Raw genomic sequence first — 115,343 nt, 5'->3', positions numbered from 1 at the left:
GCACTTATCGCGGCAGCACTGGGTTTCGGCGGACTGGCCGGTACAGCAGCTGGCGCGGCGAAAATCGTCTTTGTGGTCGGTATTATTCTGTTTCTGCTTAGCTTGTTCACTGGTCGAAAACGGCCGTAGCACAGCGTATTCTTTCATTCTTTCTGTATAGAAAGAAATGTCATACAGAGCACACAGCCGCGCCACGCGGCTGTCACATTTTATCGGCACACTATCTTTACTGGCATACTATCTTTTACTGATACTGCCCGCATATTTGCTGCATTTCGACAGTTTATCAGGAGGGTTATGATGAATAGCGATATCGTTGTTGGCAAATGGAAACAGTGGAAAGGAAATTTCCTGGCGCTGTGGGCCGATTGGTTTGACAGCGACTGCGCTTGGCTGGAAGGGAGTAATGATTACTTGTCCGGCGTTTTGCAAGAGGGTTACGGAAAAGCGTACGACGAGGTATCCTCAGAGAAAACCACGTTACACTGAGGCCCTACCGCAACGACAAATCCTATTCTGCCATGATGCTTTGGCAAGATATCATTTGCTCGTCGATTAGGTCGCCTCATTCTGGTGGACTTAATCTTGACGGAGAGAAGCGACGTGCCTTCCGAACGATACCGGTTTATCGACACCCACTGTCATTTCGATTTCCCCCTCTTTTACGATGATGCACCGGAAAGCTTGCGTCTGGCACAAGGCGCAGGGGTTGAGCGCATCATTATTCCCGCCGTGGCTTCTCAGCATTTTGAACGCGTGTTGACGCTTGCCCGTACTTACCCTCCGCTTTACGCGGCGCTTGGCCTCCACCCGCTTTATATCGCCGAGCATCAGGAGGACGATCTGATTCGTCTGGAAGACGAACTGCGGCAACAGCCTGCCAGACTGGTCGCGCTCGGTGAGATTGGGCTGGATCTCTATATGCCGGAACCGCAGTTCGAGCGGCAGCTTACCTTCCTTGAGGCTCAGCTTCGGCTGGCGAAAAAATACGATCTCCCGACGATCCTGCACTCGCGGCGCAGCCACGATAGGCTGGCACAATTGCTCCGCCGTATCGACGTGCCGCGTACCGGTGTGGTTCATGGGTTTGCGGGCAGTCTGGCGCAGGCGCAGGCCTTTATCCGACTGGGTTATTACATCGGTGTCGGGGGAACCATTACCTACGACAGGGCAAATAAAACGCGTCAGGCGATTGCGCAACTGCCGTTAGATCGGTTGCTGCTGGAAACGGATGCTCCCGATATGCCGATGAGTGGCTATCAGGGGCAGCCAAACCGACCCGAGCGTATTTCGTGTGCGTTTCAAACGCTGTGTGAGCTACGCACAGAACCGCCAGAGGAGATAGCCGAGGCGCTCTGGCAGAATTCATTCAGACTGTTTGGACGGCTCACTCCGGCATAACGCTGCTACCGTTATGTTGCAACCCTTCCCCGAAAGCGGAGGCCTGTTTGCTTCCGCTTTTCTCTTATTTCTGTGCAACAACAGACAGAACAGTCATTTCGATTTCATATACCAACCACTAAATTGTGATGGAGATCACTTTTTAGTGTTTTGGACTGTTCGATGTTGTATGTATTTGTGACATAAATTAGCGACCTTTTCGGGCCACTCTTTATAATCGGCTCGCCAGCACGTGCTTACTGCTTTGGCGAAATGATTTTTTATTATGCTTTCACTTTTTTCACGCGTTATAGGGAACTGCACATGCAACTCGTTATGAGTCTCATCGGCATGATTGTTCTGATTTTATGCGCGGTTATGTTATCGAATAACCGTAAAGCGATCAGATTGCGCACCGTCGTCGGTGCTTTCATTCTTCAGATTGGTATCGGCGCGCTGGTGCTATATGTACCAGTAGGACGCAAAATTCTGGAGGGCATGACGAGCGGTGTAGCAAACGTTATCGCCTACGGAAATCAAGGCGTTTCGTTTATGTTTGGCGGTCTGGTCTCCGACAAAATGTTCGAAGTCTTTGGCGGTGGCGGGTTTGTTTTCGCACTCCGTGTATTGCCGATTATCGTCTTTTTCTCTTCTCTGATCGCCGTGCTGTACTACATGGGCATTATGCAGTTGGTCATCAAGGTGCTCGGTGGCGGATTGCAGAAACTGTTGGGAACCTCCCGTACCGAATCGCTCTCAGCAACGGCCAATATTTTTGTCGGCCAAACGGAAGCGCCGCTGGTGGTTCGCCCGTATATCGCCAACATGACGCAGTCAGAGCTGTTTGCGGTGATGTGTGGCGGGTTGGCCTCGATTGCAGGTGCCGTGATGGCGGGCTATGCCCAGATGGGCGTGCCGCTGGAATATCTGATTGCGGCCTCCTTCATGGCGGCACCGGGCGGGTTATTGTTCGCTAAACTGATGGTGCCGGAAACGGAAAAAACGCACGACCATGACGAAATGGTAGGCTTTGTCGATGAAGACGATCGCCCGGCTAACGTCATCGATGCGGCGGCAAGCGGTGCGGCTTCCGGTATGCAGCTGGCACTGAATGTGGGGGCGATGCTACTGGCGTTTATCGCCCTGATCGCCGTGTTGAACGGCATTCTGGGCGGGATCGGCGGCTGGTTTGACTACCCGCAGCTGTCGCTGGAACTGATTCTGGGCTGGTGCTTTGCGCCTATTGCTTTCCTGATTGGTATTCCATGGAGTGAAGCCACTGTGGCGGGCTCGTTCATTGGGCAAAAGCTGATTGTTAACGAGTTCGTGGCTTACATGAATTTCAGCCAATATTTGAAAGCGGATGACGTGGTACAGGCCGCTGGTTTGCAGGTTCTGTCTGAGCATACCAAAGCTGTGATTTCGTTCGCGCTGTGCGGCTTTGCTAACCTTTCGTCTATTGCTATTCTTATTGGAGGTTTGGGCAGTATGGCACCGACTCGGCGTCAGGATATTGCCCGCTTTGGTTTGAAAGCGGTCGCGGCAGGTACGCTTTCTAACCTGATGAGCGCCTGCATCGCAGGGTTCTTCCTGGCCCTGTAATGTAACCAGGCATTCTTGCAGTAGCGAGATGATGGGCGGCGAAAGTCGCCCATTGTTCGTTTAAATCCCTACGTTATTCAGGGATTAAGCGCAGTCTACGCAACGTTTACCGAATGCGGGTGCGATATGCTTGCCTGAGTGGAGTGACATGCTTTCTGCTTTTATCGATGATGTTGAATGGATTACTTTTCCACGGGCAACGGACGGTGCCGCCTACCCAGGTATTACTGCTCGCTGCCATTTCCATTTGTCTGCCTATGACGACGCGCTTTTTGCCGAGGCGAACATTCCTTTTTCCGATGCACTGGAGCGTGCTGTGCCGAAACGCCGCGCCGAATTTCTGGCTGGGCGCTGTCTGGCCAGACGCGTCTTGAACAAGCTGGGACATCCTGATTTTATTCTGCATAGCGCAGAAGACCGCTCGCCGCAGTGGCCGGAAAACATCGCTGGTTCGCTGAGCCATAACAAAGACAGCGTACTCTGTGCTGCCCATTTGCGTAGCGATGCGCTCTCGTGCGTGGGGGTGGATATCGAAGGATTTATGTCCGACGAACGTGCGCAATCGCTGTGGCCCGGCATCATTGGTGATGAAGAATTCCAATGGTTTCAGGAGCGGGAAGAAGCCTTTAGCTGTTTGCTGACGATCAGCTTCTCGGCGAAGGAGAGCCTGTTTAAGGCGCTTTACCCACAGGTCAGGCACTATTTCGATTTTCTGGATGCCCGACTGGTGGCGTTGGATATCACTAAACGCGAGTTTGAGCTGGAACTGCTGACCGATCTGACGCCGACGTTTTACGCCGGACGCCGCTTTAAAGGCGCGTATCTGCTACGAGAGTACGACGTCACCACGTTTCTCTGCTGCTAAAAAAGCCCGCGTGAGCGGGCTAGAGTTATTGATCAGAACCTATCGGCATCAGAACTTATAGCTCACGCCGCCGTATACCGTACGTCCAGACAGGAAGTAGTCGAGATTAGTGGCAACATAGTCCCGTTTTTCGTTGGTCAGGTTAGTGACGCCCAGCTTCAGATCCACGTTTTTAACTGGCGTGTAGGTTGCACCGATATCTACGGTATTAAAGCCGCGTGTTTTATTTGTTTCTTTATCACGTAAATATTGATTCCCCGTGTACTGGTAGGACACATAAGTTGAGAGGTTATCCAGTGCCTGCCAATTCAACTGCGTGTTAACCGTATTTTTCGGGGTTTGCTTCAGACGCTTTCTGGTGGTGCGATCTTCGGCATCAACCACGGTCCAGTTGGTAGTCCAGTTCAGGTCCTCTGTCACATCGATCCAGAATGAGGTTTCGATACCCTGAATGCGAGCCTTGCTGACGTTGAAGTAAGTAACCGTCGGGGATTTATTATCCCACGCCTCGGCTTGGATCATATCCTTGATATCATTATTAAACAGAGTAACGCCTGTGCCGAAGCGTTCTGCTTCATAGGCGGTGCCGATTTCATAGCTGATAGAGGTTTCTGCTTTTAGGTCTGGATTACCTATGCGTTGGCATCTTGTGCGACAGTCAGCTTTGGAATAGCCTTGGGTGAACTGGGCTAGCGTAGGTGCTTTAAATGCCTTATTGACGCCGCCTTTGATCACCCAGTTGTCGGTTAAACTATAAGTGGCGTAGGCTCGTGGGCTGAACTCGGTGCCGTAGACTTCATGGTGGTCGACGCGGCCGCCAAAGGTGAGGGCTAAATCCGCGATCTTGAATTCATCTTGCAGGAAAAGAGCGCTCTGATTGACGTCTACTTTCCCGCCTTTCATGTTCATGCTGTGTTCCAGCGATGTGATGCGGTATTCGCCGCCACCGGTTAGCAGATGATCGCCCAAATAACCGGAGATTTGTCCATCAACTGTCTGATTATTTTGAGTAATATCGGCAATGCCTTTATTAAGCTCAGAATTATCCATTAAGTCGATATTTTCGTAGTAGTAGCGTAACCGCGTATCGAAATTATCCCAGCTACCGTTATGTGTGAGTCCCAGACCGAGGCGATCAATTTTTTGTGTATTACGGACGGTTGCGCCAAAGTTATTCCAGTCGACGAAGCGGTCATCTTTGGTATAAGTCGCATCAAAATCCAGACTTTGCTGGGAGTCGATCAACCACGTCAGATTACCCAGCACGCTGTAGTTATCGCGTTTTTCCAGGGCATCCGTGTTGCGGTTTTGTGATAGATCGGTACGCCAGGCGTCACGTTTTCCGCCATCGACAATCAAACTGCCCAGCAGCGTATTCTCTATTAATGGCCCGCTGACGTAGCCATTCAGACGATTGTGGTCGCCGCCAGAACCTTCGGTCGGTGCCTGAAAGTTATAGCCGATCTCACCAGCAACGTTCTCCCCTGGCTGGCGCAGAATCACGTTTACCACACCACCTAATGCATCGGCACCGTACAAGGAAGACATTGGGCCACGAATCACTTCGATACGTTCAATCGCCGACATCGGAATGGAGCTAAGATCGAAATCATTCCCCATATCGGTCGCGAGTGATTCTTGGGAGTTGATACGACGACCATTTACCAGCAGCAACGTGTAGTCTGCCCGCATACCGCGGATTTTGATTTCGTTACGGCCATAACTGGTAGAGGGATTGATGTTAATGCCCGGCAGCTTTTTCACTGCGTCGGAAACGTTATTCACCGACATCTTTTCCAGTTCGGCGCGAGTGATGACAGAGACGCTGGCGGGGGCGCTTAGCGTGGTGTGTTTCGTCTGTGTTGCCGTCACGACGATTTTTTCATCTGCCGCGTTTTCTGCCTGCGCGAGCGCAGGCAGTGCCAGTAACCCGGTCACCAGCAGGGCGCGATACACCTTACTGTGTGGGAAATAATGATGTGAAAAACGATTTTCCGGTTTTAGCTGCATGTCAAAGACCCCATCAAAGAGTGGAAAAATATCCCCGTAAATAGATTGCGTGCTGTATTACGTGCATTGCCGATCCACTCATTGAGTGAATCGAACGGTTTATTGCCCTGTAGCCTGTGCCGTTTGGCGTGCGGCCGTCTTTCGGCTGCGTTCAGCCAGCTGTGGAATCAGGCGTAGGGTTAGCAGCATGGCGGCCAGCGCAAAGACGGTGCTGGCGACGGCGAGCTGTGAAAATCCATCAATTTTTCCCTCAACCGAGGTGCTCAGATAAGCGGCAGAAGCGACGCTGGCAAGCCCCGACGCCACGTTCGCCGCGGTTCCCTGATAGGACATGAAGGCGGCGCGCTGATGCGGCAGCGGAATACCTGCGGTAATCGCCAGCGTGCTGCTGGAACGGGCCGCGCTGAGTGCCATGAACAGGGTGAACACCAGATACAGGGAAAGTGAAAAAGGAAAAACGAAACCGCAGAGGATGACAACGGCCAGTAGCAGCGTCGTCACCACGATCGTCCGGCTGGCATACCCCCGATCCAGCAGGCTGCCGCACAGCTGCATGGTCACCATGCTTGCCAGCCCGCCGCAGAGATAAAGCAGGGAAATATCATCCCGCGGGAAAGCAAGATTGAACTGAAAGTAGTTGGAAAAATGGGGGATCAGCAGGAAATGACCGAACATTTGTAGCGACATGATCGTCAGCCCCAACAGGAAAAGGGGGGAGGCCAGCAGATCGTGTAATACCGAAGTGGGCGCTGTCGTGGGTGACGAACCTTGCTGAACTCGGTGCGTCGGCGGCATGGAAGGAAAGAGCCGCAGCACTAACAGCGCCAGCAGCAGGCCGCCGAGGCCGAAAATATAAAACGGCGCTTGCCAGTTAATACGGTGAGCTAACTCCAGTGAGAGCGGCATGATGATAATGGCCGCGAGTGAAAAACTCATACCGACGTAGGCCAGCTGCTTGCCGCGCTCGTTGGCCGGCACAATATCGACAACCGCCGCCATCAACACGCCAGAGGCCGGCCCAGCCACGCAGCCCGCCAGAATAAACAGCACTAAAAGATGGGTTTGGCTGGTGGCAAACATGCAGGCCGCTGTCAGGCCGAAGCGCAGCGTCAGCAGAACGATCAGAGCATGTTTACGGTTAAATCTGTCCAGATAAGGGGCGGCGAGGAAGCCGACAATGGCGGAGGCAAACGTTGCGCCGCCGCTAATGTAGCCGATGTTCTTGGCATCCATAGACAGGGCGCTGATGAAATCGGGACCTAACGGCATCACCATCATCAGGCTGCCGAGGGAAAGCATGTTAATTAGCAGCGCCAGATGCACAACGGATCGGGTGTGCTGGCGGTACATGCTTTCATCCATGACAGGCTCACATTTAGACACAGTTAGTAAAATATTCGCGCAGTCTAGCGCAGCTTAATTCCCCTGACAATGAATGATAAGTATTTTCATTATCATCTGTGATGTGGATTTTATAATCAATACATTCCTGTTGCTAACCATTAACCGTTATGAAAGATGCCCAAAAAAATTGATTAACATCAATATAACCCCTAATTAATGGGCGTGAATAACCATTCTGTGGAAGGATTGACCGAACACGTTACTTCAGTGTAATTTAACTGCGCTTGATATAAATGATAATGATTTTAATAATCATTGGTATTTAATTTGCGAGCGCAGGAGCTGCCTTGTGGATACACTGATTACAGAAGCTGAAACATTTAGCGGGCTAACTTATTCGGAACAGACCGCTTTTTTATATGCATCGGAACACCGTAGCCTTTCTACTTCCGGCTTATTTGAACGTATTTCGTCCCCTGTTTGTGCTCCAGATTCGCACGATGACAGGCTGAGCTCTGCAATCGCGCAGGCGTTCCAGCGGGCGCGTCAGGCAGGGCAGTCGCTGCCTATTGTGGTAGGGGCGATTCCTTTTGATACCACGCAACCCTCTTGTCTCTATATCCCTGATAATTATACCGTTACGACGAAATCTGAACTCGTCAGCCGGGCTCGTAAGCACACGGCGGCGTCACCTGCCGCACTAACGTTAAACAGCGTCCCGGATGAATGTCAGTTCAAGTCCATCGTGGCTGAGGCCGTTGAGCGCTTCCGACGCGGTGAACTGAGCAAAGCGGTACTGTCGCGCATTTTGGACATTGAGCTGGCGGGGCCTGTTAAGGCGCAAACGATCCTCAACAACCTGATGGTGCAGAACGCGGGTGGCTATCACTTCTCACTGCCGCTGCCAGATGGTTCCATCTTACTGGGTGCCAGTCCGGAGCTGCTGCTGCGTAAGCAGGGAAACGTCATTGTCTCCAATCCGCTGGCGGGATCGGCGCGACGAATGAACGATGAACATCTGGATTACCTGAATAGCCAGCGCTTGCTGAATTCTGGCAAAGACAAGCACGAGCATAAGCTGGTGGTGGACGACATCCGCCAGCGCCTGATGCCGCTGTGCTCGTCCTTAACGATTCCATCGGCACCTTCGCTGATGCACACCGCTTCTATGTGGCACTTGTCTACCGCCATCAGCGGTGCACTGGCGAACCCAGAGATGACGGCGCTTCAGGTCGCCTGCCAACTCCATCCTACCCCCGCGCTGTGCGGCTTCCCCACGCAGGAAGCGCGCCAGCTGATCGCCGAACTGGAACCGCACGATCGTGGCGTATTCAGCGGCATTGTCGGCTGGTGTGATGCCAACGGCGATGGCGAATGGGCGATAGCGATTCGCTGCGGCACCATCAAAAATAACAACGTCCGCCTGTTTGCCGGCGCGGGCATTGTTGAGGCGTCCGTCCCCGAGGATGAATGGGCTGAAACCGCCGCCAAATTAAACACGATGCTGAATGCGTTTGGGCTTAACTCAGGTGTGGATGGACTATGAGCATTGAATTTACGCCCTGGCCAGAGGAACTGGCACAGCGTTATCGCGACAAGGGGTACTGGAGCGGTCTGCCGTTAACGGATGCCTGGGAGCGCCACCTGGCGACGCAACCTGATGCCGTTGCGGTGGTGTGCGGCGAACGCCAGTGGAGCTATCGCGAGCTGGATCGGCAGTCTTCCTCGTTGGCATCGCGCCTGACGGAAAGCGGCCTGCGCTGTGGCGACACCGCGCTGGTGCAGTTGCCGAACGTGGCCGAGTTTTACCTGACCTTTTTTGCGTTGCTGAAAATAGGCGTTGCGCCAGTTAACGCGCTGTTTAGCCATAACAAGCTGGAACTGCTGTCATACGCCACACAGATCGAACCGCGCTTACTGATCGCATCGGCCGGACACCCGCTGTTCGGCAACGGTGAGTTTCTGGATCGGCTACAGACGCAGGTTCCCCGTCTGCAAACGGTGGTGATGCTCGGCGACAGCCCGCTGGGACACAGCCTGTCAGACTGGTTGCAGCCGTGTGCGTCGACCAACCAGTATCGGCCGTCTGCGTCGGGGCAGGTGGCTTTCTTTCAACTTTCTGGCGGCAGTACCGGTACGCCGAAGCTGATTCCCCGTACTCATGACGATTACTACTACAGCGTGCGTCGCAGCGTGGAAATCTGCGAGCTGACGCCACAAACCCGCTACCTGTGCGCGTTGCCGGCACCGCATAACTTCCCGCTAAGCTCGCCCGGTTCGCTCGGCGTGTTTTACGCTGGTGGACGCGTTGTGCTGGCACTGGATCCGGGGGCGATGACCTGTTTCCCGCTGATCGAACGCCATCAGATCGATATTACCTCGCTGGTGCCGCCCGCCGCCGCGCTGTGGATCCAGGCGGCTGAGCAGTTTGGCGGGGCGCTGCATAGCCTGAAGATCTTGCAGGTGGGCGGTGCGAAGCTGAGTGAAGCTGTCGCCCGCCGCATTCCGGCGGTACTGGGCTGTCAGCTACAGCAGGTACTCGGGATGGCGGAAGGGCTGGTGAACTACACCCGACTGGACGACAGCGACGAGCATATCTTCACCACGCAAGGCTATCCGATGAGCCCGGATGATGAAGTGAAGGTGTTGGACATCGACGGCAATCCGGTACCGAGAGGCGAGGCGGGGCTGCTGGCGACGCGCGGCCCGTATACCTTCCGCGGCTATTACCGCAGCCCGGAACACAACGCCCGCGCCTTTGACAGCGAAGGGTTTTACCACTCGGGCGATGTGGTGCAGATGACTGAGGACGGCTATTTGCGCGTGGTCGGGCGAGAAAAAGATCAGATTAACCGCGGTGGTGAAAAGATTGCCGCGGAAGAGATCGAAAACCTGCTGCTCAAACATGACGGTATTCTCCATGCCGCGCTGGTGTCCATGCCCGATCCGGTCATGGGCGAAAAGAGCTGCGCTTTTCTGGTGGTCAGCGATCCCTCGCTGAAAGCCATCACGTTAAGAAAATATCTTCGCAATCAGGGTATTGCTGAATTCAAACTGCCGGACCGCTTCGAGATGATCGACACCTTGCCCGTTACGCCGGTCGGCAAGATTGATAAGAAATCACTCCGTCAGCGCATCCAGACCCAACTTAGCACTCAAGACAAATAAGGATTTTGTGATGGCAATCCCTTCTATTGCTTCTTATCCCCTGCCGCGCGCACAGGATTTCCCTGAGAACAAGGTTTCCTGGGCGTTTGAACCTGAACGCGCGGTGCTGCTGATTCACGACATGCAGGACTATTTCGTGAATTTCTATGGCGCGGACAGCCCGCTGGCGCAGCAGTTGATCGAGAACATTGTGGCGTTGCGAACCTACTGCAAAGCACAGGGGATTCCGGTGGTGTATACCGCGCAGCCGAATGCACAAAGCGCGGCTGACCGGGCGCTGCTGAACGATATGTGGGGCGCCGGGCTGAATAATCACCCTGACAAGCAGCGTGTTGTGAGTGCGCTGACACCGGATGAGCACGATACGGTGCTGGTGAAGTGGCGCTACAGCGCATTCCACCGTTCGCCGCTGGAACCGATGATGAAAGAGATGGGTAAAGATCAGCTGATTATCTGCGGCGTTTACGGGCATATCGGCTGCATGATTACCGCGACGGATGCCTTCATGCGCGACATCAAGCCGTTCATGGTCGGCGATGCGGTGGCGGATTTCTCACTTCAGGAACACCAGATGGCGCTGAAATATGTGGCGACGCGCGCCGGACGGGTGGTTAGCACGGCAGAACTCACAGGAGCAAAAATGGCACAGGCACTGACGAAACAAGGACTGAGAGCACACCTGCTGACCTTGATCGACGAAGAAGAAGATCAGTTCGATGAAGATGAAAACCTGATCGATTACGGTCTGGATTCGGTGCGCATGATGGCGCTGCTGACCGAATGGCGCAATCAGGGCGTCACGCTGAGCTTTGTCGATCTGGCGCGTAACCCCAGCCTGAATGCCTGGTGGGCGCTGATCGAAAAACAGCAGGGAGCCGCATCATGAAGCCGTTGAGCGTTGCGCAGCGCGGGCTGTGGTTAGGCCATGCCCTGAACGATGATAAGGCGACGTTCAACACGGCGGAGTGTATTGCGTTTGACGGCAAAGTCGATATCGAAGCCATGCTGAGCGCGATCCGTCAGGCGGTCATGGAGTGCGAGTGTTTGTACTGCCAGTTTGTTGAGGTTGCGGGTGAACAGGCCGAGCAGCCGGAGATCGGCTTTGTGGCTTCACAGCTGCCAGTGCCGATCGGCGTACTGCCGATTATTGAACTGTTGCCTGCACCGCTGACGGATGAAGCGCAGACGATACGCCAGTGGGCGCGTGAGGAAATCGCCCGGCCGCTGGATTTGCTGAAGGAATTACCCTGCCGCTTTGCGCTGCTGTGCGGTGAAAAACGTGATTTTCTCTACAGCTGCGTGCACCACATTGCGCTGGACGGCTTTGGCACCACCATGCTGTTTCAGCGTATCGCCCAGATTTACAGCGCGCTGACGGCGGGGCAACCCGCGCCGGTGGCGGAGTTCGGTTCGTTCAGCGAGGTGCTGGAAGAGGAACAGCAGCGTGATGCCAGCGGGCAGACGGCGCAGGCGCGCGATTTCTGGCTGGAAACACTGAACGTGATGCCGGAGCCAGCCAGCTTTAGCGAGAAGAAAGCACCGATTGCGGCGCGTTTTTTGCGCCAGAGCAGCGTGTTGCCGACGAATATCTGGCAGCCGCTGACCGCGCTGTGTGAAGGCAATAAAATCAGCTGGCCGGATCTGTTTCTGGCGATGCTGGCGACGCACCTCAAACTGGTGTCCGGCAGCGACCGACTGACGTTCGGCATGATGGTGATGAACCGTATCGGTTCCGCCTCGCTGACGGTGCCGAGCATGCAGATGAATATTGTGCCGCTCTGTATTCAGGTGGATGAGCAGGCGGATTTTGTGGCGCTGGCGCAGCAGGTTGCCCGCACCAAGCGCACGCTGCGTCGGCATCAGCATTATCGCTATGAGCACTTACGTCGCGATCTGAACCGTGTGGGCGGCGAACAGCGGCTTTTCGGTCCGCTAATCAATATCATGCCGTTCGATCATCCGCTCAGCTACGGATCGCTGTCGTCCAACACGCTGAATCTCAGCGCCGGACCGGTAGAAGATCTGACCATCGAGATCCATTTCAAACCCGATGGCACACCGGTGCTGGATTTTGATGCCAACCCGGCCTGTTACAGTGCGGAAGCACTGGCCAATCTGCAAGAAACCCTGTTTACACTGCTTCAGCGCTGGCTGGCGCAGCCGCAGCAAACCTGCGGCGAACTGCTGGGAAGCTGGCTGCGTGAAGAACGTGAGCTGGCCCTGATCACCAGCCGCGAGCCTGAACCGTTCGTGGAACCGGTTCTGACGGCGATTGCCAAGCAGGCGCGTAAAAACCCGAATCATCCGGCGTTGACGCAGCGCGATCGGCAGTACAGCTACCAGCAACTGTTGGATCTGAGTGGTCAGGCCGCTGCGGCGCTGCATGAGCGCGGCGTTCAGCCCGGTGAGCGCATCGGCATTATGCTGAACCGCAGCCCAGAAACCATCATTTGCCTGCTGGCCGTGATGCAGTGTGGCGCGGTGTATGTGCCGCTCGATCCTGAACAGCCGCACGAACGTCAGCAGCACATCATCCAGATTGCCGGGCTACGCACAATTGTGACGCAGGCGGACTACCAGCATCGGCTGGCATCGGTCTTTTCCGGCGAGATTGTTCTGGCGGGGCATCTTCTGTCATCCAGCACACAGGCTGCCGCGCTGCCGCCTGTGGAGGCGAGAGACGGACAGATTGCCTATGTCATGTTCACCTCGGGATCGACTGGATTGCCGAAGGGCGTGGAGATCGGCGTCAGTGCGCTGGATCACTTCATCGCGGCGGCACGTCAGCGCTATGGTCTGCGCGCGGCGGATCGCGTGCTGCAATTTGCCCCATTTAACTTTGATGCCAGTATCGAAGAGATCTTTGCCACACTGACCAGCGGTGCAACGCTGGTGCTGCGCACCGATGAGATGCTGGAATCGATTCCGACCTTTGTCGAACAGGTAGAAGAACAGGCGATTACCCTGCTCGATCTGCCGACCGCATTCTGGAATGAGTGGGTGGTTGGGCTGAAAACCGGCACGCTGACCATGCCTTCCGCACTGCGCGCCATCATCATCGGCGGTGAAGCAGTGTACCCCGAGCAACTGGCGCAGTGGCAACGCCATGCGCCGGATACGCTGCGCTTAATTAACACCTATGGCCCAACGGAAACCACGGTGGTGGCGACCAGTTGCGATCTGCAAACGCAGTCTGCCGATGTGGCACAGCTTCCTATCGGTCTGCCGTTGGCAGGCGTCAACGCGCTGATTTTGGCGGCGGGCGACCGCCCTGCGGCGGAAGGGGAATTGGTGCTGCTGGGGCCAACGCTGGCGGCGGGTTATATCGGCACGGAGCGCACGGCATTTACACCGTTGGCGGTGGGCGACCGTGAGCTTCTGGCTTACCGCACCGGCGACAGAGTACGGCTGGAAAAAGGGCAGTTGCTGTACCTCGGGCGCATGGATAACGAATTTAAAATCAGCGGCTACCGGATTCAGCCAGGGGAAGTCGAAGCCCATCTGCTGGCACAGCCGGATGTTGATGAAGCCTGCGTTCAGGGCATTGTTTACCCCAACGGCGTGCGGCGTCTGGTGGCGTTTGTCGCCACGAAAGCCGGTGAGATCGACGCGCGTGCGCTGAAACAGCGTCTGGGCAGCGTGCTGCCGCCGGCGATGATCCCTACCGATTATCGCGCCTTCCGCCAGTTGCCGAAAACCGGCTCCAACAAGGTCGATCGCAAACGTCTGCTGGCGGAATACCACGACGAAGCACCGGCGCAGGCGTTAGCCAGCGAAACCGAAAACCGGGTCAGGGCCATCTGGCAGCAGATCCTCGGCGTATCGGGGATCCAATCGCGGGATAACTTCTTCGAGCTGGGCGGACAGTCATTGCAGACCATCCAGATCGTTAACCGTCTGGCCGCAGAATTTTCCGTCAGCATCAAGGTGTCTGATGTGTTCGATCATCCCCAGCTCAGCGACTTCTGCCGCTATCTGGATGACAGGCTGTCACAGGATGAAAACAGCGTGGAAATGGTGTGGTAGGGAAAATGATGAACAAGGCACAACCTCTTCAATTTGATTTCAGCGGCCAGACCGTCTGGGTAACCGGTGCGGCGAGCGGCATTGGCGAAAGCATTGCCCGCCAGTTTGTCGCGCTGGGGGCGAACGTGATCGGATTTGATCGCCAATTCTTGCATCAGGATCATCCGTTTACCTGCGTGACGTTGGATATCAGCGAGCCGGACAGCGTGGCGGCGGTCTGTCGCCAGCAACTGGCAGAAACAGGGCTCGACGTGCTGGTCAATGCCGCCGGGATTCTGCGTCTGGGCGACATCGATGTGCTGAGCGTGGACGACTGGCACCAGTGCATCAACGTCAATGCTTCTGGTGCGTTTTACCTGCTGAACGCGCTGGTTCCGCATTTCAAGCAGCAGCGCCGCGGGGCGATTGTCTGCGTCGGCTCCAATGCTGCGCATGTTCCCCGTCTACAGATGGCGGCGTACTGCGCCTCGAAAGCGGCGCTCACCAGTCTGTCTCACTGTGCCGGTCTGGAGCTGGCACCTTACGGCGTGCGCTGCAATCTGGTGTCGCCGGGATCGACGGATACGCCGATGCAGCGCGGCATGTGGCACAGCGCCGATGCTGAACAGCGCACTATCGCGGGTTTTCCTGACCAGTACAAACTGGGAATCCCGCTGGGCAAGATTGCTCAGCCGGAAGAGATTGCCAATACCGTGGTTTTTCTGGCTTCCGATCTGGCCAGCCACATCACTATGCAGGATGTGGTGGTGGATGGCGGGGCAACGCTGACGGCCTGATTTGCTGAGAGAGTGACAAGTCATGAAAGATATCGTAACGCTGTTAAAGCAGCTGGAACGGCAGGGCGTCCGTCTGGCGTTAAATGCGCAGGGGCAGTTGATTTCGCAGTCCAGCAAAGATGCGATCACGGCAGACATCGGGCGCACGATCAAGGAAAACAAAGACGCCATCGTGCGCTGCCTGATGGCGCAGCAGGCGTTTGAACGTCCCATTACGCCGCAGAATGCCACGTCTGGTCCGCTGTCGTCATCGCAAAGCGGGCTGTGGTTTATCGAACAGTACGAAGAACAATCACACCTCTACAACATGCCGGTCTATTTTCGCCTGACCGGTACGCTGGATGTGGCTGCACTGGAGTTTGCCTTTGACGTGCTGGCGCAGCGCCACGCCAGCCTGCGCACCCGTTTTGTGGTCAATGAACAGGGTAAGGGCGAACAGCGTATCGATGCCTATCAACCGTTTGTGATACAGCATGATGATTTCTCATCGTTGCCGGAAGCGGAACGGGAAGCACGCTTGCAGCAGCAGGTGAAAGCGGAAATCAGTCGTCCGTTCGATCTCACCGCGGGCGATCTCACCCGCGTGCGGTTGGTGAAAATGAGCGAACGGGTGCACATTCTGATGATCACCCAGCATCACATTATTTCCGACGGCTGGTCGGTGAAGAATCTATTTGCGGACTTCAAACCGGCTTTTCTGGCCTGTCAAAACCGCCAGCCTTACCCCGTCGAGCCTACTCAGCTTAACTATATCGACTACGCACACTGGTTCAATTCCAACGCATTTCTGGATTACCACAACGAATTCAAACCGTTCTGGGTTGAGCGGCTGACGGGGATTCCTGAAGTACACAGCCTGCCGCTGGATAAACCGCGCCCGGCACACCAGAACAGCGGCGGCGAGGTCATTTTCTCCGCGATCAACAACGATCTGTGGGATAAATTTAAACGCCTGTGTCAGCGCTACAATACGTCTAACTTCATTGGCCTGCATGCGGTGTTCTCCCTAATGCTAGCGCGCATCAGCGGTGAGAAAGACATTGTCATTGGTTCGCCGCTGGCCTACCGCGAACGGCCGGATATCGAAGATGTCGTCGGCTTCTTCGTCAACACCATCGTGCTGCGTACTCAGTTGCAGGACAGCCAGCGTTTTGTCGATTATCTGCAATATTGTCGTGAACAGGATCTATCGGCCTTCGATCATCAGCTTTACCGTTTTGAAGCACTGAGCGAGGCGATCGGTTCCGATCGCACCACGGCGATCAACCCGATCTTCCAGGTGATGCTGGTGTATCAGGCTAAAGTGGATTTCAACGATCTGATCCCCGGCTGTGATGCGGCGGAGGAAACCTCGCCGGTGCTGCCCGCCAAGACCGATATCTCGGTCAAGGTGACGGAACTAATGGGTGAGGTGCGGCTGGATTGGCTGTTTGCCACCGCGCTGTTTGAGCGCCAGACGATCCAGTATTACGCCGACCGCTTTATCCGGCTGATCGAAGCCGTGGTTGAGGCGCCGGAAACCGATGTTTGGCATCTGCCGCTGATGGAGGCGGATCGCTTTGCCGCCGTGCTGGCGGAAAGCCAGCAGTTGCCGCGTAGCTACCCGCAGCCGCTGTTAACCGTAACCGACGTGATTGAAGCCGTGGCACAACGCGATCCTCAGCAGTTGGCGATTGCTTTTGACGGTGAACAGCGCACCGATACGCTGACGTATGGCGAACTGAACAGGCAGGCCAATCAGTTGGCACACTGGCTGCACCGTCAGGGACTGGGCGAACAGTCGTTGGTTGGCGTGCTGGCGAAACGCGATCGCTATTTTGTTATTGCCTTGCTGGCCGTCTGGAAAGCGGGCGCCGCCTATGTGCCGCTGGATCCCGACTATCCACCAGAGCGGCTGCGCCACATCATTACCGATGCCAATCTTGCCGTGATTCTCGGCGGCGATGGAGAACAGTTGGCACAGTGGTCAGCCGAACAACGTATCGATCTGGCCGATCCGGCCGTTGTCGCACAGTGGCACGATCTGCCGGGTGATGAGCCTCCCGCTATTCCACGCCATGCACAACAGCTGGCACAGGTGATCTACACCTCGGGATCGACCGGTCTGCCAAAAGGCGTGATGATCGAACACGGTTCGTTGATCAATCTGTTAGACGATCATCGCGATCGCATCGATTTCACGCCGCAAAGCACCATGTTCAACTGCATGTCGCTCTCCTTTGATGCCGGTAATATGACGACACTGCTGCCGCTAAGCCGTGGTGGCACGCTGGCGTTTGGCGAGCCCAACGATCGGGCGATTGTGCAGGCCGAACAGGCGGGCGCGACACACCTGATCCTGCCGACGGCGCTGATGTCGATTCTCGATCCCAAACAGGTTAACGGCATTCAGGCCATTGGCATGGGCGGTGAAGCCTGTCCGAACGCCGTGGTGGAAAATTGGGCCGATAAGGTCGCGCTGTACAACATGTACGGGCCGACGGAGTGTACCGTCACCGCGTTGAGTACCCGCCTGCGTAAAGGTCAGCCTGTCACCATCGGTAAACCCATTGCGCATATTCAGGCGCTGATTCTGGACGCTGCCGGACAGCTGTGCCCGGCGGGCGTGCCGGGCGAACTGTGCCTTGCAGGGCTTGGACTGGCGCGCGGCTACCTCAACCAGCCGCAGATGACCGCCAGCCGCTTTGAACACATCACGCTGAATGACGTGAACCGTACCGGACAGGGCGCGGCGACGCTGCGTATTTATCGCACGGGTGACAAGGCCAGACTGTTGAACAACGGTGACTATGAATACTGTGGCCGTATTGATGAGCAGATCAAGCTGCGTGGCTATCGCATCGAACCGGGTGAAATCGAGGCGCAGTTGGCGGCGGTCTGCCCGTCGCTGAAGCAGGTTAAAGTTATCGTGGCGCAGGTGGGAAGCCGTCCGGCGCTGGTCGCTTATGCGACGGTGAAAGCCGACAACAACACGCCGGAACCTGCCGCCGTGTTGATTGATGTGGCGAAGCACCTGCCGGAATACATGGTGCCGTTCCGGCTGATTCTGCTAGAAGACATGCCGCTGACACCGAACGGCAAGCTCAATACGAAACAGCTGCCGCCGGTGCTGGAAGCGAGCGACGGCGATGGCGAAGCTGACAACCCGCTGGAAGCAGACGTGCTGGCGATTTGGCGCAGCGTGCTGAATACGCCGCTGGGCGTTGAGGATGACTTTTTCCGCTTAGGCGGCGATTCCATCCTCAGTATTCAACTGACGACGCGCCTGCGCAGTGCAGGCTATGCCTGCACGGTGAAGGATGTTTTTGAAGCGAAAAGCGTGCGGCGTCTGTGTCGCGTGCTGGCACAGAATGATCGTGATACAGGTGTTGTGGCGGAGCAGGGCACGCTGGAAGGCGAATTCGCGCTGCTGCCGATTCAACGCTGGTTTATGGAGCAGCCGCTGGCACGCCCTGAGCACTGGAATCAGGCGGCGATGATCCAGTTGCCGGAAGTGGATGCTGGCCGCCTTACCACGATGTTGCAGGCGCTGATGACGCAACATGACGCGCTGCGTCTGGCCTGTGATGCCGAAGGGCAACGTTATCTGACGGATGTACCTTGCCCAGCGGTGTCGACGCTGGATTATCGTCAGCTTGGTGACGACGGCCTGCAGCAGGCGTTTACCGCGCTACAGAGTGAATTCGCTCCTGCGCAGGGAAGAACGATGGCTGCCGCGCTGGTGCGTCACCATCCGCAGGCGGACACGGCTGTGTTCCTCGCTTTCCACCATTTGGTGATCGATGCCGTGTCCTGGCGCATTCTGGTTGACGATCTGGAGCGGCTGTACGGCGGTGAACCGCTGCCGCCGAAAACGTCGAGCTATCGCCAATGGGGCACGGCGCTGCACCACTACGCTACGCAGCAGGCGGAACAGCTGACGTACTGGCAGGCGCAGGAAGACGGCGTGGATCAGACGGCGTTACTGGCAGCGAAGGATCCACAGGGTCATGCCAGCGCCGCGATACTGACGCTGGATGCAGAAACCACGGGCCAACTGGTGAGCGAGGCTAATCGGGCTTTCAATACTGACGTCAGCGATTTGCTGCTGGCGGCGCTGACCCGCACGCTAAACGATCTCGGCTGGGGCGACAACGCGCGCATCATGCTGGAAGGGCACGGCCGTGAAGCGATTGATCCGACGCTGGATGTCAGCCGCACGGTGGGGTGGTTTACCAGTACCTATCCGGTGTGTCTGCAAGATCGGCCCGACTGGGCTTCTCTGATTCAATCCAGCAAGGAACAGCTGCGTCAGGTGCCGGATAAAGGCGTTGGGTTTAACCCGCTGCGCTACCATCACCCGCAGGGCAGTTCGCTGACGCTCTCGCCGATTGTGTTTAACTATCTTGGGCTGTCGGTTCATGCCGCTGGGATATGGCGTCCGGTGGACGTCGCGCCGGGAGTCTGTGTCGCGCTGGAGAATAAACCGGCAGAGATTATCAGTCTCCACGGCGGTATTGCGGGCGGACAACTGACGCTGCGTCAGGTCGGTTGCTTAAACCAGCGTGACAGTGAACGCCTGATGGTACGGCTGACTGAGAATCTGCGTGCGCTGACGGCAGCCTGTCTGGCTCAGCTACATCACGGCACTGTCTTTACCCCCAGCGACTTCCCGGCGGTGACGCTCAGCCAGACGCAGCTCGATAGCCTGTCACAGCGTTATGACATCGACACGCTGTTGCCGCTGTCCTCGCTCCAGCAGTCGATGCTGTATCACCGCCTGCGCTGCCCACTGGACGATGCCTATCATCTGCAAACGCCGATTCGCTATGCGCAGGCGCTGGATGTGGAAGGTTATCGTCAGGCATGGCAGCGTCAGATTCAGCGGTTCCCGGCGCTGCGTGCCGCGCTGGAAAGCGAACAGGCCAGCGTGCAGGTGATTGTGAAGCAGGCAGACCTGCCTTTCTACTATCAGGATGTCGCGCAGAAGGCCGATCCACAGGCGGTCATCGAACGTTATCGCCAGCAGGATTTACGCACCGGATTTGATTTGTCACAGCCGCCGCTGTTGCGCATTGCCTGTTTCCGTTTGGGCGAGCAGGACTATCGCGTGCTTCTAAGCTGCCATCACAGCGTGATTGACGGCTGGAGCGGCCCACAGCTGTTGGGTGCGGTACACCGTGATTATTTGCTGCTAATGCGCGGTGAAACACCCACGATTCAGGTCGATCGCGCCTATGTGGATTATGCGCTGCACGCCGTGGCGCAGCAGCCTGCCGTTGAGGCTTTCTGGCAGCAGCGGCAGCCGCTGCTGGCGCAAACGAACGATGTGGCTGTGCTGTTTGCGGCGGCAGGCAAACGCGCCGATCTCAGCCAGCATCTGACACAGATTGAACCGCAGGTTACCAGCGTGAGCCTGAACGAACAGGATCAGGCGACGTTGACCGCGTTTGCCCGCGAAGTGGGTGTCACGCACAGTATTATCGCGCAATACGCCTGGCACCGGCTGCTAGCTCGGTCGACTGGCGATGCGGTCAGTATTGTCGGGAACGTGCTGTCGGGCAGGGAAAGCCCGGTGGACGATGTAGCGAGCAGCGTGGGTCTGTACATCAATAGCCTGCCGCTGGCGCTAAGCTGGCAGCAGCCGATGTCGCTGCAACAGCATTTGGTGCAGTTGCAGAATGAGCTGATGGCGATGAACCAGCATGCTACGCAGTCGCTGATTGCCCTGACGGCCGGACGCCCGCGTCTGTTCAACAGCCTGTTTATTTATGAAAACTATCCCGTTAATGAAAATCGGCCCGGCGCGAAAGCAGAACCGGGCCAACGCGCTGACGAGCCGCATCGGTTATCTCCCGAGTTTTCAGCCGCCTATGAGAAAGTCGAGATGCCGCTGAATCTGGTGGTGCGTGAGCAGGCGGGCTGCATGCTGCTGCGTTTCGAGTTTGATGCCGATGTGTTGGACAGTGCGCAGGCGCGTCGGGTGTTGATGCGCTGGCATGACGAGGTGGTGGCGCTGATCAATAGCGCGCCGCAGCAGCCAGCCGAGATGATCGGGCATGAGAAAGCGACAGGCTCGGGGGTTGCGCAGAAAACGGTGGCAGATAGCGGTATTAGCCAGCCGGATACGCCGTCAGCCCAGTCGCTGTTGCGCGTGTGGGCGCAGACGCTGCATCTCGCTGAATCCGGTCTCTGGTCACAGACGCTGTGTGAATGCGGTATCGATTCGCTCCAGCGTATTGTGCTGGCACAGGCATTGAGCCGCGCGTTAGCGCAGCCGGTGAGCGTGGCGCTCTTGCAGCGCTACCCGTCACCGCAGGCGCTGAGCGAGTATCTGGCACAGTCGAGGGTTACCGCCAATGAGGAAATGCTGTCATGACAGGGAGTAATGAAGCGGTGGGGAACCCACTGGCAGACATTCAGCAGCCCACGGCCTTCGGGCAGCGGGTGGGGGCCGCGCACGGTGAACAGCGCCACAGCAGTGAGCTGTCCCGACAGTATCCCACGCCGCTAGTAAGTGCGGCGTGGAGCTGGCTGCTGTACAAATACAGCGGTGAAGAGCCGGTGTGCGCTGCGCTTGTCGCGTCCGATCTCCCTGACCACGTAAGGCCGCTGATCGCACATTTTCACCAGCGCGATCGTCTGGTCAGCGACTGGATCGCTGCGGTGGGATCGGCGTGCGATCCGCAGTCTGCGCCAGAGATTCCTCCAACTGAAACTCAGCATGCGCTGTTTAGCAGCCTGCTTATCGTTGGGGATATGGCATCGTTATCTGTGGTAGTACAAAAAGCGGCGCAAAACGTGGCGCTGATCGTACAGGTGCAGAACGATCGGTTAATTCTGACGGCGCCTGACGGACAGTTCGATAATCGGCAATTACAGAGTATTTCCCGCCATCTCACGCAGTTGCTCGATGGGCTGCTGGCACAGCGCTGGGAGCGGCTGACACAGATTCGCCTCAGTCCGCAGGTGGCGCCGCTACCGCACAGGGCGGCGACGCCTGCCCTGCACGATGAACTGCTGGCGCGCCTTGCTCAGGATGCGCGTCAGGATCGCGTGGCAATTCGCTTTCAGGAGCGTGAAATCAGCTATCGGGAACTGCTGCAGCGTGTGGCGCTGATTCAGCAGAGGCTGGCTGCGCAGGGCATCACTGCCGGCCAGCGGGTGGGGCTGCATCTGAGCCGTCAGCCGGACACCGTGGCGGCGCTGCTGGCCTGCGTGTTTTCTCAGGTGGCGTTTGTGCCGCTGGAGCCGGACTTTCCGGGGGAACGTCTACAGGCGATTCAGCAGGAAGCGATGCTAGCGGCGGTCTTGCAGGACAGCTATACCGGTGGTTCGCTGGCGTTTGACTGCCCGATCCTGAACCTCAGCGATTTACCGTATGCCGCCAGCGATTCTACGGCGAGCGTACAGTTGGCACAGGCTGGTGGGCCGGAAACGGCGGCCTATATGATGTTTACCTCCGGTTCGACGGGGAAACCAAAAGGTGTTGTGATTGGTCAGCGAGCGCTGCAAACCTTTATTCATGCCAGCGTAGAACGGCTGGCTTTAACGGATAAAGCCAGTTGGCTGCTGATTACCACACTGGCGTTCGATATCTCCATGTTGGAGGTGTTTGGGCCGCTGTGGGTCGGCGGTGTGCTGCACCTGACAACGCATGAGGAATACAAAGATCCGCAGGCGGTCGCGGCGTATTTGCAGGCTCGGCCGGAAATCAACGTATTGCAGGCCACGCCCGCGTTTTGGCGCATGATGTTCAAGGCGGGCTGGCAGGGTAAACCCGATCTGGTGGCGCTGTGCGGCGGTGAAGCGCTGGATCTGCGATTGGCGCAGCGTCTGGTCAGCCGTTGCAGGACGCTGTGGAATTGCTATGGGCCAACCGAGGCGACGATCTGGTCGCAGATGGCGCAGATCGATAGCGCCATTCTGGAGAACCAGCACACGGTCGCGCTGGGGAACACGCTGGCGGGCTATCAGCATCTGGTGATCGATGACGATCGCCATCCGCTGGCGGAAGGGATGGTCGGCGAACTGTGCATTCTCGGTGAAGCGCTGAGCAGCGGGTACTGGCAGCGTGACGATCTGACGCAGGATCGTTTTATTCAGCAGGCGGAGTCTGGACAGCGCATGTATCGCACCGGCGATAAAGTCCGGCTGCTGACGGGCGATCGCTATCAGTATCTTGGCCGTTTCGACGATCAGGTGAAATTACGGGGATTTCGCATCGAACTAGGGGAAATCGAGGCGCAATTGAAACGGATCGAACAGGTGCAGGATGCAGCCGTCAAACTTCAGGGCGAAGGGGATGAGGCGGTGCTGGTCGGCTACGTGGAATATAAACCCGGTTCCGAGATGACCAAGCTGGCGCTGCGCAAACAGCTGCATCAGTTCCTACCGGCTTACATGGTGCCGGGACGCATTGTGGTACTCGACAAGCTGCCCAAAACTGGCAGCGGTAAGGTCGATCGCAAACGCCTGACGGATGTCTGATAGTCAGTGAGGCAGCGGTGCTGCCCCACTAACATGATGCGGTTATTTCACCGTGATAAGTGGCTCTTTAGTCACATTCTATGTGAACGCGGAGACGGTTTCGTGCGCCACAATACGGCTATTCTCATGCTACTCCGTAGCACGCGCCCGCACAGGGCGGCTCAGTCGCCGTCGCCCTGTGAACCCTGGCTTCCGGCTAAATTATGTCGCTACGCGATGCCTTCGTCGGTATCAGGCTTAACGGACCGCTTGCGACACGGTTACTCGCCCCATAAATGGGACTCGCCCTTCGGGCCAGCACAAGTGCTGTTCAAAAACGTCTCTGACGTTTTTGTCCGACGTGGCGCAAGCTTTCGCCGCGTCCATGCGGCTCATCCTAAACCTGCTCCCTCCTCAGCATAATTTCTTACGCCGGGTAAAACGATCAACCTCAGTTTCATCGCTATATTATTTTTATATAAAACAAAGTGATGAGAAGAGTTGGTGTGGTTTACTGGTGCTCCTGATGAGCGTCATCACCAAACGTGATCGCGCGTCCACGCGCATCTATTTTCGCTTTGTCGCGGTTGAAACCCATCTTCGCGCGAACGCCGCCTAACATACCGCCCCGCTGATAGATTTCGTTCGCACGATCGTGGTTGTACTGGCTATCGGGGCTGATTTCCAGCGCCCGGTCGATCCATATTTTGGCCAGATAGCTATTCTGAGTGACACCCGCGCCATTACGGAACGCATACGCGTAGTAACCTGCTGCGTAGTCACGGTTATCGTCATCTTCGTCGCTCCATAATTCGGGCAGGACGACATCCACACAGCGTGCCTGATCTTCAGGAATGTTGCTAAACAGCAGCAGCGTGCTCAATTCCCTTGCTGCACGTGTCCACACCGCTCTCCCCACGTTGGGGCGATGCAGTACGCCGAACATCAGTTCGCGTGCGCGCTGGTACTGCGCTGGCGACAGCGTTTCATTATCTCTGATCAGGCAATAGGCAATGTTGTACTGGCAAATCTCATTGCCGGCATCTGCGGCCCGTTCCTGCCAGTAGTCTGATTTTTCTTGATCTTCGTAAGGTGAAGGATCGCGACCGTTGCGGCGGGAAAGATGGCCGGAGTAGAGATCCGACAATGTGGCCATTGAAGAGGCTTCACCCCAGTCGGCGGCTTCGTGCATCAGGAATACGCCCGCTTCCTCAGAAACGAACTCGAACAGGTTAGTAGCCGCTTGACCGAAGTTCGTCTCTGATTTCATGAAGCGGCAACGTGCGAGCAGCGCATCGCTATCAAACTGGCCTTTTGCGATACCGTAGAAGCCGAATTTACTGGCGAGGGCTGCGATAGCTGTCTCATACGCTGAGTCTGCCCACGCCTGACAGCGCTCCAGACATTTCGACATTAAATTAAAACTATCTTCGATTCCGGCAAAATTCACACAGCTGATTAACGTGTCGAGCATGCCCTCATCAGGATGTGATTCAGGAAGGTCAACCTGCCAGGATTCAACCATCAGGTCATAGGCCTTCTGCATCGTGACTTTATTCCAGTGGATCTCGCCACCTTCTTCGGTTCGTGCGTATGTGCTTAAGAAGCTGGCATATTTACGCAGCACTTTAGCCCGAACATCTACGTCGAGTTGAAGCGTTAGCAACCAATCGAAGGTTTTTCGGCAGTATGCGACGCTTTCTGTGTCCTGAGCATCAGGCAGGAGCACGTCATAGCCAACATAGTCCCAGCATTGGGTCACGCGCAGGCTGTTACGTTCGGGCTCTGTCAGTGCTTCACACAGTGGCCCATCAATAAATTGCGTTATGGCCTCGTGGCTGCCGCCCCAGCGTGGGTACAGGAAGTAAACGCACTCTTTGCGAATCGCCAGGTCCTGTGGGCGAACGCCTAATGTGACGCGCAGCCAGTAGTTCATGGGCTCTTCCCACTCATGATCTTCTCTGGCTGGCAGTGAAACGGGTAACGCGACAGGAAGCTCAACAAGCGTTTGCGCACCTTCATTGCGCAAGTGCTCTAGACCCGCTTCCCACAGCGCGGGTTCCACCTGCGCCTGACGCTGTGCGTAGGTCAGCGGCTCACCGCCTTGCAGTAGGACACCCAGCCACTGTGGTTCGCCTAAATAGCAGGTCAGACGAAACAGGCGTGAAAAGGTCAGGGCAGGTCGCTGATGTAGCGCACTGGCACGCAGGTAAGCCGCCACGCCCAGATCGCGTGCCAGCTCAGCACCCATCCAGCGATCGTCTTCGACATATTGCCCACCGTTTGCAGTACGAATCCGCGCCGCGGCATTCTCCCAATACTGCCCGGTCAGATGAGTGGCGTGATAGCTCTCAGGGTGGGCAGCAACCCAGGCCTGCAAGTGCGACAGAATATCGGCATCAGACAGCGCTGGGTCAAAGAGCGAATTAATGTGCCAAATATAGGTATAAGGCAGGTTAGGACCGTCCAGCCAAACCTGATGTTCTTGCTCTAGCAGGGTATCGAGCGCATCGAATTGATGTGTCGTGAACATCTCGCGCAACTGCGCGCGGCGCTTCACCAATGCGGTGAGTGATTCAGAGATTGATGTCATAGCGTAAATTCTTAGCCTGTTGTTGAGTCATCATGCCGACAGCATCGCGCGTGATCAGCGGCATGTGCAGGCAAGATTTCGGGGGATTACTGTGTTGTATCTATTTGATAATGATTACAGTTATACCAACAAACTGGTGTTCATACATCGATATTTACACAAATGTAAATAACCGTTTAAAACAGTGTAAATGGGGGAGGGGGTAAGAGGCATGCTTTGATATCGTGTCACACCGCGATTGTGAAACAGAAATCAGATTGCCATAAGTTCATGATAACCTGAAAATATTGTCGATTTCTCATCCTAATGGTTTAGCTGCGAGTGATAGGCTCGGCGATGAGCATGCATAAGAGTACGACTTCCTTTCTCTCTCCCCATGACATAGTCGCTGTGTATCGAATTAAATAACCAAAAAAAACTAAATTTCTAGTTTTTTAGTATGAATAAAGTCATGTGTGTCAACCAATGTCCTGTTTTATTAATTTTATTCTCGTTCAAATCGATTCCATTTCAATAAGGTAGGTGAAATTAAAAAATAAACAAAAAATTTTTACCCCTATTGAAGTGTTGTTTTCAAAGAATAGAATCGAGCTGTTGGTATATTTAATTTAAATAAATATACCCGTCATACTTCAAGTTACATGTGCGTTGGCTTCATTCGGTCACCCGAATCACTTACTTGCCGCCTTACAAGGCTTATAAATAAGCCTTGCCCTAGCGGGCCAACGCTTTGCGTTGTTCAAACGTTAACGTTTGTCCTGAAACTCGAATTATTTAGGGTATATAACGTTGTGTGGTTTTGTGATTGTTGCGCTTGGTTTACTAGGGAAAGTATACCCCCAACTCTATGGTACATAGGAGATAACCATGTCTGTTATTTTATCTAATCATACCCCGACGGATTCCTATAAGGGGTGCACGCCGGGTTCACGCCGCAGTGCGCTCCGTGAATTATTACAGCAGCAAAAAGGCATTCGTGTGATGGAGGCTCACAGCCCGCTTTCTGCTTTATTAATTGAACAAGCCGCTTATGAAGATGGCGATATTCATTATCAATTTGATGCATTTTGGTCTAGTTCACTCACCGATTCCACTTTGCGGGGAAAACCCGATACGGAGTTGGTCGATATCAGCCACCGTTTCCATGCGATTACGGAAATATTTGATGTTACCACTCGCCCGTTAATTTTTGACGGCGACACTGGCGGGCAAACGGAGCATTTGGCTCATCGCATCCGGGCTGCCGAAAATCTGGGTATTTCCGCCATGATTATCGAAGATAAAACCGGCCTGAAGAAGAACTCTTTATTTGGTAATGACGTAAAGCAAACGCAGGCTTCCGTAGAGGACTTTTGCGAAAAAATTACGACCGCCAAAAAAGCACAGCTGACGCCTGAGTTTATGCTGATCGCCCGTATTGAGAGCCTGATTCTGGACGTCGGTATGGAAGATGCGATCAACCGTGCCCTGCATTATGCGGATGCCGGTGCAGATGGGATTATGATCCACAGCCGGCATAAGAACCCTTCCGAAATTTTAGCTTTCGCCAGACAATTCCGCGATCATTACCCACATTTGCCTCTGGTTTGCGTTCCTACCAGTTTTAACGATATTACTTTCGATCAGCTGATTGATGGCGGGTTTAATATCGTGATTTATGCAAACCATATGCTACGTGCGGCTTATCCTGCAATGAAGTCAATTTTGCCAGAAATCCTCAAGCATGGTCGAACGCTGGAAGTTGAGGATAAATGCATGTCGATAAAAGATATTTTGGATCTTATACCCGGCACGCGATAGCGAAATAGATTAGGGTGTCAGTATAATTATTTTATAACGCTATTATTTGGCGTTATTGGTTTGTTGTTATTTTTATAACAATCCATGTTGGTGAAGTAAATTATTTCCTGAAGTAAATTTCTGTTTTTAATTAAATAATTATATTGCCCCTGATTACTGTAATCACATAATGAAAAATTAAATCGTCATTATCGCTATTAAATACAGCATGATGCGAAGGAGAGGTTTATTGTGATTGACCCTAATAAGCTTATTGAATTTCTTGCTCAACGCGGCGTGCATTTTTTCAGTGGCGTCCCTGATTCATTATTAAAGGCATTTTGTCTGGCGATTGAAAGTAATCACAGTGGGCTTGCGCACCGGATCGCGAGTAATGAAGGCTGCGCGATAGGGATGGCGATAGGACATTATCTGTCGACGCGAACGCTGCCTGTGGTCTATATGCAAAACTCAGGGTTGGGCAATGCGATCAATCCTCTCTGTTCTCTGGCTACGCCGGATGTTTATGGTATTCCGCTGTTACTCATTATTGGCTGGCGTGGTGAAGTCGATGACGGGGGAAAGCAGCTGCACGATGAGCCACAGCATGTAATGCAGGGGCGAGTCACGTTGGCTCAGCTCGATGTCCTTGATATTCCGCATCTTGTTCTGGATAGCCATACCCCGCCTCGATGGGATGATATTCAGGCTTTGCTCCAGCGTGCGCATGACGAACATCGTCCTGTCGCACTGGTGGTGAGAAAAAATACCTTTTCCTCGCCAGCGACATCTGCCAAGGCAACTGCTGAACCGACACTGATGCGGCGGGAAGCTATCGTCGCTGCCTGCCTGAATGTGCTGCCCTCTCATCTTCCTATCGTGAGTACCACGGGCATGTTGTCCCGCGAACTCTATGAGCTGCGTGAGCAGCGGAGCGAAGGGCATCAGCGAGATTTTCTCACTGTCGGTGGCATGGGCCTTGCCAGCCAGATCGCGCTGGGTCTATGTGATGCGCAGCCGCAGCGGAAAGTCGTGTGTCTGGATGGGGATGGGGCGCTGCTGATGCACATGGGCGGACTGACGAACACTGCTCAGGCCAGCAACCTGATACACATTGTCATCAACAACGGCGCCCATGACTCCGTGGGAGGGCAGCCCACGGCGGCGTCCCGCTTACCGCTGGCACCCCTCGCCGCTGCCAGCGGCTATGGCGACACGTATTACGCCGAGACAGAAGACGCTTTGCAGACGGCGCTGCAACAGGCGCTGCGGGCGCACAGCAGCCAGTTCATTGAGGTGCAATGCCGCGTCGGCCATCGCAGCGATCTGGGGCGGCCTGCGACGTCTCCTGCTCAAAACCGCGATGCATTTATGCAGTTTCTTAATGCACCCCCTCAGACCTCTTGATGAGCGGCAATACCTGGAGTATTGCCCACCCCCTTAGCGACAAGGATTGCCGATATGACCCATTCTGTTTCTTTAGTTGGTGTTGGTGTATTAGGAAAAGCGATTTCGCTCAGACTATTGCAGCGTCAGTTTTCGCTCAGTGTGTTCAACCGGACTCACAGTAAAGCGAGCGAGGTTGGCGCCGAAGGCGCTCAAGCTGTCGCTGAACTGCACCAGCTGTTTACGCAGGAAAAACAAGTTGTGCTCATCTGTCTGAAGGATGCGGAGGCGATACGCGATGTTTTTCAGTCGGAGGCGGTTATACAGAAGCTGACCCGCTATCGTCCTTTGTTACTCAATATCAGCACGATAGGGCCGGAAGAGAGCCGCTGGATGGAGGCTTTTTTTCACCAACACGGCGCGCATTATGTGGAATGCCCGGTGTCGGGCGGGCCGGAGGGCGCGCGGCAGGGCAAGCTTGCCGCCTGGGTGGGGCCGTGTGTGGATGATTTTGCCCGCGCAGTTAACGATGTCATCACCAGTCTGTCGGATCGCTATGTGTGGATGACGAGTAACCACAGCGCACAAACCATGAAGGTGATTAATAATTATTGTGAGGCGGTGCATCTGCTGGTGGCGGCGGAAGCGCTGTTGGTGGCGGAAGGCCACGGCATCGCTCCCGATGTGCTGGCAAACGCGTTAACGCTGGGGCGCGGTCGTTCGACCTATATGGAAGTCATGCTGGATCGCTATCTGAACCCGCGTGAAACCGTGTCTGTCCCGTTATCTATCCGCCTGAAAGATCTCGATCTGGCCCAGACGCTTTTCCAACGTTCCGCGATCCAAAGCGAATTCTTCGATACGGCGCGTCAGTGCTATCAAAACACGGCGGATCTTTCGGCTGTGCCTCAGGATCAAACCGCCTGCTTTGCTTATCTCTCACGTACCTTGCCAGCGGGGAGGGAGTAGATGTCAGAGTTAACACAGCGACAGCGCTGGATGTCCATTCTCGCTCACAGCGATCCGACCGTTCTGGAAAAATATTGGGGAACGTTGAATTTCCCTACGGGTTACCAGCTCTTACGTCCGACGCAGATTGGTTTGATCCAGCTACAGGGGAGAATGGAGGTTGATGGCCCGCGCTTTATTGTGGGCGATATGACCGTGACCCGCGCAGCGGTACAGCTGGAAGATGGAACGTGCGGTTACAGCTATATCGCGGGCAGAAACAAGCCGCATGCCGAGCTTTGCGCCTGGATCGATGCGTTACTGCAAACCCGATCCTATTTCCATGAAATCTGGGAGCGCATCATCACGCCATTAGCAGACCAGCAGCGTGCATATCGGGAGCAGCAACAGCATGAGGTGGCTGCCAGCCGGGTAAATTTCTTTACTTTGGTCAGGGGGGAGTGATTTGTCATGACAACGATGACGGGCTTCGCCCACCCTGTATTTGGCACTCAGCTTTGCTTTCGCAAAATCGTGAAGGCAATGAGCGAGCCGGGCTCTCTGGTGACGGTGCCGAATGTCTTTGGTCTGGAATCGATATCGTCTGCCACGGCGGCTACGCTGCTTACGCTGACCAGCCACACTACGCCGCTGTTTATCGATCCCCGCATTGGTAACCCGCTGCTTCTGCGTACGCTTTGCCTGCATACGAACGTGCCGATCGCCACGACGCTGGAAGAGGCCTACTTTGTGCTGCTGAGCGGGAATCATTTTTCTTACGATCTGATGGCGCTCTCCTGTGGCAGCGAAGCCGAACCAGAAAAATCAACCACCGTTATTGTCGAGGTGGACGGAATGCATGACGGGCCTTGTTTAAAACTGAGCGGGCCGGGTATCAAGACACATCGCATTATCTCTCCCCGCTTGCCCGGTAGTGTCAGGAACTACCTGTGCAACCGCCCTCATGCTTTCCCTACAGGATTGGATTTTCTCTTTACCTCTGGGAAAAAGCTCTTTGCGATCCCCAGAAGTACCCACGTGGAGGAATGCTAATGTACGTTGCCGTCAAAGGTGGAGAAAAGGCCATTGAGGCTGCCCACCAGCTACAATCTTGTCGCCGTCGCGGGTGCACGGATATTCCAGAATTAGACTGTTCACAGATAGAACAGCAGCTGAATTTAGCCGTCGATCGCGTCATGACCGAAGGCAATATTTACGATAGCCAACTCGCCGCGTTGGCTATCAAACAGGCCAGTGGCGATCTGGTGGAGAGTATCTTTCTCTTACGAGCCTACCGTTCCACGCTGCCACGCTGGGGAATCAGTCAGCCGCTTAATACGTCTGATATGCGTCTTGAACGCCGTGTTTCGGCCATTTTCAAAGATTTACCGGGCGGGCAGCTACTGGGCCCGACCTATGACTATACCCATCGCTTGCTGGATTTCTCTCTGCTGGCCGAAGGCGAGGATCCGGTCGCCCCGCAGCCTGACGCCGCTGATGCGAATGAAGAAGCCGGTGAGCACGTTGCCCATGCGTTTCAGTTCCTTGCTCAACAACACTTCGTCCCTGAACGAGACAACAGTGACGATCGCGATCCGCCAGACATTACGATGGTTCCACCGAGTTACCCTGGTACACGTGCGGCGCGTCTCCAGCAGCTGTTTCGCGGCGACGAGGGGTTTCTTCTTTCGCTCGGGTATTCCACCCAGCGCGGCTATGGCCGCAACCACCCGTTTGTCGGCGAGATCCGTACGGGCTATATCACTGTCAGCATCGTCGCCGAAGAGGTGGGGTTTGCGATTGATATCGGCGAGATCCTGCTCACTGAATGTGAAACCGTGAACGGCTTTGTTAAACCCACCAATGATGCGCCGCATTTCACCCGTGGCTACGGATTGGCATTTGGCCGTTCGGAACGTAAGGCGATCACGGTGGCATTAGCCGATCGCGCGCTTCAGGCCGCCGATTATCAAGAGGAAATTCGCGGCCCGGCTCAGGATGAGGAGTTTGTGCTTTCTCATGCTGACAACGTGGAAGCGGCGGGATTTGTCTCGCATCTGAAGCTCCCGCATTACGTCGATTTCCAGTCAGAGCTGGAGCTATTAAAACGACTACGTGAGGAATACCTCGCGTCTGTGCCAAGGAGTAACCCGTGATGGGCCAGACAACGATTTCCCGCCGGACAGGCAGCCAGCCAGAAACGGCATACGATAATTCAGACACGGAATATAACTATGCCTATCTGGATGAAAGCACGAAGGGCATGATACGGCGCGCGATCCTGAAAGCGATCGCTATCCCTGGGCATCAGGTGCCGTTTGGCAGTAGGGAAATGCCGATGCCCTATGGCTGGGGCACCGGCGGCATTCAAATCACCGCCAGCATTATCGGGCCGGACGATACGCTCAAAGTGATCGATCAGGGCTCCGACGATACGACCAACGCGGTATCGATCCGCACCTTTTTCCGCAAAGTGGCGCAGGTATCAACCACGGAAAAAACCCGTGACGCGACGCTGATCCAAACGCGGCACCGCATTCCTGAAACGCCGCTTAAAGAGGATCAGATCCTGATCTTTCAGGTGCCGATCCCTGAGCCGCTGCGCTTTATTGAACCGCGCGAAACCGAGACGTGCAAAATGCACGCGCTGGAAGAATACGGCGTGATGCAGGTGAAGCTCTATGAAGACATTGCGCGCTTTGGACACATCGCTACGACCTACGCCTATCCGGTGAAGGTGAATCATCGCTATGTGATGGATCCGTCACCCATCCCGAAATTCGACAACCCGAAGATGGACATGATGCCCGCGCTGCAACTCTTTGGCGCAGGGCGTGAAAAGCGGGTCTATGCCGTTCCGCCCTATACCTCGGTGGAAAGCCTCGATTTCGACGATCACCCCTTCACAATCCAACAGTGGGACAAGCCGTGTGAGCTGTGTGGTGCACGCGACAGCTTCCTTGATGAAGTGGTAATGGATGATGACGGCACCCGTATGTTCGTCTGCTCCGACACCGACTATTGTCAGCAGCGCCAGAACCAGGGAGGAGAAACGTCATGACGACGGAGCATCATGTACCCGATACCCCTCTGTTGGATGTGCGACACCTCACGCACCTGTATGCGCCGGAAAAAGGCTTCCGCGATGTGTCATTTCAGCTATGGCCGGGGGAAGTTCTCGGGATTGTCGGCGAGTCGGGGTCAGGGAAGACGACGCTGCTGAACGCGATCTCTGCACGGCTGGCACCGCAGGACGGTGAGGTGATCTATCGTAACGCCGAACAGCAGGTGCTCTCGATCTATGACATCAGCGAACGGCAGCGGCGTGCGCTGGTGCGCACCGAGTGGGGAATTGTCTGGCAGCACCCGCTGGCCGGGTTACGCCCGACCGTGTCTGCGGGCGGCAACATCGGCGAGCGACTCATGGCAATCGGCAATCGGCATTACGGTGATATTCGCAGCAAAGCGGCGCAGTGGATGGCAAACGTTGAGCTGCCCGAAAACCGTCTGGACGATCTGCCGACCACGTTTTCCGGCGGGATGCAGCAACGCCTTCAGATTGCACGCAATCTGGTGACGGCACCGCGGCTGATCTTTATGGATGAACCCACCGGCGGGTTAGACGTATCGGTGCAGGCGCGACTGCTCGACCTGCTCAGAACGCTGGTGGTGGAGATGCAGCTCTCCGTCGTCATCGTGACGCACGACCTCGGCGTTGCCCGCCTGCTGTCGCACCGTCTGCTGGTGATGCAGCGTGGGCGAGTCGTCGAGCAGGGATTGACGGACAGGGTGCTGGACGATCCGAGCCACCCTTATACCCAACTGCTCGTTTCTTCCATTCTGTAAATCCAGACAAAAGGACGCTTGATGGATACGCAATTACGCATCGAGAACGTTGATAAAACGTTCGTGTTATATAACCAGCAGGGCGCACGATTGCCGGTGTTCCACGACGTTAGCCTGTCCGTGAAAGGTGGCGAATGCGTGGCGCTGCACGGGCATTCCGGGAGTGGAAAATCCACCTTGCTGCGTTCCCTGTATGGCAACTATCAGCCCGATGGCGGCCACATCTGGATACGCCATCGCGAGCGCTGGGTCGATATCGTCAACGCGGATGCTCGCCATGTGCTGGAAATCCGCCGTGAAACCGTGGGCTGGGTCAGCCAGTTTCTGCGCGTTATCCCACGCATTAGCACGCTGAACGTGGTCATCCAGCCGTTACTGGAACGTGGCATGTCTCGTCAGGAAAGCGAGATTCGCGCCGGTGAATTGCTGACGCATCTGAACGTCCCCGAGCGGCTTTGGTCGCTCGCGCCGGCGACCTTTTCCGGCGGTGAACAGCAGCGTATCAATATTGCCCGTGGGTTTATTGGCGATTACCCGATTCTGCTGTTAGACGAACCGACAGCGTCGCTGGATGCCAAAAACCGACTGGCTGTCACACAGCTCATCAACAATGCGAAAGACAAAGGGTGTGCCATCGTCGGCATCTTTCACGATGACGAAGTGCGTCAGGAGGTCGCCGATCGCCTGTATACGATGTCGCTGCACACGGTGCCGGTAATTTCCAACGCTCAGGAGACCGCAAATGATCATTAATAACGTCAACATGGTGCTCGCACGGGAAATCGTTCATGGTTCACTGGAAGTGCGCAACGGTGTGATTCACCACATCAGCGACAGGCCCAGCCGTCATCCCGGTGCGTTGGATGGCGAACAGGCCTGGCTCCTGCCGGGGCTTGTCGAGCTACATACGGATAATCTTGATAAGTGTTTCACTCCGCGCCCCGGCGTTAACTGGCCTGCTGAAGCGGCGATGCGCAATCATGACTCGTTGATTATCTCCAGCGGGATCACGACCGTGCTGGATGCCGTTGCGGTAGGGGATGTGCGCGATGGCGGGCATCGGCTTGAGAACCTGCGACGCATGACGGATGCGGTACTGCACAGCCAGCAGCACGGCACCAATCGGGCGGATCACCATTTGCACCTGCGCTGCGAGCTGCCGCATCAGGATACGTTTCCCCTCTTTGAGCAGTTGGCGGATATTCCGCTGGTCGCGCTCGCGTCATTGATGGATCACTCCCCGGGGCAGCGGCAATTCTCCTCTCAGGAGAAATACCATCAGTATTACAAAGGTAAGTATCACCTGAATGACGAACAGATGGCCGCGTTTGAGGAGGAGCAACTGGCCGGTTCACGCCGCTGGTCGCAGCCTAATCGCGAGGCCATCGTCCGTCTTTGTCACGACAAAGGCATCACGCTGGCCAGCCATGACGATGCGACGCCGGAACATATCAGCGAAGCCCACCAGCATCGTGTGAGCATTGCCGAATTTCCCACTACCGCGATCGCGGCACAGCAGGCACATGGCGTCGGAATGAATGTACTGATGGGAGCGCCGAATGTCATCTGCGGCGGCTCGCACTCGGGCAATGTGTCAGCACATCATCTGGCGACGCTGGGCGTACTTCACATCTTGTCTTCGGACTACTATCCGGCCAGCCTGCTGGAGGCGGCGTTCATGATTGCAGAGGATGAACGCAATGATTACGACTTGCCGCGCGCGATCGCGCTGGTCAGCAGCAACCCCGCTCAGGCGCTGCAATTTGACGATCGCGGCTGCATTGAAGAAGGGCGGCGAGCTGACCTGCTGCTCGTCAAACGGCACGCGCCGCAAATGAAACTGATGCGCGTATGGCGTCAGGGCGTCCGGGTATTCTGATCATGCCGAAACTCATCTACCTCATTGGGCCTTCCGGCGCAGGCAAAGACAGCCTGCTGCGGGCGATTCGTCAACTGGCGCTGCCCCGACTGCTGGTGGCGCACCGGTACATTACCCGTCCCGCTGAAATACAAGGAGAGAACCACATTGCGCTGACCCCAGAAGAGTTTGCGATCCGCCAGCGGCTTGGTCTTTTCGCGCTCAACTGGCAGGCGCATCAGTGCGACTATGGCGTCGGGATAGAGATTGATGGTTGGCTACAGCGGGGAAGCTACGTCATCGTGAATGGCTCACGGGCTTACCTGAGTCAGGCGCGCGAGCGCTACGGCAATACGCTGTTTCCGATATGCCTGACCGTTTCTACATCGACACTGCGAGAGCGGTTATGCGCCAGAGGACGGGAAAGCGAACAGCAAATCGCCACGCGATTGCAGCGGGCGGAAGAGGAACAGAGCCGTTTACAAAGCGACTGTGTGTTATTGAATAACGATGGAGACCTGCAACGTACGTTATCCACCTTTCAGTCGCTGCTACCGTTCGACAGCGTTTGTGCGGCGCGCAGCGAACGATAGGCCGAGCGGCAAACGCACCAGAGAGCGGGAGAAAACCGATGGCAGCAAATAGGGCAGCAAATAGCGATGGGATCGTTTTTCACTTTCTGGGAACCGGCAGCGCGCAGCAGGTTCCCGCCTTTGGCTGTGAATGTGGGGTTTGCCAGCAAGCGCTGCGCGATGAAAAAAAACGGCGACGTGCCTGCTGTGCGGCCATCACGACACAAGACCGGGTCATCCTGATTGATGCCGGACTACCCGAACTCTCGCCGTATCTGCTTCCCTATCCGATCCGACATATTTTGCTGACCCACTACCATATGGATCATGTTCAGGGACTATTTCCCCTACGCTGGGGTTACGGCGAACGTATTCCTGTTTTTGGGCCACCGGATGAAGCGGGCTGCGACGATCTCTTTAAGCACCCAGGGATCCTGCATTTTCAACCGCCTCTGACACCTTTCCAGCCCTTCGAGCTGGACGACATCAGCATCACGCCGGTTCCCTTAATCCATTCCAAATTGACCTACGGTTACCTCATCCAGACGTCGACGCAGACGCTAGCCTACCTGACCGACACCATCGGCCTACCGCCCGAAACCGCTCAATTTCTCTCATCCCACACGCTGGACTATGCGATTGTCGATTGCAGCCACCCTCCCCAAACGATGCCACCGCGCAACCACAATGACGTCACCCGCGCGCTGGAAATCTTCACTCAGCTAAACCCCAAACAACTGTACCTGACCCACATTGGCCACGAGCTGGATCGTTGGCTCCAAACGCAAACGCTGCTGCCTGAGAATGTTCATGCGGCGTATGACGGGCTGGTGTTAGGGCTATAGGGGAAGGAGGGATTTATTGAATAAATCGCAGTGATGAACAAATGGGAAGAGCAAAAATTCATCATCTGCTACGAGGGTAACGTTTTATTTATTAAACAAAGTTGTTTCTTAATTGAAGAAAAGTAGAAACATGACGATATCATATAATCAACATTTAAGATTATTCTCATGCTTACTTGTTGTGTTTGGATATTTGGCGGATTGTTGATAATTAAAAACTATTGTTTTTCGATTAATCTCAGCACTTTAGCTATCACATCAGCGGAATGATGAAAAAAACACCATATTGATAATTTTTTCATGGAGTTGAAGTTATGACGTTTTCATCATTCAAAGTAAAACCTTTGGCGTTAGCTGTGGGGGCTGTCGTTGGATTAATGGCCTCTTATCCGGCGTTGTCAGCCTCGAATGATATTGTGGTATCAACAAGTACCACTGGCCTCACTCTGACGACGGGTAGTCACGCTTCCCTTGATTCGGTGGAAGTGACCAGTACGGGCGCACTGAGCGGTAGCTTCTATGGCATCAACAACAGCACCACCATTGGTAGCATTATCAATGCGGGCACGATCAGCGGTTCTGAAGGCCTCTTTTCCACGGGAACTATCGGCAGCATTATCAATAGCGGCTTGATTGAATCTTCTTGGGATGCGGCGCTCTGGGCGGAAGGAACGTCAAGTACCATCAACGCTATCGACAATAGTGGCACCATTAATGGTGCGGTTGCGGTGGTGGTTCAGGGCGGCGCACATTTAGGGACGCTCACCAACACCGGCACCATCAGTGGTAGCTATGGTATCGCCAATTTTGGCAGTGGAGGCACGATTGACCGTATCATCAATACCGGGCTTATCAATGCGAATACTGCTATTTACAACGTTTCAGGCACCTTTGGTCCTATAACCAACAGCGGCGTGATTGCTGGCGAGATCCATTCTGAGTCGGGATTGACCTTCAACGGTGGTGAGGGGACAACCTTTGGCACGTTGACGGGATATGATCAGGCGACTCAAGGCAACATTAATATTAGTAGCGGCGATCTGGTTTTCGCCTCTGGTAACCTGCTGTTGAACGACAACATCACCGTGCGTTCGGGTGTGATGTCCAATCAGGCGGCGGCATTGCAGATCAACAATACCGTTACCCTGAACGGCAACTATGTGCAAGGCAGCGATGCCAGCCTGTTGATTGGCGTCGCGGATGATGCGGTGGCAACGGGGGATATCACCACCGACAGCGGTTACGGACGTCTGGTTGTTTCCGGCACGGCCAATATTGCCAGCGGCTCTACGGTATCTCTGGTTAGCCTGAATAACTATGCGTTTGCCAATGGGCAGCGCTATGTGGTGGCGCAGGCTGCAGCAGAAGGCACCGAGTATAATGCCAGCAGCCTGAATTATCTGGCCAGCGGCTATAACGGTGCGATCACGGGCAGCGCGCAGACTGACAGCGTTAACAGCGACCTGAGCGATCTGGTGGTCACGCTTGGCACTTCCGGCCCTTCCCGCAACGCCACAACCGGCAATGCGATCTCCTCGATCAATGGCCTGTTTAATTATGGCGGCACGAATACGTCACTGCTGAATGTATTCAATGCCAGCGCTGCGCTAAGTTCCAGTGAGGAAGCCAACCGTGCAGGCGCTCGACTGAGCCCGGCTGCGGTGGCCTCTGCATCCGCGCAGGCGTCTTCCGCTCCAACCAACGCCATCCTGAATGTGGTTTCCCAACGTGCGGATGCGATTCGTGTTTCGGGTGGCAGCAGCGGCGTTGCTACGGGTGAAGGCGACAGCGATGTGGTGATGTGGGGCCAGGGTTTTGGCGGTAAAGCTAATCAAGGGCAACGTAGTGATGTTTCCGGTTACGATGCGCGCTTTGGCGGCTTGTTGATCGGTGCGGATGGCGCGGTCAGCGACAGTTGGCGTCTGGGTGGGCTGGGCAGTTATGCAGCGACTAACGTGGATAGCACCGGTGATAATGACGGTAGCACCGTACGGATCAAATCCTATGGTCTGTTCGGCTATGCGAATTACGAGGGGCGTCCCTGGTTCCTTAACCTGTCCACTGGCGTGGTGCGTCATCAGTATGATACCCAACGTCTGATTGACTTTAGCGGCTTTAGTGGCAATGCCACAGGGTCGTTTAACGGTATGCAATATGTCGTTTCTGGCCAGACGGGCTATCCGTTCAAACTGGGAGCGACAGAGACGACGCTGACGCCGATTGCTGGTTTGACCTACAGCATCCTCAAGCAGCAAGGTTATACCGAATCGGGTGGCAATGGGGCGGGCTTAACGGTAGGTGATGCGACCTCTACGTCTCTCAAAAGCGATGTGGCATTGAAACTGGATCGTCGTATTGCGCTGTCGGGTGGTGAGGTGCAGCCGTTTATTCAACTGGGATGGCGCCATGAGTTCCACGATGATGCGATGCAATCCGCTGCCAACTTTGCTGCTGATAGCTCCGGCTCAACGGATTTTGTCACTACCGGTTCTCGTCCGGTGGCTGACAGCGGCGTATTGTCGGTTGGGACGACGATCGTGAGCCAACGTAACCTGAGCCTGACTCTCAAATACACAGGGGAAGCGGCTCGTAGCTACGAAAGTCATTCCGGCAACCTGCAAGTACGCTGGCAGTTCTAACGCTGTTTTTCCAGGCGGGTGATATCCCGCCTGGATACTTTTTTGTTTTGATCACGGCGTGAGGTGTGATCAAATAGACGTACATATCATCATTACCCGCTTGTGCCAAAACTCACCGTCGATGCTGCGTTGCCACGGAGTTTGAATTGAAAATCACCCGGCTGCTTGTGCTGTTTTCTACGCTGGCAATCGGCTGTACCAGCGATCCGCAACGCCATGCGGATGAGATAGCGCAGGTAGCCGGTTTGCAGCGCGAAACACTGCCTGTTTCTCCTTTTGTCCTGACCACCTATACGCGTATCACACGTACCGATCGACCACTGAATATCTACATTGAAGGGGATGGACGGGCATGGCGTACCCGCAATCTTCCAGCCGATGATCCTACGCCGCGTCGGGCTTTAGGGCTGAGTCTGGCGGCAGCGGATCGCGCCGCTAACGTGGTTTATATCGCACGTCCCTGCCAATTTACGCCATCGTCTGTTAATCCGGCGTGTCAGCCTGATTATTGGACTGACAAACGCTTCGCGCCGGAAGTGATTACGGCGATGGATCGGGCCATCACGCACTACGCGGCAAAAGTTCCCACACAGTCTATTGTGCTGACGGGCTATTCTGGCGGGGGAGCCGTAGCGGTGCTCGTTGCGGCACGGCGTCATGATATCGCGCTGTTGCGTACGGTGGCGGGTAACCTCGATCATGACGCGGTAAATCAGTTTCACGGAGTATCATTGATGCCGGGATCTCTCAATCCGCGTGATGTCGCGAAGCAGGTTGCGGCTATTCCACAATGGCACTTTAGCGGAGAAGATGACCGCATTGTACCGCCCTTTGTTGCGGAGCATTTTGCTCGCGCAGTGGGGGAATGCGCTCAGGTGCGTCGTATCCCCGGTATAGGGCATGAAGGGGATTGGGCTTCGCTCTGGCCGTCACTGATAAACCTGCGAACACCATGCCAGCGCAGCAACCCATGATGGGATGATTAAGTGGCGTCAATATAAGGCCGTGTGGATTACTGTAGCAGTCAGAGACGTGGTAAGTATCCCGTCAAAGCGAACCATTCACTTTTGAGCTCTTCCAACATACTGATTGTATCTGCTTATATGTAAGATAAGGCTCGCTTCGAAAACGCTAAATACCCTTTTCAAATACCCAAAACATAAGATTAATAGCAGCCTTTATCTCATTGGCACACTCGCCAAGATCCGCGATCTCTTCACCAATAACTTCAACGGGAACACTCGATAGTTCCGTTGTCATCAGCCGATAATCTTCGCTGTTGATGCGATTCGATACCTGACCCACATCGGCCACGAACTGGAGCACTGGATCCAAACGCAAATGCTGCTGCCTGAGAATGTCCATGCGGCCTATGACGGACTGGTGCTGGGGGGAGAGATAGGGGATCGTCGGCGAGCGGTTTCAAAGCGAACAGGTAACATAGATGTGCCATCAATAATGATGGCAGTGTTCTGTGTTAGAGCATGACTCAGTGACCGTGAACAGTCAGTCCTACCAAGCGGGTAACAATAGGGCGGACAATCAGTATGCAAACAAAAGCAGTTGGCATGGCAACCTGATAAGCATTCATCACATTTTCCATGTAATGTGGCCCCATTCCAAATTCGGCCAGAATGATGACCAGACACATTAGAAATGCCATGATGGTCGCCATATAAAGAGCAAATACGTAGGGTAAAGTGTGCTTAGGGAAGCGGAATCTCGGGGTATTTTTAGCAACAGTATTAGTCATCAAGTTATCCTGGTTAACAACGGTTAGTAAAACGGTTGCTAACCTATCAAGCTAACCAAGATGGTAGTAGAGCAGCTGTGCTTTAATCATTATTAAATAAAAGTAACGAATCAAGCGTTGGGGGATAATATGGATGTGTTAGGGCTGATTAGCAATTTTATCCGCGTGGTGGAGAACGGCAGTATCGCCGCGGCGGCACGAGCTAAAGGCATGAGTCCGGCGGCGGTAAGCCAGAGCCTTTCACGGCTTGAGACACATTTGGGCGTGCGCCTGATATCACGCACCACTCGTAGCATGACATTAACCGAAAACGGTAAACGTTATTTCGAGAAAGTACGTCATATTCCACATGATATCGAGCTCGCCTCGCAGGCTGCGGCGAGTGAGACCAAACTGCAGGGTCCGCTTTGCATCGCGACGACTGCCGCGTTTGGTCGGTACGTTATCGCTCCACTGATGCCTGCTTTCAAAGCGTCTTTCCCCGATATTGATATCGAACTGATTAGTACCGATCGCAACGTCAACCATCGGTTGGAAGGCGTTGACGTCAGCATCCGCGTCGAGGCACAGCTGAACGATCAACTGATTGCCAGAAAAATCGCATCGCTGCCATTTTTCTTCTGCGCGGCCCAGGCTTATCTGGATCGAGCGGGCACCCCTCAGACTCCCGAAGAACTTAGCCAGCATGCTTGCCTAGTTTTCCGCTATCCCACAGATGGACGTTTTCTTCCCTGGACATTTATGGTCAATGGACAAGCTGTTAACGTGAAACTCAACCCTAAATTTATCAGTGATGATATTGATATCATTGCGAAAATAGCAGTAAACGGAGGCGGTGTTACCCGTTTGGCAAGCTTTGTTGCCCAGCCGTTGATAGACAGTGGCCAACTCACGCCTTTGTTCTGCTCAGACCGCAGTAACGGTAACCACGTAAAGTCTTTACCGATGAATATCTATGCCTGTGTCAATGAACGTTCGGCACTTAATTCAAAGGTAAGAGCATTTATTGCGTTTTTAGAAGCTGAGATTTAAGACGAGGACGCAGCGATTTTCTGCGTGAATAGAGTTAAAGGTAGGATCACATATTCTGATGCTTTATATTTCAATATATTAAAGATTACTTGACCACTTTTTATAGCTTTTCAGTATGATTTCAGCAAATTCATCATCAACCGTATAAAAATAACATTCTGGCACATTAAGCACCTTAGCAAATGCGCACATCATCTCAAATGTTGGGCGATGTATACCGCTTTCATATTGTGATATGCGAGAACGTGCCGTAGCTTCCTCAATACCAGCTAGTACGCCTAACTTTTCTTGAGTGAGATTTGCTCGTAGGCGAGCAGTTTTAAGGCGAATGGGCAGCATAATGGCACCATCAATAAGGATATTGATAGCATGTTTAGCACTACTTTACATGTGGGTTGCTTAGACTTCCTGAACAATAGAGGAGGGGATTTATTTGCATTCGTTAATAATGACCCTGATGTTTAAGGTAAAGAGCTAGCACCATCTCAGCAAAATCATCGTTAACGGTGTAAAAGTAGCATTCCGGCACATTAAGCACCTTTGCAAATGCGCACATCATTTCAAATGTTGGGCGATGTATTCCTCCTTCATACTGAGACACGCGAGAACGCGCAGTTTCTTCCTCAATGCCTGCAAGAACTCCTAATTTTTCCTGAGTGAGATTTGCCCGTAGTCGGGCGATTTTGAGACGAGCAGGAAGCATTCATTACACCATCAATGATCATACATTGACTTAGTGTTTAGCATTACTTAACATCGTGGTTGTTTAGAGTTACTGAACAAAGCGTGTTTAATGTGAAGCCATAGAATAAGGATCATTGAGATGATTGATAAGGATTGGCATCCGGCAGACATTATTGCTGGCTTGAGGAAGAAAGGCACAACGCTGGCGGCGGTTTCAAGGGCATCAGGATTAGCGTCTTCAACACTTGCTAACGCGTTGACAAGACATTGGCCGAAAGGTGAGAGATTGATTGCTTGTGCATTGGGAAAGCAGCCGGAGGAGATCTGGCCGTCACGCTATCAAGGTATGAGCCCGAATCATGGGGAAAGGGAGGCGAGATAGCACGCTCGCAGAGAACCGAACTCGGTTCAGAACTCAATCCCCCAAACGCAAAAAACCAGCCGTTAGGCTGGTTTCTTTAAATGAGTGGTGCCCGGACTCGGACAAACGCCGGAGGCGTTGAACAGCGCACTTGTCGCGCTGGCTCTGAAATAGAGGGGATTGTTGAAACCATTCGCAAATGCTCTACCCACTGACTCTACGTCGCCTTTATTCGAGTAATTTATAAAAAAAGGTTGTGCCATCGAGTGTACCTGCGGAGCTGCGGGCAAACTGTGGGATTTGGCCTGCTTCCTGATAGCCTAATTTACGATACAAAATGGAGGCGGTGTCATTAGTGCGAGTATCCAGCACCAATAAGGTGCGCTGATTGGCTTGCGCCTGATGTTCTACTTCAGCCATTAATTGCTGTGCAATGCCGCGTTGGCGAAATGCCGTATGCACCATCAGTTTTTCCACTTCAGCACGGTGGATGCCGTTTTTCTTTGGGCAATAGCTAATCTGCACTGCACCTGCGATGTGCCCCGCTTCACGCGCAATCAATAACGTACGACCGCCCTCAGCCAGATCGGCGGCGACCCCCCGCCAGTAACGTTCTGCTTCACCGGACTCCAGTGGCGCAAGGAAACCGATGGATGCACCACTTTCCACACAATCATTCAGTAAGGTCACTAATTCATCACTGCTTTCTGACAGCGTACTCAATTGCTCAATTTTCATTATGTCCTCACTGTTTTCATTGAATAATTACCAAAGCGCTAAATAGCAACCTCTTGTCTATGTCACGTGCAGCGAGACGACCATTGTGCTGGACTCCGGGCAATGGGTCAGGCTGCCGACAATACTTTTTAGTCTGTTCAGTTTGTACTGCTGACCGTTAAACAGGGCAGCAAGCGTGGCCTGAACAGCTGTAAATCCTGTCGTACCCGCGGTGAAACCCGTCCGCTCATACACCGTTGCTGAAAGACGGGGAAGTATCACTTTACCTCTCTTTCAGGGACGAGCTGCAAGGTATGACGAGGTTCTCCAGCAACAAGCGCACGCGGTGTGCCGTGGTACCAACTGTCGAAACTGTCGAGAAACCATGTGCTGAGCGGATGCCCGCTCTGGCCACTGAGCAACGAAAGCGTCGCGTTAGTTTCGTCTCCCGGCGACACAATAAGTCGCTCAGAGGCGCCGAAGGCGGGTTTACTGACGTGTGGCACATGATGATCGCCGGATTGAGGTAGCGCGGGGGCAGACAGCCAACGCCGCAGAAATGGAAGTGCCTGCGCAATCGGATGCTCAATACGCACGGCGTTCAACTCTCCCCAGCGTGCCTGATCCAGCGGTTTCTGGTCGCTGATGATTTGCAATGCACTATCAAGTTGTTGCAGAGAGAAATCAGCCCAATCGGTATACCCCTTTGGCACCCAAGCTATTGTGTTACTTTCCATTAAACGCATCACGCTTTCATCCCAGCGCGTATTGGCACGTAGGTAGCTGGCTTTATGCCATTGCTGTCCCAACTGTTTATCCAGGCCAGCAAACACCCCTTGATAAAGGGCTTCCCGCCAGGCTGCCAACACCGTATAGCCTACAGAATCGGCACTGGCGTAGCCTGACCATTGCGTGATGGCAGAAAGAGCCTGAGCGCGCGGTGTCCCTGCTTTGGGGTGACTGGCTTGCAAGAGGGGTAACAGTAAATCACGCCAGGTGCTCATCAGCACGGCGCTATCATCGAACTGAATATTACGCATATCGCTGTGGCTTAACCGATCGGTGCGCATGAGTTGTCGCTTGATTTCAAACGCACGTGGTCCCATATCGGCACCACCATCGTTGTAGGCGTCACTGCCAGCTGCAAAGCTCTGGCGATTATTGGCTGTCCAAATAATGCCATCTGGAGGATCAATTTGTTGTGGGTAACGTGATGCAGGCAGCGGCGTGCTAGCCCAGTCCTGGCTGGCCTGCGCAGGAAGCGGAAAACTGCTTTGTTCTCCCACGGTCGTCCGGTCTGGAATCCAGCCTGCCAATGTCCAGCCTATGTGTCCTTGATCATCGGCAACCAGCAGGTTTTGCACCGGCAGACCAAAATGTGGCGCTGCCTGTACCGCATCGGCTACCGATGGGCTCTCCGATAGCGGCAGAAAATCCATATTTACCGCACCTGGCAAGCTGCCTATCCAGCGCATGGCCATATCACCCAATGGTGTTGTGAAGGCTGGCCCCCAGGGGCTAAGGTGCACATCAAGTTGTTCCGGCTGGCCGTGACTAACGGCCAGTATTTCACGACGCAGCGGGTATGACGTGGTGTGCTGTGGTAGTTTTACCCAGTCGAAGGTGTCGATATAGGCATTGGTAAATCCCCATGCAATATGTCCATTGCTACCCGACACTATCACTGGCAGGCCCGGCAGTGTAATGCCTGACTGCTGACTCATTAGTCCATTATCCATCTGATAGTGTAAGGTGGCCTGATACCATAATGTGGGCAGCATCAGCCCCTGATGCGTATCATTTGCCAGCATTGCCTTGCCACTTTTACTGCGATTGCTGCTCACTAACCAGCCGTTACTGCCTTTCATCTCTTCACTAGGGAGAGGCTGTGAAGTAAGAGGGGATGTCCCCCACCAGGTTGGCGGGAACGGGGGAATGGCGAAGGGGGCGGGAGGTTGCCCTAACAGCGGTGTATCCCAGCGGCTGGATACGGGTAGCAGAAACGCGGTTTGTGCTGCACTGCTGTGTTCCGCTATCCAGCCACGAGCATATTCCCGTTCCACCTGACTCCCTTGCGAATCGAGATAGAATGCGTAAATGGCAAGCAGTGAGTCCTCTTCTTGCCAACGTTGTGCTTTTTCCCGCAGCAGCCAGTATTCAAAAGGGCGACTTCCTAGACCCATCAAGCCAGCATTTACCCCTGCGGTGTACTGCTCCAACAGTATTCGTTGAGCGGCAGGTAAATGGTTTACCGCTTCTCTTGCTTTTTCCCGCAATAGCCAAGGACGATGGCGACGATCTCTTGGCAATAAGCCTGGCCCTAAAAGGGCGGCTAATTCTCCCGCAGCACTGCGCCGCAGCAGATCCATCTGAAAAAAACGATCCTGTGCATGGGCATAGCCGAGCCCAAAGCTGGCGGATGCTCTGTCGTCTGCCTTGACGGTGATTACACCACGCTCGTCACGTGTCAGTGTGATCTGGCTGTTCAATGTTTGGAGCCTGACCGTACCTTCGGTCTTAGGTAAGCTTCGGTAGAATAATACAAACACCGTTGCGATGATTATTAGCAAAAGAATCAGAAATCCCACCAAAAAGCAGCGCAATATTTTTTTAATCATTGGTAAGTAGAAATAACACACCGGATTTTTTTTCATAAGGTTAATTTATATTTTGTAGTGGTTTTAACTGTCGATGATTAATTGTTTTTGTTTTATATCAGTCCGTTAATAAATAACACTATAAATGTTATATAAAAGGCCTTTATTTTTATGTTGATTAATTGTAGCTTTTTTACTCTGAAAGTTAAGGAATGGTTATAATACAACTTACCAGAGGAAGTATCCTGTGTCTCAACTGAACGGTAATGAAGTTGCCATTATTGGTATGAGTGGTCGGTTCCCCGGCGCGCCTGATCTTGCCGCGTTTTGGCAAAATCTTTGTCATGGACAGGAGAGCATCACGTACTTTGATGATGCGACATTGCGTGCAAATGGGGTGGCAGAGAAACAGCTGGCCGATAGAGATTACGTTCGCTCTGGGTTTTGTTTGGATGGCATTTCGCAATTTGATGCCGAATTTTTTCAGCTCACTCCGCGTGAAGCACAGATCCTCGATCCACAACAGCGGCTCTTTCTGGAATGTTGCTGGCATGCGTTGGAACACGCTGGGCATGTGCCTGAGCGCTATGATGGACGCATTGGAGTCTATGCTGGGGTCTTTTCCAGCAGCTATTTGTTGAATATCTATAGTCAGCCCGGTTTGATCGCTTCTTTGGGCGAAATGGCGGTGCGCCATGGCAATGAGAAGGATTATCTCACCACCCGGCTCTCATATAAGCTCAATCTGCGTGGCCCGAGTATCGCGATTCAGACTTCTTGCTCAACCTCGCTAGTCGCAGTACATACTGCGGTACAGAGCCTGTTAGCAGGCGAATGTGATATGGCGATTTCTGGCGGTGTATCCGTGCTGGCGGATCAAGAAACAGGCTATCCGTGGCAGACAGGAGGTTTGCTGTCGCCGGATGGGCACTGCCGCCCCTTTGATGCCGATGCGGCGGGTACGGTATTTGGTAATGGCCTCGGCGTGGTGGTGTTAAAACGGCTGGAAGAGGCTGAACGGGATGGCGACACCGTCTATGCGGTGATCAAAGGCAGCGCCATTAATAATGATGGCGCAAATAAGGTTGGCTTTACCGCTCCCAGCGTGCAGGGTCAGGCTGAAGTGATCGCTGAGGCGCTCAGCATGGCAGAGGTATCGGCAGAAACCATTCAATTGGTGGAAGCGCACGGTACGGGCACGCCACTTGGCGATCCGGTTGAAATTGAAGCGCTGACCCGCGTTTGGCAGTCGCAAACATCGCGTAAAGGCTATTGCGCACTCGGATCAGTGAAAGGCAATGTGGGGCATTTGGGAGCTGCGTCGGGTATTGCCGGGCTGATCAAAGCCACACTGGCCTTACACCATAAGCAACTCCCTCCGACCATCAACTTTACCCGCCCTAACCCCAATATCCCTTTCGAGCAGACGCCGTTTTATCCTCACACTACCCTCGCGTCCTGGGGGGAAACGGACGAACATCCACGCCGTGCCGCGGTCAGTAGCTTCGGTATGGGGGGAACCAACGCGCATCTGATTCTGGAAGAAGCACCGAAAAAAGCATCACAGGTAGGCTCTGATGATGAGGTGCGCCTGCTGACGCTATCAGCCCGCAGTAAGGCGGCATTACAGCAAGCTGTTGCTGAACTGGCAGATCATTTACATCAGCAGCCAGCGACCCACTTACAGGATGTGGCCCACACGCTGCGTGAGGGGCGACAAACCTTCGACTGGCGAGCAACAATTACCGCCAGCACCATAGAACAGGCACGAGAAAAACTCCAACGCGGGCTCAACAAACCTTCGCAGGCGCTGGCGTCACCCGAAGTGGCGTTACTGTTTCCGGGTCAGGGATCGCAGTACTGGGGGATGGCTCAGCAACTCTATCAGACGTTGCCCACGTTTCGTGATGAAATCAGCCACTGTTTCAGCATCTTGCGGGATCAATTCGGTCTTGACCTACACCCTCTGATGGCGCAAAGCACGCCAGATGATGCGCAACTGGCGTGGTTAAACAGCACGGCGGTGACGCAACCTGCGCTGTTCTGTATTGAATATGCGATGGCGCGCACCATACAGGCGCAAGGGGTGAAGGTCAGTCATATGCTGGGACACAGCGTGGGCGAACTGGTGGCGGCGACGCTCTGTGGTGTGTTCACCCTCGATGCGGCTCTGACTCTGGTAGCAACGCGTGGTCAGTTAATGCAACGGGCAGAACCGGGGAGGATGTTATCCGTATCGTTGGCGGAGGCGCCGCTTACTGCTTTGCTGCGGGACTGGCCAGCACTTTCACTGGCGGCGGTTAATGGACCTGAGTTGTCGGTAGTCGCGGGTCCTGACGTGGAGATTACTGCTCTCCAGCAGGCGCTAAACGATTCTGGTGTAAGCACCCGATTGTTGATGACGTCCCATGCCTTCCACTCGGCGATGATGGATCCGATATTGGACTCCTTTGAGGCCGCGGTTGAAAAATGCCAACGTCATCCCCCTGTAGGGCGTTGGATTTCTAACCTGACAGGTCGAGAAATTACGCCTGAGGAGGCGATTAGCCCACGTTACTGGCGTGACCATTTGCGGAGTACTGTGCAGTTTAATCGGGGACTTCAGCAATTGCTGGCTCGCCCTGATGTGGTACTGGTGGAGTGTGGGCCTGGCACGGTACTTACCAGCTTGGCACAGGCGCAAATGCGGTTACTTAACCCGCAGCGTGCAGTGGCACTTTCTCGTCATCCCAAAGAAAAAAGTAGCGATATGCACGCCTGGCTGACAGGTATTGGTCTGCTGTGGTCTCACGGCGTGCCGCTTAACTTGCCGGAAACGCAAGGACAACGTATCGCTTTGCCGGGTTATCCGTTTCAGCGGCAACATTACTGGATTGAACGTATTTATCCTCATCACGCGACAACGGCGGCCACGGCGTTAGACGTGGGGGCTGCGTCAGCGACGGCTACTGATGATACGGGAACCGTCGCTCAATCTTACGCGCAGGCTGAAGGGACTGAGGTACGTGTGGCCGCCATATGGCGGGAACTGTTCGGCATGGACAACATCCAGCATGACGATGATTTTTTTGCTCTCGGTGGCACTTCGTTAGTGGCGATTCAGCTGATTTCACAGGTGCGGGAGTTGTGGGGCGTCGAACTCAGTATTGAAGTGTTATTTGAAGATCCCACGATCCGTGGCATTGCGGCACAAATTGACTCGGCGCAGGCCGGACAGCCATCGGTTGAGGCTACCGCAGAAGCAGAAGATCCTGAGATGGCAGAGCTATTACGCCTGACAGAGGGGTTGTCACTGGAAGAGCTCAACGCAAAGTTGAGCGGGTAATCACGCGGCAAGGATGCAGCCAACAATAACGATTTCATGACGTAACGACGGGTTATCAGGCGCATCACTCCCCTGAGGGGAACCCATGCCTGACGCCACCTCATCGATACCGCTGATAGAGAGATAATTATGTTACAACCCTTGCCACTCACGCGTATCAGCCGCCAGCAAGCGCTGCCACTGTCCGCCGATCAGTACCGCATTTGGTTTATGCATCAGCTCCAGCCAGATCTGATCCATTTTAATATCAATATGGCATTTCACCTGCGCGGCGATCTGCAATTTGCCCGTTTTCAGGAGAGCCTGAACGCCGTAGTGGCGCGTCATGAGTCGTTGCGAACGACCTTTGTGATGCTAGCGGAAGAAAAGCAGCCACAGCAGTGTATTCATCCGCAATTAACGCTCGATATTCCGTTAACCGATCTCAGTACACAGCCTGTGACTGTGCAGGAGTTGATGGCACAGGAACAAATGGAAGCGGTAGGTAATCAGGTTTTTTCATTGGAACACGGACCGTTATTGCGCGCACATATCTGGCGGCTAACTGATGAGCATCACCTGCTGTTGTTTACTATCCACCACATCATTGCTGATTTCGACTCGCTGAAACTGATCATGCGCGATCTCTTTGCTTTCTATAACCAGCAGGGTGAAACGCTGGCACCGCTGCCGCTGCAATATGCAGACTACGCGGCCTGGCAGCAGGCGCGTTTACAGAGTGAGGATTACGTTAGCCAACTGGAGTACTGGAAAAATCAACTGGGTGGCGAAACGCCAGTGCTCAAAATGCCGATGGATCGCCCGCGTCACAGCGTGATGACGAATAACGGAGCCATCGTTCGTCATACGTTTAGCGCCGAGCTAACAGAGGGGCTCGTGGCCCTGAGTAAAACACAAGGCGTGACGTTGTTTGTCACTCTCTATTCCGCCTGGCAGGTATTGCTGCAACGCTATACCGGGCAGGATGATATTCCTGTTGGTACACCGATCACCACCCGTAATCGGCCTGAATTAGGTCAGTTGGTAGGCTTGTTTATTAACACTCTGGTGTTGAAGTCAGACCTACAGGGAAATCCGGATTTTATTACGCTGCTGAAACGTAATCGCAAAATTGCGTTTGGCGCATTTGCCCGTCAGGACGTGCCCTACGAAAAACTGGTTGAAGCGCTGAAGCTGAAGCGCAACCTGAGCCACAGCCCATTCTTCCAGACCATGGTGATGCTGCTTGAAGCCGAAAAATATGACCAACTGGCGCCGGGACTGGCGATTGAACCTTTTGAATTTAAAAAACGCACCACCACGTTTGAGCTGACTCTGACTTTTTCACTGGTTGAACAACAGCTACACCTGGCACTGGATTACAACACCGATCTGTATGACCGTGAGACCGTCACGCGTCTGTTGCAGCATCTTGACGCATTAATGCAGGGGATTGTTGCCAATCCACAGCGGTCGATTGCGGATTATCCGATTATTTCAGAACGAGAGCGGCATCAATTACTCAGTGAGCAGTGTCGTGGGCCTGTCGTCCCTGACAATCTGGAGCACTGCGTGCATCGTCTGTTTAGTGACGTGGTGGCTCGTACGCCAAACCAGATAGCAGTACGCCATCGTCATCAGCAGCTCAGCTATCAGCAACTGGATGAGCGTGCCTGCCAGTTTGCTCGTTGGCTACAGTCGCAAGGGGTCGGGCGTGGAGCCATCGTTGGTCTGGTCACCGACCGCTCGTTGAATATGATGGTCGCCTTGTTTGGCATCCTGAAAGCGGGTGCCGCTTGGTTGCCGATTGATCCGGCCAATCCGGACGAACGAATTAAATACATGCTGAACAATGCGCATGTGTCCCTGGTATTACTCGGGGAAAATGTTCAGCTAGCCTGCCAGCAGCCCTGTTTTGCGCTAGAGGATATCGATAGCTGTCTGGCTGATTTCTCTCGTGCGCCACTGCTGTGTCTGAATGTGCCTGATGATCTGATGTATGTCATCTATACCTCTGGTTCCACCGGTCAGCCGAAAGGGGTGATGGTCAGCCACCGTAATGTGGTGAACCATTGCGCCAACATCATTAAGCGCTTTGATCTCCAACCGCATGACCGGGTATTACAGTTCACGTCGATTGGTTTTGATGTGTCGATTCAGGAGATCTTTCCTACGCTGTTACGCGGTGCGACGCTGGTGCTGTGGAAAGAGAAGCGCTTGGAAGAGAGCGGTGAATTTCTTAGCTGGACGGCTCACGAAGAAATCAGCGTGATGAACCTGACCACCGCGCATTGGAACAATATTGTTGCCGATCTGCGCCACAGTCGAATCCCTGTACCGGATCACCTGAAATTGGTGATTGTTGGCGGCGAGCAGGCCGCGGGTGAAGTGTGGAATAACTGGCAACAGCTGACACGCGGTGCAATCCGTTGGATCAATGACTACGGCCTGACGGAAACCACGGTGACTGCCACCATGTTTGAACCATCAGAGGCGTACGTTGCCTGTGGGGCAATGCCCGTTGGCACGGCGTTGGATAACGTCGAAATTTATATTCTCGATAGCCAGATGCAGCCTTTGCCTGTGGGGGTTTTTGGCTCGCTTTATATCGGCGGGGCAGGTGTAGCAATGGGCTATATCAACCAACCTGAACTCACTGAAGAACGTTTCCTGACGAATCCTTTTGCCTCGGGCACGCTGTTTAAAACTGGCGATCAGGCACGCTGGCGTCGCGATGGTCTGCTGGAATTTGCCGGACGTGACGATCAGCAGGTGAAAATCCGTGGTCACCGCGTAGAGCTGGCAGAAGTGGAGTCGATGCTGACGAAGCATGCCAGTGTAAAAAAGGCGCTGGTTCTGGCACAGGAAACCGCGCACGGGGGGCAGCAATTAGTGAGTTGGCTCGTGGTGGATAAGGCTACCTATCAGGAAGCTGCGCTGCGTGGGTGGTTAACGGAAACGTTACCGGATTATATGGTCCCCGCATCACTGGTCACACTCGACAGCATCCCCCTCACCGTAAACGGTAAGGTCGATAAAACGCGCTTACCTGCGCCGGTTTTTGTGGCCGAGAACGGTGAATCTTTCCAGGTACCGCAAAGTGCAATAGAGCAGATGTTGGCGGAGTGCTGGCAGTCGCTGCTGCAACGCCCAGCCGTCGGTCTGCAAGATAACTTTTTTGCTATCGGTGGTGATTCGCTATTGGCTACTCAGGTAGCGACGCATATTAAGGCACGGCTCCAGCGTGCCATCCCACTCCGTTTGCTATTCGAATACCCACGTTTAGGTGACTTAGCGCATGAGTTGGAGCGCATCATTGCAGAGGGGCAGAGTGTTAGCGATCGCTGCATGGTGAAAATACAGCAAAAAGGTAACCAGACCCCACTTTTCTATGTGCATCCGGTCGGTGGCAATGTCAGCTGTTACTTCACGTTGGCTCGACACCTGGGGGAAAACCAGCCTTTTTATGCGCTGCAATCTCATGCATTGATCGATCCCGATTCGCCTTATAACACCGTTGAGAGTATGGCCGCTTTCTACCTCAATGAGATCCGCCAGATCCAGCCGCATGGTCCTTATCGATTAGGGGGCTGGTCAATGGGAGGGTTTATTGCCTATGAAATGGCGCGCTTGTTGCAGGAGGCAGGGGAAGAGGTACAGGAACTGTCGATGATCGATACCTATCTCACCAAAAGCCGCGTTTCTACCGATGAAATCGTGTTATTCAACTTTGTGCTGCAACTGGCTGCAATGCCGGGGCGGAAGATCGATGAGGAGATGTTGCTAGCATGGCAAGGGAAAAGCTATCGCCATGAGGATGTTTGCCAGCAGTTACGCGCCCACGGCTTAGTGCCGCAGGGAACGAGCGATGCAGAAATTCAGCGACTGCTGAATGTGTATACCCACACTGTACATGCCTTCAAACGTTATCAGCCACAACCGACGCGCAAGCTGGCCTTGGATCGCGTTGTGCTGTTTCGTGCCCGTGATTCACATGAGGAACTGGGCGTTTGGGAGCAATTAGTGGAACGGGTCGACCTGCATCATGTCGACGCTGATCACTTTGGCATCGTACATCACCCGAAGGTTGGGGACGTACTGAGCCAGACATCTTAAACCTGTGTGGCATTGATGCCGCATATCACCCATGGTTAGTCAGGAGACGGTTATGATTTTTGTACTCAAGCTGGTGGTCTATTTTCTACTCTGGACCCTGTGGTCCTACACCATGCACGTTATTGCACACGCCAATTTTAAGTACAATTTTATTCGCTATTTCCATCTCAAACACCATGCCTACGACTATGGCGAGAGCCAACTACCACCGTGGCATGACTATTTCTTCTGGTTTGGTGACTGGAAATCATCAATGGATGTGTATATCACCTTTACCATTCCGTTGATTATTCTAACGATTTTTGAACCTGTTTATGGTGGCATCCTGCTGGCATTCCACTACATCTATGAGGTGTTTCTTTCACGTAATGTGTTAGATCACAATCCGAACATCACTGGCAACATTACCCGCTTCATTCCTATCGGTAAGTTCCATCTTTGCCACCACCATAATGTGAAGTGCAACTTCTCTTTCTATATCACGTTATGGGATTACCTGTTTCGCACCAACGACGCCTGGGTACTGAGGAGGCGTTATGAGCGGCAGAAACAGCGTCAGCAGGGGAAAGTTACCCCAACTTCCGACACCCCACAGACAGACGAGAGTGCATGATGAGCGATATTCAGGATAAGTTAAGTAGTCTGACCCCCGAGCAGCGCGCGCTGCTCTTGCAGAAGATCAAAGCCGAACGCGGTGTCACAACCACAGACACGCCGCAAACAGCGAGTGAGAAGGGAATGAATTTCTCGCTGATCTTCTTTTCGGGCGATGGCGGGACTGAGAGTGATCATAAGTATGATTTGCTACTGGAATGCGCCCGTTTTGCTGACACCCATGGATTTAGCGCTGTGATTACCCCTGAGCGTCACTTTCAGCCAGTGGGCGGGTTGTTTCCTAATCCTTCAGTGCTGAATGCTGCGCTGGCGATGATCACCAAAAACATTCAACTGCGTGCTGGCAGTGTGGTATTGCCGTTGCATAACCCGCTGCGTGTAGCCGAGGAGTGGTCGTTGGTGGACAACTTATCACAGGGGCGCGCCGCGATTTCTTGTGCAACAGGCTGGCATCCGGCGGATTTCTTAATCAATCCCGAAGCGTATGAAAATCGTCGCGCGACCATGTTGGAAAATATTGCTCTAATCCGCCAGCTGTGGCGTGGCGAGTCGGTACAGCGTCAGGATATTGCGGGCAATACGGTAGAGGTAAACATTCTGCCGCGTCCCATTCAGAAAGAATTGCCGATGTTTCTCACCTCGTCTGGTAACCCCGATACCTGGCTAAAAGCGGGCGAACTGGGGATGCATGTGCTCTGTTCCCTGACTAACCATACGCTGGTTGAGTTGAAAACGAATATCACCGCTTATCGCGATGCACGGGTGAAGCACGGTTACGATCCCGAAAGCGGCATTGTGTCGGTGATGGTTCACACGTTTGTTGGTGAGCAAGATGACGTGGTGAAAAATCAGGTACGTGAACCGCTACGTGACTTCCTTAATGGTTATATCAATCAGAACGATACCCTCAATCCTTACAAAGATCGTCAGCAAACGGTGCGGAGCGCCATTGACAACGATCGTGAGGCCTTACTGACCTATGCTTTTGAAAAACACTTCAATCAGACTTCGTTAATGGGGTCGCCCGAGAAGTGCGCGCGCATGGTGCATAAGTTGCAGGAGGCAGGGGCAAATGAAATCGCTTGTCTGGTGGATTTTGGCCTTAGCATGGAAACCGTGCTTGCAGGATTGCAGCCGCTGGCGGCGCTAAAAGCACAGTGTGCTCATAAGACCGTGAACGGGTAAGCGTGCGATGCGGATCCTGGCGCTCTCCGATATTCATGTCGATCAGGCGGAAAATCTAGCCTGGCTGATGCAGCTCTCGCGTGACGACTATCGTGAGGATGTGCTGCTACTGGCCGGTGACGTTTCCCATGATGCTACACGCTTTGCCGATGCACTCAGCATGTTGCGACAGCGTTTTGCGCAGGTGTTTTTTGTGCCGGGTAATCATGACTTGTGGTTGATGCGTCAGGAGGCTGGGGATTCACTGGCAAAGTTTCATTATTTGCTGGCGCTGTGTCAGAAATTGGGCGTACGCACCCAGCCACAGACGCTGAATTTTCTTGGGAAAACAGTGACGATACTGCCGCTGTTTTCCTGGTATATGCGTCCAGAAGAGGGCGTAGAAAGTTTGTATGTCCCCTGTACGCAGGAGCAGCATGTCAGCCACTGGTGTGATAACTATTTGATCCGTTGGCCTGATTCCCTTGGCATCAGTCCAGCACGTTATTTTTTACAGCTCAATGAGCCCTACCTTGCCGCTTGTCCCGCCGGCGAAGTGGTCACGTTTAGCCACTTTCTCCCTCGTAGTGAATTGATGCTCTCGTCACTGACTGATGAGGCAGTCACCCGCGTGACCCGCGGCAGCGGATTTAACTTCAGCCGTGTGGCGGGCACGACGCTGCTTGATCAGCAACTGCGTCGCGCGCGCGCCACGCGGCATATTTATGGTCATCAGCACCGCAATCGCGTCCGGTCACTGGCTGGCGTGACCTATTTATCTTGTTGCCTCGGCTATGTTGCTGAGCGCAACGCACAGCGTATTGATCTGAGTCAGGGAGCCCCACTGGATGTTTTCAGTCGCTCAACCTGTCATCAGCATATGGAAGAGTCAGGACAGGTGAACATACGATGAAAGCAAGTAACAAAGCGATTTATATTGGCATTATGACTTCCTGTATGCTGGATTCAGTGGCGGTTGGAATATTACTGCCAGTGATCCCTCTGTTGGCGATTGAGATGGGCGCGAATGCGGTGATCATTTCTGCGCTGGTTTCGATTCAGTTTATCTGTGGTGCGCTGGGGTCGCCGATCCTTGGGCGAATTTCGGATCATATGCCACGCGGGGTATTGCTGCTGATCTCGCTGATCGCCATTGCGCTATGCTACTGGGGGCTGGCATTTACCTCATCGTTATTGATGTTGTTTGTGTTACGGGCGGTGATTGGTTTTATGAGCACCAATCTGGTGATTCTCGAATCCATTATTTCGCAACTGACCAATAACAAAGAGCGTAGCGCTGGGATCGCTCGATTACGATTAGGATCGACCGCCGGTTTGATCCTGGGCCCTGGCCTCGCCGGGCTTCTAGGGCACTTCCACATTATGCAGGGGCTGCATGAACTGCTCGTGCTTTCTGCCTGCATGTCGAGTCTTGTACCGCTGGTGATCGCCTGGACGCTGCGCGGTCAACTGACAACCAATCTGACGGCCGCTCGTCCCAAAAACCCCTACCGCAATGTGCTGAAACTCTTTTTTGCCAATGCCAATATTCGCGATTTTGCGTTGATTAAAGCGCTTATTGCGGTCTGTTTTTCGCTGCTGATGACCATCGCACCGCTGTGGGCCGTACACGCAGTGGGCTGGACCACCACCGAGCTTTCCATGTTGGTCGCCGTCTTTGGTCTGTCACTCTTTTTCATCCAGGTGGCCATTGCCACCAACCGAGCACGTTGGTTGACCAGCAATCTCTCACTGTTTCTCGCTTGTCTGGTCGTGGTGCCGGGCTTTGTGATGCTGATTATCGCCCCGAGCGGGTTGGCTCTGTTTCTCTGCTGTGTCGGTTTGGGACTCAGTTCCGCAGTGGTAAACATTGTGGTGCCTTCCACTATCAGCAAGATGGCTTTCTTTGACGTTGGTGCAGTGCTTGGAATGGTCTCCACTACGGTGCTGGTGGCCAGCACTGTCGGACCCTTGGTGTTTGGTGCCGTATATCAAGCATGGGGAGGAAGGCTCACCTGGGCATGTGGATTGCTTTGTGCACTGGTCGCCTGCTGGCTGGCAATGAAATATGTCGGTAAATCCAGCGAAATTGACGAACCGTTACCTGGGCGTGAGTTGCCGTAAGTGCAGCCAATTTAACCTTTTAATTGTGGCAGGTGAGCATGGAACAACTGGAACAACTCAGCCCGATACAGACCGATATTTGGCTGGATATCAATGTCGGCAGTGAACAGAATTACGGTATCGGTGCCCACTGGAAATTGGCAAATAAGCTCAGTTTGTCAGAGCTTAAGCTTGTCCTGACATCGTTAGAGATGGCGTTGGCGCCGCAGGTCAGTGCTGTGAATACGGCGTTGGGCGTGACGCTGAAACAAGGGATCCATTTTAGTCAACAGCACTGTATGGCGGCGCAAGTAGCGGACATCGCCCAACGATGGATTCGCGATCCCTGGGAGTTCAGTCAGCAATTGGTACGCGTACTGCTGCTGGAGTTGGACAATGGTGAACAGCATCTGGTGGTTGGCAGTCATCATCTGGTGTTTGATGGCGCGGCAATTGCCCTTTTTTCCCGAGCGCTGTGTGGTGAAGTACCGGAGGTAGCGGAAGGGCAGCAGCCGTTTGTGTTACTGACTGATAGCCTGCGCCAGCGTTTTGATTGTCAGGATACGCTGGCATTTTGGCAGCAGCACGCGGCTTTATTAACGCAAACGGGTGAAGACAGCGGTCAGCGTCATCCACAGGAAGCGACTACGTTAATTGATGTACCGATTCCATGCGAGGGATTGGAGGCCGTTTGCCGTGCCGCGCGCATTACCCAGCCGTTCTACTTTAAATCACTGTTCGCCTGGGTTGCAGGGCAGTTATATGGCTATGACGAGGGAATTGCGCTTCAGGAGATCGTCAATCACCGCAGTGCTACATCGGCACAGTTATTAGGTAACTTTTCCAGTTTGGTGCCTTTCGTGCTGCCATTTGGCTCGGCACAGCATTTTGGCGACCTACTGCAACAAGGCCGTGAATTTCAGCGTCAGCGTAAAGGGTTTGAAGCGCTGACCCAACTCACCTCTCGTCATCAAGGGCTGACCAGTAACGGCCTGCGGTTTATTTATAACTTCCATGGCTATTCGCGGGCGCTATTGCAAAGCAGTCGCCTGGAGTTAGTGAACAGTTGGACCAGTGAAGATGGCGGAGCCTTACAGTTTTATCTTTATTATCGTAGTGACGGTGCCCTGCATGCCAAGTGTTCTCACCCACAAGGGGTTGCCGCTGCGCAACAATTTATCGACTGTCTGATTCACGTTCACCAACAGTTGCTGGCGGGAACGACGGCGCTGGATAAGTTAGAGTTGGTCAGTGAAGTCGATCGCGCGCAGGTATTACGCTGGAATGCGACCGAGAATGCCTTTGATGATCGGCAAACGTTACACGTACTGTTCGAACAGCAGGCGAGACGTACACCTCAGGCGATTGCGGTACAGGACGATGATAACAAATTGAGTTATCAGCAGCTTGATTCGCAGTCCAGTCAATTGGCGCATTACTTGCGTTTACAAGGTGTTGGACCAGACTGCCGGGTGGGGATGTTTATTGAGCGCTCCTGCGACATGCTGATCGGCATTCTGGGCATACTGAAAGCAGGGGGAGCCTGGCTGCCTTTGGATAGCGAATATCCTGATGCCCGATTGGCTTATATGCTGGCAGATGCGCAATCCGAGGTGGTGCTAACGACGAAGGCGCTGGCGCCACGCTTGCGTTTGCTGCTGGCTGAGCAGCCCGCTTATGTGGTGGTGCTTGACGACAGCGATACATTGACTCAGATAAAGCAGCAGTCAACGGCAGCGATGTCGATGGAGACGCTGGAGCTAACCTCACGCCATCTGGCCTATGTGATTTATACCTCTGGGTCGACAGGGAATCCGAAAGGCGTGATGCTGGAGCATCGCGGTGTGGTGAATCGCCTTGCATGGATGCAGTCAGCGTTTAAGCTGACCGCGGATGATACCCTGCTACAGAAAACGCCGTTTGGTTTTGATGTCTCGGTGTGGGAACTCTTGTGGGCAGTATTAGTGGGGGCGAGATTGGTGTTTGCTCGCCCTGGTGGACATAAGGATCCGGCATATCTGCATCAAGTGATGGCGCAGCATCGCGTCACGCTGGTGCATTTCGTTCCTTCTATGTTACGGCTCTTTATTGACAGTACGGCGACAAATTCTCTTCCCGATCTGAAAACCATCGTTTGTAGCGGTGAAGCCTTACCCGTAGAAACCTGGCAAGATACGTTGACCTACCTGCCGCAGGTCGCGCTATGGAATCTTTATGGGCCGACGGAAGCGTCGATTGACGTGACCTGGTGGTGTGGTGAAGCCGGGCGACGCTACCGCACCATCCCTATTGGCAAACCGATTGATAACACGACGTGTTATGTGGTCAATCGTCGTCTGCAATTGTTGCCGCCTGGGCTGGCGGGCGAACTTTGTCTTGGCGGCGTTGGTATTGCCCGTGGCTACCTAAACCGACCTGACCTGAGTGCTGAACGTTTCCTGCCCGATCCATTTTGTACTCAGCAAGATGGTGTGTTGTACCGCACTGGCGATTTAGTGCGCTACCAACCGGATGGCAATATTGAGTACCTTGGGCGTATTGATGATCAGGTAAAAATTCGGGGTTTGCGAATTGAACTGGGGGAAATTGAACAACAGATGTTATCACTGCCGTTTGTCAGCGCGGCGGTGGTGGTGGCGCGTAAAGATGCGCACGGTGAACAGCATCTGCTGGGTTACTATAGCCTCAATCCAAGCGCTGCATTGCCAACGAATCGAGACGCAGAGATGCGCGCGGTGTTGCACAAGCAATTACCCGATTATATGGTGCCAGCACTGCTGATTGCACTGGACGTCATGCCGCTGTCTGCTAATGGAAAAATCAACCGTAAGGCATTGCCTGAACCTCATTTCACGCGAGATACCCAGAGTTATATTGCCCCGCAAGGCCGCGATGAGTGCACGTTGGCAACGATTTGGGCTACGTTGCTGCCAGTCGAGGCGACGGTAATCGGAGCCAGCGATAGCTTTTTTGCTCTGGGCGGCCACTCGCTGTTAGCTGTGCGCTTATTGGCTGAAATTCGTGAGCATATGCAAGTGGAGCTGACGATCCGTGACCTGTTTGAATCGCCTCACTTGTCGGAGCAGGCTGCGCTGATAGCCAGTAAACGAGGTGGTGAACTGCTTCCGCCAGTGTTGCCACAGCCGCGTGATTCTCTGGTACCAGATATAGGCTTCCCACTCTCTTTTTCCCAACAACGTCTATGGTTGCTCGATCAACTGATCGCTGACAGTAGTCTCTATAATATTTCTGCGCTGCTACGTATCGAAGGCGAGTTTCAACCGACGTTGGCTGAAAACGCTTTTCGCTTATTGATTGATCGCCATGAGCCACTGAGAACGGTGTTCTGTGTAGAGAATGATGAGGCTCGGCAGGTGATTCGCGCTGCGTTTAGCTTCCAGTTAGATCAGGTTGATCTCAGTCTGCTTCCAGCAAGCCAGCAACAGCAATCTATTCGGGAAGCCGCCGAACGTGACGCACGGCAACCATTTGATCTATCTAAAGACGTGCTGCTGCGAGCGGCCTTTCTGCGCACCAGTGCAGATGAAGGCGCTCTGTTGGTTACCGTCCATCACATCGCGGCAGATGGGTGGTCGATGGCCGTACTCATTGAGGAATTCCGTACGCTGTATCAGACGCTGCTGGTTGGGGAAGTCCCGTCACTACCAGCACTGCCTGTTCACTATGTTGATTACGCCCACTGGCAGCGTGAATGGGTACAGCGGCCTGCTTATCAGGCTCAGCTTGCATGGTGGCGACAGCAACTGATGGATTTGCCGTTAGTACATAGCCTGCCGCTCAGTCACCCGCGACCGTTGCAGCAGAGCAGCAGCGGTGAACGTTATTGTTTCTCGTTGACAGCAGAAACGACTCAGGCATTACAACAGCTAGCCAATGAGGAAGGTGCCACGCTATTTATGCTGTTGCATGCCACCTTTGCCTTGCTGTTGTCCCGCCATGGTAGCAGCCAGGACATTGTGATGGGTGTACCGGTCGCTAACCGTTCTCATTCGGTGTTGGCGCCGCTGGTGGGGTTTTTTGTTAACAGTCTGGTACTGCGCGTCGAGTGCGATCCCGATCTTGAATTCCGCCATTTTTTACGTCAGGTGAAAGCGGTCAATATTGATGCGCAAATGCATCAGGATGTGCCGTTTGAACAACTGGTCGAGGCGTTGAATCCTGAACGTAGTACCCGCCATACGCCGTTATTCCAAATTATGTTCAGCATGGATAACGATCTACTGCAACCGACTCCGGTTGGTGATTGCCATTTTGTCCGCCTGCCGCATCCGGTTACGCCCGCTCGTTTTGAGCTGTTGCTGAATGTGGTGGAGCAGCAGGGCGAATTGAAGTGCCAGTTTGACTACAATACGACGCTGTTTGAGGCCGACTCTATTGCCCAACTCGCACAGCGCTTTGGTGAATTGATCAATAGCGTGTTACGTCAGCCAGAGATGGCGCTTGGTGCGTTGCCTATGCTTGATACCGGACAACAGCATCTTCTTCAGCAGTTCAACCCCGCTCCTCATCACTGGCCAGAAGCGTCGCTGCTACCCCAGCAAATCTTGCGTCAGGCGGCATTAACCCCACAACGTGTCGCGGTGGAATGGGGCGATCGGCAATTGAGTTATCTGCAACTGTGTCAGCAGGCGAGCCAGTTGGCACATTTCCTGCGGGAGCAAGGCATTGGTACAGATTCGCTGGTTAGCCTGGCGATGCCGCGTAGCGGTGAGGTGATGATTGGATTGCTGGCTATTGTGATGACAGGGGCGGCCTATGTACCGATTGATCCAGATTATCCGACAGAGCGGATACGCTTCATGCTGGAGGACAGTGGCGCTAGCTGGTTGCTGACGCACAGTACGGTGGTCGATACGCTTGGCGCCAGTTTACCCCAAGGGGTGCAGGTATTAACGCTGGACGATCCTGCTTTACGACAGACGCTAAGCGTTTATCCGACGCAGCCGCCTGTATTTACGCAAATCCCAGCCGATCGGCATCTGTTATATGTTATCTACACCTCTGGTTCGACGGGGCGTCCGAAAGCGGCTCAGGTGACGCATCATGGCGTGAACAACCTGCTGCACTGGTATGTTGGCGAGCTTCAGGCCGGAGAAGACGATCGGCCGCTAATTATAAGTTCTCTGTCTTTTGACCTTACGCAGAAAAATCTCTGGTCTCCGCTATTACAGGGCGGGTGCGTGGTGTTCTCTACGGTTACGCAGTATGACGCCGAGCAAATTGTGCAGGAGATAGCTCGGCATCAGGTGACACGCATTAACTGTGCGCCAAGTGCCTTCTATCCGTTGGTGACAGAACGTGAAATGTGGACGCATCTTGTTAGTTTGCAACAGCTGTGGCTCGGTGGAGAAAGTATTGCGATGAATATCCTGCAACCTTGGTTGCAGCACAGCGGGTGTGCGCTGATTAATTCCTATGGTCCCACTGAGTGTACGGATGTCGTGTCGTGGCATCGCGTTGCACCTGAAGAGGATAATCCACCGATTGGGCGACCGATTAGTAATACCCAACTTTATGTCCTTAATAGCCACCTTTCATTGTGTCCAGTGGGTACGCCCGGTGAACTCTGGATTGGCGGTGCAGGGGTTGGGCTGGGCTATTTGGGGCGGCCGGAACTCACTGCCGAGAAATTTATTGCCGACCCGTTTAGTGATGATCCACAGGCGCAGATCTATCGCACTGGGGATCTGGCTCAATGGCAGGTTGATGGTCGCATTGCTTATCTGGGACGGCTGGATGATCAGGTTAAAATCCGAGGGTTCCGCATTGAACTAGGGGAAATCACTCAACACCTGATGCAGCATGAGCATGTGTCCGCTGCCACGGTAATCGCCAGAGAAGGGCAAACGCCTTCACTGGTCGCCTTTGTCGTCGCGAATGATCCCGTGCTGACGCCAGCATCGTTGCGTCAGCATCTTCTGGTATCGCTTCCCGGTTGGATGGTTCCTGCGCAAATTCTGTTACTGCCAGCTTTGCCGCTGACGCCCAATGGTAAAATTGACAAAAAAGCGCTGCTGGCGTTGCCAATGCCTGAGGCAACTTCAGAAATAATGGCCACCGCCCGTACGCCTGTCGAAGCGGGGATCGCAGCGATCTTTGCTGAGGTTCTTGGTATCAGCCAGGTCGGCGTCGATGACAATTTCTTCGAGTTGGGTGGACATTCACTGTCGGCAACCCAGGTTTTGGCACGTCTGCGCCATCGTTTTGCGCCGGATCTGGCATTACGTACGCTGTTTGAAAATCCTACGGTGGCGACACTGGCTGCTGTGCTCGGTGAGAGCTTACCTCTTCCATCTGCACTGACCATCCAACCGCAGCCGGAAAATGCTCCGCGGGTGCTCTCCTTCGCGCAACAAAAAATCTGGTTTATGCAGCAACTAATGCCGGACAGCAGCGCCTACAACCTATTCAGCGCGTTGCAACTGGAAGGGGAATTAAATGCTGTGGCGTTGCAGCAGGCATTTAACCAATTGCGCGCACGTCACGCGGTGTTACGCACCCGTTTCGCGGACGAGGATGGCACGCCGACGCTGATGCCAGTGGCGACGCAGCCTGTTGAGCATCACGATTTGCGTATGCTTTCGGCGGCTGAGCGACAGTCGCAAATTGAGGCGCTGGTGGATGCCGCCGCGAATCGACCTTTCCGCTTGGCGGAAAATGAGTTACTGCGTGTGAGTTTGGTGCACTGTGAGGAGCAGCGATATGTGCTGCTCCTGACGCTACATCACATTATCGCTGATGGCTGGTCGGTCGGTGTGATGATTGATGAACTGGTTCAATATTACCGTCAGGTTCTGTCTGCTCGTACGGTGGCGTTACCTGTACTGGCGATTAATTACAGTGATTATGCTGCCTGGCAGCGTGAGCAACTGAGCGGCGAACGGATGCAGCAACTAGAGCAATATTGGTTGAAGCAACTGAGCGGCGATCTACCACTATTGCAACTACCTGCCGATTTTCCTGAGGACGAAAGTGTGGGATCGCAAGGCGATAGCCTGATCCTATCGTTGGATTCCGGCACAGTGCGTCGTTTGCATAATTGCTGCCAGCAACATAATGCCAGCCTATTTATGCTGTTGCTAAGTGCTTTTGGATTACTGCTGAGTCGTGTTACGACACAGCAGGATCTGGTCATTGGTGCCCCCGTTGCCGGTCGCACGTTGCCGGAAACAGAGCCGTTGTTGGGCTGCTTTATTAATCCGTTACCCCTGCGCCTGAAGGTGGTCGATGAGGCAACGTTCAGCTCGTTGCTGATGCAGGTACGGCAGGTTTGCCTTGATGCCTGGGATCACCAGGAAATGCCCTTTGAGCGATTGACCGAACTTCTGCGTCCAGAACGACGCCTGAATCAAAACCCTATCTTCGACGTGATGCTCAATATGCTCAATGCGCCGCAGGGGGATAAGCAGCTTGATGGCATCACGGTACGTGAGCTGACGTTGACGCAACCGCAGGCGAAATTTGCGCTGACCCTCTATGCGCAAGAACGTGAAGGTGAGTTGGTGCTGGAATGGGTCTGGCCGCAAGCGCGCTATGGGCGTGGACAGATACGCGCATTGGCGGAGCAGTTCATTACACTGCTGGAACAGGTTGCTGATGATGCTGAGCAACCGTTGCAACACTATTCGTTATTGACCGTTGCCGCACGGCAGTTTTTACCTAACCCTCAGGCGCCGCTGTCATCTACTGCAATCACCACCGTTCCGGCGCTATTTGCCGACAGTGCCCGACGGTTTGCGACGCTGACCGCGATTGAGCAGGGAGAGCGGCTGTGGCGTTATCAGGAGCTGGCAGAAACCGCCGCGTACTATGCCGCACAGTTGCGTACAACAGGCATACAACCCGGTGAGGTGATTGCCATCCACGGTTCGCGCAGCTTTGGTCTGATTGCAGCGATGTTGGCAGTCATGCAGGTGGGCGGCGTGATGCTGTTATTGGACAAAAATCTGTCGCTGCCTCGTCGTCAGGCAATACTCAACGAGGCGAAGCCGCAGCAGTTGTTGTTTGTTGTGTCCCCTGATGCAGCCATTACTGATATTTGCGACGATCGTCGTTGGCGGCAGGTGACGCCGATCGACGCGTTGGCTACTCAGCATGCTGAGGTTATTTCTCCAACCGTTGACCCATTGGCGGCGTGTTATCTGTTTTTTACCTCCGGCACAACCGGTACGCCGAAGGGAATTATCGGTCAGCAACAGGCGCTGGCTCACTTCTTACAATGGCAACGAGACACTTTTGCCATCGGTCCAAACGATCGCTGTGCACAACTGACCGCACTCAGTTTCGACGTGGTGCTGCGCGATATTCTGACACCGCTTATCAGCGGTGCAACGCTCTGTTTGCCGCCTGTTGAGGAAGATCTTTCTGCGGGGACGTTGTTCCCTTGGTTCCGACGTCAGCGCATTACCAGTTTTCACACCGTGCCGACTATCGTGAAATCCTGGCTGCTGACGATTGACCAGATTGCTGCGCTGCCGGATCTCCGACGGCTGTTTTTTGCTGGTGAGTTACTTCCGGCTAACCTGGTACGCCAATGGCAAGCCCTGGTCAGCGCGGAGGCGGAGATCATCAATCTCTATGGCCCGACGGAAACGACATTGGCGAAAAGTTTCTATCGTGTACCTGCGGTAGGCCGCTTACCGCAAGCATTACCGGTGGGACAGGCGATAAGTGCCAGCCAGATTTTGGTGCTTAACGCGCAGCGCCAACAGTGTGGTATCGGCGAGCCGGGCGAAATAGTGATCCGTACTCGCTTTCCGTCGTTGGGCTATCTACAAGGTGGGCGACAGGCTCCTGCCTTTATCCACAACCCGTTTTCCGAGCAACCGGATGATATTTGTTACTTTACTGGGGATGTAGGGCATGTGCGCCATGATGGCGTTGTTTGCCTCATGGGGCGCCGCGACGATCAGGTGAAAATCCGCGGTATGCGGGTAGAGCCTGGTGAGATTGGTGCGGTACTGTTAAGCCATCCTGCTATTCAGGATGTTGCAATTACGGTTTTTAGTGATGCACAAGATGAGAAACGTATTGCCGCTTATTATGTTGCCGCACAACCTGTGCCGGAAATAGAGGCATTGCGCCAACATTTACAGGCTCGTTTACCAAGCTATATGTTACCAGCGGCTTGGGTTGCGATCGATCGCCTGCCGATGACGCCGAACGGTAAACTGGATCGCCGTCAATTGCCTGACCCTCGAGCGGCGATAGCGTCGGGAAGAAGCCAGGGTTACGTTGCACCTTCCAGTGAATTGGAACAGCAGCTAGCTACGGTGTGGGCTAGCGTATTGAAGATCGAAGACCCTGGCGTTAGAGACAACTTTTTTGATATTGGCGGCCACTCTCTATTGCTATTACAGGTAAAAAATCAGTTAGAGGCCGCGTTGCAGCGTGATATTCCAGTAGTCGCGTTGTTTCAGTATCCCACGATTGCTGCGTTGGCTGCTTGGCTTGGCGAACAGGTTCCGCAACAAGATCTGATGGCGGAGGCTGATGCGCGTATCAGAAAACGCCGTGAGGCGTTGCAGCGCCGCCGACATCGTTAACAGGAGAAATAATGTCACCGTGGTTTCACACATTACTGCCGCGTCCAGCGGCAGCTGTGCGATTAATTTGCCTGCCATTCGCAGGAGGGAGCGCCAGCCATTATCAACCCTTTGCCAACGGATTACCTTCGTGGGTTGAACTTTGCGCTGCCCAACTACCGGGACGTAGCACGCGCCTGCGTGAAGCGCCTTGCCTGCGGATAGCTGAGGTCGTTGAGGCGTTGCGTCAGCATATTCCGCTCGATAAACCTTGGTTGCTATTCGGTCACAGCTTGGGGTGCCGTTTGGGTATGTCATTAATGCAGGCGTTACAGGAACACGGGCAGCGTTTGCCTCTTCATTTTATTGCTTCAGGCTGCCGGCCACTGCATCTGATTCGTGACATATCGCCGATGTCATCGCTTTCCGACGCCGCATTTATCCAGCGGCTGCGAGGGTATGGGGGGACGCCGCCGGAATTGCTGGCTCATCAGGAACTGATGGCGTTGGTTTTGCCTATGTTACGGGCTGATTTCCGCTTGGTAGAGGATTACCACTTGTCCTCTGCCACGCCATTATCACTACCCGTTACGGTAATGGGAGGGCGCCAGGATCAGAATGTTCCAGTGATGGAGTTGCCACAGTGGCAGACGTTGTTTACCGACCCTGCGACGGTTCTGTTATTTGACGGTGGGCACTTTTTTATTCAGCAGCAGAGGCAAGCGGTGCTAGAGGCGCTGGTGCAAATTTTGCGGCGCTATCATGTTGGCGAGCTCATTGAAGATTCAACCTGTTTACGCTCATCAAGTCTCATCCCCCGAAAATAATACGCTGATCGCATCGCAGCCATGCGCCAGTTTCATGGTGTTCTCATGCATTGGCTTACGTGGTTCGCGATCGCTGGGGAAGAACAAATGCCTGCTGTCAGACTTGGACAAACGCCGGAGGCGTTGAACAGCGCGCTTGTCGCGCTGGCCCTGAAAGGGAGAGTCCACACGCCAGAAACGAAAAACCCCCGCCAAAGGCGAGGGTTAAGAATTAGTGGTGCCCGGACTCGGAATCGAACCAAGGACACGAGGATTTTCAATCCTCTGCTCTACCGACTGAGCTATCCGGGCAACGGGGCGCATTAAACCGTATTGGCCGCGTGGCGTCAACGGGTTTATCAACGAAAGCATGGAAAACCCTACTGACTGCCGACTTTTCAGCCAAAATGCGGGCTTTACCGCATTCCGTGTCTGAAATCAGGTGAGTGCGCCGTTTTTGCGGCACAAAGCAAAGCGTAAGACATCCTCTGCCAGCCGTTGAGCTGTGGCGATGCTGGCGGCCTGATGCTTGACCAGCAGGTTGCTCAGGCAGCCTTCCAGAATCAATTCCATCTGCTGTGCCACCATTTCAGGATCGTCGGTTTCCAGCTCTTCCAGTAAATCGCGGGTGTACTGATAAGAGGCTAGCTTCTGCTGTTCCGCAATCTGGTGGATGGGATGATTGATATCAGGGAAAAAGCTGCACGCCGCAATAAACAAGCAGCCTGGATAGCGCTGTTTATTCACTGACTCGTGCAGCACCTGATAGCGTGCCAGTAGCTTCTGCTCGATACTTTTCTCGTCGTCTAAGAGAAGTTGACGCCGCCAGGTATCGACCTGCTGGCTATGGTGACGGAGGCCGTCGTACAGCAGCGCCTCCCGATCCGGCCAGAAGGGCGTCAGTTCCTCTACCGGAACTCCCAGTCTCTCCGCCAGCATATCCAGCGTTGTCATCGCGAATCCGTGCTGCTCCAGCAGAGTAAGCGCATGTTCAAGAACGTCTTCCCGTTGCATTAGGTCTCCTCCAGAAGCACAACAAGCGAATTGAAAGTGTCGTTTATGGGCTGAACTTCTGCAAATGTGCCTGAAATTGTTCAGCGTTCATAAAACCGGTGACGCGCGAGCCGGGGATCTCTTTCCCCTGAGCGTCAAAAAATACGATGGTCGGCAGCCCTAAAACCTGTAGCTTTTTCAGCAGCGCGTTCTGTTCTTCGCGGTTCGCGGTGACGTCCGCCTGTAGCAGCGTGATGCGCGACAGATGGTTTTGCACCGCCGGGTCGCTGAACGTGTATTTCTCGAACTCTTTGCAGGCCACGCACCAGTCAGCGTAAAGATCGAGCATAACAGGCTGAGAACTCTTTGCCAGCGCGCTGTTGAGAGCAGCAATATTGGCGACAGGGGCAAAGCTTAGTGCTGAGGTGTGGGTTTGCGCCACGCCAGCAGGGGGAAATACCCAGTCTTGCAGCGGTTTGGCGCTGATCACCACGCCTGCCAGCAGCAGTAACTGCACGCCTCGCATCCAGCCTTTGCTGCTGCGCAGCGTCAGCATGAGTGCCCAGCCGAAGAAGGCGATACCCAGCGCGCTCCACAACCGCATTCCCCAAACTTCGCCGAGAATACGTTCCAGCAGGAAGACGGGCAGCGCCAGAATAATGAAGCCAAATGCTTCCTTAACGTACTGCATCCACGGGCCGCTACGTGGCAGCAGTTTGTTGCCGAACAGCGTGACCAGAATGAGCGGTAAGCCCATGCCAAGCGCGTAGAGATAAAGTGTGCCACCGCCTGCCAGCAGGTTGCCGCTCTGGGCGATATAAAGCAGGATGGCGCTGAGCGGGGCGGTAGTGCAAGGGGAGCAAATCAGCCCCGCCAGCGCGCCCATGCAGAATACGCCGGTGAGGGAACCGCTTTGCTGACGGTTGCTCCACTCTGTCAGTCGGGTTTGTACCGATGACGGGAGTTGGAGCGTATACAGACCAAACATAGAGAGCGCCAGCGCGACAAACATCACCGACAGGCCAATCAAAATATAGGGATGCTGGAGCGCGGCCTGAAAGCGTAATCCAGCCGCAGCGACAACCAATCCAAGCAGCGTGTAGGTCAGCGCCATACCCTGAACATAGGTCATCGACAGCAGTAGCGTTCTGCGCGGCGTCAGCTGTTCTTTTCTGCCCAGCACCAGACTGGCAATCAGCGGGTACATTGGCAGAACGCAGGGAGTAAAAGCGACACCGATACCAATCAACAGCGCCCACCACGGCGAGAACGGCATCGGCGTGGTCTGCGGTGATGCCGTTTGGTCTAATGGTGTTGCCTTGCCTGATAGCGTATTGGGCGCTGCATCTATGCCTGTGTTAGCCAGCACCTGACTGAGAGGAACGACACGTGTTTCCGGCGGATAGCAGAAACCCGCATCGGCGCAGCCTTGATAGGTCACTTTAACCGTCGCGCCGCTCTCGGCCCGTTCAATGGGAACCGCAAGCGCCAGCCGATCCCGCAGGATAAAGACCTGACCGAAGAACTCGTCGTTATGGCTTTCACCCTGTGGCAGCTCCACCTTGCCAAGTGTGGCGCCGTTTCCTTCGATCTTGATTTGCGCGCGGTACAGGTAGTAATCGGGGTGGATATCCCAGTGCAGATTGAGCTGGTTGTTTTGTTGCTGAAACTCAAAGGCGAAAGCCCCATCGACCGGCAGAAAGCGTGACGTCGTGCTGTTGCCAAACAGTTTCTGGCCGAAAGAAGAGGCGGCCACACTGGGGGAGCCGAAAGCCGTCCATAACAGGAAAATCAGCGTAAAGATGCGTTGAGCCATGTCAGATAATCGCTATCGCCCCCGGATACCGGCAGGACTAACAGCTCCGGCGTATCGTAAGGGTGTTGTTGTTTCAGGTGAGTCAGCAGGGCTTGCTGATGTGAGGTATCGCTTTTTATCAGCATTTGTATTTCTGATTGCTGTTCGAGCTTGCCTTCCCAGTAGTAGAGCGAACGTGCGCCGGGCAGCAGGGTGACGCAGGCAGCGAGCCGCGTTTCCAACAGCGATTCGGCAAGCCGTTGCGCGCAGGCGTCGTCAGGTGCGGTACATAATATGACGACAGCATCGCAAAGCGGGCGGTCAGACATCACATCCTCCGTGTCAGATGAACAAATTCCAGACAACCAGAGCCACACTATACCTTGCTTTATTGTTTGAAGGGAATGAGGCGGATCGACGTGTCAGGTCGATCCGCGAGGGGCTGTCTGAAAGGCAACCTTTAGATTAGGATGCTGCCGAGGATAAAGCCAAATATCACCGACAACGTAATCGCCATCACGCCGGGAATCAGGAAGGAGTGGTTAAACACAAATTTGCCGATGCGCGTTGAGCCCGTGTCGTCCATCTCCACCGCTGCCAGCAGAGTGGGGTAGGTCGGCAGAACGAACAGGGCGGAAACGGCAGCGAAAGACGCCACGGCCGTGACCGGAGAGACGCCCAGCAGTAACGCCGCTGGCATCAGTGCTTTCGCTGTTGCCGCCTGCGAGTAAAGCAGCGTCGCGGCGAAGAACAGCACGACGGCCAGCATCCACGGGTAGCTTTGCAGCAGCGCGCCTGCGGTGTCCTGAATATCGGAAATGTGCGCTTTAACAAAGGTATCGCCGAGCCACGCCACGCCCATCACGCAGATACAGGCGCTCATGCCGGACTTAAACGTGCTGGCAGAGAGGATACGCGCGGTGTCGATTTTGCAGGTGATGCAAATCAGCGTGGCGATAGTCAGCATGAAGACCACAATCGCTTCGTTGCGTGGCAGAACGGGGTTTTGAATCAGCCCAACCGTGCCGCTGATCGCCGTGGCATACAGCACGACAGCGACGATGCCGATCAGAAACAGCATCACGGAAAGTTTGGCGCCCGGTTTGATCTCATGCTGGCTATTACCGCGCAGCGTGGTTTCACCTTTTTTCAGACGTTCCTGATAAATCGGATCGTCTTTCAGCTCTTTACCCAAGAAGTTGGTCACAATCGCCGTCAGCAGGATCGCGGCGAGCGTGGTTGGAATACAGATGCCTAACAGCAGCAGATAGCTGACCCCGTGCGGCTCAAGAATACCGGCGACAAACACCACTGCCGCAGAGATTGGCGACGCGGTAATCGCGATTTGCGAGGCGACAACGGCGATAGAGAGCGGACGAGAAGGGCGAATCCCCTGCTCTTTGGCGACTTCGGCGATAACCGGCAGGGTGGAAAACGCGGTGTGCCCGGTTCCAGCCAGAATCGTCATGAAGTAGGTGACCAGCGGCGCGAGAAAGGTGACGTATTTCGGGTGTTTACGCAGCAGTTTCTCCGCCAGACTGACCAGATAATCCATTCCGCCCGCCACCTGCATGGCGGCGATGGCGGCGATAACGGCCATGATGATTTCAATGACATCAAAAGGGATTACGCCGGGCTTTATCTGGAACCCTAGCGTAAGTACAAGCACTCCCAGGCCACCGGCGAAACCAATGCCGATGCCTCCCAGTCGTGCCCCCAAATAGATGGCGAGCAGAACGATCAGTAACTCAAGACCAAGCATGACTATGCTCCTTAATTAATAAAAAATTCAATCTACTCGTCATACTTCAAGCTGCTTGTGCGTTGGCAATACTCGACTCATCACTGAGTCTCGCCCTGAAGGGCCGCCGCAAGCGGCGTTCAAATCGGCTAGGCCGATTTGTCCTTACTCACCCCAGTCACTTACTTGTGTAAGCTCCTGGGGATTCATGCGGTTGCCGCCTTCACGCAACTCGAATTATTTAGAGTACATAACTTATTCTTATGGCCGTAGACGGCAAAAAATAAAGGCACGCTGTTCTTCGTGAACGGACGTGCCTGTGGGTATTAGATGTCGGTGTTAGGGAAGCTCGTTTTCATCGGTGTAGCGTTTGGCTTTGTACGCCGGATGCATCAGGTTCTGGATGGAGAAAATGTCATCCAGCTCGGCTTCCGTCAGTAGGCCGCGCTCCAGTACGACTTCGCGCACGCTTTTCCCCGTTTCCGCGCAGATTCTGCCGACGATATCGCCGTTATGGTGGCCGATGAACGGGTTCAGGTACGTCACAATCCCGATGGAGTTGAAGACATAGGCCTCGCACACGCTCTTATTGGCGGTGATGCCGTTGACGCATTTCTCCAGCAGGTTGTAGCAGGCGTTGGTCAGAATGTGGGTCGATTCAAACATCGCCTGACCGATGACCGGCTCCATCACGTTTAACTGCAATTGCCCCGCTTCCGATGCCATGGTGACGCAGGTATCGTTACCGATGACCTTGAAGCACACCTGATTGACGACTTCCGGTACGACCGGGTTAACCTTGGCGGGCATGATTGAGGAACCTGCCTGTAGTTCCGGTAGGTTGATTTCATTCAGGCCAGCGCGTGGACCGGAAGAGAGCAGACGCAGGTCGTTACAGATCTTCGACAGCTTCACGGCCAGCCGCTTCAGCGAGCTGTGTACCATGACATAGGCGCCGCAGTCTGACGTCGCTTCGATCAAATCTTCTGCTGGCACACACGCCAGACCGCTGACTTCCGCCAGCCGCTGTACCGCCAGTTGCTGGTAGCCGTCCGGCGTATTCAGACGTGTACCGATGGCGGTAGCCCCCAGATTGACTTCAAGCAGCAGCTCTGCCGTGCGCAGCAGGTTTTTGATTTCTTCCTGCAACAGCACGTTAAACGCATGAAACTCCTGGCCGAGCGTCATCGGTACGGCATCCTGCAACTGAGTACGCCCCATCTTCAGCACGTCTTCAAATTCTTTGGCTTTGCGCTCGAAACCATCGCTCAACTTCGCTATCGCCTCGGTCAGCTTCAGGACGGACGCGTAGACCGCGATACGAAATCCGGTGGGGTAGGCATCATTCGTGGACTGGCATTTATTCAGATGATCGTTGGGGTTCAGATACTGGTATTCGCCTTTCTGGTGGCCCATCAGTTCCAGACCAATATTGGCTAATACTTCGTTGGTATTCATATTGACCGACGTGCCAGCGCCCCCCTGATAGACATCGACCGGAAACTGATCCATGCATTTTCCGTTATTCAGCACTTCATCGCAGGCACGGATGATGATGTCGGCGATTTTTTTCGGGATAGTTTGCAGTTCCCTGTTCGCCAACGCCGCAGCTTTCTTCACCATGACCATGCCGCGTACGAACTCGGGAATGTCGCTGATTTTATTGTTGCTGATATAGAAATTTTCGACGGCGCGCAGCGTATGAACGCCATAATACGCGTCTGCGGGAACTTCTCGGGTGCCTAACAGGTCTTCTTCAATACGGATGTTTTCTGACATGAGAGTGCCTATCCTGTTGTGCGACTAGTGATGCAACTAGACGCTGTGGGCTGGTGTGTCGGGCGGCGTTATCGTGGGAAACTGTTATCTCAGAAAACGTGCTCTCTCAGGCAAACAGTGTGACCCTGGATAAACCGTCTTATCTCGGCAATAGTCTCGGGATGTTTGACCAACCAAGTATCCATTGCCGTGAGGATATGTCGTTATGAAAGCGAAAAACAGGTGTTTAGATCACTATACTGGCGTTCTCTACCACTACGGTAAATGAACTGTGACTGTAGTCACGAGTCACTATTTTAGAACACTATTCGTGAGGCGACGGCATTGAAAATGCGCAAAGCCGTCCCCATTTAAGTCAATCACGATGTGCCGGATCGCGGAGCAGAGTGCGCATTTTACCTAATCCATTGGTAGTAAAAGTCGATGGGCAGTAACGCGTGCTGGGTTTTCAATCGCGATGGGCTTAACACGTTATTATTCACACACGTTTTTATTAAAACAGTACGCGTAAAACACACAGGAGAACCGGGTGCGCTGGTTACCGTTATTACTTATTTTTCTTTTGGCTTACATCGAGATATCGCTGTTTATTCAGGTGGCTGAGGTGCTGGGCGTCGCCATGACCCTGCTGCTGGTGGTCTTCACGTCCTGCGTGGGGGTCTCGCTGGTGCGCAATCAGGGGATGAAGACGCTGGTGCAGATGCAGCAGAAAATGGCAGCAGGTGAAAGCCCGGCGGCTGAAATGGTAAAAAGCGTGTCACTGGTGCTGGCGGGCTTCCTGCTCCTGATTCCGGGTTTCCTGACTGACTTTCTGGGGCTGCTGCTGCTGCTGCCACCGGTGCAAAAAAGCCTGACGCTCAAACTGATGCCTCACCTGCATATCTGGCGTTCCGGCTCCGGCGCGTCGTCGTCTTCTGGGGGTAACACCTTTGAGGGTGAATACCAGCGCAAGGATGGCGGGAGCGCAAATATTGAACATCGGGACGATCGTAACGACCGTTAACGTCACGATGAACTGAAAAACAGATAAGGATTATCATATTGATAATCCTTATTTTTTATCTGCTGTCTGCGACAAGTGGCCGCCTAACGCAAAAAAAATGAATTTTCTCCCTTGAAGGGCGGTGAAACGTCCCCACTTAGAACACCACAAGGCCAATGATGAAAAGCATAAGCAAAACATCGTCGGCGTTTATCCTAAACCGATATGGACTTTCTCAAAGGAGAGCTATCAATGAATATTCGTCCATTGCATGACCGCGTGATCGTCAAGCGCAAAGAAGTCGAGTCAAAATCTGCTGGCGGTATCGTACTGACTGGTTCCGCTGCTGGTAAATCTACCCGCGGTGAAGTTCTGGCCGTAGGTCACGGACGTATCCTGGAAAATGGCGAAGTGAAGCCGCTGGATGTGAAAGTTGGCGACATCGTTATTTTCAATGATGGCTATGGCGTGAAGGCAGAGAAGATCGATAACGAAGAAGTGTTGATCATGTCTGAAAGCGACATTCTGGCAATTGTTGAAGCGTAATTGCGCGTAATCATCTGAACTGAACGAATTTAAGGGAAATACACCATGGCAGCTAAAGACGTAAAATTCGGTAATGACGCTCGCGTAAAAATGCTGCGCGGCGTAAATGTACTGGCTGATGCAGTGAAGGTTACCCTGGGCCCGAAAGGCCGTAATGTTGTGTTGGATAAATCCTTCGGTGCACCGACCATTACTAAAGACGGCGTATCTGTTGCGCGTGAAATCGAGCTGGAAGACAAGTTCGAGAACATGGGCGCGCAGATGGTGAAAGAAGTTGCCTCTAAAGCGAATGACGCAGCAGGCGACGGCACCACGACCGCAACCGTATTGGCGCAGGCTATTATCACTGAAGGCCTGAAAGCTGTTGCAGCGGGCATGAACCCGATGGATCTGAAGCGCGGTATCGATAAAGCCGTTATCGCCGCTGTTGAAGAACTGAAAGCACTGTCTGTACCGTGCTCTGACTCTAAAGCGATTGCTCAGGTTGGTACCATCTCTGCTAACTCCGACGAAACCGTAGGCAAAATGATTGCCGAAGCCATGGACAAAGTCGGTAAAGAAGGTGTTATCACCGTTGAAGAAGGTACCGGTCTGCAAGATGAGCTGGACGTGGTTGAAGGTATGCAGTTCGACCGTGGCTACCTGTCCCCGTACTTCATCAACAAGCCGGAAACGGGTGCTGTAGAACTGGAAAGCCCGTTCATCCTGCTGGCTGATAAAAAAATCTCTAACATCCGCGAAATGCTGCCAGTTCTGGAAGCCGTAGCGAAAGCCGGCAAACCGCTGGTTATCGTTGCTGAAGATGTTGAAGGCGAAGCACTGGCAACGCTGGTGGTTAACACCATGCGTGGCATCGTGAAAGTCGCTGCGGTGAAAGCACCGGGCTTCGGCGACCGTCGTAAAGCGATGCTGCAAGATATCGCGACGCTGACTGGCGGTACCGTTATCTCTGAAGAGATCGGTCTGGAGCTGGAAAAAGCGACGTTGGAAGATCTGGGTCAGGCAAAACGCGTTGTGATCAACAAAGACACCACCACCATCATCGATGGTACGGGTGAAGAAGCTGCGATCCAGGGCCGTGTTGCTCAGATCCGTCAGCAGGTTGAAGAAGCAACCTCAGATTACGATCGCGAAAAACTGCAAGAGCGTGTGGCTAAACTGGCTGGCGGCGTAGCCGTTATCAAAGTTGGCGCAGCAACTGAAGTTGAAATGAAAGAGAAGAAAGCACGCGTTGAAGATGCTCTGGCTGCGACTCGCGCTGCGGTAGAAGAAGGCGTGGTTGCTGGTGGTGGTGTGGCGCTGGTTCGCGTTGCAGCCAAACTGGCTTCTCTGACTGCTCAGAACGAAGATCAGAACGTGGGTATCAAAGTTGCGCTGCGCGCGATGGAAGCGCCACTGCGTCAGATCGTTTCCAACGCCGGTGAAGAGCCATCAGTAGTTGCCAACACCGTTAAAGCGGGCGAAGGTAACTACGGTTACAACGCGGCAACGGAAGAATACGGCAACATGATCGACTTCGGTATCCTGGATCCAACCAAGGTAACCCGTTCTGCGCTGCAATACGCGGCTTCTGTTGCGGGTCTGATGATCACCACAGAATGTATGGTAACCGACTTGCCGAAAAGCGATGCGCCTGACTTAGGTGCTGCTGGCGGCATGGGTGGCATGGGTGGTATGGGCGGCATGATGTAATGTGACGCCATTGTCACCGGAAGCGACTTTCCGGTGACAGGGAGTCAGGTTACAGAAGCGCGTCTTTCTGTCCTTCCAAGAGCACTATCCGGTCACGATACCGGGTGGTGCTTTTTTTATGTGCCTCATTTCTGTTTAATCAATTCAATGAATTATTGAGGTAAGCGTTTTGCGTTTGCCGATTTCCCGCCGGATTGTCTGATGAGTGAGTAAAGCGGCATCGTTATGGATGTCACGCATCCCGCCGCATTGCTGAAATGTTGCCGTATCGTTGATGAATGCGTTTATAGCGTGTTATCGGGGAAGCATTCTGCGCTACAATAGGGGCGTTACTTTATTTACGAATGCGTTATTTGCGAATACTTTTATCTACGAAGTAACCCTGTTTGGAGTAGGGATAATGTCTGACGATGCGTCTACGCTTCTGCGCTCTATTTCCTGGTTTACTGAGCCCCCTTCGGTATTACCTGAGCACATTGGTGACTGGCTGATGGAAACCGGCTCCATGACGCGGCGACTTGAAAAATATTGTGTCCAACTGAAGACCACGCTGTGCAGTGAAAGGTTCATTACGCCACAGGCGCTGGGCGAAGAATGCGAACAGCTGCCGTATAGTGGGCGCTACTGGCTGCGTGAAGTGGTGTTGTACGGCGACGAACGTCCCTGGCTGTTTGGTCGCACCATTGTTCCACAACAGACGCTCGACGGAACGGATTCAGCCCTGACGAAAATCGGTAATCAGCCGTTGGGGCGTTATCTATTTGAGCAAAAATCGCTGACGCGTGACTATATCCATACCGGATGCTGTGAAGGCTTATGGGCGCGGCGTTCCCGCCTGTGTGTCTCCGGTTTTCCGTTACTGTTGACTGAGCTTTTCTTACCGGAATCACCGATTTATTTCAGCCGGTGATGAAGGTTGGCAGGTAATTTGAGGAGATAAATCCTTGGAAAGAAGTGTTACAGCAGGGAAATGGCTGGCTTATTGTCGCTTGATGCGAATTGATAAACCGATAGGTTCTCTGCTGCTGCTGTGGCCAACGCTATGGGCGCTGTGGCTGGCGGGAGGGGGAGTGCCTGCGCCGTGGACGCTCTTTGTGTTTGTCGCTGGCGTTTTCTTGATGCGAGCGGCGGGCTGCGTCATCAATGACTATGCCGACCGGCATTTTGACGGCCATGTAAAACGTACCGCTTCTCGCCCATTACCCAGTGGCGAGGTGAGCGAGCAAGCTGCCAAAGTGCTGTTTGTCGTGCTGGTCTTGCTGGCGTTCGGTCTGGTGCTGACGCTGAATAAGATGACGATCTGGCTGTCCGTTGCGGGGTTGGGGCTGGCATGGGTCTATCCGTTTATGAAACGGGTCAGCCATCTTCCTCAGTTTGTGCTGGGTGCGGCATTTGGCTGGTCAATTCCGATGGCGTATGCCGCGGTGAGTGAAAGCCTGCCGGTAACCTGTTGGATGATGTTTTTGGCGTATATCTGCTGGACGGTCGCCTACGATACCCAATATGCGATGGTCGATCGTGACGACGATCTGAAGATCGGCGTGAAATCCACCGCGATCTTGTTTGGCCGTTTTGACAATCTCATCATCGGGCTATTGCAGTTTAGCATGTTGGCGCTGCTGGTGATTTTAGGAAAGATCAGCGGATTGGGAACACCGTACTACATTTCGCTGTTGGTGGCTGGCGGGATGTTTATCTATCAGCAAATACTCACGGCCGGGCGCGAGCGCGACGCCTGTTTTAAGGCGTTTCACAACAATAAATACGCGGGAATGGCGATATTTATCGGTGTGCTGTTTGGCCTGTAAGCTGAATATCAGAAACAAAAAAGCAGCGATTTCTCGCTGCTTTTTTTATGGCAGAACATTCAGATGCGTTTGTCATGCTAAACGCACCTGCGGCTTGATGGCGGCGTATTGTCCGCCATTTTCTCGCCTGACTACTCCTGCGTTGTCTCTTCCACTGCCTGACTTTCGGCTTCCATTTCAGCGGATGAGCTGGCGCTTTCAATGGTCAAGCGTACTTCCGGGGTGATCAGATCGCCGAGGATGTTGTAGATCGCCACGATATCGCCTTGCGCCGCGTCCACACTGTCGGTGATATACCCTTCTGTCCGTAAGGTAGCGACCAGCGTTGAGAACACCGCTTTATCAAAGAACTCTGGCGCATTGATGCCGTGCAGGACGGACAGGCGTTGTGCCATGTTCCGGCTTTCCTTCTCCAGCGTTCCGCGGTTGATTTCTGGATTCGCACACAGCAACGACAACGTAATCGCATAGCGTTGCAGCGTTTCACGTACGCCAGCTGACAGCAATTGCAGCGTACGGATACGTGGCGGGTTGATAGCCAGTTCACCGTCACGGCTGCACAGCAGCTGCTGTTGAATCAGTTCATTAGCCAACGTTTCCAGCACGCCCGGTAACTGCTCTTTGGAATAATGCAGGAACAGTTCGGATTGCAGCAGCGGATAAATCAGCGCGATCTGGCGCACAACTTCGGCAAGCGTAATCCGACGGTGGTGGATGACGATGCTGGCGATCAGCGACGGTAACACCAACAGATGCTGGATGTTATTGCGATAGTATGTCATCAGAACAGCCTGTTCGCGCGGCAGAATGATGATATCGCCAATGCTGTCCTTCTCGACTTCGAACTTGTTCATGCTCAGCGCATGTTCCAACAGTTCATCCGCTGTCTTTTTGGGAACCGTAATATCTTTGTGGTAAGGAACCTGACGCAGTAGTTGCAGATAGCAATCCAGCTGCTCTTGCATTTGCTCGCGCGTCAGTGAGCGCTGACGCGATGCCAACAAGGCGGTAGAACACAGGTTCATCGCATTTGCTGCCGCAGAATTATTGATGCGCACCATGATATCCATAGAGATATCCTGCACCGTCGGCGTTAGCCAGCTTGGGCGCTGTGCTTCAATGGGATCAATCGCATCACGCCATTGCGGAACATGCTGGTTCAGATAGGTGGTCAACGGGAGCGGTTCACCGAAGTTCACATACCCCTGACCGAGATTACGCAGTTTGCGCAAACCGCGTACCATCTGCATAAAGCCTTCTTTTTCCTTCACCGCGCCGCGCAGCTCTTTCGCATAGGTGCCGACTTCCATTACATGCTCGTAGCCGACATAAATCGGCACCAGCGTGATGGGGCGCGTGCCGCCTCTGAGCATGGCCTGAATCGTCATCGCCAGCGTACCAGTTTTGGGTTCCAACAGACGGCCCGTGCGCGAGCGCCCGCCTTCCATGAAATATTCCACCGAATAGCCACGGGCAAACAGTTCACCCAGATACTCACGGAAAATCGTGGAATACAGCTTGTTGCCCTTGAAGGTACGACGAATGAAGAAAGCGCCAAGACGGCGGAAGATCGGGCCTGCCGGCCAGAAATTAAGGTTGATGCCTGCGGCGATGTGCGGCGGCACTAAGCCCTGATGGTACAGGACGTAGGACAGCAGCAGATAATCCATGTGGCTGCGGTGGCAGGGCACATAGACAATGCCGTGACCATCCTGCGCCAGCTGGCGAACGCGTTCGGCGTTATGGACGTTGATCCCTTGATAAAGGCGGTTCCACGTCCAGCTTAAGACACGATCCGACAGACGCACGGCCTCATAGGAGAAGTCGGCGGCGATTTCTTCCATCAGCGCAATCGCGTTCTGCTGCGCTTTCTCAGTAGAAATCTTCTTACTGCGCGCCTCATCGTCCACGGCTTTCTTGATCGCTTTGGAATCCAGCAGCTTGTTAAATAGCTCCTGACGTACCGGCAAGCGCGGGCCAACTGCCGCCAAACGCTGGCGAGAGAAGTGCATACGCGCGACGCGCGCCAGTTTGTGAGCTATGGTTTTGTCAGTGCCATGTTCGGTCGCCATATAGCGCAGCGACACCGGGCTAGAGAAGCGGACAAAACTGTCGCGGCCTAGCCACAGGACGGCGAAGAATTTCTCGATACCGTTGAGCAAGCGCAGGTGCGGTGCGGCCTGAGCATGGCCTTCCCGACCCGGAGAGCGCCCAAACATCACGGAAACCGGCACCATCTGTACGTCTAAATCTGGATTGGCGCGATGCAAGTCCAGATAGTCGTGGAACAGTTTGACGGATTTCTGCTTGGGAACGTAATAGCGGAAGACTCGCGGCCCGTCATTAATAAAGACGTGGCTGGGGAGTTCGACGCCGCTGAATTCGAACGACTGCGAGGGATCGGGTAACCCCAATGCCAGGCACTTCGCACGTAGCGTCAAGAGATCTGCCTGAGAATTATAAGGCAGAACATAGAGTATAGGACGTGAGGGATCTAACCCCAACTCGACCACGGGATCTGCGGGAATAACTTTGCTTTTAACCAGCAGTTTCAGTGGGAGATTCAATAGTTTATAGTAAATTTTACGCCAACCTGACATAACAACTTGAAGCCTCTTGTTAGCAATGCGCCGCAAGGATACCAGAAACTGCGTCGGAAATCTGTGGTGGTGAGACAACGTAAGCGCGTTAAAATGCGAACTATTTTACGTAAAGAATGGAGGATAAATGAATAAAGCAACGGGGATGACCCGGATTATTAAGGCGACCGGTTATTCCCTTAAGGGGCTAAAGCAGGCGTGGCAGCATGAGGCGGCGTTTCGTCAGGAAACAATACTGACGGTTGTCGGCGTGATTATCGCGTGTTTGCTGCCGGTTACCCTGGTCGAAAAGCTCCTGCTGATCGGGTCCGTCGTATTGATTATGCTCTTTGAGTTGGCTAACAGCGCGATTGAAGCGGTTGTCGATCGTATTGGCCTCGAGCATCACGAATTATCCGGCCGGGCGAAAGATATCGGCTCGGCGGCTGTTTTTGTTGCCATCGTGTTAGCGGCTGTCGTGTGGGGCAGCATCCTCTGGCAACATTTTGCCTGACGGTACGCATAAATGAATAAAAGTCAGAGGCTTTGCCGATATCTCCATTCCCAATTGTGGCTTACCTGTATATACTCACAGCAAGACTGTATAAACAACCAGGGGGCGGAATGAAAGTATTAACAGCAAGGCAGCAGCAGGTTTATGACCTGATCCGCGATCATATTGCGCAGACCGGAATGCCGCCAACGCGCGCGGAAATTGCTCAACAGCTGGGGTTTCGCTCTCCGAATGCGGCTGAAGAACATCTTAAAGCGCTGGCGCGTAAAGGCGTGATTGAAATTGTATCGGGTGCTTCTCGCGGTATTCGTCTGCTGATGGAAGAAGAGACGGGTATTCCCCTGGTTGGTCGCGTGGCAGCTGGTGAGCCTCTGCTGGCGCAGGAACATATCGAATGTCACTATCAGGTTGACCCTGCCATGTTCAAACCCAGCGCTGACTTTTTGCTGCGGGTGAGCGGTATGTCGATGAAAGACATCGGTATTATGGATGGCGATTTACTGGCCGTGCATAAAACAGAAGATGTACGCAATGGGCAGATTGTCGTCGCGCGTATTGATGATGAAGTGACGGTGAAGCGCCTGAAAAAGCAGGGCAATACGGTGCATCTTCTCGCGGAAAACGAAGAGTTTGCCCCGATTGTTGTCGATCTGCGTCAACAAAGCTTTTCGATAGAAGGCTTAGCGGTTGGCGTTATTCGTAACAGCGATTGGAGCTAACGGTTCATCGAGATGCACTGCTCGTTTGCTGAGTTAGTGCATCATCCTCTTTGTGTTAATCGCTTCATGTGTGAATTGCTTCATATGTGAGTTTCCCCGCATGTTAATCGGCTAGCTGTATATATTTCGTTACATTTAGCGCGTATTTTCTACGATTCCCCTTACCGCCTGTTTTTCCACTGCTTTTTGCGGTGATTTTCTCGTGCCCAACGCCTTTTTCAGCTACGGATTCCTTATTTTTCATTTTCATTAAAATATTCGGCTATGATTTTTATCAATGTAAGCATTTTAATCTTTATTTTGTCGTTTTGTGATTGATCATCTGCCATCACATTTAGGTTAGCCCGGCAATCAAGGGAGACAGTGGCGAAGAACACCGTGATGGTTCGCACCATGATGACGCTGCTTACTGAATAGACCGATTTATCTGACACTGACGCCTACGTCGGTAGTCATGATTCGTTTATGCGCAATACACCTCAGGTACGGAGATTCTTATGAATAAAGACCAAGCCAGCGGTAACTGGAAACAGTTTAAAGGTAAAGCGAAAGAGCAATGGGGCAAATTAACGGATGACGATCTGACGGTCATCGAAGGTAAACGTGACCAACTGGTGGGGAGAATCCAGGAACGTTACGGATACGCAAAAGAAGCGGCAGAGAAAGAAGTGAAGCACTGGGAAGAACACCACAAATATCACTGGTAGTGAACGTGATGCTTCTTCGCAGAAAGGGACGATAGCCCTCGGGGCTATCGTTTTTTAATAGAGGTTAACGCTTTTTAATCGGAACGGTGTGGTCGTGATCGCAATGGTCTGGCTGTTTGCACGATGCCACTTCCTGACAGCCACCACACAGCCCGTGCGCTTCCACAACGCTGTGGCGCAGCGTAAATCCTGACTGCTGTGCTAGGCTACGCAGTGTTTCTTCCACACCTTCGGTTTGACGTTCCGTAACCTGCCCGCAGCGATCGCAGATGAACAGAGCTGACGTATGGCTGTGGTCTTCGATATGGTGACACAGCACATAGCTGTTGTTTGACTCGACTCGATGAATGAAGCCTTGTTCCAGCAGAAAATCCAGTGCGCGGTAGACGGTCGGCGGTTTGGCCTGAGGTTCGGAAACTCGCAGCAGATCCAGCAGGTCATAAGCGCTGATAGCACCGGACTGCTGTGCCATTAGGCGTAAAACCTCTAACCGCTGCGGCGTGAGACGCACAGCGCGCTGCTGACAAATCTGTTCAGCCTGGGCAAGAAGTTTGTCCTGTTTGGTTGAATCCATTGTCATATCACCCTGACGCATTGAGGAACAAGACGGATATCTTACCACGGCTGAATAAAAACGCCGAACTGGCGGCGTTTTCCTGATAAAGCAACGGGCAGAACGCTACACGACCAAGTCGATAAGCAGCGCCCGCAAAGGTGCGTCTGCCCGTAGCGTCAACGTTGTTTCTTCTTTGATAAAGGCGCCATCGCCGCAGTGTAGGGCTTCACTGCTCTGATTACCTTTTACCACCATTGAACCGTGGATCAACTGGAGGTATGCCTGATTGCCCTGTAGCGCGATCGTGCTTTGCTCATTCTGCTGGAGATCGACGTGATGGATCCAAACCTGTTGGCGCAGTTGCAGGCTGGTCTGTTCACCTTCCGGCGAGGCAAGCAGAGTATGGCTTGATGAATCTAATTCCATACGCTGTAACGGGCTGTTCTCGCGGGTCTGGCAGGCGTTCAGCCATAATTGCAGCCGCGTCAGTGGCTTACTGGCGTTGGTATTATGTTCGCTATAGCTGACGTTTGGCTGAGTGGCGAGCAGCAGCACATCTCCGGCTTTGGCCTGAATGTGGCAGCCATTGCTGTCGCGGTATTCTGCCTCACCCTGAAGAATAATATTCAGGATATCAACCCGTGGGTAGGTTCGCGGCTGGAATGATGCCCCCGGCGCCAATACTTCCTGATTGAGCACGCGCAGAGAGGCGTAGCCCAGCAGCTGTGGGTCAAAATAGTGACCAAAAGAGAATGTATAGCGTGCCTGCAACCAGCCATAGTCGGCCTGGCCGCATTGCCCCGCTGCTCTTCGTGTGATCATAATCTTTATCCCCCCAGATAATTATTTCTTAAACCGATAGTAATTGTGTGGACGTTGGATTGTTAGCTAGTTAATCTGGTGGGTATATTCAAAATTCCTGAATGAGTACGAAGATGGCGAAAGAACGAGCATTGACGCTGGAAGCCTTGAGGGTTATGGATGCGATCGATCGTCGTGGCAGCTTTGCCGCTGCGGCAGACGAACTGGGTAGGGTGCCTTCGGCACTGAGCTATACCATGCAGAAACTGGAAGAAGAGTTAGATGTGGTGTTGTTCGATCGTTCCGGGCATCGTACTAAATTCACGAATGTCGGGCGCATGCTGCTGGAACGTGGACGTATCCTGCTGGAAGCCGCGGATAAGCTCACTACGGATGCGGAAGCGCTGGCGCGTGGCTGGGAAACGCACCTGACGATTGTGACGGAAGCGCTTATTCCGACTCAGCGACTTTTTCCCTTAATCGATAAGCTGGCGCTCAAAGCGAATACGCAGGTGTCGATTCTGACGGAAGTGCTGGCGGGCGCGTGGGAGCGCCTTGAGCAAGGGCGTGCCGATATCGTGATTGCGCCGGACATGCATTTTCGCGCGTCTTCAGAAATGAATACCCGCAAGCTGTACACGATGAATAACGTGTATGTCGCCAGCCCAGAGCACCCGATTCATCAGGAACCTGAACCGTTGTCGGATGCGACACGGGTGAAATACCGTGGGATTGCGGTGGCGGACACGGCGCGCGAGCGCCCGGTACTGACCGTACAACTGTTGGATAAACAGCAGCGTCTGACGGTGAGCTCGCTGGATGATAAACGGCGTGCGCTGCTGGCGGGATTAGGCGTCGCGACCATGCCTTATCCAATGGTGGCGCAAGATATTGCCGAAGGGCGTTTACTGGTGATTGGTCCGGAGCATCAGATGGAAAGCCAGATTATTATGGCGTGGCGGCGAGACAGCATGGGCGAGGCGAAATCCTGGTTCCTGCGTGAAATTCCGAAGCTGCTGAACCAGCCCTAAATTCCGCGCTTTATTACGGCAAGGTGTGGGCAACACCTTGCCTTGCGCTTCATCGCTAATCGACAAACACTTCAGTATAAACTGACAAACGTCTTATCACGCTGATGAGGCTGGTTCAGATCTTGCTCTGGGCCCAGTGAAATCACGCCATGTGGATTAATCGTGCCGTGGCTACGATAGTAGTGGTGGCGAATGTGCGCCATATCGACGGTATCGGCGATGCCGGGCATCTGATAAATATCACGCAGAAAACCGAACAAGTTTGGATAATCACTCAGGCGATATTTATCGCATTTAAAATGCGTGTGATAGACCGGATCAAAACGGATCAGCGTCGTCCACAGCCGCAGATCGGCTTCGGTTAACTGCTCACCGGTGAGGTAGCGCTGTTTTGCCAGTATGGCTTCCAGATCGGATAACGCGGCGAAAACGGTCGTCGCGGATTCATCATAGGCTGACTGGCTCGTTGCAAAACCGGCTTTGTAAACGCCGTTGTTCACTTTATCGTAAATCCAGCCGTTCAATTCATCAATCTGAGCGCGTAGCGCTTCTGGATAGTAATCTCCCGCCGTGGCTCCCACGCCGTCAAAAGCGCTGTTCAGCATACGGATGATATCGGAGGATTCGTTACTGACAATGGTGTGCTGCTCGGTGTCCCACAGGACGGGCACGGTCACCCGACCACTGTAGTCCGGCTTGGCGTGCAGGTAGAGTTGATAGAGGAATTCGTGCTGATAGAGTGAATCACCCGTTGCCCCCTCAAAATCGGTGCCGAACGTCCAGCCGTGATCCAGCATGAGCGGATGCACCACCGAAACGGCGATATGATCTTCTAACCCTTTTAACTGCCGCATGAGTAGTGTGCGGTGTGCCCACGGGCAAGCAAGGGAAACATAGAGATGATAACGACCGGACTGGGCAGGAAAGCCACCTTTGCCAGTGAGGCCAGGTGCGCCATCGGGCGTTACCCAGTTGCGGAATGCGGATTCTGAGCGCTTAAAGTGACCGCCGGTAGATTTGGTTTCATACCAGGTATCGTGCCATACGCCGTCAACCAGTTGTCCCATAAATCCTCCCGTTAGTGAGTGATGATAAGACGACGGCAAGCCTGGTAGGCTTGCCGTCTAATTCGTTATTCGACTATTAAGTGTAGTACAGGCCGGACAAGGCTTGTCTTACCACTTTTTGCCCAGCAGGCGGTCGATACTGAATGCGCCTGGACCGGTTACAGCCAGCAGGAGGTAGCCGCCAGCGATGGTCAGGTTTTTCATGAACATCAGTTGGTTCATGCCTTCCGCAAAGTTAGAGTGGAAAATCAGTGCGGTCAGCAGGGTAAAGCCCGCCGTGAACAGTGCAACGGTACGTGTCAGCAGACCGAACAGCACCGCCAGACCACCACCCAGTTCCAGCAGAATCGTCAGTGGCAGCAGGAAGGTGGGTACGCCCATCGCCTGCATGTATTGTTGTGTGCCTGCATAGGCATCACCCAGCTTACCGTAACCTGCAACGATAAACAGAATCGGCATTAAGATACGTGCAACCAGCAGTGCAGTGCTTTCTAAATTTTTCATCATCTCTCCAATTGATTTTGTTGTGGGCTATATCGCCCTGTCGTGTTTGTTGTAGCAGGTGTTGTCTGAAAACTTGGCCCGCCATCAGGTTATGGGCAGATAGTATAGAGAGATGATTTGCGCTACCAGCGAGTATAATTGTTGTTTTATTTCAGAAAAATTGATGTTTGGTTAATGTTACGAGAACGCGCCGCCACGACGTGAGCGCGTTGGGCAAAAGTAAGATGAAGAATGCCGTACAGGAAAGGCCGATCGCCGATGCGATAGGAGGATTACGAACGTGGATCAAAGGTTTTTCGGACGAGCCTGAATGTCCCCCACAGCCCGACGAGGCGGCGTCCCCAGCGAATCATGCGGCTGGGGTGGCGCACGCCATAGAGCGCGACGAGGCTGGAGCCCACGATCCAGTATTTACGCCACTGCATCAGGCTTTGCCAGCCGCGATCGTAACGAGCGGTGGTATCCAGCCAGTGTTTCTTACCTGCCGATAAATCCAGCCGCTGTTGCTGTATCTGGCGCAGTAGTTGGGCTTTTTCTCTGTCTCGCTGCTGACGCTGGCTCATTTAGGATCTTCCTCCAACAGCGATCTATCAGTCGCCAGTTCCTTACGTGTTGCCTTGAGCAGGGTGGAACGACGTACCTTCAGCAGCGTCCAGATGCCGCCTATCAGCGCTAGTCCAAGCAATGTGGCGGTGATACACCCCAGCGCAAAGAGACGATATTGCGGGTCGATACCCCAGATGATGAGCGCAATCAGGCTCATAATGCCAAAGGTGGCGAAAATCAGCGTCAGACCGACCATCATCAGCAACTGAATCAGATTGGTTTTTTCTTCCTCTAACTCAATTACGGCGAGTCGGACACGGCTTTCAACCATGCTGACAATAATGGAGATGATGCGCTGAGCAGAAGCCATGACCCCGCTTGCGGGGCCTTGTTGTGATTTATCCGTCATAACGATCCGCTAAGTCATAACAAGCCGCTAATTAGCGACGAGACAGCAGGACACCAAGCACGACGCCGACAGCGGCACCAATACCGACACCCGTCCACGGGTTCTGTCGTACATAGTCGTCCGCCGATTCAACCGCTTCTTTGGTTTGGGAGGCGATGCGCTCACCGGTATCGCTCAGGCGGCTACGGGTTTCTTTCAGCGCGCTTTCTGCCTTATTGCGCAGTTTGTCGAGTTCCGCTTTAGATTTATCGCTGGAGGTGCTTAAGACTTCTTCCAACGTATCCGCCAGTGATTTCAATTCGGCGCGTAGGTATTCAGAATTTTGATCTTTAGCCATATTAATAACCCTTCGTGTTATAAACCTGAACGCTAACTATAGCTGAAGCTGAAATTTATGCCGCCCCAAACGGGTACGGACAATTCTGATAACTCGCTGTAAATTTTAGTGATTTGGTTTTTGAATATAAAACGAACAATTGCTGTGTGTTTTATAGGGACAATATATTGATGGGTTATTGCGATGCGGCACGTTCCGCTGCGCGTAATTCCTGCTCGGCTTCAGCCAGCTTTCTTTCGCGTTTGAGGATCTTCTCGGCGTCATCCCTTTTCTGCCGGCTTTCGTTCAGTTCCTGCTGGCGTTCAGCGACGTCTTTACGCTTTTCCGCAATCGCTTCCTGACGTTTCTCAGCCAGACCGGCATCCGTACAGTGGGTTTTTATGCCGTCCAACGCCTTCTCTAATCCATTGATGCGGTTCTGATTGCCGTGCTTACGCGCTTCATCGATTTGGCGCTGAATGTCCTGCGCTTTCTGCTGACAGGTTTCCACCTGATTGGCGGTATTCGCCAGCGCGTGGCCGGAAAGCAGGACAGAGAATGCAATGATGGATGGAAATAGTTTCATCTTCGTCACCCCAGTTTGGATTGTTTCTGTGTCAGTTTCTGCTGCCAGAACGGTGTTGGGGTTGTCGCCTGCTGCGCGGTAATGGTGACTTTGGGCAGAGACAATCGCAGGACATCTCTGGCAGCGATACTCTGTTCTGGCGAGGCAAGACGGACGATCAGGCTATCTTGCTCTGGTGTAATGCTTTTGATTGCAATGCCTTTTTCATTAAGACGCTGATACACGTAAAAGCCATCTGGCAGCGCGGCGCCATCGTCAGGCTTGATGTGCAGCATTGCATCATCCTGGGAATGACGAGGCGACTGGGACTGCGTCAAGGCGATAATGGGCAGGGCAAGCAATATCAGTATGCGGCCTACTTTTCTGGGCGTAAGTTTAGGGAATAACCAGCGGATTGACACGGTTAGCTTCCTTTTTCTGCGTTATCTGCTTTCGCGTCACGCTTTTTACGCCACAGGACAAAGAGCGAGCCAAACAGTCCGATAAACAGCAGCGCCAGCGGCAACATCATCAGGCAGAACATCAGCTCGTCTTCGTATTTCAGGAAGATCGTTGTTTTCCCTAAGGCGAAGCCCAGCGTAACCAGAATAAACACCCACAGGAACCCGCTCATCCAGTTGAAGAACTGAAAGCGCGCGTTATTCAGGCCTGACAAACCTGCGATGGTCGGTAATAACGTTCTTACAAAAGCCAGAAAGCGGCCAACTAATAGTGCGGACAGACCATGACGGTGGAAGAGCTGGTGGGCGCGCTGGTGATAGTGCGCGGGCAAATGTGAGAGCCAGCCCTGAACCACTCCCGTATTACCAAGCCATCTTCCCTGGATGTAGCTGGCCCAGCAGCCGAGGCTGGCGGCTGTCGTCAGGAGAAATATAGTGAAAGGGTAATTCATTGTGCCTTTGGCAACGAGGACGCCGACCAAAATGAGCAGGCTATCGCCAGGCAGGAAAGCGGCGGGGAGCAGGCCATTTTCCAGAAAGATAATCAAAAACAGCAAGATGTAGATGGTCCATACCAGCTTGGGATCGGCTAAAATATCGAAATCCTGATGCCAGAGTGCGTTTAACAGTTCTTTGATTAATTCCATCCGGTATTCCTAATACTGCTGTTGCATTTAGCCTTGGCGACAATCACGCTTCTGGACATGATAAGAGCGAATACAGTGCTTTCAGGGCGCAGGATTATGATTTTTTTTATGATCTCTGTTTTGTTCCGCCCAATAGCGACGCAGGTGTCTGACTTGATGCTCGCTTTTCGCTGCGAACCCGATAAACAGGCGGGTAGGGATTGTTTGGTCTTGGCTGACTTTACATCCAAAGCGACGGATTAAGCGTAAGAAAGACGCGTTAACTGTAACAAAATAGGTGTTGCTGAGACAGGAAAATATTACGACAACTGAGGCGGTTTAGGGGGATTTTTCGAGGAAGAGTTGGGATTTCTGCGATATTTTACACTCGCTGACAGAAATCAACGTTTTCTGACCTTTTCCAGTGCATCCAAAATGTTACCCCTCGTTTAAAACAAGGGGCAAAACCGCTTTAAGACTTACCGGCGTGTATCTGGTCGAGGTGAACGACCGGGTTTTCGGCGAACATATAGCGATCGACGTTAAACTCGAAATCGTCCGTCGTGGCGCGAAACAGCATCTGTTTTGTGTTTTCGAGATGTTGCCACATGGCCAGCTTGGCGGCGTAAGGATCTTTGCGAATCAGTGCTTTAAGAATGCGGTCGTGCTCTTCGCACCAGCTTTCTATCGACTTGTCGTCAATGTGCTCATGCAGTTTGCGCCAGTAAGGATTGTGGATCCGTTGGCTCCACATTTTTTCGACGATAGTCGCCATCGCAGAGTTTTGTGTTGCCAGCGCGACTTGAACGTGGAATTTCAGATCCCACTGAGAATCACGGAAGCGGTCTTCCTGACGCGCATATTCCTGAATTTCCATCAGTTGGATGATGTCCTGACGGGTTACCTGCGTGGCCGCAAATTCAGCAATATTGCTTTCAATGAGTTGACGTGCCTGAAGCAGCTCAAACGGGCCGGCCGCGACGAATTCAATATCGCCGCTATTAATGAACGGGTTCTTCTGCTGGTTGGAAATAACGTGAATGCCTGAACCCTTGCGTACTTCAACGTACCCTTCGACTTCCAGCATGATGATGGCTTCGCGCACCACGGTGCGGCTGACGTTCATTTCTTCAGAAATATAGCGTTCTGCCGGTAATTTTTCGCCGACCTGATACATACCGCTTTCGATGCGCTGTTTTAATTCTGCGGCTAACTGCTGGTATAGCCGTCGGGGTTCAGTGAGTGCCATGATGATGTCTACTCTCGATAGATGACGGTCCATGTGCCACGTCAGGGCCTGAGTGTCTATCTCGTTAATCTTTGAGGAATGATTTGTTATACCACTTAATAATAGCAGCAACCAATGTTGCGGTCACAGTTATCGCAGTGTGTTCTTGCGGGAAAGGTGACTCACCCGGTATCCGATCATACCGGATGAGTCAGGATAATGCAGGGATTATCAGTGCTGGTTGGCTTCTTTCAAGGTTTCAGCCGCGGCAGCGACTTCTGACGCGGGTTGGTTTTTCAACACCGTCCAGATGACGATGGCGCCTAACAAGTCGAAGACCGCCAGTGCAGCAAACAGCGGGCTGAAGCCCAACGTATCGGCCAGCGCGCCTACAACCAGCGCAAACATGGTGCTTGCCATCCAGGCCGCCATACCGGTTAAGCCGTTTGCCGTGGCGACTTCATTACGGCCAAAGACGTCAGATGACAGGGTAATCAGCGCGCCGGACAGCGACTGGTGCGCGAAACCGCCGACGCACAGCAGCGCGATGGCGACGTAAGGGCTAGAGAACAACCCGATCATCCCCGGTGCAATCATCAGTATCGCCCCCATGGTCACCACCAGCTTGCGGGAAACGATCAGGTTCACTTTGAAATATTTCTGGAACAGCATCGGCAGGTAGCCACCCAGAATGCAGCCGATATCGGCGAACAGCATTGGCATCCACGCGAACATGGCGATTTCTTTCAGGTTAAAGCCGTAGGCTTTAAACATGAATAGCGGGATCCACGCGTTGAATGTTCCCCAGGCCGGTTCAGCCAGAAAACGCGGCAGCGCGATACCCCAGAATTGACGGTTACGCAGGATCTGCCAGGCAGACATTTTCTTCGCGTTATTGGTTTGGTGCTGCGCTTCCTGCCCGCTAAGAATATAGTCGCGCTCTTCGTCGCTGAGTTTCTTCTGATCTTTCGGGTGCTTATAGAAAACGAGCCAGCAGATGGCCCAGATCAGGCTCAGCGCACCGGTAATGATAAAAGCCATTTCCCAACTGTGTGCCACAATCGCCCACACCACCAGCGGCGGCGCGATCATTGCGCCGATGGATGACCCCACGTTGAAGTAACCCACCGCCACAGAGCGCTCTTTTGCCGGAAACCATTCGCTGCTGGCTTTCAGGCCCGCAGGGATCATCGCGGCTTCCGCCATACCGACCGCGCCGCGGGCGATCGCTAAACCCCCCCAGCTGTTTGCCAGCGCGGTTCCCATACAGAAGATGGCCCACAGAATGGCGAACATGGCATAGCCGATTTTGGTACCCAGCAGATCCAGCACATAACCGGCGATGGGTTGCATAATGGTATAACAAGCTGAATAGGCAGCAACAATATAAGAATATTGCTGTGTGGTGATGTGCAATTGATCCTGTAGCGTCGGGGCAGCAACAGAAATTGCATTACGCGTCAGGTATCCCAGCACGGTGCCAATGGTCACCAGGCCGATCATATACCAGCGTAATCCTTTGATTTTACGCATTTAACTTTCTCTCCGAGTCAATAAAAAACACAGTGGTGGCTCTTGAGTAGCGTCACGGTGTGAGGTGTCTTGTAATGTGGTACGACACGTTTTGTTGTTGTGCTGAGCAGGAAACCCCTTCTCTTTGTGAGATAGCGATTGAATCCCTGCTTAAGGCAGCGCTACAATAATTTGTCATACAACTTTAAAAGTTGAGTGATATCACAAAACCATTATTTTTATGCGGAATAACGAATTGCTCGCTGAAATCGAGAGAGACGAGCGATTTAAGGCGGTAAATGCCGAGTTATTGTACTGCTTGTTACATTTTTGCGATCATGACCTCACAAATACTGTGAGATATCGCGCATAATTGGTGTGATATCTTTTAACGGTCAACTAATTTGGTGCACAAGAAGCACGGTAAGGAAGAAAACATGCCCCAGTTTCTGAGTGAAGATTTTCTGTTAGACAGTGAATTTGCCCGTCGTCTTTATCATGAGTACGCCGTCGACCAGCCGATATTTGACTACCACTGCCATCTGCCGCCTGAACAGATCGCGGAAAACTATCGTTTCAAAAATTTGTATGACATCTGGTTGAAAGGCGATCACTACAAGTGGCGTGCGATGCGCACCAACGGCGTGCCTGAGCGTTTGTGTACGGGCGATGCCAGCGACTGGGAAAAATTTGAAGCCTGGGCAGCGACCGTGCCACACACCATCGGCAACCCGCTTTATCACTGGACACACCTGGAACTGCGCCGCCCGTTTGGCGTAACCGGCACGCTGCTGTCACCAAGCACGGCAAAAGACATTTGGGATCGCTGTAATGCCATGCTGGAGCGCGATGACTTTACCGCGCGTGGCATCATGCAGCAGATGAACGTGAAAATGGTCGGTACGACGGACGATCCGATTGACGATCTGCGCCACCATAAAACCGTTGCTCAGGATTCGAGCTTCTCTATCAAAGTGCTGCCGAGCTGGCGCCCAGATAAAGCGTTCAACATTGAACTGGCAACCTTCAACGACTATATGGCGAAACTGGGTGAAGTGTCAGACACCGATATTCGTCGTTTTAGCGATCTGCAAGCTGCGCTGACCAAGCGTCTGGATCACTTCGCGGCGCACGGCTGTAAAGTGTCTGACCACGCGCTGGATGTCGTGATGTTTGCTGAAGCCGATGAGGCAACGCTGGACAACATTCTGGCGCGTCGTCTTTCTGGCGAAGCGCTGAGCGAACATGAAGTGGCGCAGTTCAAGACTGGCGTGCTGGTTTGGCTGGGGGCGGAATATGCGCGTCGCGGCTGGGTTCAGCAGTACCACATTGGCGCACTGCGCAACAATAACCTGCGTCAGTTCAAGCTTCTGGGGCCGGACGTGGGCTTCGACTCCATCAATGACCGTCCGCTGGCTCAGGAACTGTCTCGCCTGCTCAGCAAGCAGAATGAAGAAAACCTGCTGCCGAAAACCATCCTTTACTGCCTGAACCCGCGCGATAACGAAGTGCTCGGAACCATGATCGGTAACTTCCAGGGCGAAGGGATGCCGGGCAAGATGCAGTTCGGTTCCGGTTGGTGGTTCAACGATCAGAAAGACGGTATGCAGCGCCAGATGACCCAGCTCGCGCAGCTTGGGCTGCTGAGCCGCTTTGTCGGCATGCTGACCGATAGCCGCAGTTTCCTGTCTTACACCCGTCATGAATATTTCCGCCGCATTCTGTGCCAGATGATTGGCCGCTGGGTGGAAGATGGCGAAGCGCCAGCCGATCTGCCGTTGCTGGGCGAAATGGTGAAAAACATCAGTTTCGATAACGCTAAAAACTATTTTGCCATCGAGCTGTAATTCCGCCGCGTCGTAAGGTGTGAATTGCGCGAGAGGCGCGGCAGTAAGATTCCCAAAGGGGCTTACGTCGCGGCTCTCGGCGTCTCGGTTTTTTGTCATCGGCACTGGTGGGGATTTGGTGCGGGTGAATATGAATATAGCAGGGCAAGGATGACGGTGGTTCGGTCGTGCCCTGAATGTGAGATTCGTCCTAAGGTAGCCTGTTAATGCAAACGTTAAATCGTCGTAACTTCCCTGGTCGTCAACACCCGGATCGGGTTATTCAGTTTGGTGAAGGTAATTTCCTGCGCGCTTTCGTCGACTGGCAGTTGGATTTGCTGAATGAGCACACCGATCTGGATGCGGGCATTGTCATTGTTCGTCCGATCGATTCTGATTTCCCGCCCGCGCTGGATACCCAGGATGGGTTGTACACCACCATTATCCGTGGTCTGAACGAGCAGGGCGAGGCCGTGCGCGAACCGCGTCTGATCCGCTCGGTAAACCGTGAAATCAACGTGTACCGTCAGTTCGATGAGTATCTGGCGCTGGCGCACGATCCAAATATTCGTTTCGTTTTCTCCAATACCACCGAAGCGGGTATCAGCTATCACGCAGACGACAGCCTGAACGATGCGCCGCCTGTCAGCTTCCCGGCGAAATTAACCCGTCTGCTGTATGAGCGTTTCTGCCATTTTGACGGCGCAGCGGATAAAGGTTGGGTGCTGTTACCGTGCGAACTGATTGATTACAACGGCGTAGCGCTGAAAGAGCTGGTGCTGCGCTACGCTGCACAGTGGAAGCTGACGCCAACGTTTACTGCCTGGCTGAACGATCACAACACCTTCTGCTCGACGCTGGTAGACCGCATTGTGACGGGTTACCCGCGTGCTGAAGTGGAAGCGTTACAGCAGGAAATGGGCTACCAGGATACCTTTTGGGATACGGCAGAACATTTCTACCTGTTCGTGATTCAGGGGCCACAGTGGCTGGCGGAAGAATTGCGTCTGAACAAACTGGATCTGAACGTTCGTATCGTTGATGACATCAAGCCGTATAAAGAACGTAAAGTGGCGATTCTCAACGGAGCCCATACCGCGCTGGTGCCGGTGGCATTCCTGGCGGGTCTCGATACCGTTGGCGAATCGATGGATGATGCCCTGATTGGCAAATTCGTGGAAAAGACCATTGCCGAAGAGATTGTGCCGGTATTGGATTTGCCTCATGACGAACTGACGTCGTTTGCTCAGGCTGTGTTAAGCCGTTTCCGTAACCCCTTCATTCAGCACCAGCTGTTATCTATCTCGCTGAATGGCATGACCAAATTCCGCACCCGCATCCTGCCGCAGTTGCTGACCTACCGTGAACGCCACGGTGAATTGCCTGCGCGTCTGACGTTTGCGCTGGCGGCCTTGATTGCGTTCTATCGCGGCGAGCGCAGCGGTGAAGGCGATACGCTGCAAACCTATCCGTTGCAGGACGATGCGCACTGGCTGGAGCGTTATTCCACGCTGTGGGCGGGCGTAAAAGAGCACACCGTCAGCCTGGCTGAACTGGTGAATGTAGTACTGCGCGATGCCGATCACTGGGAACAGGATTTAACACAGGTTCCTGGCCTGGCTGCGCAGGTGACTGAACAGTTGCAAACCATCGTTGAGCGCGGCATGCGCGCAGCCGTGGAAGGTTATTGCTAATCAGCAAGAAGGGTTATCCATGCAAAGTATTATAAAAATTCATTCTCTGGACAATGTGGCTGTCGCCCTGCGTGATGTTGAGCAAGGCGAAACGGTGTCGGTGGATAGCCATACGGTGACACTTCAGCAACCTGTCGTGCGCGGACATAAGTTCGCGCTGGAAACCATCGCACCGGGAGAAATGATTACCAAGTATGGCCTGCCGATCGGCCATGCTTTGGTGTCTATTGCCCCCGGAGAACATATTCATTCCCAGAATGCGAAAACCAACCTGAGCGATCTGGATGAATATCAGTACCAGCCTGAGTTTATCGACCTGCCGCCGCAAATGGGCGATCGGGACGTGCAGCTCTATCGTCGTAAAAATGGCGATGTCGGTATCCGTAATGAACTGTGGATTCTGCCAACCGTCGGTTGCGTGAACGGGATCGCGCGTCAGATTCAGCAGCGTTTCCTGAAAGAAACCAATGACGCGGAAGGTATCGACGGCGTTTATCTGTTTAGTCATACCTTCGGCTGTTCACAGCTCGGTCAGGATCACGAAAACACCCGTACGATGCTGCAAAACATGGTGCGTCACCCGAATGCGGGGGCGGTGCTGGTGATCGGTCTGGGCTGTGAGAACAATCAGGTTGATGCATTCCGCACGACGCTGGGCGATTTTGATTCCGATCGCGTAACGTTCATGGTGTGCCAGCAGCAGGACGATGAAGTTGAAGCGGGTCTGGAACGTCTGCATACGCTGTATGAGGCGATGCGCCATGACAAACGCGAGCCGGGCAAGCTGAGCGAGCTGAAGTTTGGCCTGGAATGCGGTGGCTCTGATGGGCTGTCCGGTATTACTGCCAACCCGCTGTTAGGCCGTTTCTCCGACTACCTGATCGCCAACGGCGGCACGACGGTGCTGACCGAAGTGCCGGAAATGTTCGGTGCGGAACGTATTCTGATGAGCCGCTGCCGTGATGAAGCCACGTTTGAGAAAACCGTCCACATGGTGAACGATTTCAAACAGTACTTCATCGCGCACGACCAGCCGATTTACGAGAACCCATCGCCGGGTAACAAGGCGGGTGGGATCACCACGCTGGAAGAGAAATCACTGGGCTGTACGCAAAAAGCCGGACAGAGCAAAGTGGTGGACGTACTGAAATATGGTGAGCGCTTACATACTCCGGGGCTCAACCTGCTCAGTGCGCCGGGGAATGATGCCGTCGCGACCAGCGCCCTGGCGGGGGCTGGCTGCCATATGGTGTTGTTCAGTACCGGACGCGGCACGCCTTACGGCGGATTCGTGCCTACCGTAAAACTGGCGACCAACAGCGAACTGGCGAAGAAAAAACCGCACTGGATTGATTTCGATGCGGGGCGTCTGATCCACGACATGCCGATGGACGAACTGCTGAGTCAGTTTGTCGAGCTAATTGTCGAGATTGCTGACGGCAAGCGGACGAAGAATGAAGTGAACGACTTCCGTGAATTAGCCATATTTAAGAGCGGCGTGACGTTGTAAATATCATTTATTCCAATTAAAATAAAACGGCGTTTCATTTTTATAATGGCGCCGTTTTTTTTCGCAGCAACTTTTAGAGGCAGGGATCATGACACAGTATTGGATTGCCCAGTCTGTTGGTGTACTGGCATTTCTGGTCGGTATCACCATGTTTTTCAACCGTAACGATCAAAAATTCAAAATACAGCTCTCGGCATACAGCGCCGTCATTGGTCTGCATTTCTTCCTGATGGGGGCAAATGCAGCAGGTGCCAGCGCATTGTTGAACTCGGCACGTACGCTAATCTCACTGAAAACACACAACATCCTCGTGATGTTTGTCTTTATCTCACTGACGCTGCTCTTTGGTTTGTCGGGTATGCACCATGCGATGGAACTGCTGCCGATAGCGGGTACGGTTGCCAGTACCTGGGCGTTGTTCCGCACCTCTGGGCTGACGACGCGCTGCGTGATGTGGTGTTCAACCGCCTGCTGGGTGGTACACAATATCTGGCTGGGATCGATTGGTGGATCGCTGATCGAAGGCAGTTTTCTGGTGATGAACGGCTTTAACATCATCCGCTTCTGGCGCATGCAGCAGCGCGGCATCGATCCTTTTAGCGTAGAGAAGAAGGCGTAATTAGGGAATTTCTCATCATGTTAACGCCGTTCGTTTTAAAGCGGACGGCGTTAGAGGAAGAGGGCGCGTAATCCCTAATCGGTTACAGCAGATTTAAGCGCTCTTTTTCCGCCAGTTTGGCGTCTTCCGCGTGACATACGGCGGCGATGAACATCACGTCCGTTGAGGAGTTCACTGCGGTTTCAGCAGAGTCCTGCAATACGCCGATGATGAAGCCAACCGCGACCACCTGCATGGCGATATCGTTGGAGATACCGAACATGCTGCACGCCAGCGGGATCAGCAGCAGTGAACCTCCCGCCACACCCGATGTGCCACAGGCACACAGTGACGCCACGACGCTGAGCAGCAGCGCGGTAGGCACGTCAATCTGAATACCCAACGTATGCGCGGCGGCCAGCGTCAGCACTGTGATAGTAATCGCAGCGCCTGCCATATTGATGGTTGCACCCAGCGGGATGGCGACAGAGTAGGTGTCTTCATCCAGATTCAGTTTGCGGCACAGTTCCATATTCACCGGAATGTTGGCTGCGGAACTGCGGGTAAAGAAGGCTGTCACGCCGCTCTCGCGCAGGCAGCGCAGCACCAGCGGATAAGGGTTGCTACGAATCTTCCAGTAGACGATCAGCGGGTTGATCACTAGCGCCACCAGCAGCATGCCACCAATCAACACCATCAACAGGTGGGCGTAGCCCCACAGCACGCCGAAGCCAGTTTCCGCCAGCGTTGACGCGACCAGACCGAAAATCCCCAGTGGGGCGAAACGAATGACCACACGCACAATCATGGTGACCGCGTTAGAGGCATCGTTAATCATGCTCTTGGTACTGTCCGAACCGTGGCGGAACGCAATACCCAGACCAACGGCCCAAACCAGAATCCCGATGTAGTTGGCATTCAGCAGCGCGTGAATCGGGTTGGCGATGACGCTCATCAATAGCCCCTTCATCACGTCGACAATACCTGATGGTGGCGTGATGTCGGCGGCCTGCGCGTTAAGCGCTAGCGTGGAAGGGAAGAGGACGCTGAGCACAACGGCAATCAGCGCTGCAGAGAAGGTGCCGATGAGGTAAAGAAACAGGATCGGGCGGATATTGGTTTTCTGCCCTTGCTGGTGGTTAGCGATAGACGCCATGACCAGCACCAATACCAGAACGGGGGCGACGGCTTTCAATGCGCCGACGAACAGCGTTCCTAATAAACCGGCAGCCAGTGCGGCCTGCGTAGACAGCGAGGCCAGAATAATCCCGGCTGCGAGCCCCAGAAGAATCTGTTTAACCAGGCTGCCGCGAGTAATGTACTGCAAAAAACGAGACTGTTGAGTTTCCATAATTTTGACGGGATAACCGTTCCGCTAAGTGGTTGTCTGTACGGATTTGGCACCTCTGACATACGTCGGGTGATTTTTTCTTTCCGTAACGAAATGTGTTTGCACGTGTCAGTATATGAAAATTTATTTTTGAGAAAAGCAATGATGTGGTTTTTTATGACGGACATCTTTGTCCGTCACCCTACGGGCCGTTGCTACGCAACGTTGAAAAACGCTCCCGACGTTTTTTTATGACGGACATCCGTGTCCGTCACCCTGCGGGCCGTTGCGCATGGGTAGGAGCGATGGAATGCAGCAACGATGGAATGAGTAAAACGGTCTCCGCACGGCGGGAACCGTGCGGAGATAAGAGGTAAGGATTAACGCCCGGCGCGTTTGTTGACCCAGACGTTGATCAGCATGGTGATGATCAGAATACTGGCAACGACGCCCAAAGAAATGGCCACCGGAATATGGAAAATGTCGATGAGCATCATCTTGGTACCAATAAAGATCAGGATGACGGCCAAACCATATTTCAACAGCGAGAAGCGTTCAGCTACGCCAGCCAGCAGGAAGTACATCGCACGCAGTCCCAGAATGGCGAACAGGTTCGACGTCAGCACGATAAAGGGATCGGTTGTGACGGCGAAAATAGCCGGGATACTGTCTACGGCGAAAATCACGTCGCTGATTTCAACCATAATCAGCACCAGAAACAGCGGCGTGGCATACAGGATGCCGTTACGACGGACGAAGAATTTTTCGTTCTCGATGGTATCCGTCATACGCAAACGGCTACGCAGCCAGCGTACCAGCGGTTTGTCGCCGATCGCCCCGTCATCTTCTTTCGCCAGCGCCATTTTCAGGCCGGTGAACAGCAGGAACGCACCGAACACGTAGAGCAGCCACTGGAACTGCGTGACTAGCCAGCTGCCGCCAAACACCATCAGCGTTCTGAGAACGATGGCGCCTAACACGCCGTAAATCAGCACGCGGCGTTGGTATTGCGGGGGAACGGCGAAGTAGCCGAACAGCATCAGCCAGACGAAGACGTTATCGACGGCAAGCGCTTTCTCGATCAAATAACCGGTCAGGAAGGCCAGCGACTGGGCGTTGGCTACTTCGCGGCCCATCGTACCGTCCAGATACCACCAGAAACCGGCGTTGAACAGCAGCGAGAGCGTAACCCAGATGATAGACCAGACGGCAGCCTGCTTGAACGTCATTACCGTCGACCCTTTGCGCCCTTGATAGAACAGGTCGATGGCCAGCATCACTATAACAATGGCAGCGAAGCTGCCCCATAACCATGGCGTGCCGATGGTGTGCATAGCAAGATCCTTAAATAGAAACAAAAACGGCCAACGTCGGAAGGACGCTGGCCGCTTGTTATTAAAGCTGCAAATGCACCTCGCCTTCCGGCAAGGTCTCACTTACAACATTAATGAAGCTGTCTCATCAAGGTTGCCCAGTAACCGGATGCGGAACGCATCGTAATGACGATTAGCTGGCGGAAAAGTTACTCCCCTTTGCCTGACAGAAGATAGGTGAAAAGATGATCCTGGTCAAATAATTATCGCTGCCTTATTCCGCGTTTCCCGGCGCTGCGGCGTCGGCAGGAAACACGACGCCAGTTTGGCGGCGAATTTCCGTCAGCAGCCCCGCGACGGTGCGCGATCGTGCCAGTTCCGCATGGTTGATGTCGTTATCGTTGACCAGCGCGGCAAAGACTTCCGCTTCGTACAGCATGCTGTTGATATGCTGCGGCTGGCTGAGATCCAACTGCTTGCCTTCACGCGGAATGAATTTCACGTTATGGCATTCGGAGACTTTTTCAATCACCAGTGAACCGTCTTCCCCCTGAATTTCACTGGGTATCGTGGAATGGCTGACTTTGGAATGGATGATGGTGACATCGAAATCGCCGTAATTCAGGATGACGCTGCCATGTGCGTCTACGCCGCTTTCCAATAGCGTCGCGCTGGCCTGCGTGGTGCACGGTTCGCCCCACAGCGCCACGGCGAAGGCTAAGCAGTAGTAGCCGATATCCATGATGGAACCGTTGGAGAATGCAGGATTGAACGTATTCGGGTTCTCGCCCGCCAGATAGCGCGGGTAGCGTGAAGAATACTGACAGTAATTCAGCACCACTTTACGCAGCCTGCCGACTTTGGGCAGCGCCTGCTGGATCACGCTAAAATTGGGCAGGCTGGCGGTTTTGAACGCTTCAAAGAGCACAACCTGATTTTCTCTGGCGCAGGCGATCATCTGTTCGACTTCATAGCGGTTGGAAGCCAGCGGTTTTTCACAGATGACGTGCTTGCCGTGTCTCAGGAAGAGCAGAGCCTGTTCGCAATGCAGTGAGTTAGGGCTTGCCAGATACACGGCGTCGATCAGATCGGATTTCGCCATGGCGTCCAGTGAATCAAAGATCGTATCCACCATGTAATCGGCCTGAAACGGCTGCGCTTTTTCTGCCGTGCGTGAATAGATGGCGGTGAGCTTCAGCTTGCCGGTTTCATGGGCGGCATCAACAAACTGACGGGTGATCCAACTGGTTCCTACAATAGCGAAGCGAATCATAAGCGTTTGGTATCCTGAAGGGATTGGTGATGTCTATGCAGATTATCACGGTGAAATGACAAGGCAACGTCAATCATTTCCCGTTCCGGCAGAGAAAAGCATTTACTGACGGACTATTTTAAGGGATAAACAGCGCAAATTTTATGATGCAGGAGAGGCCAATGAGCCAACTCGAATTGGAAACGTGCAACCTGACGTTGGTGCGTTACCCTCAGGTCGCTGAAAACTCGGCGCTACAGGCGTGGGATGCCGCAGATGAATACCTGCTGCGTGAACTGTCCACGATGGAAATCGCGCCGGGTCCGCGTCTGATTTTCAATGATACGTTTGGTGCGCTAGCCTGTGGTTTGCAGGCGCAATCGCCTGTCAGTATCAGCGACTCTTATCTCAGCCAACTGGCAACGCGGCATAATCTGGAACTGAATGGCTATGATGCCAATGCGGTAACACTGCTGGATAGCATGGCGGATCTACCCGAGGCACCTGCGCTGGTGGTGATTAAAATACCGAAAACGATCGCGTTGCTGGAACACCAGTTGAGAATGTTGCGTAAGGTCGTCACGCCGCAGACACGCATTATTGCCGGCGCGAAAGCGCGGGATATTCACACCTCTACATTGCAACTGTTTGAACGTGTGATGGGGCCGACGAAAACCTCGCTGGCCTGGAAAAAGGCGCGTCTGGTTCACTGTGAGTGGGCGGAACTAAAAGTAAGTGAGCAGTCACTTACTACCGAGTGGGAGCTGGATGGTTACGGCTATCGTATTCAAAACCAGGCAAACGTGTATTCGCGTAATGGGTTGGATATCGGCGCACGTTTCTTTATGCAGCATTTGCCGGAACACATCGACGGTAAGATCATCGATCTCGGCTGTGGCAACGGCGTCATTGGGCTGGCAGCGCTGAAAGCTAACCCGGAGGCCACCGTCGGCTTCTTTGATGAATCCTATATGGCGGTAGCCTCAAGTCAGATGAACGTTGAGGTTAACTGCCCGCAGGATGTTGAGCGCTGTAGCTTCGTAGTGAACCACGGATTGGCTCGCGTTAAGCGTGATACGTTGCAGGCGGTCTTGTGTAATCCGCCATTCCATCAGCAACAGGCCGTGACGGATGAAATCGCCTGGCAGATGTTTATGGATGCCAGGCGCTGCCTTCAGGTTGGCGGAGAACTGCGCATTGTGGGGAATCGCCATCTGGATTATTTCCACAAGCTGAAGCGTCTGTTCGGCAACTGTGAAACCGTCGCCAGCAACACGAAATTCGTCATACTGCGTGCGGTGAAAACGGGGTCGTCCCGCTAAACCCCTCGCCTAAATTATAGCGTTAACGCCAGCCGGGTAGCCTGATCGATCGCCCGGCGGGCGTCTAATTCTTGTGCCACATCGGCACCGCCAATCAGGTGAACGTGACATCCGGCCGCCAATAAGGGGTCGTACAGTTTGCGGTTGGGTTCCTGACCGGCACAGATAATGATGTTATCCACCGGCAGACAGCGCATTTGCTGGGCGTGGATAATGTGCAGCCCCTCATCATCAATGTGGTGATATTCCACGCCGCCCAGTAGCGTGACGCCGTGGCGCAGCAGCGTGGTACGGTGTATCCAACCTGTGGTTTTCCCCAGATTTTCACCGGGCTTGCCGGTCTTCCGCTGTAATAACGTAATGTCCCGCTGGTGGGGAAGCCCGTCCGGCTGATGAGGCAGCAGGCCACCCCGGTGCTGCAACTGCGTATCAATGCCCCATTCTGCATAAAAGCTGCCGTACCCTGCCTGAGAAGGATGAGGATTCAGGCGATGATTGCCGTCAGGAACGCTCTGTTTATTCATAAGATAGTGCGCGGTATCAAAACCGATGCCACCTGCGCCGATAATGGCGACCCGTTTGCCGACCGGCTTTTTATCACGCAGCACGTCCAGATAGCTCAGCACGCTAGGATGATCGATACCTGCAATCTCAGGAGTCCGTGGCACGATGCCACAGGCCAGAATCACGTCATCAAACCCGAGTAAATCGGTGGGCGTCGCCTGCGTGCTCAGACGTAGCGTGACGCCGAGCAGTTCGAGCTGTCGACGATAGTAGCGCAGCGTTTCATAAAATTCGGCTTTGCCGGGGATCTGTTTGGCAATATTGAACTGGCCGCCGATATAAGAAGAGGATTCAAACAGCGTAACCTGATGGCCGCGTGCAGCGGCGTTGACGGCAAAGGCCATACCGGCAGGCCCCGCGCCGACCACCGCAAAGCGTTTACCGACTCTGGCGGGGTGGATAGGCAGCTCGGTTTCGTGACAGGCACGTGGGTTGACCAGACAGGATGTGACCTTTCCGGCAAAAATCTGATCGAGACAGGCCTGATTACAGCCGATGCAGGTATTGATTTCATCGCTGCGCCCCGACTGCGCTTTTGCCACGAGTTCGGCATCGGCGAGAAAAGGGCGGGCCATCGACACCATGTCGGCACAGCCTTCGACCAGCAGTTGTTCTGCCACGCCGGGATCGTTGATGCGGTTGGTGGTAATCAGCGGGATGCGGACTTTCCCCATCAGCTTCTGCGTGACCCAGCCGAAGGCGCCGCGCGGCACCAGCGTGGCGATAGTCGGGATACGCGCTTCATGCCAGCCGATGCCGGTATTAATGAGGGTGGCGCCAGCCTGTTCAACCGCCTGCGCCAACTGCACAATTTCTTGCCAGCTTGATCCTTCCTCTATCAGGTCGAGCATCGATAAACGGTAAATCAGGATGAAGTCTGGCCCCGTTCGCTCCTGCACGGCACGAACAATCTCAAGCGCGAAGCGGCAGCGGCGTTGAAAATCGCCGCCCCATTCGTCATCGCGATGGTTGGTGTGTGTGACCAAAAACTGATTAATCAGGTAGCCTTCCGACCCCATGATTTCCACGCCATCGTAACCCGCCTGCTGCGCCAGCGCGGCGCAACGGGCAAAGTCATCGATGGTTTGCACAATATCCTGCGAACTCATTTCCCGTGGCGCAAAGCGGTTAATCGGTGCCTGAATGGCCGATGGTGCAACCGGATCGGGCTGATAGCTGTAGCGTCCGGCGTGGAGAATTTGCAGCGCGATTTTCCCGCCCGCGTCGTGTACCGCCTGCGTCAACACCTGATGATGCGCGAGCTGCGCCTCGTTATGCAGGGTCGCTCCGCCTTTGGCAACGGCACCTTTGGCATTGGGTGCGATACCGCCTGTGACAATCAGGCCAACGCCGCCCTGCGCCCGCTCGCGGTAAAATGCCGCCAGCCTTTCGGTGCCGTCCGGGTGTTCTTCCAGTCCGGTATGCATGGAGCCCATCACCACGCGGTTCTTTAACGTCGTGAAGCCAAGATCGAGCGGGGAAAGCAGCGTAGGGTAGGCAGTCATTGCACTCTCCGGTGAAGTTAACTGGTCTGATGAGTTCTTGTGTTCAATCTAGCTGTAATTGAGTGAGTTGTGAAATTTATGTGTATTTATTGTGATTGATGTCATTGCGAATATTAGGGGAAAGCAGATGCAGGCAAGGGATCGTGCGCTGGAGTGTTTGTTGTCGGGGGCGTGTGACATTATAATCCGCGGGTTTATCGGGCAAAGGTACTGTTATGCGGGTGGAAGAGTTGGAATATCGTCTGGATAGCGCACTCCGTGCGTTAGAGCAAAGCGTTCAGCGTCAGCAGCAGACGTGGCGGCAGGAACATCAGTCCCTCCAGCAGCAGTTGCTTCAGGCGAAAGAGCGTGACGCTTACCTTTGTACGCAGATTGAACGGCTCTCTGCGCAGTTGAGTGCGATGGATAGTTCGCCGGAACGAAATCCGCTGCTTCAGAAAATGAAGGTCATTCATGCCCACCTTGATGCACTGGCACAAGAAGCCAGCGCGTTCAGACGCTCACTGCGGTAACCGCTCCGCTGGCATTTTTCAGCCATATCGTGCCGCAGTGTTAATACGATATTTCGTACGCCCTATTTCGTTAACGTAATACTTCCGCTTCCTTACACAATTCCTCCTCATTCTCCATAATTGCCGCAAATGTGGAGCTGACGCTTGCAGATATTTACCCTTGCTCTAATTAACTGAAGGTGTCGAGCCTATACTTTCTCTCGTAGCGCGGCAGCCGCCGCCGATAAGTCAATTCAGAGAGAGGAATGAAATATGCGTAAACTCACTGCAATGCTGGTTGCTTCTTCTTTGGCATTGGGCGCGGCAGGTATCGCGCATGCTAATGAAGCGCCGAAAGGTCCAGGCCCGGAACACAAGATGATGATGAAAGAGGGTCGGGAGCATCGCGGCATGATGGGGCCGGATGAGATGTTTAAGGAGCTGAATTTGACGGAAGCGCAGAAGCAGCAAATTAAAGACATCATGAAAGCATCCCGCGAGAAAATGCACAAAGCGATGCAAGACGACCGTCGTGATATGCATAACCTGATCGCATCAGATACCTTTGATACTGCAAAAGCACAGGCGCAGTTGGATAAAGCCGACGCGGAGCACAAGGCCAGAATGCTTAACGGGCTGGAAACCAAGAACAAGATTTACAATGTCCTGACGCCAGAACAGAAGAAACAGTACAACGACAGCTTTGAAAAACGACTGACTCAACCGCCAAAAGCTGACGGTAAGCCGGTTCCTGCGGAATAACGCGCTATTTCATGAATCCGCGCGATATCTGAAATAGCTCAGCCACTAAGACCATCGGGTTGACGTATTACCTCATAGGTAATGCTTCGATCCGGTGGTTTTTTTTATTTATTTTTCCCTCTACCATCGTGCCGTGAGTCGGGAAATGATTAATGCTATCCTCACGCGGAGAAAGCAGGCGGGGTCATCGGACATTGGACAGCGGGCGGTAAAGGACAGATGAATAACGATTTGACGTTAAAAACTATAAAATTCATGCCGTTTCTGTTCTTGACCACCCTCATCGTGAGCTGTCTGGGATTTCGGTTTCGGGTGCTGGATGAGCTGTCGCTGTTTTGGCCCGCCAATATTCTGGTTTTTTGCCTCATGATTAATTTCAGAGCCAGAAACGGGACGCTGAAAGGTAAAACGCTTTCTATCGGTATCGGTTTTTTAGTGAGTTATGTGGCGATGCTATCGGCGGCGTTATGGATGGACAATAATTCACCGTTAAAAACCAAAGTGCTGTTATGTTTGTGCAATATGGTCTTTGTGGTAACGGCCTGGTGCGCTTTTTGCCTGATGTGTCGGTTTACCGGTAAGTGGTCGACATTTGAAAAATTCAGCAAATATTACGTCTATATTATTTTCGCTTCGACGTTTGTCGGTGCGTTCTCATCCGGCGTAGCGTATGGGTTTTATGCGTATGTCTACGATACGGGGAACCGCTATGCCGAGTTTATGGACTGGTTCAGTGAACAACTGGGAACTGGTATTATTCTCGCGTTCTTTTTCCTGCGCGCTAAAGACATCCTGCGGGCGCTGCGGAATATTCCTCTTTGTCCTAAGCACATCAGAGAGAATATTTTTCCCTTTCTGGTCTTCATTATTTTCTTATTGGTGAGCCTGTTTTTTCAGGACGCGAGCCTGATTACGCTGTCCGTTATTCCGCTCACGCTGTGTGCATTCAATTACTCTTTCCCGATCATGTCGTTGCTCTGTGCGATTACAGGCGTAATACTGAATTATCTTTATATTAATCAGGTCGGTATACTCATCAATTCAAATTCTGAGGCGTACATTAATTCGTTTCTCACGACTGCACGACTGAACATCGCGATGTTAATTATGGCGATGTTAAGCGTCTCTCATTTTGTTTCGATGAACCGACGACTGATTAAAATCATCGAAAGCAACAGCCTGAAGGACGCACTCACGAATACCTTCAATCGTCGCGCTTTCCTGAGCATGTTGCATGGGAGGCAGGGCGTGCTGATGAATAAGAGAAAGCGTCAGCTAACGCTGCTATTTCTGGATATTGATTATTTTAAGCAGGTCAACGATACCTACGGCCATGCCAGCGGTGATGAATTGATTGCCAGCTTTGCCCGCATGCTGAGCGCGAATATTCGGCCGAGCGACATTCTTTGCCGCTGGGGTGGGGAGGAATTCGTTATTGCGGCTTATGATCTGACGGCTGAACAATCCGAAGTGATGGCTGAAACACTACGGCATCTGACGGAATCCACGCCGCTTGTGCTGTCCGATGGCCGGGAAATCCGTTTTACGACCAGCATTGGCGTGGTCACGTTTCCCCAGTATGAAGGCGGCAATACGTACGATCTGATCGGGTTGGCAGATGAGCAGCTCTATAAAGCGAAAGCGCAGGGGCGTAATCGTGTGTGTCTGCGTTTGGTCGAAGATATCTGAATCCTCCCTTGACCTTCCCCTTACTGGAACGTCTACCCTCAAGAAGTCCTGTGACTGATTGAGAGGTTGTGATGAAGAAAGTCCATTTGTTATTAACGGCGACCTTGCTGGCTCCGGTTCTCTCGTTTGCCGCTGACAGCGCGCATAGCGGCCATGGCTCAGCGAGCGAGGCGTCGTCCCAACAGGCGTATATGAAAGGAATGGATGCGATGCATGCCGAGATGATGGACGGGTTACAGTCCAGCGACCCTGATATTGCCTTTGCCAAAGGGATGATTGCGCATCACCGCGGCGCGATTGATATGGCGAAGACGGAATTGCAATACGGTAAAGACCCGGAATTGCGCAAGCTGGCGCAAGAGATTATTAAAGCTCAGCAGCCGGAGATCGACCAAATGGAAGCCTGGCTGAAGAAGCAGGGCAAGCAGTAACATTGCCGATGGCGCTTCTTCTGAGAAGCGCCATTTCGTTTTACGGCGCGTAGGTCGGGCGACTTCGCCTGATGGATAGAAATTTAGATGGATAGAAATTTAGTGACTGTTTTCACAGAATAAAACGTAGAGATAGCTTTCTCCGCGTGAACTTGTTAGAAAACAGCAAAGGACGTCACCAGAAGTTTCTGGGCGAGACCTGGATAAAGCAGCGTATACCGCACGCTGCTTTATCCAGGTTTTTTTTTGCTTATTTTCCAGCTGGCCAGCGGAAAACAAGCGGGATGACGTGTATTAGGCAGTTGCAGCCATTGACGAAACGGGAAGTCATTATGAATAGCAAAGTGCTCGCTGAAAATATTCTGAGGTTAGTCGGAGGGGAAACGAACGTTTCTACTCTGGTGCATTGTGCAACACGCTTGCGCTTTAAGATTGTTGATCACGGTAAGGTGGATGTGGCTGCGCTTGAGGCGCAGGAAGGCGTCATTACGGTTATCAACGCATCAGGGCAATTGCAGGTGGTGATCGGGAATCGGGTGCCGGAGGTGTATCGCGCTTTTGGTTCGATCTCCAAACTGCTGGAGGATGGCGACGGAAAACGCCAGACGACTGAAAACGAGCAATCGACCTCGGTCATGGGACGATTGATCGATCTGGTTGCCGGGATCTTTACCCCTTTGTTGGGCGCGATGGCGGCGGCGGGGGTGCTGAAAGGCGCGCTGGCTATCGTCCTGGCGCTCGGGTGGCTGAATACCAAAGAAAGTACCTATGTCATCCTGCATGCGGCGTCCGACAGCCTGTTCTACTTCCTGCCGATGCTGTTGGCGATTACCGCTGCACGTAAATTTGAAACCAACATTTTTGTGGCGGTGTCGATTGCCGGCGCGCTGGTTTACCCGACGATTCAGGGCTTATTTGATGCCGGTCAGCCTGTGACGTTCTTCGGCCTGCCTGTGGTGATGATGAAATACACTGCCTCGGTAATTCCAATTATCTTCAGCGTGTGGCTGATGTCGTATATCGAGCGTTTCCTGAATCGCCATATTCATGAAAGTGTGCGCAATATCCTGACGCCGTTTTTCCTGCTGGTGCTGATGGTGCCGCTAACGCTGATGACCATCGGGCCGATTGGGATTTCGGCCAGTAAACTCATTGCGTCGGTGTTCGTCAGTATCTATGAATTCAACCCGATTATTGCGGGCGCGCTGATGGCGGCGTCATGGCAGGTCTTAGTGATATTTGGCGTTCACTGGGGCTTTGTGACCGTGTTCATCAACGATCTCTCCGTCATGGGGCACAGCTACCTTAAAGCCGCTTCCAGCCCGTCGGTTTTTGCCCAGTCTGGCGCGTTGCTGGGCGTGATGGTGCGCACCAAAGATAAAAAGCTCAAAGCGTTGGCAGGCAGTACCTTTATCGCGTCGCTGTTTGGCATCACGGAACCCGGTGTTTATGGGGTTACGCTGAAGCTGAAGAAACCGTTTATCTGCGCGGTGATCGCTGCTGCCATCGGGGGCGCCATTGTCGGCTATGCGAAAAGCTCGGCGGTTTCTATGGGGATGCCTGGGTTATTGACGTTGCCGATCTTCTACGGCGAAGGCTTTGTCGGGTTCCTCATTGGTTGTGCTATTGCCTTCGCCGCGAGTTTTGTACTGACGGTTATTGTGGGATTTGACGATCCGACGCCGCCTGCGGAGAGCACGCCTGCGCCTACAGGTTCATCATCAACATCTGCGACACCCGCTGCGCCAGTATCACGCCAGCATGCCAATGCTGTGCCACCTGCCCAGCCGCTAAAAGACGCGCCGGCGACGGCGGAACAGTTGGGAGCGCCGGTAAAAGGCGAACTGATCTTGCTGGAAGACGTGGACGATAAGGTGTTCTCTTCCGGCGTGGTGGGGCAGGGGGTTGCTATTCTGCCTGAGGAAGGCCGCATCTATTCACCGGTGGACGGCGTGATTGCCAGCACGTTCAGCAGCGGCCATGCCGTCGGTATTCTTTCGCAGAACGGTGCGGAGATTCTGATTCATGTCGGCATCAATACGGTGCAGTTGGAAGGCCAGCATTATCAGATGCACGTTGCAGAAGGTGACAAGGTGCAAAAAGGCCAGTTGCTGCTGGAGTTCGATCTGGAAGCAATCAAGCAGGCAGGCTACGACACGGTGACGCCGATGGTGGTGACGAATGCGGATGAGTACCACTTATTCAGTCCGGGCTCCGCTCGTCAGTTGAGGGTAGGGGATACGATTATCGCGCTAGCGTAATACACGTCATCAGACGGCGCTGTGTGAACACGCCGTCTGATTTTCTCTATTATCTTATGTTCTATAGGATCACAGCGACTTTCCGTTGCTGTTAATCACATCCTGATACCAGTAGAAGCTGTCTTTGCGCCGACGCTCCAGCGTACCGTTACCCTCATCATCACGATCGACATGAATAAAGCCGTAGCGTTTTGACATCTGCGCTGTTCCCGCGCTGACCAGATCGATCGGACCCCAGCTGGTGTAGCCCAGCAGCTCGACGCCATCGTCGATGGCTTCGCGCACCTGAATCAGATGGCGACGCAGGTAATCAATACGGTAGCTGTCGTGAATGCTGCCGTCCTCTTCCACCACATCGCGCGCACCCAGTCCGTTTTCCACGATGAACAGTGGTTTCTGATAGCGGTCATACAGCTCGTTCAACAGGAAACGCAGACCTTCTGGATCGATCTGCCAGCCCCATTCGGACGCCTCAAGGTGCGGGTTAGGAATCAGGCGGATGATGTTGCCGCGTGAGGACTGATATTTCTCCGGCTCGAAGGTTGCGCAGCCGCTCATGTAATAGCTGAAGGAGACAAAGTCTACGGTGTGGCTCAGATCGTCTTTGTCCTGTGCGGTAATGGTGAGTTCGACGCCATTTTCCCGAAAATAGCGCTGGATCCAGGCCGGATAGGTGCCGCGTACCTGCACATCACCGAAGAACAGCCATTCACGGTTCTTGTTCTGCGCTTCCAGCACATCTTTCGGATGGCAGGTCATGGGGTAGCGTACCGCGCCCAATAGCATGTTGCCGATTTTGGCATCCGGGATGAGGTCATGGCAGGCTTTTACCGCGCGTGCGCTGGCAACCAGCTGGTGGTGAATCGCCTGATAAATCTCCTGCTTCGAGGGTTCGCCGCTCAGCCCAATGCCCGTAAAGGGCGAGTGCAACGCCATATTGATTTCATTGAAGGTCAGCCAGTATTTCACCTTGTCTTTGTAGCGGCTAAAAACGGTACGGGCATATTTCTCAAAATGGTCGATGACGGCGCGGTTGCCCCAGCCTCCCAGTTTTTTCACCAGACCGTACGGCATTTCATAATGCGACAGTGTAATCAGCGGCTGAATCTGATGTTTTGCCATTTCATCGAACAGGCGATCATAGAAGGCCAGACCGGCTTCGCAAGGTTCTGCCTCATCGCCTTCGGGGTAAATGCGCGTCCAGGCAATCGAGGTGCGCAACACCTTGAACCCCATTTCGGCAAACAGCTGAATATCCTGCGGGTATTGATGATAAAAATCGATTGCCCGATCTTTGATGCAGCTCGTGTTCTTATCGCGTTCCGTCACCGGACCATGTACGCCCTTTAGCTGAAGATCGGAGGTGGATACGCCTTTACCGTCTTCATTCCATGCGCCTTCAACCTGGTTTGCTGCGACTGAACCGCCCCATAAAAATCCGTCGGGGAATGCTTTCATGGTATTTCTCCTTATCGTTTTCTACATCATTACGCTGTGTCGGGCTGTGGCTCCGCGCTGGGAGCCGCCGGATGACAGGCAAAAAAAAACTTGGGCAGAAGAGAGTATCACTACTCACCTCTGCCCAAGTCTCGCCCGCCATTGGCGGTAACGTCTTGTTAGAACACTATACAATCCTGAATCTCTGCGGCAATGCCCCCGTCTGGTTATGTGACGCGAGTCACGGCATCTCTGCGTGCGGGCATGATTCGCGCCGACAGGCGTTAGGTGTTTTCCCCTAACGCCTGCTGATACGGTAATTACGCTTTCGCTTTCAGTGCGTTGACGACGGCTTCGCCCAGCGCTTGAGCGGATGCCGGGTTTTGGCCGGTGATCAGTCGCCCATCAACGACGACTTTATTTTCAAAGATTGGGGCTTCTTCAAATGTTGCGCCATCCTTTTTCAGTGCCGCTTCAAGTTCAAACGGAACGATTTTGTCGTAATTACGGGACGCTTCTTCTTCCGCGGTAAAACCGGTAAGGCGACGGCCTTTAATCAACAGTTCACCATTGCTGAGCTTCACATTCAGCAAGCCTGCCGGGCCGTGGCAAACGGCACTGATGATGTCATTTTTCTCGTACATGGTACGCACGATGTTGATCAACTCAGGATTGTTGACGAAATCCCACATTGGTCCATGTCCTCCAACCAGCAGGATCGCGCTATATTTCGCGGGATCAACCTTTGCCAGCGGGATGGAATTAGCCAGTTTGTTGCGGTGTTCCGGGTTAGTCCAGAAATCCAGACTTGCCCGATCCTTGAGATCGAACCCGTCAAACGGAGACATCCCACCTTTGGGACTCGCAATATCGTAATCCAGCCCAGCTTTGTCAAAAACCTCGACCGGATGAGTGAGTTCTGGAAACCAGAAGCCGCCAACGAGATCGGGTGTTTTTTTATCCAGACTGGAGACGACGATTAAGACCTTTTCTTCTTTC

The 115,343-nt window shown here is 53.6% G+C and carries 88 protein-coding genes, 1 tRNA gene and 1 pseudogene (2 of these 90 cut by a window edge); 55 read left to right on the top strand and 35 right to left on the bottom strand.

The window, feature by feature from the left end; translation table 11 throughout:
* The 5 genes from WCT94_RS02810 to WCT94_RS02790 form a co-directional block, all read left to right on the top strand.
* Window positions 1-129, top strand: the 3' portion of a protein-coding gene (locus WCT94_RS02810) for a DUF1328 domain-containing protein (RefSeq protein ID WP_012773166.1). It extends 33 nt beyond the left edge of the window; 129 of the gene's 162 nt are visible here — the last part of the coding sequence; the start codon falls outside the window, past its left edge; the stop codon is at window positions 127-129.
* 171 nt (window positions 130-300) lie between these two features.
* Entirely contained in the window at window positions 301-489 is a 189-nt protein-coding gene (locus WCT94_RS02805) for a CsbD family protein (protein WP_336868079.1), read from the top strand.
* A 114-nt stretch (window positions 490-603) separates the two neighbouring features.
* Complete coding sequence (locus WCT94_RS02800) at window positions 604-1,401, top strand: TatD family hydrolase (protein ID WP_336867834.1); 798 nt, start codon at window positions 604-606, stop codon at window positions 1,399-1,401.
* A 303-nt stretch (window positions 1,402-1,704) separates the two neighbouring features.
* Window positions 1,705-2,982 carry a NupC/NupG family nucleoside CNT transporter gene (locus tag WCT94_RS02795; RefSeq protein ID WP_336867831.1) on the top strand — a complete coding sequence of 426 codons (1,278 nt, stop codon included), beginning with the start codon at window positions 1,705-1,707 and terminating at the stop codon, window positions 2,980-2,982.
* Window positions 2,983-3,130: 148 nt separating this feature from the next.
* Complete coding sequence (locus tag WCT94_RS02790; protein WP_336867829.1) at window positions 3,131-3,847, top strand: 4'-phosphopantetheinyl transferase family protein; 717 nt, start codon at window positions 3,131-3,133, stop codon at window positions 3,845-3,847.
* A 48-nt stretch (window positions 3,848-3,895) separates the two neighbouring features.
* Here the strand turns inward: WCT94_RS02790 and WCT94_RS02785 are convergent, their stop codons facing one another.
* Window positions 3,896-5,857, bottom strand: coding sequence for a TonB-dependent receptor domain-containing protein (locus WCT94_RS02785; protein ID WP_336867828.1), 1,962 nt, complete (start codon window positions 5,855-5,857; stop codon window positions 3,896-3,898).
* A gap of 99 nt (window positions 5,858-5,956) precedes the next feature.
* A complete protein-coding gene (locus WCT94_RS02780) occupies window positions 5,957-7,219 on the bottom strand; it encodes an MFS transporter (protein WP_336867827.1) in 1,263 nt (420 codons plus the stop codon).
* 331 nt (window positions 7,220-7,550) lie between these two features.
* On the opposite strand from WCT94_RS02780, the gene WCT94_RS02775 reads away from it, so the two are divergent.
* The 7 genes from WCT94_RS02775 to WCT94_RS02745 are packed head-to-tail and all read left to right on the top strand — an operon-like array spanning window position 7,551 to window position 23,640.
* Window positions 7,551-8,747 (top strand): isochorismate synthase, encoded by a 1,197-nt coding sequence (locus WCT94_RS02775; RefSeq protein WP_336867825.1) that lies wholly within the window; start codon window positions 7,551-7,553, stop codon window positions 8,745-8,747.
* Window positions 8,744-10,369 (top strand): (2,3-dihydroxybenzoyl)adenylate synthase, encoded by a 1,626-nt coding sequence (locus tag WCT94_RS02770; protein WP_336867824.1) that lies wholly within the window; start codon window positions 8,744-8,746, stop codon window positions 10,367-10,369. Before WCT94_RS02775 ends, WCT94_RS02770 begins: the two co-directional genes overlap by 4 nt.
* A 10-nt stretch (window positions 10,370-10,379) precedes the next feature.
* Complete coding sequence (locus WCT94_RS02765) at window positions 10,380-11,255, top strand: isochorismatase family protein (RefSeq protein ID WP_336867823.1); 876 nt, start codon at window positions 10,380-10,382, stop codon at window positions 11,253-11,255.
* Window positions 11,252-14,395, top strand: a complete 3,144-nt coding sequence (locus WCT94_RS02760) for an amino acid adenylation domain-containing protein (RefSeq protein ID WP_336867821.1) — start codon at window positions 11,252-11,254, stop codon at window positions 14,393-14,395. The genes WCT94_RS02765 and WCT94_RS02760 overlap by 4 nt, the downstream gene beginning before the upstream one ends.
* 5 nt (window positions 14,396-14,400) lie before the next feature.
* A complete protein-coding gene (gene dhbA / locus WCT94_RS02755; protein ID WP_336867819.1) occupies window positions 14,401-15,171 on the top strand; it encodes a 2,3-dihydro-2,3-dihydroxybenzoate dehydrogenase in 771 nt (256 codons plus the stop codon).
* 22 nt (window positions 15,172-15,193) lie between these two features.
* Window positions 15,194-21,529 carry a non-ribosomal peptide synthetase gene (locus WCT94_RS02750; protein ID WP_336867818.1) on the top strand — a complete coding sequence of 2,112 codons (6,336 nt, stop codon included), beginning with the start codon at window positions 15,194-15,196 and terminating at the stop codon, window positions 21,527-21,529.
* The gene (locus WCT94_RS02745) at window positions 21,526-23,640 is read left to right on the top strand and encodes an amino acid adenylation domain-containing protein (protein WP_336867817.1); all 2,115 of its coding nucleotides are present in this window, start codon (window positions 21,526-21,528) and stop codon (window positions 23,638-23,640) included. Before WCT94_RS02750 ends, WCT94_RS02745 begins: the two co-directional genes overlap by 4 nt.
* 490 nt (window positions 23,641-24,130) lie before the next feature.
* Here the strand turns inward: WCT94_RS02745 and WCT94_RS02740 are convergent, their stop codons facing one another.
* Complete coding sequence (locus tag WCT94_RS02740) at window positions 24,131-26,212, bottom strand: DUF4034 domain-containing protein (RefSeq protein ID WP_336867816.1); 2,082 nt, start codon at window positions 26,210-26,212, stop codon at window positions 24,131-24,133.
* 867 nt (window positions 26,213-27,079) lie between these two features.
* Here WCT94_RS02740 and aepX point away from each other — a divergent pair.
* The 14 genes from aepX to WCT94_RS02670 all read left to right on the top strand — a co-directional run bounded on the left by aepX (window position 27,080) and on the right by WCT94_RS02670 (window position 41,059).
* The gene (gene aepX / locus WCT94_RS02735; protein ID WP_336867815.1) at window positions 27,080-28,012 is read left to right on the top strand and encodes a phosphoenolpyruvate mutase; all 933 of its coding nucleotides are present in this window, start codon (window positions 27,080-27,082) and stop codon (window positions 28,010-28,012) included.
* Between the two features lie 231 nt (window positions 28,013-28,243).
* Entirely contained in the window at window positions 28,244-29,398 is a 1,155-nt protein-coding gene (aepY, locus tag WCT94_RS02730; RefSeq protein WP_336867813.1) for a phosphonopyruvate decarboxylase, read from the top strand.
* 54 nt (window positions 29,399-29,452) lie between these two features.
* Window positions 29,453-30,346 carry an NAD(P)-dependent oxidoreductase gene (locus WCT94_RS02725; RefSeq protein WP_336867811.1) on the top strand — a complete coding sequence of 298 codons (894 nt, stop codon included), beginning with the start codon at window positions 29,453-29,455 and terminating at the stop codon, window positions 30,344-30,346.
* Window positions 30,347-30,790 carry a phosphonate C-P lyase system protein PhnG gene (gene phnG / locus WCT94_RS02720; RefSeq protein WP_336867810.1) on the top strand — a complete coding sequence of 148 codons (444 nt, stop codon included), beginning with the start codon at window positions 30,347-30,349 and terminating at the stop codon, window positions 30,788-30,790. It abuts the gene before it with no gap.
* Window positions 30,791-30,796: 6 nt separating this feature from the next.
* Window positions 30,797-31,378, top strand: coding sequence for a phosphonate C-P lyase system protein PhnH (gene phnH, locus WCT94_RS02715; protein WP_336867808.1), 582 nt, complete (start codon window positions 30,797-30,799; stop codon window positions 31,376-31,378).
* Window positions 31,378-32,481 carry a carbon-phosphorus lyase complex subunit PhnI gene (locus WCT94_RS02710; protein ID WP_336867806.1) on the top strand — a complete coding sequence of 368 codons (1,104 nt, stop codon included), beginning with the start codon at window positions 31,378-31,380 and terminating at the stop codon, window positions 32,479-32,481. Before phnH ends, WCT94_RS02710 begins: the two co-directional genes overlap by 1 nt.
* Window positions 32,481-33,386, top strand: a complete 906-nt coding sequence (locus tag WCT94_RS02705) for an alpha-D-ribose 1-methylphosphonate 5-phosphate C-P-lyase PhnJ (protein ID WP_431888386.1) — start codon at window positions 32,481-32,483, stop codon at window positions 33,384-33,386. Before WCT94_RS02710 ends, WCT94_RS02705 begins: the two co-directional genes overlap by 1 nt.
* Window positions 33,383-34,171, top strand: a complete 789-nt coding sequence (gene phnK, locus WCT94_RS02700) for a phosphonate C-P lyase system protein PhnK (RefSeq protein ID WP_012773193.1) — start codon at window positions 33,383-33,385, stop codon at window positions 34,169-34,171. Before WCT94_RS02705 ends, phnK begins: the two co-directional genes overlap by 4 nt.
* A 21-nt stretch (window positions 34,172-34,192) precedes the next feature.
* Complete coding sequence (phnL, locus tag WCT94_RS02695; RefSeq protein ID WP_336867803.1) at window positions 34,193-34,924, top strand: phosphonate C-P lyase system protein PhnL; 732 nt, start codon at window positions 34,193-34,195, stop codon at window positions 34,922-34,924.
* On the top strand, window positions 34,914-36,050 hold the full coding sequence (gene phnM, locus WCT94_RS02690; RefSeq protein ID WP_336867801.1) for an alpha-D-ribose 1-methylphosphonate 5-triphosphate diphosphatase: 1,137 nt from the start codon (window positions 34,914-34,916) through the stop codon (window positions 36,048-36,050). The genes phnL and phnM overlap by 11 nt, the downstream gene beginning before the upstream one ends.
* A 2-nt stretch (window positions 36,051-36,052) precedes the next feature.
* Window positions 36,053-36,622 carry a ribose 1,5-bisphosphokinase gene (gene phnN / locus WCT94_RS02685; RefSeq protein ID WP_205947133.1) on the top strand — a complete coding sequence of 190 codons (570 nt, stop codon included), beginning with the start codon at window positions 36,053-36,055 and terminating at the stop codon, window positions 36,620-36,622.
* A gap of 71 nt (window positions 36,623-36,693) precedes the next feature.
* Window positions 36,694-37,446 carry a phosphonate metabolism protein PhnP gene (gene phnP / locus WCT94_RS02680; protein WP_442955471.1) on the top strand — a complete coding sequence of 251 codons (753 nt, stop codon included), beginning with the start codon at window positions 36,694-36,696 and terminating at the stop codon, window positions 37,444-37,446.
* A 314-nt stretch (window positions 37,447-37,760) separates the two neighbouring features.
* Window positions 37,761-40,085, top strand: coding sequence for an autotransporter family protein (locus tag WCT94_RS02675; RefSeq protein ID WP_336867797.1), 2,325 nt, complete (start codon window positions 37,761-37,763; stop codon window positions 40,083-40,085).
* Window positions 40,086-40,231: 146 nt separating this feature from the next.
* On the top strand, window positions 40,232-41,059 hold the full coding sequence (locus WCT94_RS02670; protein WP_336867795.1) for an alpha/beta hydrolase: 828 nt from the start codon (window positions 40,232-40,234) through the stop codon (window positions 41,057-41,059).
* A gap of 157 nt (window positions 41,060-41,216) precedes the next feature.
* Here WCT94_RS02670 and WCT94_RS02665 read toward each other — a convergent pair.
* Window positions 41,217-41,372: pseudogene (locus tag WCT94_RS02665) on the bottom strand (CcdB family protein); the annotation flags it as partial.
* A gap of 202 nt (window positions 41,373-41,574) precedes the next feature.
* Complete coding sequence (locus tag WCT94_RS02660) at window positions 41,575-41,838, bottom strand: DUF2798 domain-containing protein (RefSeq protein ID WP_336867793.1); 264 nt, start codon at window positions 41,836-41,838, stop codon at window positions 41,575-41,577.
* 129 nt (window positions 41,839-41,967) lie between these two features.
* Between WCT94_RS02660 and WCT94_RS02655 the strand changes: the two genes are divergently transcribed.
* Entirely contained in the window at window positions 41,968-42,870 is a 903-nt protein-coding gene (locus WCT94_RS02655) for a LysR family transcriptional regulator (protein WP_336867791.1), read from the top strand.
* Between the two features lie 78 nt (window positions 42,871-42,948).
* Here WCT94_RS02655 and WCT94_RS02650 read toward each other — a convergent pair whose 3' ends face one another.
* The gene (locus WCT94_RS02650) at window positions 42,949-43,209 is read right to left on the bottom strand and encodes a helix-turn-helix domain-containing protein (RefSeq protein ID WP_094433671.1); all 261 of its coding nucleotides are present in this window, start codon (window positions 43,207-43,209) and stop codon (window positions 42,949-42,951) included.
* A 103-nt stretch (window positions 43,210-43,312) separates the two neighbouring features.
* Window positions 43,313-43,573 (bottom strand): helix-turn-helix domain-containing protein, encoded by a 261-nt coding sequence (locus tag WCT94_RS02645; RefSeq protein ID WP_336867788.1) that lies wholly within the window; start codon window positions 43,571-43,573, stop codon window positions 43,313-43,315.
* A gap of 120 nt (window positions 43,574-43,693) precedes the next feature.
* On the opposite strand from WCT94_RS02645, the gene WCT94_RS02640 reads away from it, so the two are divergent.
* Window positions 43,694-43,936: a helix-turn-helix domain-containing protein gene (locus tag WCT94_RS02640; RefSeq protein ID WP_336867786.1), complete on the top strand. Its 243-nt coding sequence runs from the start codon at window positions 43,694-43,696 to the stop codon at window positions 43,934-43,936.
* Between the two features lie 207 nt (window positions 43,937-44,143).
* On the opposite strand, the gene WCT94_RS02635 is transcribed toward WCT94_RS02640, so the two are convergent.
* From WCT94_RS02635 to WCT94_RS02625, 3 genes are read right to left on the bottom strand one after another with little or no spacing between them, the layout of a single operon-like run.
* Complete coding sequence (locus tag WCT94_RS02635; protein ID WP_336867784.1) at window positions 44,144-44,653, bottom strand: GNAT family N-acetyltransferase; 510 nt, start codon at window positions 44,651-44,653, stop codon at window positions 44,144-44,146.
* Between the two features lie 57 nt (window positions 44,654-44,710).
* Window positions 44,711-44,914: a hypothetical protein gene (locus tag WCT94_RS02630; RefSeq protein WP_336867782.1), complete on the bottom strand. Its 204-nt coding sequence runs from the start codon at window positions 44,912-44,914 to the stop codon at window positions 44,711-44,713.
* The gene (locus WCT94_RS02625) at window positions 44,911-47,121 is read right to left on the bottom strand and encodes a penicillin acylase family protein (protein WP_336867777.1); all 2,211 of its coding nucleotides are present in this window, start codon (window positions 47,119-47,121) and stop codon (window positions 44,911-44,913) included. The genes WCT94_RS02630 and WCT94_RS02625 overlap by 4 nt, the downstream gene beginning before the upstream one ends.
* Window positions 47,122-47,476: 355 nt before the next feature.
* Between WCT94_RS02625 and WCT94_RS02620 the strand changes: the two genes are divergently transcribed.
* The 8 genes from WCT94_RS02620 to WCT94_RS02585 all read left to right on the top strand — a co-directional run bounded on the left by WCT94_RS02620 (window position 47,477) and on the right by WCT94_RS02585 (window position 68,903).
* Window positions 47,477-50,554 carry a type I polyketide synthase gene (locus WCT94_RS02620; protein WP_336867775.1) on the top strand — a complete coding sequence of 1,026 codons (3,078 nt, stop codon included), beginning with the start codon at window positions 47,477-47,479 and terminating at the stop codon, window positions 50,552-50,554.
* A gap of 129 nt (window positions 50,555-50,683) precedes the next feature.
* On the top strand, window positions 50,684-54,649 hold the full coding sequence (locus WCT94_RS02615; RefSeq protein ID WP_336867773.1) for a non-ribosomal peptide synthetase: 3,966 nt from the start codon (window positions 50,684-50,686) through the stop codon (window positions 54,647-54,649).
* A gap of 52 nt (window positions 54,650-54,701) precedes the next feature.
* Complete coding sequence (locus WCT94_RS02610) at window positions 54,702-55,262, top strand: sterol desaturase family protein (protein WP_336867771.1); 561 nt, start codon at window positions 54,702-54,704, stop codon at window positions 55,260-55,262.
* Window positions 55,259-56,449, top strand: coding sequence for a MupA/Atu3671 family FMN-dependent luciferase-like monooxygenase (locus WCT94_RS02605; protein WP_336867769.1), 1,191 nt, complete (start codon window positions 55,259-55,261; stop codon window positions 56,447-56,449). Before WCT94_RS02610 ends, WCT94_RS02605 begins: the two co-directional genes overlap by 4 nt.
* A 7-nt stretch (window positions 56,450-56,456) precedes the next feature.
* Complete coding sequence (locus WCT94_RS02600) at window positions 56,457-57,341, top strand: metallophosphoesterase family protein (protein ID WP_336867767.1); 885 nt, start codon at window positions 56,457-56,459, stop codon at window positions 57,339-57,341.
* Window positions 57,338-58,552 (top strand): MFS transporter, encoded by a 1,215-nt coding sequence (locus WCT94_RS02595; protein ID WP_336867765.1) that lies wholly within the window; start codon window positions 57,338-57,340, stop codon window positions 58,550-58,552. The genes WCT94_RS02600 and WCT94_RS02595 overlap by 4 nt, the downstream gene beginning before the upstream one ends.
* Window positions 58,553-58,590: 38 nt before the next feature.
* Window positions 58,591-68,097, top strand: a complete 9,507-nt coding sequence (locus WCT94_RS02590) for a non-ribosomal peptide synthetase (protein WP_336867763.1) — start codon at window positions 58,591-58,593, stop codon at window positions 68,095-68,097.
* An 11-nt stretch (window positions 68,098-68,108) separates the two neighbouring features.
* Window positions 68,109-68,903, top strand: coding sequence for a thioesterase II family protein (locus WCT94_RS02585; RefSeq protein ID WP_336867761.1), 795 nt, complete (start codon window positions 68,109-68,111; stop codon window positions 68,901-68,903).
* Between the two features lie 215 nt (window positions 68,904-69,118).
* Here the strand turns inward: WCT94_RS02585 and WCT94_RS02580 are convergent.
* The 6 genes from WCT94_RS02580 to aspA form a co-directional block, all read right to left on the bottom strand.
* Window positions 69,119-69,194, bottom strand: a tRNA-Phe gene (locus WCT94_RS02580).
* A 126-nt stretch (window positions 69,195-69,320) separates the two neighbouring features.
* Window positions 69,321-69,896 carry a transcriptional regulator gene (locus tag WCT94_RS02575; RefSeq protein WP_014914059.1) on the bottom strand — a complete coding sequence of 192 codons (576 nt, stop codon included), beginning with the start codon at window positions 69,894-69,896 and terminating at the stop codon, window positions 69,321-69,323.
* 43 nt (window positions 69,897-69,939) lie between these two features.
* On the bottom strand, window positions 69,940-71,691 hold the full coding sequence (locus WCT94_RS02570) for a protein-disulfide reductase DsbD (RefSeq protein ID WP_336867759.1): 1,752 nt from the start codon (window positions 71,689-71,691) through the stop codon (window positions 69,940-69,942).
* Window positions 71,667-71,999, bottom strand: coding sequence for a divalent cation tolerance protein CutA (gene cutA / locus WCT94_RS02565; protein WP_336867757.1), 333 nt, complete (start codon window positions 71,997-71,999; stop codon window positions 71,667-71,669). Before cutA ends, WCT94_RS02570 begins: the two co-directional genes overlap by 25 nt.
* 131 nt (window positions 72,000-72,130) lie before the next feature.
* Complete coding sequence (locus WCT94_RS02560) at window positions 72,131-73,432, bottom strand: anaerobic C4-dicarboxylate transporter (protein ID WP_010286407.1); 1,302 nt, start codon at window positions 73,430-73,432, stop codon at window positions 72,131-72,133.
* Window positions 73,433-73,750: 318 nt separating this feature from the next.
* Window positions 73,751-75,190, bottom strand: a complete 1,440-nt coding sequence (gene aspA, locus WCT94_RS02555) for an aspartate ammonia-lyase (RefSeq protein WP_180784676.1) — start codon at window positions 75,188-75,190, stop codon at window positions 73,751-73,753.
* 529 nt (window positions 75,191-75,719) lie between these two features.
* Here aspA and WCT94_RS02550 point away from each other — a divergent pair.
* The 5 genes from WCT94_RS02550 (at window position 75,720) to ubiA (ending at window position 80,218) form a co-directional block, all read left to right on the top strand.
* Entirely contained in the window at window positions 75,720-76,193 is a 474-nt protein-coding gene (locus WCT94_RS02550) for an FxsA family protein (protein WP_336867755.1), read from the top strand.
* 231 nt (window positions 76,194-76,424) lie between these two features.
* The gene (locus WCT94_RS02545) at window positions 76,425-76,718 is read left to right on the top strand and encodes a co-chaperone GroES (RefSeq protein ID WP_005971295.1); all 294 of its coding nucleotides are present in this window, start codon (window positions 76,425-76,427) and stop codon (window positions 76,716-76,718) included.
* Window positions 76,719-76,763: 45 nt separating this feature from the next.
* A complete protein-coding gene (gene groL / locus WCT94_RS02540; protein ID WP_012773217.1) occupies window positions 76,764-78,410 on the top strand; it encodes a chaperonin GroEL in 1,647 nt (548 codons plus the stop codon).
* A gap of 400 nt (window positions 78,411-78,810) precedes the next feature.
* Window positions 78,811-79,320, top strand: a complete 510-nt coding sequence (gene ubiC, locus WCT94_RS02535; protein ID WP_336867753.1) for a chorismate lyase — start codon at window positions 78,811-78,813, stop codon at window positions 79,318-79,320.
* 34 nt (window positions 79,321-79,354) lie between these two features.
* Window positions 79,355-80,218, top strand: coding sequence for a 4-hydroxybenzoate octaprenyltransferase (gene ubiA, locus WCT94_RS02530; protein ID WP_336867751.1), 864 nt, complete (start codon window positions 79,355-79,357; stop codon window positions 80,216-80,218).
* A 131-nt stretch (window positions 80,219-80,349) separates the two neighbouring features.
* Here the strand turns inward: ubiA and plsB are convergent, their stop codons facing one another.
* On the bottom strand, window positions 80,350-82,818 hold the full coding sequence (gene plsB / locus WCT94_RS02525; RefSeq protein WP_336867749.1) for a glycerol-3-phosphate 1-O-acyltransferase PlsB: 2,469 nt from the start codon (window positions 82,816-82,818) through the stop codon (window positions 80,350-80,352).
* Between the two features lie 127 nt (window positions 82,819-82,945).
* Between plsB and WCT94_RS02520 the strand changes: the two genes are divergently transcribed.
* The 3 genes from WCT94_RS02520 (at window position 82,946) to WCT94_RS02510 (ending at window position 84,737) form a co-directional block, all read left to right on the top strand.
* Window positions 82,946-83,311, top strand: coding sequence for a diacylglycerol kinase (locus WCT94_RS02520; protein ID WP_336867747.1), 366 nt, complete (start codon window positions 82,946-82,948; stop codon window positions 83,309-83,311).
* A gap of 110 nt (window positions 83,312-83,421) precedes the next feature.
* Complete coding sequence (gene lexA, locus WCT94_RS02515; protein WP_010282910.1) at window positions 83,422-84,030, top strand: transcriptional repressor LexA; 609 nt, start codon at window positions 83,422-83,424, stop codon at window positions 84,028-84,030.
* Window positions 84,031-84,527: 497 nt separating this feature from the next.
* Window positions 84,528-84,737 (top strand): CsbD family protein, encoded by a 210-nt coding sequence (locus WCT94_RS02510; RefSeq protein ID WP_010298839.1) that lies wholly within the window; start codon window positions 84,528-84,530, stop codon window positions 84,735-84,737.
* A gap of 64 nt (window positions 84,738-84,801) precedes the next feature.
* On the opposite strand, the gene zur is transcribed toward WCT94_RS02510, so the two are convergent.
* Together zur and WCT94_RS02500 are read right to left on the bottom strand one after the other, a co-directional pair.
* On the bottom strand, window positions 84,802-85,311 hold the full coding sequence (gene zur, locus WCT94_RS02505; protein WP_010298842.1) for a zinc uptake transcriptional repressor Zur: 510 nt from the start codon (window positions 85,309-85,311) through the stop codon (window positions 84,802-84,804).
* 105 nt (window positions 85,312-85,416) lie between these two features.
* The gene (locus WCT94_RS02500; protein WP_336867745.1) at window positions 85,417-86,115 is read right to left on the bottom strand and encodes a pirin family protein; all 699 of its coding nucleotides are present in this window, start codon (window positions 86,113-86,115) and stop codon (window positions 85,417-85,419) included.
* 113 nt (window positions 86,116-86,228) lie between these two features.
* On the opposite strand from WCT94_RS02500, the gene WCT94_RS02495 reads away from it, so the two are divergent.
* Window positions 86,229-87,125, top strand: a complete 897-nt coding sequence (locus WCT94_RS02495; RefSeq protein ID WP_039352134.1) for a LysR family transcriptional regulator — start codon at window positions 86,229-86,231, stop codon at window positions 87,123-87,125.
* Between the two features lie 71 nt (window positions 87,126-87,196).
* On the opposite strand, the gene WCT94_RS02490 is transcribed toward WCT94_RS02495, so the two are convergent.
* The 10 genes from WCT94_RS02490 to WCT94_RS02445 form a co-directional block, all read right to left on the bottom strand.
* Window positions 87,197-88,192, bottom strand: a complete 996-nt coding sequence (locus WCT94_RS02490) for a glutathione S-transferase family protein (protein WP_336867743.1) — start codon at window positions 88,190-88,192, stop codon at window positions 87,197-87,199.
* A 108-nt stretch (window positions 88,193-88,300) separates the two neighbouring features.
* Window positions 88,301-88,696, bottom strand: a complete 396-nt coding sequence (locus tag WCT94_RS02485) for a DoxX family protein (protein WP_010298854.1) — start codon at window positions 88,694-88,696, stop codon at window positions 88,301-88,303.
* 272 nt (window positions 88,697-88,968) lie between these two features.
* Window positions 88,969-89,259 (bottom strand): YqjK-like family protein, encoded by a 291-nt coding sequence (locus tag WCT94_RS02480; protein ID WP_336867741.1) that lies wholly within the window; start codon window positions 89,257-89,259, stop codon window positions 88,969-88,971.
* Window positions 89,256-89,651 carry a phage holin family protein gene (locus WCT94_RS02475; protein ID WP_194431549.1) on the bottom strand — a complete coding sequence of 132 codons (396 nt, stop codon included), beginning with the start codon at window positions 89,649-89,651 and terminating at the stop codon, window positions 89,256-89,258. Before WCT94_RS02475 ends, WCT94_RS02480 begins: the two co-directional genes overlap by 4 nt.
* Window positions 89,652-89,682: 31 nt before the next feature.
* The gene (locus WCT94_RS02470; RefSeq protein WP_005971326.1) at window positions 89,683-89,988 is read right to left on the bottom strand and encodes a DUF883 family protein; all 306 of its coding nucleotides are present in this window, start codon (window positions 89,986-89,988) and stop codon (window positions 89,683-89,685) included.
* A 175-nt stretch (window positions 89,989-90,163) separates the two neighbouring features.
* A complete protein-coding gene (locus WCT94_RS02465) occupies window positions 90,164-90,553 on the bottom strand; it encodes a DUF1090 domain-containing protein (RefSeq protein ID WP_336867737.1) in 390 nt (129 codons plus the stop codon).
* A 5-nt stretch (window positions 90,554-90,558) separates the two neighbouring features.
* Complete coding sequence (mzrA, locus tag WCT94_RS02460) at window positions 90,559-90,954, bottom strand: EnvZ/OmpR regulon moderator MzrA (RefSeq protein ID WP_271875963.1); 396 nt, start codon at window positions 90,952-90,954, stop codon at window positions 90,559-90,561.
* A 2-nt stretch (window positions 90,955-90,956) separates the two neighbouring features.
* Window positions 90,957-91,640 (bottom strand): DedA family protein, encoded by a 684-nt coding sequence (locus tag WCT94_RS02455; protein WP_336867734.1) that lies wholly within the window; start codon window positions 91,638-91,640, stop codon window positions 90,957-90,959.
* Between the two features lie 451 nt (window positions 91,641-92,091).
* Window positions 92,092-92,868, bottom strand: a complete 777-nt coding sequence (gene exuR / locus WCT94_RS02450; RefSeq protein WP_012773234.1) for a transcriptional regulator ExuR — start codon at window positions 92,866-92,868, stop codon at window positions 92,092-92,094.
* Window positions 92,869-93,078: 210 nt separating this feature from the next.
* Window positions 93,079-94,380 (bottom strand): MFS transporter, encoded by a 1,302-nt coding sequence (locus tag WCT94_RS02445; protein WP_336867732.1) that lies wholly within the window; start codon window positions 94,378-94,380, stop codon window positions 93,079-93,081.
* Window positions 94,381-94,796: 416 nt separating this feature from the next.
* Here WCT94_RS02445 and uxaC point away from each other — a divergent pair, with 416 nt between their 5' ends.
* The 4 genes from uxaC to WCT94_RS02425 all read left to right on the top strand — a co-directional run bounded on the left by uxaC (window position 94,797) and on the right by WCT94_RS02425 (window position 100,008).
* Window positions 94,797-96,206 carry a glucuronate isomerase gene (gene uxaC, locus WCT94_RS02440; RefSeq protein ID WP_336867729.1) on the top strand — a complete coding sequence of 470 codons (1,410 nt, stop codon included), beginning with the start codon at window positions 94,797-94,799 and terminating at the stop codon, window positions 96,204-96,206.
* 206 nt (window positions 96,207-96,412) lie between these two features.
* Window positions 96,413-97,879: a tagaturonate reductase gene (locus WCT94_RS02435; RefSeq protein ID WP_336867727.1), complete on the top strand. Its 1,467-nt coding sequence runs from the start codon at window positions 96,413-96,415 to the stop codon at window positions 97,877-97,879.
* A gap of 19 nt (window positions 97,880-97,898) precedes the next feature.
* Window positions 97,899-99,389, top strand: a complete 1,491-nt coding sequence (locus WCT94_RS02430) for a UxaA family hydrolase (RefSeq protein WP_225086827.1) — start codon at window positions 97,899-97,901, stop codon at window positions 99,387-99,389.
* A gap of 88 nt (window positions 99,390-99,477) precedes the next feature.
* On the top strand, window positions 99,478-100,008 hold the full coding sequence (locus WCT94_RS02425) for a YgjV family protein (RefSeq protein WP_012773239.1): 531 nt from the start codon (window positions 99,478-99,480) through the stop codon (window positions 100,006-100,008).
* Between the two features lie 82 nt (window positions 100,009-100,090).
* Here the strand turns inward: WCT94_RS02425 and sstT are convergent, their stop codons facing one another.
* From sstT to WCT94_RS02410, 3 genes are all read right to left on the bottom strand, one after another.
* The gene (gene sstT, locus WCT94_RS02420) at window positions 100,091-101,338 is read right to left on the bottom strand and encodes a serine/threonine transporter SstT (protein ID WP_336867724.1); all 1,248 of its coding nucleotides are present in this window, start codon (window positions 101,336-101,338) and stop codon (window positions 100,091-100,093) included.
* 359 nt (window positions 101,339-101,697) lie between these two features.
* A complete protein-coding gene (locus tag WCT94_RS02415) occupies window positions 101,698-102,651 on the bottom strand; it encodes a TerC family protein (protein ID WP_336867722.1) in 954 nt (317 codons plus the stop codon).
* Between the two features lie 253 nt (window positions 102,652-102,904).
* The gene (locus WCT94_RS02410) at window positions 102,905-103,903 is read right to left on the bottom strand and encodes a Gfo/Idh/MocA family protein (protein ID WP_336867720.1); all 999 of its coding nucleotides are present in this window, start codon (window positions 103,901-103,903) and stop codon (window positions 102,905-102,907) included.
* Window positions 103,904-104,064: 161 nt separating this feature from the next.
* Between WCT94_RS02410 and rlmG the strand changes: the two genes are divergently transcribed.
* Window positions 104,065-105,204, top strand: coding sequence for a 23S rRNA (guanine(1835)-N(2))-methyltransferase RlmG (gene rlmG / locus WCT94_RS02405; protein WP_336867718.1), 1,140 nt, complete (start codon window positions 104,065-104,067; stop codon window positions 105,202-105,204).
* A 14-nt stretch (window positions 105,205-105,218) separates the two neighbouring features.
* Here the strand turns inward: rlmG and WCT94_RS02400 are convergent, their stop codons facing one another.
* Window positions 105,219-107,273 (bottom strand): NADPH-dependent 2,4-dienoyl-CoA reductase, encoded by a 2,055-nt coding sequence (locus tag WCT94_RS02400; RefSeq protein WP_336867716.1) that lies wholly within the window; start codon window positions 107,271-107,273, stop codon window positions 105,219-105,221.
* A gap of 215 nt (window positions 107,274-107,488) precedes the next feature.
* On the opposite strand from WCT94_RS02400, the gene WCT94_RS02395 reads away from it, so the two are divergent.
* The 5 genes from WCT94_RS02395 (at window position 107,489) to WCT94_RS02375 (ending at window position 112,907) form a co-directional block, all read left to right on the top strand.
* Window positions 107,489-107,785, top strand: a complete 297-nt coding sequence (locus WCT94_RS02395; RefSeq protein ID WP_319848899.1) for a hypothetical protein — start codon at window positions 107,489-107,491, stop codon at window positions 107,783-107,785.
* A 252-nt stretch (window positions 107,786-108,037) separates the two neighbouring features.
* Window positions 108,038-108,526, top strand: a complete 489-nt coding sequence (spy, locus tag WCT94_RS02390; protein ID WP_336867714.1) for an ATP-independent periplasmic protein-refolding chaperone Spy — start codon at window positions 108,038-108,040, stop codon at window positions 108,524-108,526.
* Between the two features lie 219 nt (window positions 108,527-108,745).
* Entirely contained in the window at window positions 108,746-110,215 is a 1,470-nt protein-coding gene (locus WCT94_RS02385; RefSeq protein WP_336867713.1) for a GGDEF domain-containing protein, read from the top strand.
* A gap of 71 nt (window positions 110,216-110,286) precedes the next feature.
* Window positions 110,287-110,646: a CopM family metallochaperone gene (gene copM, locus WCT94_RS02380; RefSeq protein ID WP_336867712.1), complete on the top strand. Its 360-nt coding sequence runs from the start codon at window positions 110,287-110,289 to the stop codon at window positions 110,644-110,646.
* A gap of 332 nt (window positions 110,647-110,978) precedes the next feature.
* Window positions 110,979-112,907, top strand: coding sequence for a beta-glucoside-specific PTS transporter subunit IIABC (locus WCT94_RS02375; protein WP_336867711.1), 1,929 nt, complete (start codon window positions 110,979-110,981; stop codon window positions 112,905-112,907).
* A gap of 69 nt (window positions 112,908-112,976) precedes the next feature.
* Here the strand turns inward: WCT94_RS02375 and WCT94_RS02370 are convergent, their stop codons facing one another.
* Window positions 112,977-114,365 (bottom strand): glycoside hydrolase family 1 protein, encoded by a 1,389-nt coding sequence (locus WCT94_RS02370; RefSeq protein WP_336867710.1) that lies wholly within the window; start codon window positions 114,363-114,365, stop codon window positions 112,977-112,979.
* Window positions 114,366-114,664: 299 nt separating this feature from the next.
* On the bottom strand, window positions 114,665-115,343 hold the 3' portion of the coding sequence (locus tag WCT94_RS02365) for a type 1 glutamine amidotransferase domain-containing protein (RefSeq protein ID WP_336867709.1). Its footprint extends 86 nt past the window's final position; 679 of the gene's 765 nt are visible here — the last part of the coding sequence; the start codon falls outside the window, past its right edge — the gene reads right to left on this strand; the stop codon is at window positions 114,665-114,667.

The organism is Pectobacterium sp. 1950-15 (genome assembly GCF_037136835.1).
Classification (GTDB): Bacteria; Pseudomonadota; Gammaproteobacteria; order Enterobacterales; family Enterobacteriaceae; genus Pectobacterium.
This window is presented reverse-complemented; position numbering and strand designations above follow the sequence as displayed.

What these genes read in the sequence shown, in the direction of transcription:
- WCT94_RS02655 (WP_336867791.1), top strand. Translation starts at nt 41,968, where the DNA reads ATGGATGTGTTAGGGCTGATTAGCAATTTTATCCGCGTGGTGGAGAAC.
- WCT94_RS02435 (WP_336867727.1), top strand. Translation starts at nt 96,413, where the DNA reads ATGCAAACGTTAAATCGTCGTAACTTCCCTGGTCGTCAACACCCGGAT.
- WCT94_RS02615 (WP_336867773.1), top strand. Translation starts at nt 50,684, where the DNA reads ATGTTACAACCCTTGCCACTCACGCGTATCAGCCGCCAGCAAGCGCTG.
- WCT94_RS02785 (WP_336867828.1), bottom strand. Translation starts at nt 5,857, where the DNA reads ATGCAGCTAAAACCGGAAAATCGTTTTTCACATCATTATTTCCCACAC.
- WCT94_RS02570 (WP_336867759.1), bottom strand. Translation starts at nt 71,691, where the DNA reads ATGGCTCAACGCATCTTTACGCTGATTTTCCTGTTATGGACGGCTTTC.
- phnH (WP_336867808.1), top strand. Translation starts at nt 30,797, where the DNA reads ATGACAACGATGACGGGCTTCGCCCACCCTGTATTTGGCACTCAGCTT.
- WCT94_RS02490 (WP_336867743.1), bottom strand. Translation starts at nt 88,192, where the DNA reads ATGGGACAACTGGTTGACGGCGTATGGCACGATACCTGGTATGAAACC.
- plsB (WP_336867749.1), bottom strand. Translation starts at nt 82,818, where the DNA reads ATGTCAGGTTGGCGTAAAATTTACTATAAACTATTGAATCTCCCACTG.
- WCT94_RS02445 (WP_336867732.1), bottom strand. Translation starts at nt 94,380, where the DNA reads ATGCGTAAAATCAAAGGATTACGCTGGTATATGATCGGCCTGGTGACC.
- rlmG (WP_336867718.1), top strand. Translation starts at nt 104,065, where the DNA reads ATGAGCCAACTCGAATTGGAAACGTGCAACCTGACGTTGGTGCGTTAC.
- WCT94_RS02640 (WP_336867786.1), top strand. Translation starts at nt 43,694, where the DNA reads ATGATTGATAAGGATTGGCATCCGGCAGACATTATTGCTGGCTTGAGG.
- WCT94_RS02635 (WP_336867784.1), bottom strand. Translation starts at nt 44,653, where the DNA reads ATGAAAATTGAGCAATTGAGTACGCTGTCAGAAAGCAGTGATGAATTA.
- WCT94_RS02575 (WP_014914059.1), bottom strand. Translation starts at nt 69,896, where the DNA reads ATGCAACGGGAAGACGTTCTTGAACATGCGCTTACTCTGCTGGAGCAG.
- WCT94_RS02760 (WP_336867821.1), top strand. Translation starts at nt 11,252, where the DNA reads ATGAAGCCGTTGAGCGTTGCGCAGCGCGGGCTGTGGTTAGGCCATGCC.
- WCT94_RS02520 (WP_336867747.1), top strand. Translation starts at nt 82,946, where the DNA reads ATGAATAAAGCAACGGGGATGACCCGGATTATTAAGGCGACCGGTTAT.
- WCT94_RS02650 (WP_094433671.1), bottom strand. Translation starts at nt 43,209, where the DNA reads ATGCTGCCCATTCGCCTTAAAACTGCTCGCCTACGAGCAAATCTCACT.
- WCT94_RS02560 (WP_010286407.1), bottom strand. Translation starts at nt 73,432, where the DNA reads ATGCTTGGTCTTGAGTTACTGATCGTTCTGCTCGCCATCTATTTGGGG.
- WCT94_RS02705 (WP_431888386.1), top strand. Translation starts at nt 32,481, where the DNA reads ATGGGCCAGACAACGATTTCCCGCCGGACAGGCAGCCAGCCAGAAACG.
- WCT94_RS02645 (WP_336867788.1), bottom strand. Translation starts at nt 43,573, where the DNA reads ATGCTTCCTGCTCGTCTCAAAATCGCCCGACTACGGGCAAATCTCACT.
- WCT94_RS02430 (WP_225086827.1), top strand. Translation starts at nt 97,899, where the DNA reads ATGCAAAGTATTATAAAAATTCATTCTCTGGACAATGTGGCTGTCGCC.
- WCT94_RS02400 (WP_336867716.1), bottom strand. Translation starts at nt 107,273, where the DNA reads ATGACTGCCTACCCTACGCTGCTTTCCCCGCTCGATCTTGGCTTCACG.
- WCT94_RS02485 (WP_010298854.1), bottom strand. Translation starts at nt 88,696, where the DNA reads ATGAAAAATTTAGAAAGCACTGCACTGCTGGTTGCACGTATCTTAATG.
- WCT94_RS02495 (WP_039352134.1), top strand. Translation starts at nt 86,229, where the DNA reads ATGGCGAAAGAACGAGCATTGACGCTGGAAGCCTTGAGGGTTATGGAT.
- WCT94_RS02795 (WP_336867831.1), top strand. Translation starts at nt 1,705, where the DNA reads ATGCAACTCGTTATGAGTCTCATCGGCATGATTGTTCTGATTTTATGC.
- copM (WP_336867712.1), top strand. Translation starts at nt 110,287, where the DNA reads ATGAAGAAAGTCCATTTGTTATTAACGGCGACCTTGCTGGCTCCGGTT.
- lexA (WP_010282910.1), top strand. Translation starts at nt 83,422, where the DNA reads ATGAAAGTATTAACAGCAAGGCAGCAGCAGGTTTATGACCTGATCCGC.
- aepX (WP_336867815.1), top strand. Translation starts at nt 27,080, where the DNA reads ATGTCTGTTATTTTATCTAATCATACCCCGACGGATTCCTATAAGGGG.
- WCT94_RS02610 (WP_336867771.1), top strand. Translation starts at nt 54,702, where the DNA reads ATGATTTTTGTACTCAAGCTGGTGGTCTATTTTCTACTCTGGACCCTG.
- ubiC (WP_336867753.1), top strand. Translation starts at nt 78,811, where the DNA reads ATGTCTGACGATGCGTCTACGCTTCTGCGCTCTATTTCCTGGTTTACT.
- WCT94_RS02465 (WP_336867737.1), bottom strand. Translation starts at nt 90,553, where the DNA reads ATGAAACTATTTCCATCCATCATTGCATTCTCTGTCCTGCTTTCCGGC.
- sstT (WP_336867724.1), bottom strand. Translation starts at nt 101,338, where the DNA reads ATGGAAACTCAACAGTCTCGTTTTTTGCAGTACATTACTCGCGGCAGC.
- phnN (WP_205947133.1), top strand. Translation starts at nt 36,053, where the DNA reads ATGCCGAAACTCATCTACCTCATTGGGCCTTCCGGCGCAGGCAAAGAC.
- WCT94_RS02385 (WP_336867713.1), top strand. Translation starts at nt 108,746, where the DNA reads ATGAATAACGATTTGACGTTAAAAACTATAAAATTCATGCCGTTTCTG.
- WCT94_RS02500 (WP_336867745.1), bottom strand. Translation starts at nt 86,115, where the DNA reads ATGATCACACGAAGAGCAGCGGGGCAATGCGGCCAGGCCGACTATGGC.
- dhbA (WP_336867819.1), top strand. Translation starts at nt 14,401, where the DNA reads ATGATGAACAAGGCACAACCTCTTCAATTTGATTTCAGCGGCCAGACC.
- WCT94_RS02590 (WP_336867763.1), top strand. Translation starts at nt 58,591, where the DNA reads ATGGAACAACTGGAACAACTCAGCCCGATACAGACCGATATTTGGCTG.
- WCT94_RS02805 (WP_336868079.1), top strand. Translation starts at nt 301, where the DNA reads ATGAATAGCGATATCGTTGTTGGCAAATGGAAACAGTGGAAAGGAAAT.
- phnM (WP_336867801.1), top strand. Translation starts at nt 34,914, where the DNA reads ATGATCATTAATAACGTCAACATGGTGCTCGCACGGGAAATCGTTCAT.
- phnK (WP_012773193.1), top strand. Translation starts at nt 33,383, where the DNA reads ATGACGACGGAGCATCATGTACCCGATACCCCTCTGTTGGATGTGCGA.
- spy (WP_336867714.1), top strand. Translation starts at nt 108,038, where the DNA reads ATGCGTAAACTCACTGCAATGCTGGTTGCTTCTTCTTTGGCATTGGGC.
- aspA (WP_180784676.1), bottom strand. Translation starts at nt 75,190, where the DNA reads ATGTCAGAAAACATCCGTATTGAAGAAGACCTGTTAGGCACCCGAGAA.
- WCT94_RS02510 (WP_010298839.1), top strand. Translation starts at nt 84,528, where the DNA reads ATGAATAAAGACCAAGCCAGCGGTAACTGGAAACAGTTTAAAGGTAAA.
- WCT94_RS02710 (WP_336867806.1), top strand. Translation starts at nt 31,378, where the DNA reads ATGTACGTTGCCGTCAAAGGTGGAGAAAAGGCCATTGAGGCTGCCCAC.
- WCT94_RS02480 (WP_336867741.1), bottom strand. Translation starts at nt 89,259, where the DNA reads ATGAGCCAGCGTCAGCAGCGAGACAGAGAAAAAGCCCAACTACTGCGC.
- WCT94_RS02475 (WP_194431549.1), bottom strand. Translation starts at nt 89,651, where the DNA reads ATGACGGATAAATCACAACAAGGCCCCGCAAGCGGGGTCATGGCTTCT.
- WCT94_RS02375 (WP_336867711.1), top strand. Translation starts at nt 110,979, where the DNA reads ATGAATAGCAAAGTGCTCGCTGAAAATATTCTGAGGTTAGTCGGAGGG.
- WCT94_RS02750 (WP_336867818.1), top strand. Translation starts at nt 15,194, where the DNA reads ATGAAAGATATCGTAACGCTGTTAAAGCAGCTGGAACGGCAGGGCGTC.
- exuR (WP_012773234.1), bottom strand. Translation starts at nt 92,868, where the DNA reads ATGGCACTCACTGAACCCCGACGGCTATACCAGCAGTTAGCCGCAGAA.
- cutA (WP_336867757.1), bottom strand. Translation starts at nt 71,999, where the DNA reads ATGTCTGACCGCCCGCTTTGCGATGCTGTCGTCATATTATGTACCGCA.
- WCT94_RS02415 (WP_336867722.1), bottom strand. Translation starts at nt 102,651, where the DNA reads ATGCACACCATCGGCACGCCATGGTTATGGGGCAGCTTCGCTGCCATT.
- WCT94_RS02595 (WP_336867765.1), top strand. Translation starts at nt 57,338, where the DNA reads ATGAAAGCAAGTAACAAAGCGATTTATATTGGCATTATGACTTCCTGT.
- WCT94_RS02605 (WP_336867769.1), top strand. Translation starts at nt 55,259, where the DNA reads ATGATGAGCGATATTCAGGATAAGTTAAGTAGTCTGACCCCCGAGCAG.
- zur (WP_010298842.1), bottom strand. Translation starts at nt 85,311, where the DNA reads ATGGATTCAACCAAACAGGACAAACTTCTTGCCCAGGCTGAACAGATT.
- uxaC (WP_336867729.1), top strand. Translation starts at nt 94,797, where the DNA reads ATGCCCCAGTTTCTGAGTGAAGATTTTCTGTTAGACAGTGAATTTGCC.
- WCT94_RS02765 (WP_336867823.1), top strand. Translation starts at nt 10,380, where the DNA reads ATGGCAATCCCTTCTATTGCTTCTTATCCCCTGCCGCGCGCACAGGAT.
- WCT94_RS02660 (WP_336867793.1), bottom strand. Translation starts at nt 41,838, where the DNA reads ATGACTAATACTGTTGCTAAAAATACCCCGAGATTCCGCTTCCCTAAG.
- WCT94_RS02425 (WP_012773239.1), top strand. Translation starts at nt 99,478, where the DNA reads ATGACACAGTATTGGATTGCCCAGTCTGTTGGTGTACTGGCATTTCTG.
- WCT94_RS02790 (WP_336867829.1), top strand. Translation starts at nt 3,131, where the DNA reads ATGCTTTCTGCTTTTATCGATGATGTTGAATGGATTACTTTTCCACGG.
- WCT94_RS02370 (WP_336867710.1), bottom strand. Translation starts at nt 114,365, where the DNA reads ATGAAAGCATTCCCCGACGGATTTTTATGGGGCGGTTCAGTCGCAGCA.
- phnL (WP_336867803.1), top strand. Translation starts at nt 34,193, where the DNA reads ATGGATACGCAATTACGCATCGAGAACGTTGATAAAACGTTCGTGTTA.
- WCT94_RS02470 (WP_005971326.1), bottom strand. Translation starts at nt 89,988, where the DNA reads ATGGCTAAAGATCAAAATTCTGAATACCTACGCGCCGAATTGAAATCA.
- WCT94_RS02545 (WP_005971295.1), top strand. Translation starts at nt 76,425, where the DNA reads ATGAATATTCGTCCATTGCATGACCGCGTGATCGTCAAGCGCAAAGAA.
- WCT94_RS02455 (WP_336867734.1), bottom strand. Translation starts at nt 91,640, where the DNA reads ATGGAATTAATCAAAGAACTGTTAAACGCACTCTGGCATCAGGATTTC.
- WCT94_RS02740 (WP_336867816.1), bottom strand. Translation starts at nt 26,212, where the DNA reads ATGACATCAATCTCTGAATCACTCACCGCATTGGTGAAGCGCCGCGCG.
- groL (WP_012773217.1), top strand. Translation starts at nt 76,764, where the DNA reads ATGGCAGCTAAAGACGTAAAATTCGGTAATGACGCTCGCGTAAAAATG.
- WCT94_RS02410 (WP_336867720.1), bottom strand. Translation starts at nt 103,903, where the DNA reads ATGATTCGCTTCGCTATTGTAGGAACCAGTTGGATCACCCGTCAGTTT.
- WCT94_RS02770 (WP_336867824.1), top strand. Translation starts at nt 8,744, where the DNA reads ATGAGCATTGAATTTACGCCCTGGCCAGAGGAACTGGCACAGCGTTAT.
- phnG (WP_336867810.1), top strand. Translation starts at nt 30,347, where the DNA reads ATGTCAGAGTTAACACAGCGACAGCGCTGGATGTCCATTCTCGCTCAC.
- WCT94_RS02600 (WP_336867767.1), top strand. Translation starts at nt 56,457, where the DNA reads ATGCGGATCCTGGCGCTCTCCGATATTCATGTCGATCAGGCGGAAAAT.
- WCT94_RS02395 (WP_319848899.1), top strand. Translation starts at nt 107,489, where the DNA reads ATGCGGGTGGAAGAGTTGGAATATCGTCTGGATAGCGCACTCCGTGCG.
- WCT94_RS02675 (WP_336867797.1), top strand. Translation starts at nt 37,761, where the DNA reads ATGACGTTTTCATCATTCAAAGTAAAACCTTTGGCGTTAGCTGTGGGG.
- WCT94_RS02745 (WP_336867817.1), top strand. Translation starts at nt 21,526, where the DNA reads ATGACAGGGAGTAATGAAGCGGTGGGGAACCCACTGGCAGACATTCAG.
- WCT94_RS02725 (WP_336867811.1), top strand. Translation starts at nt 29,453, where the DNA reads ATGACCCATTCTGTTTCTTTAGTTGGTGTTGGTGTATTAGGAAAAGCG.
- WCT94_RS02780 (WP_336867827.1), bottom strand. Translation starts at nt 7,219, where the DNA reads ATGGATGAAAGCATGTACCGCCAGCACACCCGATCCGTTGTGCATCTG.
- WCT94_RS02585 (WP_336867761.1), top strand. Translation starts at nt 68,109, where the DNA reads ATGTCACCGTGGTTTCACACATTACTGCCGCGTCCAGCGGCAGCTGTG.